71 protein-coding genes, 1 tRNA gene and 2 pseudogenes are annotated in these 84714 nt (G+C 41.4%); 35 read left to right on the top strand and 39 right to left on the bottom strand.

Annotated elements, in window-relative coordinates; genetic code table 11:
- Positions 1-641: 641 nt before the first annotated feature.
- The 4 genes from V7K25_RS13615 (at position 642) to V7K25_RS13630 (ending at position 3321) form a co-directional block, all read left to right on the top strand.
- Entirely contained in the window at positions 642-827 is a 186-nt protein-coding gene (locus V7K25_RS13615; RefSeq protein WP_109011461.1) for a hypothetical protein, read from the top strand.
- Positions 828-1349: 522 nt separating this feature from the next.
- On the top strand, positions 1350-1862 hold the full coding sequence (locus V7K25_RS13620; RefSeq protein ID WP_100901064.1) for an inorganic diphosphatase: 513 nt from the start codon (positions 1350-1352) through the stop codon (positions 1860-1862).
- A gap of 161 nt (positions 1863-2023) precedes the next feature.
- Positions 2024-2407 carry an aspartate 1-decarboxylase gene (panD, locus tag V7K25_RS13625; protein ID WP_335158700.1) on the top strand — a complete coding sequence of 128 codons (384 nt, stop codon included), beginning with the start codon at positions 2024-2026 and terminating at the stop codon, positions 2405-2407.
- A gap of 11 nt (positions 2408-2418) precedes the next feature.
- Entirely contained in the window at positions 2419-3321 is a 903-nt protein-coding gene (locus tag V7K25_RS13630; protein WP_335158702.1) for an MBL fold metallo-hydrolase, read from the top strand.
- Here the strand turns inward: V7K25_RS13630 and V7K25_RS13635 are convergent.
- The 6 genes from V7K25_RS13635 to V7K25_RS13660 form a co-directional block, all read right to left on the bottom strand.
- Positions 3304-4053: a WD40 repeat domain-containing protein gene (locus tag V7K25_RS13635; protein WP_335158704.1), complete on the bottom strand. Its 750-nt coding sequence runs from the start codon at positions 4051-4053 to the stop codon at positions 3304-3306. The genes V7K25_RS13630 and V7K25_RS13635 overlap by 18 nt on opposite strands.
- A 537-nt stretch (positions 4054-4590) precedes the next feature.
- Complete coding sequence (locus V7K25_RS13640; RefSeq protein ID WP_335158706.1) at positions 4591-5802, bottom strand: HhoA/HhoB/HtrA family serine endopeptidase; 1212 nt, start codon at positions 5800-5802, stop codon at positions 4591-4593.
- Between the two features lie 288 nt (positions 5803-6090).
- Entirely contained in the window at positions 6091-7413 is a 1323-nt protein-coding gene (locus V7K25_RS13645; RefSeq protein WP_335158708.1) for a D-alanyl-D-alanine carboxypeptidase, read from the bottom strand.
- Between the two features lie 604 nt (positions 7414-8017).
- A complete protein-coding gene (locus V7K25_RS13650; protein ID WP_335158710.1) occupies positions 8018-9088 on the bottom strand; it encodes a TIGR00730 family Rossman fold protein in 1071 nt (356 codons plus the stop codon).
- Between the two features lie 38 nt (positions 9089-9126).
- Positions 9127-9264 (bottom strand): hypothetical protein, encoded by a 138-nt coding sequence (locus V7K25_RS13655; protein ID WP_335158712.1) that lies wholly within the window; start codon positions 9262-9264, stop codon positions 9127-9129.
- Between the two features lie 62 nt (positions 9265-9326).
- Positions 9327-11096 carry a pentapeptide repeat-containing protein gene (locus V7K25_RS13660; protein ID WP_335158713.1) on the bottom strand — a complete coding sequence of 590 codons (1770 nt, stop codon included), beginning with the start codon at positions 11094-11096 and terminating at the stop codon, positions 9327-9329.
- Between the two features lie 535 nt (positions 11097-11631).
- On the opposite strand from V7K25_RS13660, the gene V7K25_RS13665 reads away from it, so the two are divergent.
- Positions 11632-14634, top strand: a complete 3003-nt coding sequence (locus V7K25_RS13665) for a zinc-dependent metalloprotease (RefSeq protein WP_335158715.1) — start codon at positions 11632-11634, stop codon at positions 14632-14634.
- A gap of 131 nt (positions 14635-14765) precedes the next feature.
- Here the strand turns inward: V7K25_RS13665 and V7K25_RS13670 are convergent, their stop codons facing one another.
- From V7K25_RS13670 to V7K25_RS13680, 3 genes are all read right to left on the bottom strand, one after another.
- Entirely contained in the window at positions 14766-15500 is a 735-nt protein-coding gene (locus tag V7K25_RS13670) for a DUF1995 family protein (RefSeq protein ID WP_335158717.1), read from the bottom strand.
- A 514-nt stretch (positions 15501-16014) separates the two neighbouring features.
- The gene (locus V7K25_RS13675; protein WP_335158719.1) at positions 16015-16539 is read right to left on the bottom strand and encodes a DNA-methyltransferase; all 525 of its coding nucleotides are present in this window, start codon (positions 16537-16539) and stop codon (positions 16015-16017) included.
- A gap of 4 nt (positions 16540-16543) precedes the next feature.
- Positions 16544-17752 (bottom strand): cysteine desulfurase family protein, encoded by a 1209-nt coding sequence (locus V7K25_RS13680; RefSeq protein ID WP_335158721.1) that lies wholly within the window; start codon positions 17750-17752, stop codon positions 16544-16546.
- A gap of 282 nt (positions 17753-18034) precedes the next feature.
- Between V7K25_RS13680 and V7K25_RS13685 the strand changes: the two genes are divergently transcribed.
- A complete protein-coding gene (locus tag V7K25_RS13685; RefSeq protein ID WP_335158723.1) occupies positions 18035-19666 on the top strand; it encodes a phospholipase D-like domain-containing protein in 1632 nt (543 codons plus the stop codon).
- Positions 19667-19711: 45 nt separating this feature from the next.
- On the opposite strand, the gene V7K25_RS13690 is transcribed toward V7K25_RS13685, so the two are convergent.
- Positions 19712-20797 (bottom strand): glycosyltransferase family 4 protein, encoded by a 1086-nt coding sequence (locus V7K25_RS13690; RefSeq protein WP_335158725.1) that lies wholly within the window; start codon positions 20795-20797, stop codon positions 19712-19714.
- A gap of 524 nt (positions 20798-21321) precedes the next feature.
- On the opposite strand from V7K25_RS13690, the gene V7K25_RS13695 reads away from it, so the two are divergent.
- From V7K25_RS13695 to V7K25_RS13710, 4 genes are all read left to right on the top strand, one after another.
- Positions 21322-22041 carry a hypothetical protein gene (locus V7K25_RS13695; protein WP_335158726.1) on the top strand — a complete coding sequence of 240 codons (720 nt, stop codon included), beginning with the start codon at positions 21322-21324 and terminating at the stop codon, positions 22039-22041.
- 125 nt (positions 22042-22166) lie between these two features.
- On the top strand, positions 22167-22976 hold the full coding sequence (locus V7K25_RS13700) for an ABC transporter permease (protein WP_335158728.1): 810 nt from the start codon (positions 22167-22169) through the stop codon (positions 22974-22976).
- 869 nt (positions 22977-23845) lie between these two features.
- On the top strand, positions 23846-26254 hold the full coding sequence (locus tag V7K25_RS13705; RefSeq protein ID WP_335158730.1) for a beta strand repeat-containing protein: 2409 nt from the start codon (positions 23846-23848) through the stop codon (positions 26252-26254).
- A gap of 718 nt (positions 26255-26972) precedes the next feature.
- Positions 26973-28811, top strand: a complete 1839-nt coding sequence (locus tag V7K25_RS13710; protein ID WP_335158732.1) for a bifunctional serine/threonine-protein kinase/formylglycine-generating enzyme family protein — start codon at positions 26973-26975, stop codon at positions 28809-28811.
- A 192-nt stretch (positions 28812-29003) separates the two neighbouring features.
- Here V7K25_RS13710 and petA read toward each other — a convergent pair whose 3' ends face one another.
- Positions 29004-30005: a cytochrome f gene (petA, locus tag V7K25_RS13715; RefSeq protein WP_335158734.1), complete on the bottom strand. Its 1002-nt coding sequence runs from the start codon at positions 30003-30005 to the stop codon at positions 29004-29006.
- A 138-nt stretch (positions 30006-30143) separates the two neighbouring features.
- The gene (petC, locus tag V7K25_RS13720; RefSeq protein WP_335158736.1) at positions 30144-30683 is read right to left on the bottom strand and encodes a cytochrome b6-f complex iron-sulfur subunit; all 540 of its coding nucleotides are present in this window, start codon (positions 30681-30683) and stop codon (positions 30144-30146) included.
- A 228-nt stretch (positions 30684-30911) separates the two neighbouring features.
- On the opposite strand from petC, the gene V7K25_RS13725 reads away from it, so the two are divergent.
- The 3 genes from V7K25_RS13725 (at position 30912) to V7K25_RS13735 (ending at position 33396) form a co-directional block, all read left to right on the top strand.
- Positions 30912-31220: a DUF3067 family protein gene (locus V7K25_RS13725; RefSeq protein ID WP_335158738.1), complete on the top strand. Its 309-nt coding sequence runs from the start codon at positions 30912-30914 to the stop codon at positions 31218-31220.
- A gap of 679 nt (positions 31221-31899) precedes the next feature.
- A complete protein-coding gene (locus V7K25_RS13730; RefSeq protein WP_335158739.1) occupies positions 31900-32973 on the top strand; it encodes a hypothetical protein in 1074 nt (357 codons plus the stop codon).
- Positions 32974-32985: 12 nt separating this feature from the next.
- Positions 32986-33396 carry a hypothetical protein gene (locus tag V7K25_RS13735; RefSeq protein ID WP_335158741.1) on the top strand — a complete coding sequence of 137 codons (411 nt, stop codon included), beginning with the start codon at positions 32986-32988 and terminating at the stop codon, positions 33394-33396.
- Between the two features lie 495 nt (positions 33397-33891).
- Here V7K25_RS13735 and tatC read toward each other — a convergent pair whose 3' ends face one another.
- Entirely contained in the window at positions 33892-34686 is a 795-nt protein-coding gene (gene tatC, locus V7K25_RS13740) for a twin-arginine translocase subunit TatC (RefSeq protein ID WP_335158743.1), read from the bottom strand.
- Positions 34687-35090: 404 nt separating this feature from the next.
- On the opposite strand from tatC, the gene V7K25_RS13745 reads away from it, so the two are divergent.
- The 5 genes and pseudogenes from V7K25_RS13745 to V7K25_RS13765 form a co-directional block, all read left to right on the top strand.
- A complete protein-coding gene (locus V7K25_RS13745; protein ID WP_335158745.1) occupies positions 35091-35321 on the top strand; it encodes a hypothetical protein in 231 nt (76 codons plus the stop codon).
- 126 nt (positions 35322-35447) lie between these two features.
- On the top strand, positions 35448-36305 hold the full coding sequence (locus tag V7K25_RS13750; RefSeq protein ID WP_335158747.1) for an SDR family NAD(P)-dependent oxidoreductase: 858 nt from the start codon (positions 35448-35450) through the stop codon (positions 36303-36305).
- A 448-nt stretch (positions 36306-36753) separates the two neighbouring features.
- Positions 36754-38091: a P-loop NTPase fold protein gene (locus tag V7K25_RS13755; RefSeq protein WP_335158749.1), complete on the top strand. Its 1338-nt coding sequence runs from the start codon at positions 36754-36756 to the stop codon at positions 38089-38091.
- On the top strand, positions 38061-43250 hold the full coding sequence (locus V7K25_RS13760) for an nSTAND1 domain-containing NTPase (RefSeq protein ID WP_335158751.1): 5190 nt from the start codon (positions 38061-38063) through the stop codon (positions 43248-43250). The genes V7K25_RS13755 and V7K25_RS13760 overlap by 31 nt, the downstream gene beginning before the upstream one ends.
- 219 nt (positions 43251-43469) lie before the next feature.
- Positions 43470-43805: pseudogene (locus tag V7K25_RS13765) on the top strand (Uma2 family endonuclease); the annotation flags it as partial.
- 210 nt (positions 43806-44015) lie between these two features.
- Here V7K25_RS13765 and V7K25_RS13770 read toward each other — a convergent pair.
- Together V7K25_RS13770 and V7K25_RS13775 are read right to left on the bottom strand one after the other, a co-directional pair.
- Positions 44016-44342, bottom strand: coding sequence for a helix-turn-helix domain-containing protein (locus V7K25_RS13770; protein WP_335158753.1), 327 nt, complete (start codon positions 44340-44342; stop codon positions 44016-44018).
- A complete protein-coding gene (locus tag V7K25_RS13775) occupies positions 44339-44713 on the bottom strand; it encodes a type II toxin-antitoxin system RelE/ParE family toxin (RefSeq protein WP_335158755.1) in 375 nt (124 codons plus the stop codon). Before V7K25_RS13775 ends, V7K25_RS13770 begins: the two co-directional genes overlap by 4 nt.
- A gap of 53 nt (positions 44714-44766) precedes the next feature.
- On the opposite strand from V7K25_RS13775, the gene V7K25_RS13780 reads away from it, so the two are divergent.
- Entirely contained in the window at positions 44767-44946 is a 180-nt protein-coding gene (locus V7K25_RS13780) for a hypothetical protein (RefSeq protein WP_335158757.1), read from the top strand.
- Between the two features lie 52 nt (positions 44947-44998).
- Here the strand turns inward: V7K25_RS13780 and V7K25_RS13785 are convergent.
- Both V7K25_RS13785 and V7K25_RS13790 read right to left on the bottom strand, forming a co-directional pair.
- Positions 44999-45072, bottom strand: a tRNA-Arg gene (locus tag V7K25_RS13785).
- Between the two features lie 33 nt (positions 45073-45105).
- Positions 45106-46203, bottom strand: coding sequence for a tocopherol cyclase family protein (locus V7K25_RS13790; protein WP_335158758.1), 1098 nt, complete (start codon positions 46201-46203; stop codon positions 45106-45108).
- Positions 46204-46238: 35 nt separating this feature from the next.
- Here V7K25_RS13790 and V7K25_RS13795 point away from each other — a divergent pair, with 35 nt between their 5' ends.
- The 3 genes and pseudogenes from V7K25_RS13795 (at position 46239) to V7K25_RS13800 (ending at position 48220) form a co-directional block, all read left to right on the top strand.
- Positions 46239-46844, top strand: coding sequence for a J domain-containing protein (locus V7K25_RS13795; RefSeq protein WP_335158760.1), 606 nt, complete (start codon positions 46239-46241; stop codon positions 46842-46844).
- Positions 46845-47084: 240 nt separating this feature from the next.
- Positions 47085-47183: pseudogene (locus tag V7K25_RS31615) on the top strand (hypothetical protein); the annotation flags it as partial.
- A gap of 320 nt (positions 47184-47503) precedes the next feature.
- On the top strand, positions 47504-48220 hold the full coding sequence (locus V7K25_RS13800; RefSeq protein ID WP_335158762.1) for a hypothetical protein: 717 nt from the start codon (positions 47504-47506) through the stop codon (positions 48218-48220).
- Positions 48221-48816: 596 nt separating this feature from the next.
- On the opposite strand, the gene V7K25_RS13805 is transcribed toward V7K25_RS13800, so the two are convergent.
- From V7K25_RS13805 to V7K25_RS13820, 4 genes are all read right to left on the bottom strand, one after another.
- The gene (locus tag V7K25_RS13805) at positions 48817-49650 is read right to left on the bottom strand and encodes a metallophosphoesterase (protein ID WP_335158764.1); all 834 of its coding nucleotides are present in this window, start codon (positions 49648-49650) and stop codon (positions 48817-48819) included.
- 196 nt (positions 49651-49846) lie between these two features.
- Positions 49847-50677: a metallophosphoesterase gene (locus V7K25_RS13810; protein WP_335158766.1), complete on the bottom strand. Its 831-nt coding sequence runs from the start codon at positions 50675-50677 to the stop codon at positions 49847-49849.
- Between the two features lie 345 nt (positions 50678-51022).
- Positions 51023-51478, bottom strand: a complete 456-nt coding sequence (locus V7K25_RS13815) for a pentapeptide repeat-containing protein (RefSeq protein WP_335158768.1) — start codon at positions 51476-51478, stop codon at positions 51023-51025.
- A 273-nt stretch (positions 51479-51751) separates the two neighbouring features.
- Positions 51752-52633 carry an alpha/beta fold hydrolase gene (locus tag V7K25_RS13820; protein WP_335158770.1) on the bottom strand — a complete coding sequence of 294 codons (882 nt, stop codon included), beginning with the start codon at positions 52631-52633 and terminating at the stop codon, positions 51752-51754.
- 276 nt (positions 52634-52909) lie between these two features.
- On the opposite strand from V7K25_RS13820, the gene V7K25_RS13825 reads away from it, so the two are divergent.
- From V7K25_RS13825 to V7K25_RS13840, 4 genes are read left to right on the top strand one after another with little or no spacing between them, the layout of a single operon-like run.
- Positions 52910-54055, top strand: coding sequence for a glycoside hydrolase family 10 protein (locus V7K25_RS13825; RefSeq protein ID WP_335158772.1), 1146 nt, complete (start codon positions 52910-52912; stop codon positions 54053-54055).
- Between the two features lie 12 nt (positions 54056-54067).
- Positions 54068-54499, top strand: a complete 432-nt coding sequence (locus tag V7K25_RS13830; protein WP_442948086.1) for a DUF2358 domain-containing protein — start codon at positions 54068-54070, stop codon at positions 54497-54499.
- Positions 54500-54559: 60 nt separating this feature from the next.
- Positions 54560-54859, top strand: coding sequence for a type II toxin-antitoxin system HigB family toxin (locus V7K25_RS13835; protein ID WP_229556972.1), 300 nt, complete (start codon positions 54560-54562; stop codon positions 54857-54859).
- Complete coding sequence (locus V7K25_RS13840) at positions 54843-55244, top strand: helix-turn-helix domain-containing protein (RefSeq protein WP_335158777.1); 402 nt, start codon at positions 54843-54845, stop codon at positions 55242-55244. The genes V7K25_RS13835 and V7K25_RS13840 overlap by 17 nt, the downstream gene beginning before the upstream one ends.
- A 5-nt stretch (positions 55245-55249) precedes the next feature.
- Here the strand turns inward: V7K25_RS13840 and V7K25_RS13845 are convergent, their stop codons facing one another.
- The 3 genes from V7K25_RS13845 to uvrA all read right to left on the bottom strand — a co-directional run bounded on the left by V7K25_RS13845 (position 55250) and on the right by uvrA (position 58577).
- A complete protein-coding gene (locus V7K25_RS13845; protein WP_335158779.1) occupies positions 55250-55468 on the bottom strand; it encodes a DUF4926 domain-containing protein in 219 nt (72 codons plus the stop codon).
- A gap of 10 nt (positions 55469-55478) precedes the next feature.
- Positions 55479-55610, bottom strand: a complete 132-nt coding sequence (locus V7K25_RS13850) for a DUF6883 domain-containing protein (RefSeq protein ID WP_335158781.1) — start codon at positions 55608-55610, stop codon at positions 55479-55481.
- A gap of 78 nt (positions 55611-55688) precedes the next feature.
- Complete coding sequence (gene uvrA, locus V7K25_RS13855; RefSeq protein ID WP_335158783.1) at positions 55689-58577, bottom strand: excinuclease ABC subunit UvrA; 2889 nt, start codon at positions 58575-58577, stop codon at positions 55689-55691.
- A gap of 393 nt (positions 58578-58970) precedes the next feature.
- Between uvrA and V7K25_RS13860 the strand changes: the two genes are divergently transcribed.
- Positions 58971-61352, top strand: a complete 2382-nt coding sequence (locus V7K25_RS13860; RefSeq protein WP_335158785.1) for a phosphoketolase family protein — start codon at positions 58971-58973, stop codon at positions 61350-61352.
- A gap of 212 nt (positions 61353-61564) precedes the next feature.
- A complete protein-coding gene (locus V7K25_RS13865; protein WP_335158787.1) occupies positions 61565-63169 on the top strand; it encodes a DUF1565 domain-containing protein in 1605 nt (534 codons plus the stop codon).
- 87 nt (positions 63170-63256) lie between these two features.
- On the opposite strand, the gene V7K25_RS13870 is transcribed toward V7K25_RS13865, so the two are convergent.
- The 3 genes from V7K25_RS13870 to fghA form a co-directional block, all read right to left on the bottom strand.
- A complete protein-coding gene (locus V7K25_RS13870) occupies positions 63257-64033 on the bottom strand; it encodes a Uma2 family endonuclease (protein ID WP_335158789.1) in 777 nt (258 codons plus the stop codon).
- A 109-nt stretch (positions 64034-64142) separates the two neighbouring features.
- A complete protein-coding gene (locus tag V7K25_RS13875; RefSeq protein ID WP_335158791.1) occupies positions 64143-66593 on the bottom strand; it encodes a hypothetical protein in 2451 nt (816 codons plus the stop codon).
- A gap of 271 nt (positions 66594-66864) precedes the next feature.
- Positions 66865-67701, bottom strand: a complete 837-nt coding sequence (gene fghA, locus V7K25_RS13880) for an S-formylglutathione hydrolase (RefSeq protein ID WP_335158793.1) — start codon at positions 67699-67701, stop codon at positions 66865-66867.
- A 78-nt stretch (positions 67702-67779) separates the two neighbouring features.
- Between fghA and V7K25_RS13885 the strand changes: the two genes are divergently transcribed.
- Positions 67780-67914: a hypothetical protein gene (locus tag V7K25_RS13885; protein WP_335158795.1), complete on the top strand. Its 135-nt coding sequence runs from the start codon at positions 67780-67782 to the stop codon at positions 67912-67914.
- On the opposite strand, the gene V7K25_RS13890 is transcribed toward V7K25_RS13885, so the two are convergent.
- Together V7K25_RS13890 and V7K25_RS13895 are read right to left on the bottom strand one after the other, a co-directional pair.
- Entirely contained in the window at positions 67903-68220 is a 318-nt protein-coding gene (locus V7K25_RS13890; protein ID WP_335158797.1) for a multinuclear nonheme iron-dependent oxidase, read from the bottom strand. The two genes, V7K25_RS13885 and V7K25_RS13890, sit on opposite strands and share 12 nt — an antisense overlap.
- Positions 68221-68424: 204 nt before the next feature.
- Positions 68425-69216: an ion transporter gene (locus tag V7K25_RS13895; protein ID WP_335158799.1), complete on the bottom strand. Its 792-nt coding sequence runs from the start codon at positions 69214-69216 to the stop codon at positions 68425-68427.
- A gap of 88 nt (positions 69217-69304) precedes the next feature.
- Here V7K25_RS13895 and V7K25_RS13900 point away from each other — a divergent pair, with 88 nt between their 5' ends.
- Entirely contained in the window at positions 69305-69745 is a 441-nt protein-coding gene (locus V7K25_RS13900) for a nucleoside deaminase (protein WP_335158829.1), read from the top strand.
- 143 nt (positions 69746-69888) lie between these two features.
- On the opposite strand, the gene V7K25_RS13905 is transcribed toward V7K25_RS13900, so the two are convergent.
- The 4 genes from V7K25_RS13905 to V7K25_RS13920 form a co-directional block, all read right to left on the bottom strand.
- Positions 69889-70758, bottom strand: coding sequence for a DUF4388 domain-containing protein (locus V7K25_RS13905; protein WP_335158801.1), 870 nt, complete (start codon positions 70756-70758; stop codon positions 69889-69891).
- 263 nt (positions 70759-71021) lie between these two features.
- Complete coding sequence (locus tag V7K25_RS13910; RefSeq protein ID WP_335158803.1) at positions 71022-71234, bottom strand: hypothetical protein; 213 nt, start codon at positions 71232-71234, stop codon at positions 71022-71024.
- A 389-nt stretch (positions 71235-71623) separates the two neighbouring features.
- A complete protein-coding gene (locus V7K25_RS13915) occupies positions 71624-72286 on the bottom strand; it encodes a response regulator transcription factor (RefSeq protein WP_335158805.1) in 663 nt (220 codons plus the stop codon).
- Positions 72286-73551 carry a sensor histidine kinase gene (locus tag V7K25_RS13920; protein ID WP_335158807.1) on the bottom strand — a complete coding sequence of 422 codons (1266 nt, stop codon included), beginning with the start codon at positions 73549-73551 and terminating at the stop codon, positions 72286-72288. Before V7K25_RS13920 ends, V7K25_RS13915 begins: the two co-directional genes overlap by 1 nt.
- Positions 73552-73900: 349 nt before the next feature.
- On the opposite strand from V7K25_RS13920, the gene V7K25_RS13925 reads away from it, so the two are divergent.
- From V7K25_RS13925 to V7K25_RS13935, 3 genes are all read left to right on the top strand, one after another.
- On the top strand, positions 73901-74419 hold the full coding sequence (locus tag V7K25_RS13925; RefSeq protein ID WP_335158809.1) for a Spy/CpxP family protein refolding chaperone: 519 nt from the start codon (positions 73901-73903) through the stop codon (positions 74417-74419).
- 187 nt (positions 74420-74606) lie between these two features.
- Entirely contained in the window at positions 74607-74849 is a 243-nt protein-coding gene (gene sipA / locus V7K25_RS13930; RefSeq protein ID WP_324974261.1) for a regulatory protein SipA, read from the top strand.
- Positions 74850-74906: 57 nt separating this feature from the next.
- Positions 74907-75464 (top strand): peroxiredoxin, encoded by a 558-nt coding sequence (locus V7K25_RS13935; protein WP_335158812.1) that lies wholly within the window; start codon positions 74907-74909, stop codon positions 75462-75464.
- Positions 75465-76026: 562 nt separating this feature from the next.
- On the opposite strand, the gene V7K25_RS13940 is transcribed toward V7K25_RS13935, so the two are convergent.
- The 3 genes from V7K25_RS13940 to V7K25_RS13950 are packed head-to-tail and all read right to left on the bottom strand — an operon-like array spanning position 76027 to position 78922.
- Positions 76027-76665 carry a nucleotidyltransferase family protein gene (locus V7K25_RS13940; protein WP_335158814.1) on the bottom strand — a complete coding sequence of 213 codons (639 nt, stop codon included), beginning with the start codon at positions 76663-76665 and terminating at the stop codon, positions 76027-76029.
- A 12-nt stretch (positions 76666-76677) separates the two neighbouring features.
- Positions 76678-77835 (bottom strand): XdhC family protein, encoded by a 1158-nt coding sequence (locus tag V7K25_RS13945; RefSeq protein ID WP_335158816.1) that lies wholly within the window; start codon positions 77833-77835, stop codon positions 76678-76680.
- 16 nt (positions 77836-77851) lie between these two features.
- The gene (locus V7K25_RS13950) at positions 77852-78922 is read right to left on the bottom strand and encodes an aldo/keto reductase (RefSeq protein WP_335158818.1); all 1071 of its coding nucleotides are present in this window, start codon (positions 78920-78922) and stop codon (positions 77852-77854) included.
- Positions 78923-79194: 272 nt separating this feature from the next.
- Between V7K25_RS13950 and V7K25_RS13955 the strand changes: the two genes are divergently transcribed.
- Both V7K25_RS13955 and V7K25_RS13960 read left to right on the top strand, forming a co-directional pair.
- Positions 79195-79374 (top strand): hypothetical protein, encoded by a 180-nt coding sequence (locus V7K25_RS13955; protein WP_335158820.1) that lies wholly within the window; start codon positions 79195-79197, stop codon positions 79372-79374.
- Positions 79375-79447: 73 nt separating this feature from the next.
- Positions 79448-79819, top strand: coding sequence for a hypothetical protein (locus tag V7K25_RS13960; protein WP_335158822.1), 372 nt, complete (start codon positions 79448-79450; stop codon positions 79817-79819).
- A gap of 104 nt (positions 79820-79923) precedes the next feature.
- Here V7K25_RS13960 and V7K25_RS13965 read toward each other — a convergent pair whose 3' ends face one another.
- From V7K25_RS13965 to V7K25_RS13975, 3 genes are read right to left on the bottom strand one after another with little or no spacing between them, the layout of a single operon-like run.
- Entirely contained in the window at positions 79924-82137 is a 2214-nt protein-coding gene (locus V7K25_RS13965) for a xanthine dehydrogenase family protein molybdopterin-binding subunit (protein ID WP_335158824.1), read from the bottom strand.
- On the bottom strand, positions 82134-83117 hold the full coding sequence (locus tag V7K25_RS13970; protein ID WP_335158826.1) for an FAD binding domain-containing protein: 984 nt from the start codon (positions 83115-83117) through the stop codon (positions 82134-82136). The genes V7K25_RS13965 and V7K25_RS13970 overlap by 4 nt, the downstream gene beginning before the upstream one ends.
- The gene (locus tag V7K25_RS13975) at positions 83104-83727 is read right to left on the bottom strand and encodes a (2Fe-2S)-binding protein (RefSeq protein ID WP_335158827.1); all 624 of its coding nucleotides are present in this window, start codon (positions 83725-83727) and stop codon (positions 83104-83106) included. Before V7K25_RS13975 ends, V7K25_RS13970 begins: the two co-directional genes overlap by 14 nt.
- Between the last annotated feature and the right edge of the window lie 987 nt (positions 83728-84714).

An 84714-nucleotide genomic window follows, 5' to 3' on the forward strand; every position in this document is an offset into this window, starting at 1 on the left:
CTTCGGGGGTCATGCCTATGGTTTAAGTAAGTATTGTGTTCTCCCCATACTACACTCATGAATCAGTATTTCTGCAAAAATGGGATGCTCCCGTTGATGCATCTGTATTTATGCGGTAGCTATCCTTGGTTACGAAAACTATTCCTATCCATTTCTTGTCTAGCATCAAATTTTTTTGTGTATAACTACTGTATAACAATCAAAAGCACTGAATATTTCTCAGTGCAATTGCTGTTTTGTGTCCTGTATCACAAATTAGCAATTACAGTAAAATGACCTTATCAAAGGCATTTTAAGATGTTATAATGATGAAGTATCAGACAAATATGTTTTGCTAATTAATCTTTAAACAGCGAAAAAATGTAATTTATGATGCTGTCAACGTTGGCTTTGCGTATGCGAACCATTACACCATACAGGGAAACATCTGAAAATATTAATTACAAAATAAAACATGATTTGTTTACTTGTAACTTTGTATTAAGAACTCCATGTATAAAAAGGCTATTATGACAGTTAGAGAACTGGTTTAGATTGTAGGATGCTACACATTCTACAGTTTAAAAATAGCTAACATAGCAATTTAAGACTCTCAATCAGAGAGTAGACCTATACAGTGTTACGAATAACTTCAATTTTGTATGAATTCAAATAGCCAGTCTGCCAATACCGACACATATTCCCAACGTTTGGCAGACATTGTGGGAACTGCGATCGCTCTGTTAACTCTCATTCTACCCGTATTTGTCATCGCCCACTATTCTTCAACTGATGTTCAAAATAACCAGCAGCCCCTGGTTCAAAATTTCAAAGGAAGTCAAGATTGATAAAGCTTTCCAGTAGCATTTCACTAGCAGAAAAGCTACAAAAAAGGAGAAAACTGATTTTGAGACAATCTCTCTAGATTTGGATGTAGTTCATCAGGAATAAGCTGAAATCTTTATTGTGTGACTCCAGATTTCAGTTGTCTTGACAGAGTACGGGCAAAAATAAATTCCTCCAACAGCAATTAAGGACGGAAGAGAATAATACCCTCTTGAAAAAGCGTTGTGAAGTTTCTTCACAACGCTTTTTCCATTTTAATTAGGAGTGGCAGAGATGAGGCAATACCATTCGGTTAAGGAATTTCTTAGTTGAGGCAGGCTGGCGTTGCAGGGGGAGAGAAGAATAGGCTGAACATATACCTCTTGCCTCCCCTGCTACCTGCTCTTTGCCCCTCTGCCTGTTTCCAATGTCCAATCTCGTGAAATGAATACGTTGGGAAGAGATCCATATTGCCCTAAAATTCTACACGGGGAGAGAAACTGACTGAGTACCCCCATGATTCATTGTTATCAGAGGAGTTTTTTGTGGACTTATCTCGTATTCCTGCCCAACCGAAACCAGGTCTAATCAACGTTTTGATTGAAATTACTGGCAAAAGTAAAAATAAATACGAATACGACAAGGAATTAGAAGCTTTTGCTCTAGACCGAGTACTTTATTCCTCGGTACAATATCCTTATGACTACGGCTTTGTACCCAATACTTTGGCTGATGATGGCGATCCCCTAGATGGTATGGTCATAATTGATGAGCCAACCTTTCCAGGCTGTGTGATTGCCGCACGACCCATTGGCTTTTTGGAGATGATTGACGGTGGCGATCGCGATGAAAAAATCCTTTGTGTTCCTGACAAAGATCCGCGCTACACTCAGGTCAAATCCCTGAATGACCTAGCGCCACACCGCTTAGATGAAATTGCCGAATTTTTCCGTAGTTATAAAAATTTGGAAAAAAAGGTGACTGAAATTCTCGGTTGGCAAGATGTGGACAAAGTTGCAGCTTTAGTAGAAAAATCCGTCAAAGCTTATAGAGGATAATAAAGAAGTTAGGAGTTAAGAGTTAGGAGTTAGGAATTAAGAGTTAAGAGTTATGAATTTTTATTTCTCACTTCTGACTTCTAACTCCTCACTTCTAAATCCTCACTTTAATAACTTTCACTTGTTACGGATTGTAAAATCTGTCACTAACCCAAACCCAAATGCAGCGCACTCTCCTTTTGGCAAAAATTCATAACTGCACCCTCACGGGAGCAAATATCAACTATGTGGGTAGTATCAGCATTGATGAAATGCTTTTGGAAAAAGCTGGCATCTTACCCTATGAGCAGGTGCAAGTAGTTAATAATGCCAACGGTCAGCGCTTTATTACTTATGCAATCCCGGCTCCAGCCCATTCAGGAATAATTGAGCTAAATGGGGGTGCGGCACGTCTAGGCATTATTGGCGATCGCTTGATTATAATGACTTACGGGCAGTTTACTCCAGAAGAGTTAAAAAGTTACTCTCCTAAGGTAGTGATTGTGGACGAAAAAAACAGGCTGTTAGAAGTGCGGCACTACGATGATCTGCTCAGTAAGGTCTAATTTCAAGGAAAATGTCAAATTTTGAGTTGTCGGATTCCCAGAGCTACGTACCTGAAAAGGCATCTACCCTGCCGAGTAGCCCCGCAGGTGAATTTATCGTGCAATTCTGGGGTGTAAGAGGTTTGATTCCCACTCCAAGTAGCAATACTAGTCGTTATGGTGGTAATACCGCTTGTGTAGAAATGCATGTAGCCGGGAAACGCTTGATTTTTGATGGCGGTACTGGCTTACGCATACTGGGTAAAACTTGGCAAGAAGTGCAACAGCCACTAGAAGCCCATTTATTTTTTACCAACTGCCAATCAAATAGAATTCAAGGGTTTCCCTTTTTTGCTCCAGCATTTATTGGGGAAAATTGCTTTCATATTTACGGCACAGCTGCATCAAATGGAGCCTCAATAAAACAATGTCTGTACGATCAGATGCTCCAGCCACACTTTCCTTACCCTTTACAGGTAATGCAGTCGGAATTGCAGTTTTCCAATCTCACTCCCGACATTGAGGTGAAGCTAGATGATGTCACCATTACAACTGCATTAATTAATCAAACTCAGAGGTCAGTTGGCTACCGAGTTACTTGGCAAGAGTATAGCGTTGCCTACGTCACAGATTTGCACCAGAATGCCGAGCAAGTGGAGCGAGAGCGGATCTCACAGTTCATTCAAGGCGTTGACTTGCTGATTGCCAATGCCACTTATACTCCGCCTACATCTCACAACCATGACTCTGCTGATTTGCTTTGGCAAGCTGCGGTGAATGCGGCTCTGAATGCTGGCGTTAAACGGCTAGTCATTTCTCATCATCACCCAGATGATCATGATGATTTTCTTGATCAGGTTCAAGTGGATGTTAAATCTGCCTTTCCTCAAGGAATACTAGCCCATGAAGGTCTAGTATTAGCTGTTGGTAAGTGATTTAGACACGATCGAGTTTCTAAGAGCAGTTGATAGTCTAATTCGATCGTGAGTACTCTCGATCAAGTGCTGAAAGACGCTTTGCAACTTTCCCCTGAGCAGCAAGAAGTACCGATCGATATTCTCCAAAACCGCCACCGCAAAAATCGTGGTGCAGAAATAGCGGCGGATGCCGATGCCAAGTGTATAAAGGACTTCCGTGGTTTGTATATCCCAAATGGCAACGGTCGTTTCTTCACTAGGTTTGTCCCTTTGTGCCACACCAGCAATGATTTGACCATTTGGGCGAGTTGCAACTGTATCAAGCCAATGCCTACAAACAGAACTGGGGGAATCGAGGGAAGAACTCGAAGGTAGGGCATTAAATGTGCTGAGAACTTGCCCATTTTGCCAATCCCAAACTTGAGTTAGGAGATCCAATGCTTGAGCGACCAAAATACTACCATCTGGGCTGGCTAGTAAACAGCGAATTGGAAGATATGCATTTGCAAATAGCAAGGTGCGGAGTAATTGTCCCGTTGAGGATTCAATAACATTAATCTCAATCCTGGCATTCGTACTATAAGGAGTTTTGCAGGTGGCTGAAAATAATACTTTTCCATCAGGAGTAAATGCTAAAGCACTGGAATCTCCTTGAAAAGAGAATATTTCCTCTCCTGTCCAAAAGTCATAGGTTCGGAGATTGCCATACCGATCATCACTGATGATGGTTTTCCAGTCTGGATTTACCAAAGTATTAAAGTGACCATACCGATCTCCATGCAGTTCAAATGAATGGTTGCTATTCCCAGTCGTTAAATCCCAAACCTTGACAATATTGTGAAAACAGCCTAGGGACTTCCAACAAATAAATTACCCAATCTTGTGGGGTGGGCATCTTGCCCGCCTTTGTATATGGGCGGGCAAGATGCCCACCCCACAAAAAGTAGTTGAGTATTTTTTTATTTGGAAGTCCCCTACCAGAAGAATTCCATCTGGGCTTAAGCTCAAGCTGTTTAAGTACTCTGAATGAGGTTCATCAAAGGTATGGAGACATAGAAACATAAACAGACTCTTGAAAAGAGTTCAGCGATAATAAATTTTTTAAATTACATATTTGGGTGGAAAAGAAGGTATAATCGGGAAATTTACCTCATTGGGCTGCTGCCGCTAGTAAAACGTAAACGAGGCGGAGCCTCATAGGGGGCATTCCCAGCCTCTGGCTGGGAACGAGAGAAAGCTTTTCTGACTGTCTAATATGCTTAAGTTGACACCAATAACAGATGTGTGCTAAGAAGCATTTTGCAACTCAGCTGTGCGTATTGAAAGCTGCTGTGTCTGATTACCCCGTTGCACTTTCACCTGTAATACTTGACCAAGACGAGTATCTTCCACAAAGTTCTGCAATTGTTCAGCACTGGTAATAGCTTTACCATCAACTTGCAGAATTACATCCCCACGCCGGATACCCGCAGATGCGGCTGGAGAATTGGGGACAACTCGCATGACAAAAACACCGTTAATTTCTGGTATCTGAATAGGAGAGTTGGGATCGGTATTATTTTGCTTGGCAAGATCGGGTGTCAAAGTTAGCATTTGCACGCCCAAATAGGGGTGAGCAACTTTGCCATCACGTTGCAATTGTCCTGCGATCGCTTTAGCTTTATCAATAGGAATGGCAAACCCAATACCCATCGCATCAGGGCGAATGGCTGTGTTAATGCCAATCACTTCACCTTGGCCATTTAATAATGGCCCGCCAGAGTTACCAGGGTTAATAGCAGCGTCTGTCTGAATGAAATCCAAGCGTTTGTCACTAATGCCGACTTGGGCGCTGGAACGTTTCAGGGTACTGACAATTCCCAAAGTAACGGTGTTGTCAAATCCTAAAGGATTACCAACTGCGATCGCCCAGTCTCCTACTTGGACATTACTAGAAGAACCCAAGGGTGCGACTGGTAAATCGCTACCAGCGTTAATCTTGACTACTGCCAAATCTGTGACTTCATCAATACCTTGAACTTTCCCTTCAAAGGTGCGACCATCTTTGAGTCGGACTGTTACTTTATCAGCCTTATCGACCACATGAGCATTAGTCATAACTAACCCGCTCTTGTCAATAATGAAACCTGAACCTAAACCGCGTAACTGCTCAGAAGGAACCTGTTGGGAGAAACCATCACCAAAAAACCGACGGAAAAAAGGGTCTTCCATAAATGGATCAACCCGACGAGTAATTGTCCGCTCAGTATCAATCCGAACAACTGCTGAACCAACACGATTCACTGCTGCTGTGACAAAGCTACTACTACCGATCGCACCAGTGGCTGGTGATTGCCGTTGGGCAATCAGTTGTGAAGTATCAACAGTTAATGGGGGTGCTGGTTCGGCTTGGGAGGGCAACACTTGCAATGTGCTAACCGTTAGCAGAACTCCTAGCGCGATCGCTAAAACATGAGTACTGAATTGTCGTAAAGACCTGGGTAATTTGAGAAATCGCATAATCACAACCTGATTTATAAGCTTAATTGTTGCTTAGTCGTGACAAATCTATTTACAGTTATTTTTACAAATTGACGTTGGCTTTTACTTCAGGTTTCGCCTGCTCTCCCCAATAATGGAGTTAGGGCATTTTGCGAATTACCTGTACTCAACTTAATAGAAGATTTAACCCAAAAGCTATTATGGACATTTACCCTTTACAAGTTCGGTTTTTACCCATCAATAAAACTTTTGGATTGCGAATAAGACAGGCTTACTCTCTGTTTTAACGGTAAAGTGATAGATGAACTAACTTTTGAATAAAATTTCATTGCGACTATCTGCGCCTAGCTGAGGTAAAGAGTTGATGGCTGAATGAGGAGTAAGGGCAACAGGAACGGTTAGAGGTAGTTGTAATTGTTTTACAACACTTTGCAACAGTTGATCTTGTCCAGTCCGAAAACCCCAGACATTTGTCCCCCGATTGATAATAGCAAACCAAACCAAACCGCGATCGCGTGTGGGCATCACTCCCGCTAAGGCGCTCACATCCCGGAGAGTACCAGTTTTGATCACAGTAGCAAGGGGAATGTGTCTGGAGTGTACTGTCCCCCGATGATCAAATCCAGACATAGGAAACAAGTCAGCGAGATTCAGTTGATGGACGGATGCCTCAACTTGAATAGCCATTAGCATGGCACAAACAGCCCTGGGGGAAATGCGATTTTCCGGCCCCAATCCAGAACCATTGATTAACTGAATTTCCACTTGTGGTACTCTAGCAAGGTTAGCAGCAGTTGACTGCACTACAGCCGCTCCTCCCACTGAGTCTGCCAGCATTTCTGCCATATCGTTGTTACTGTAAATATTCATTTCCTTGAGCAGTTGCTTCAAAGGCAATGAGCGATGGCGCAGTAACAAAATCTGTCCAGGGTTTGGTTGCGCTTCAACCTTCACCGCACCAGCAATCACAACTTGAGGCTTGGGCGTTCCCTTGGGCATGATTGAGTATGTATAAATAGCGGGGCGGCCCCAAGTCGCACGATTTAGTGTTTGCTTGAGCATCAGACCTGCTAACATCGGCTGACGTTGGAAATTCATGGCAAACCTGCCATTAATAATCAAATTTCCTTTTACCTGCTTGATGCCCATTTTATTGAGAGTATTACCAAGAGCGATCGCTTCTTCCCAAACAAACATCGGATCGCCGCCACCAGTAATCACCAAATCGCCTTGTAAAACCCCATTTACTACTGGCCCAGTGGCACTGATTAAGGTATCAAATTGGTAGTCTGGCCCCCAGGTTTTCAAAGCAACTAATGAAGTAGCAATTTTGGTTAAAGAGGCAGCTGGCAGAGGTGTTGTACCTTGGTGATTTGCCATCAGCATCGGCCCCGACTGCATCCAAATTCCCTGACTCTGGGCCAGATTTTGCGCTATCAGTTTCGATGTTATTAGCTGTTTCAGATATTCCTGCACCGTAGTAGCCCCAGTTGGATTAGGATCGGGGGCAAGAACTAAGCCAGGGCTACTTTGCCAAGTCAAAGCGTCTAAGGCATCTAAAGGTTTGATTTGTACCCCGGCCATCTCTAGCCAGAGCGACACCAAACCTGAACCCAATAATTCCAGCATATTTTATTCCTCTGTTAAGATGTGACATAGTGTTTACTGTGCTAATATACAAGCTTTTTTGCAAGAATCAGTATTGAGTCATAATAACTACTGTTTCTCTCATCTGTAAGTGGGGTGAATCGTATTGTTTTCGCGGCTCCTTTAACAATGCCAAAATGCCCATTCCTTATGAAGATAGTCGCATGGAATAAAAAATCTCTAGCTAAGGCAATGATATGAATTAGTTATAAGAAAACTTATGGACAGGTATGAAGCGATCGCATCTCATCAAAATTAATTAGTAATTCGTAATGACGCGACGCTCCTGCGTCGCTATGGAATACTCGATAACGTAATTCGTAATTGGGTATTGCTGATTAAATGTATGAATTTGGGTGTAGAGAGGTTGCAATGCAACGTTTCTACAAAAGTTTTGAAATCACGCAAAATCATTTTCATACCTGAATTCAGCAACGCCCGTAATTGAATTAGTTAAGGATTCATACCCCGACTAATTATAGACCAGCGATTTTAGAATTTAGTACGGGACTAAAATCCGAAAATTACGTTAACGCAGCACAAATAAGTCCGCAAATATAATTACTAATTACTAATTAGTTAATACCTACTTTCTTTCTGGATGCGCTGCATCCTCTGGTGAAGGAGTACCCATCCGGTTAATTGTGGCAATCATCTGATACAAGCGCCCCAAGTCGCGTTGATTAAAGTACAAAATGAGTCGGGGTAGTTCAACAGTTTCATCTTGTGCTTCTTGAGGTAATGCCTGACTTTTTTCAATCCGTCCTTGAATAATAATGTCGCTGAAATTAGCATTGAGTTGCTCTACCTGAGTATCTGATATATCTGTCTTCAGACGGATGACTAACTTCCCACCTACATATCGAGAAGAATGATAAACCTGGTAAAAACGCGTAATGGCATCACAAGCCACATCCACGTTATCTGTCACCGTGTAAAGACTGGGGTCTTCAGGACTGACAAGACCATTTTGCACTAGTTGCTTATCAACATATTCGCTCCAAGACCGCCAGTAATCACCACCAGGGCGATCGATTAAAACTAGAGGTACAGGGCCAAATTTGCCAGTCTGGCTTAATGTCATGCATTCAAAAGCTTCATCTTGAGTGCCAAAGCCTCCCGGAAACAAGGCTACAGCATCACTTTCTTTAAGGAGAAACAGCTTGCGGGTAAAGAAATATTTGAAGTGAACTAGCTTAGGATCACCTTCTATAAAAGGGTTCGCTTCCTGTTCAAAGGGTAACTGAATATTTAATCCAAAAGAATTTTCTCGCCCAGCCCCTTCATGACCTGCCTGCATGATTCCACCGCCACCGCCGGTCATCACCATAAATCCTAATTGAGAAACAGCACGACCAAACTCAACGGCCATTTCGTACTCTGGTGTATCTGGCGCTAGACGAGCAGAACCGAAGATAGTGACTTTGCGAACGTGTCGGTAATCATAGAAAAGCTGAAAACCGCGCTCCATATCTGCTAAGGCAGCCGACAAGATTTTCCAATCGAGACGTTCAATTTCGGTATCAGCTAGACGAACAATAGTAGCAAGTGCTTGCTGAATAAATTGCCGATTTTTTAATGTCGGTAAGCGAGCGACTAATTCAGCGATATCCGCCTGTAAAGACTCTAATGTGTCAAACGACGCAGATGAGGTCATGAGAACTGCTGCAACAATGGCACTATATTTTACGTGAACTACTCACACTCTAGCAAGCGGAAATAGGCTTCTGATGTACAGTTAGCATACTCAGAACTGATTTTGATGTAGTATTGGTCATTACTCAAGCTGAGATCCCCATCTTTTGAGATTAGAACTCGGAAACTTGTGTTCATAAGTTGATGTTCGGAACTCAGAAGTTGGTATTCAAAGCTTGGCTTTTACTTTTCTTCTCCCCTCAATTCAATCCCAGTTCTTCCTTCAATGCCTCCGGCACATTAACTGCTGTTTCTAATCCCCGCACGCCTTCCCACTGCTGCTTTTTACCCCAGGTCATTTTTTCCATATTGGCATCGCTGAGGTCAGCCCCACCGAGAATAGCGTAACTTAGATTACTGTGGCTAAGATCCGCACCATTGAGGATAGCACCACTGAGGTTACTGCCACTGAGATTAGCACTGTTGAGGTTGGCATAGCTGAAGTCTGTACCGAACAGGATAGCGTCGGTGAGGTCAGCACCACTGAGGTCGGCTTCGCTAAGAATCACCCCACTGAGGTCGGCTTCGTTGAGGATTACCCGACTCAGGTCTACACCACTGAGGTCTGCTCCTAAGAACATTGCACCGTTGAGTCTGGCGTCGTTAAGCTTGGCACCGTTAAGTTTGGCATAGCTGAGGTCAGCAGCAATGAGGATGGCATCACTAAGGTTGGTACTGAAAAGAATTGTGTCACTAAGGTTAGTACCGTTAAGGATGGCGTGACTCAAATCAGCACCACTGAGGTCGGCACGACAGAGGTCAGCGTGGTTAAGGTTGGTACTGCGGAGGTTGGCTTCACTCAGATTCGCACCGAAAAGGATAGCGTTACTTAAGTCGGCATGGCTAAAGTTAGTGCTGCTGAGGTCGGCGCGGTTGAGGTCGGCGCGGCTGAGGTCGGCGCGGTTGAGGTTGGTGCTGCTAAGGTCGGCGCGGTTGAGGTCGGCCCGGCTAAGGTTGGCACAACTAAGGTTTGCACCACTCAGGTTAGTGCTGCTGAGGTCAGCACCGCTTAGGTTTGCACCGCTTAGGTTTGCACCACTCAGGTTGGCATCGCCGAGGTTTGCACCGCTTAGGTTTGCACCACTGAAGTTTACGCCAGTTAAGTTGGCATCGCCAAGATAAGCAAGGCTGAGGTCAGCACCCCTAAAGTCTGCCCCAGTCAGGTTGGCATCGCCCAGGTAAGCACCTTTAAAGTTGCCACCTCTGAGAAATTGCCCGACTATACTGCTAAAATTGCCGATTTCCAAGGCATCGCTATAGTTGATGATCCGTAGCAGTTGGGATGTGAAAAAATTGTCTGTGTCTGGTTGAGCAGATGCATAGAAGGTAATTTTTTGTTTGAGTTCATCTCGCTCTTGAGCGTAGCGGTGTAACTCTAAGAGTAAAATTAGTACGTTTAGCCCTGTATAGATGTCAACCTGTCTCAGCCCGATCGCAATATTTTGCGCCACTAGCTTTAACATTGTTTTTTGAGGTAGGTTATCATCTGGTGTCCCATCGATAAATTCTCCCTGACACCAGCGATGATAAAAATCTTCTAGCCGCCAAAAAAGCAGTTCTGGGCGAATTTTTTGACCAGTAACAACCCATTCCATTAGTTGGTGGACTATTTCTGATTTTAAAGCTCCATTGCCCAGTAAATCATAAATCTCTTCATGTATCTGGCGATCGCACACTCTAAAGCAGAATCCAGAAGGTAGTGTGCCTGATATCCCATCGCCTAGCTTATAAGTCAAACCGCTCTTTGGTATTGTCCATTTTTCCAAGCTTTCTTGGAGTCTTTGAAACCATAAATCTTCCTGTAAATTATCTTGAGCAAATTTAACGCTTTTATAAGGTTCTTTAATACTTTTTCTTAGAGGTAAAACTGCTTCGGTTTTTACAGATGTGGTCTTTGGCATCTCTTCTAACCTTATATCCCTCACATAATTTCTCAGCAGTTGCCAAACTTGAGATAAATATGTTGACATTTCTGTGTCCGTTGTTACATTTAAATTACTGTTTTGATAATTCTGAATTAAAAATTTCTCTATGCTAGTTTCCTTGCTATTATCAAAAATTAATAGTATCAATAAATACTACACGAAAAATCTCATGGGTTGGCGATTTCTCCGATGGGTTACACCAATTTTGTGGTGTTCTTGGAGGGCGGCTTCTCAGTAACACGTAGTAACTTCAAGCTTCTTCTCCTGATGAAATAAAGTGTCATCAGAAAAATTCTTTCAAAAATCAAGTAGTTTTCTGCCTTTGGCTAATTTGCTATGCTTTTTTCCCATAATATTTACTAGTCTGATGTAAAAATAATACTTACTGTTTGTGAGAGTTGCAATTGTTAGGAAAAATCCTACTGTACAACAGCATGAACATTGCGTAAAAATGGCAACTAAAATTGAAGTCTAACTTAACAGCTTAATCTAAAGCATCTTAGAGAATCGCCAAAAAGCAGGCAACATAGCTTTGCAAAAGCTAAAAATTAACTACGAAATAACTATCGGGATACAGGGGATGAAGAACAGAGTAACTTTTTATATGATTTTGTTACATGGTTTGTTTTTAGGAATAGCAACGGCTAGTGCTAAGTCACCGTCTGTTAACATTGATACATTGTCAGGGAACCATAAAGCTGTGCGGGTTGTAGAAGCCTTAGTTACAGCCAGAAATGGAAAGAAATCTAATAGTCAGTTAACGATAGAGACTCCTTCAACAAAAACCTCAGCATTATCACTAAATAATATCAACATTACTCAGGAAAAGAGGCTACCGTCAGGGCAAGTTTGGGTAGTTAATCAAAATAAACACGCACAGCCTCAACCGTTTATTTGGGTGGTAAAAGACCTTAAAAAAGTAGGGCAGCAACCATTCTTGCAAGTTGCAAAACCCGCAGAAAAGCCTAAACCTAGCAAAACACCAACAAAGGATGATTTAGAGCCATTTGATGAAGTCATCAAAGATACCCAAAAGTCAGGGGGATTGTTTACTTTATATCGCAATAAAGAAAAGAATAAAATTTATTTAGAAATTAAACCAGAGCAACTCAATAAAAATTACCTAGCTACAGCAACCCTGGAATCGGGTATTGGCGAACGGGGTATTTACAGTGGTATGCCTCTGCAAGATTTTTTGTTTTATTTCCAACGGGTAGATGATAAATTAAACTTTGTGATCCGCAATGTTAATTTTCGCACTCGTGAGGGAGATCCCCAGGTGCGATCGCTAACCCGGTCTTTTAGTGATTCTGTTCTCTACAGCATTTCGATTAAAAGCATTCATCCACAACGTAAAACTCTTCTCATCGACTTGGGAGATTTGCTACTGACAGATTTAGGTGGATTATCTGCAAGTTTAGGAGTCCCAGCAACTACAGACCAATCTTATTTTGGTACTGCCAAAGCTTTTCCCCAAAACTTAGAAATTGAGTCAGTTTTAAATTTCTCCGGTAGCAGTGACCATGACAGTGAAGTGGCAAGCTTTGCATCGTTAGCTGATAACCGTGGTTATACCTTGCGCGTCCACTATAGTCTCTCACAACTACCTAATAAAGATTATCGTCCGCGCCTTGCTGACGATCGCATCGGTTATTTCATCACCGCCTACCAAGATTTATCCAAAGACGATCGCGGCGATTCTTTTGTCCGCTATATCAATCGCTGGGATTTGGAAAAACAAGACCCGAAAGCAGCAATTTCTCCACCCAAAAAACCAATTGTCTTTTGGATTGATAACGCTGTGCCCTTAGAGTACCGCGATGCTATCAAAGAAGGTGTTTTAATGTGGAACAAAGCCTTTCTCAAAGCTGGATTCAAGGATGCAATTGAAGTCCGCCAAATGCCGGATGATGCTACATGGGATCCAGCAGATATTCGCTACAACACGATTCGCTGGATCAACACAGTCGATGGTTATTTTGCAATGGGGCCATCTCGTGTTAACCCACTGACTGGGGAAATATTGGATGCGGATATTCTCGTAGATGCTAGCTTTGTGCGGGAACTTAAGAGTGAGTATCGCAAAATCGTCCAACCTAGCCAAACTGAGAATCGCACTACTCTATCAGCTTTGATGCAAAATCGTCTACTTTGCGCCAATGGTTTAGATGCAAAAAACAATAATGTGCCCCAGCAGACGCAAATACAACAAGGCGTATTAAGCCGTTTATCGAAAATGGCAGGCGAGTACGATTTATGCTACGGGATGGAAGCTGCCAACCAGTTTGCCTTTGGTTCGCTAGCAATGTCACTGCTTCCAGATACTATGGCCACTCCAGACCAGGTGAAAGAATATATCAATCAATATTTACGTTTGATTATCGCTCACGAAGTTGGACATACTCTTGGTTTACGCCATAACTTCCGTGGTAGTACACTGCTACCACCCGACGAGATGAATAATACCGAAATTACCAAAACTAAAGGTTTGACAACTTCGGTGATGGATTATATTCCGCCAAATATTGCTCCTCAAGGGACAAAGCAGGGAGATTATTTTCCTAGTATGGTGGGGCCTTATGATGACTGGGCAATTAAGTATGGCTACATCCCAATTCAAACATCAACTCCGATCGCAGAAAAGCCAATTTTGTCAGAAATTGCTGCACAATCCTATAAGCCAGAGTTGAGTTATTCCACAGATGAAGATATGTATGACCTTGACCCAACTTCTGATGCTTGGGATAACAGTGCCAATGTCCTGCTTTATTCTCAGTGGCAATTGAATAATTCGCGGGTGATGTGGGAACGTCTTGATAAGCGTTACCCAATAGCTGGTGATAGTTACAGCGATGTGAGCGAACGTTTTAGCACAGTATTGGGTAACTATTTTCAGCAAATCTATTACACAACAAAATACATTGGGGGACAGTCTTTCTATCGCATCCATCCCAGCGAAATACCCTCTGGAAGCCAACACCGATTACCATTTGAACCAGTACCAGTTGAAGAACAACGACAGGCTTTAGAAACATTGCAAAAGTATGTATTTGCAGAAGATGCCCTCAGCTTTTCACCAGAACTACTGAATAAATTAGCACCTTCCCGTTGGCGACATTGGGGTAGTTCTCCACAAGTTGGTCGTTTGGATATTCCAATTCATGACTTGGTGCTGTTCATGCAAGGTTCTGTGTTACGGGATTTACTCTCAGGCGATCGCCTCTCTCGTCTTAAGGATATTGAACTAAAAACGAAGCCAGGAAATGCACTGAGTTTGCCAGAACTATTTGACACTTTGCAATCAGATATCTGGACAGAAGTAATCAAACCAAAAGGTCAACCAATGAAGATTGCCAGTTTGCGGCGAGGCTTGCAACGGCAATACCTGGATATTTTGACTCGTATGGTGTTGCGAAAAGAGTATGTCCCAGAAGATGCCCGGACTCTGGCATGGTATAAACTCAAACAACTAGATGAGAAACTCAAGGGGGTTAATTCAGATGATGAATATACCAAAGCGCACTTATTAGAAACGCGCGATCGCATTGAAAAAGTCTTAAATGCGCCGTTGCAAGCGAATTAAAAAGGGAGTGGGGAGTACGGAGTAGGGGGAATAATTTTTAATTGTTTCTCCTTCTCCTTTCTCTTCTTGTAGCTTTTGCATAAGAGGAGGCAGCAGATAATAAAATCTACCTCTGCTACCTCTATTGTTTCCTAACTACTTAATGCTTTTAAAAACCGTTGCAAACTCTTAAATACACTGGGCTTTTTCGCAGGTGTCGCGTCTGTTGTTGTTTGCGGTTGTCCCTTCAAGAGAATCAGATCCAACTCATCACCCGATGGCCTTTTGGGTAACTCGGCAATTCTTTGATATTCGCCGTCGGTTTCCAGCCAAACTTCCCACTGTCCTGGGTAGCAGCGATATAGGGCAGTTTCATCGTCTATAGGGCGGAGGTAATAGGCAGATTCAATGGTACTGATAAAACGATCGCGGATTTTTCTAGCTGTATAACCAATACCCACAGTTCCAGCATCTTCTAAGCGGGGATTTAACAAGACTAAAGGGCGATCGCCTATTACTTCACATAGCTTTTCCAACTGCGGTACTTCTACGGAAGTGGGGGCGATGAACAAGAAAATTTCATCCTCTGGCTGAATTTTTGTCTGCAAGGAAGCAGCCCTCCCCGTACCAATATCCAAAATTTGAAATGGTGCATCACCCCAATCGCGTCGGGCTAAAGCCGCAGCCCCAGCGTCAGCAAAGAAAATCTTCAAACGAGAATCATATTCTGTAAACAGTGGCAGAAATTGTTCCGCTACCGGCATAAACTTGAGTTCTGGGAATAGGAACTCAACTTGTATGCGAGTACAGCCATCTGCAAGGGCAGCTTGGACGGCTACACGAGATTGAGCGATCGCATCTTCAAGACTATTAGGAAGTTTACTCATGGTTTGTTATGTGGGTTTAGCATTACTCCCATTGTTCCAGTATTAGCTCTTATTGAGTAGGCAGACGATGACGATCAACTCCAGGATATAAAGGCTCAATGGGCGTTGGGGTTTTACGACGCCGATAGCGAACGCGAGTACGTCTCCAAGAGTTGCGTTAGTGAGCCTTCGTTCGCGCAGCGTCTCGTAGACATCGCCTCTGATATAATTCTGCTCGATTACTTATTAAACCCGGAGAACCCCAAAGAGCCAAAGCTATACACGGCAGTTCTTTATGGGTTCACCCCCCATTGGTGTCAACAAAAGCCTAGAAATGGGTTAACTGTTCGCTCCCTCACCCGCCTCGAACTAAAGTTCTTTAGCTAAAAGCCAAGGAACTTCAGTTCCTTGCGGGACATGACTTTTACGTTAAGTTGACACTAATGCACCTCCTCTTGCCCCCTGCCTCTTCGTTGAAGTTTATCTAAGGACGGGTTCAGGATTGATGTTGTCTGTTGCTATTGATATGGGAATCTTAACAATAAAGTATTAATATCAGGTCTGTCTTTACAAAATGGAAAACAGGTTCATACACATTTCGGAGTTTATCTTTTGCATTATCAGGTGCGCCTTTGACTTTATTCCAAATGACGCTGTTGCGAAGAATCCAACCTTGTTTATCGCTCATTGCTAGTGCAACTCGCCAGGGTATACCAATCAGAGATTTACGCTGATACGTATCTCCGAGATTTAGCCAAAAAGAGCCACTGGGTTTAAGAATTCGCTTTACTTCACAGAAAATTCCAAGCAAATTATTGATATAGTCTTCCCACTTGTCTTCAAGACCAATTCCTCCATTAATGTAAGCTCTTTGTCCCCAATAGGGGGGAGATGTGATTATACAATCGATACAATCAGCAGGAAATAACTTTAGTAAGGCATAACTGTCAGCCTGTAAGAACAGTGGTGTGCGGTTTGATGAAGTGAGGTAATTCTTAATAGTACCTATATCCTTCAGAAGCTCGTTCTCCTCAATCATCGGAACACCTAGCGAATTCATCTTATTACTTTACTCGAATTTGAAGAAGCTGTAGCTTTAATGATTCGCTTGTCAGTCTTTGCAAAACTTGCTTCAATACCATCACTGTCCAATCTATATCAGCTTCCGTTGTATCACGCCCCAATGTGATGCGAATTCCACCCAAGGCAGCTTTTTCGGAATAACCCATCGCTAACAATATCGGACTAGGGCTAAGTTTACCACTGTGACAGGCAGCACCAGCACTGATGCCGATGCCAGCAAGGTTTAGCTGTCGTACCAAGGTTTTACCGCTAAGTTTTTCCCCATCGGCATATTCTAAGCACATACTGATATGGTGAGGTAAACGATCGCAGCTATCCCCTGTAGCAATTAAACCCGGAATTTCAGCTAATTGGGCAAAAGCGCGATCGCGTAACTCAATTAACCGTGGTGTTTCTGTAGCCAATTCTTCGGCTGCTAATTCTGCTGCTACACCAAACCCCGCAATTATTGGTACTGCTTGCGTACCAGAACGTAGTCCCATTTCTTGCCCACCCCCACCCAGTAAGGGCATCAATTCCACACCAGGACGCACGTATAGCGCCCCTACACCTTGCGGCCCATATATTTTATGACTTGAAAGGCTAACTAAGTCTACGGGTAGTTGTTGCACATCTATAGGTAAGCGTCCCGCAGCTTGCACCGCATCTGTATGGAACAAAGCCCCATGCGATGGCTCCGCCCGCCGCAGGCATCGCACAATCTTACCCAATTCTGCGATCGGTTGCACAGTTCCAACTTCACTTTGTCCGTAAATTATAGAAACTAAAACTGTGTTATGTCGCAATGCTGCCTTTAAATCTAAGGGGTTGACTCTGCCCTTAACATCTACAGATAGGCGCGTAACTTCCCAACCCCACATTTCTAACAACTTTACTGTCTCAGAAATTGCCGAATGCTCCACGCTGGAGATAATAATATGTTGAGGAACAGCATATAACCGAGCCACACCCATAATCGCTAGATTATTTGCTTCGGTACCACCAGATGTAAAGATTATTGATGCTGGATCGACAGCGTTAATTAATCCAGCCACTTGGACTCTGGCTTCTTCTACAACCGTTGCCGCCCGTTGCCCCCACTCATGTAAGCTGGAAGGATTGCCCCACTGTTGAGTAAGGACTGTTTGCATAACTGCGATCGCTTCTTTTCGAGTCGGAGTAGTGGCGCTGTAATCTAGATAAATTTGCATATAACTGAATAATGGTGAAAACACACGGGGCTTATAACCCTCTTTTAGCCCCTTAAAAAGGGGTCGCCGCAGGCGGGGGGATCTTAACCGAACCGTATTGCTAGGCTGCTGATCTTGTTAGCATATACAGTTTTTGTGGACAAATCCTAAAAAAATCTCTGTAATGCATCTAGCAGTGAATTTTTTCCTTTACTTGGAAAGTTATTTTTCTACTTAATTCAGAACACAAAATTTTGGGAATGATAAATATGTCCACTCCCAATCCACTTTTAACAGATTACAGTGCAACTTATCTCTAGACGAAGATATTTTTTATATATCTTTTTACTGATATTTCCCCTTGCTGCTTGTCAACGAGTCCAGTCTTTCAATCAGCGTCCCGCACCTTTACCACAAGATCCTTTAGTTCAAGTTTACTTTAACCATTCTGAGTCTTCAGAATACAAGGAATCTTATCGTCAGCAAACTCGCCTTGGGGATGATTTAGAAAAACAGATTGTCAATGCTATTACACAAGCTAAATCTACAGTAGATGTGGCGGTGCAAGAATTACGTTTACCCCAAGTTGCCCAAGCACTGGTTGATAGACAAAAAGCTGGAGTAAAAGTCCGGATAATTTTAGAAAATACCTATAGCCGACCTTGGAGCAGCTTAACATCTACTGAAGTAGGTAAGTTAGATAAAAGAGAACAGGAACATTACAACGAATTTCGCAAATTTATCGATATTAACCAAGATAATCAACTCAGTTCAGCAGAAATAAATCAAAGAGATGCTTTGATAATTTTGCAAAATGCCAAAATTCCCTGGATAGACGATCAAGCAGATGGTTCAGCAGGTAGCAGCTTGATGCACCACAAATTTGTGATTGTGGATAATCGCATTGTAATTATTACTTCAGCCAATTTTACTTTAAGTGATACTTCTGGTGATTTCACAAATTCTAGCAGTTTAGGCAATGCCAATAATTTATTGCAGATTGACAGCCCAGAATTAGCATCTTTATTTACAGAAGAGTTTAATATTATGTGGGGAGATGGCCCAGGAGGTAAGCCAGATAGTCAATTTGGTTTGAAAAAACCGATGCGTTTACCCAAAGAAATAACTTTAGGTAACACCCAAATTACTGTGCAATTTTCGCCTACTTCCCCAACTCAACCCTGGAATAACAGTAGTAATGGTTTAATTGGTAAAACTTTAGATTCAGCAACAAAATCTGTTGATATGGCGTTATTTGTATTTTCCGATCAGCGGCTTGCGAATATTTTAGAAAAACGCCATCAACAAAGTGTGCAAATTCGCGCTTTAATTGAACCACAATTTATTTATCGTCCTTATAGTGAGGCATTGGATATGATGGGGGTTACTCTTAGTAACAAATGTAAATATGAAATTGACAACCATCCTTGGTCAAATCCAATTACTACCGTAGGTGTACCTGTGTTACCCAAAGGTGATTTATTACATCATAAATTTGGTGTTATTGATAGTCAAACAGTAATTACAGGTTCTCATAATTGGTCAGATGCTGCCAATAATGGTAACGATGAGACGCTTGTAGTGATTCAAAGTCCCATAGTTGCAGCCCATTATGTGCGAGAATTTGCGCGTCTTTATACTAAAATTAAACCCGGCTTACCACCAGCAATTCAAACAAAGATTAAAGTAGAACAAACACGGTGTTCACAGATAAAAAGTTCTTCATCAAGTGAACTACAAGCAGTTAAACAAATAAATATTAACACTGCAAGTATAGAAGAATTAGCAACTCTGCCTGGTGTAGGTAAGAAGTTAGCACAACGGATAATTATTAGCCGTCAACAGCAAAAATTTATATCTTTACAAGACTTAGAAAGAGTTCCAGGATTGAGTGCTAGAACTGTAGAAAAATGGAGCAATCGCGTAATTTGGTAGGGTCGCACAACTGTGCCTCCCTACTTAGTTAAAAACATGCGATATTTAAGTGCGATCGCTAGCTAAACTAATCAAACTGCGGAAACGTCCATTCTGAGAGAATCGTTTTGCTAATATTTGTTGATAAACCGCCTCATAGCCATCAGTCATTTGCTCAACGCTGAAACAGTCTTCGACATACTGGCGACAGGCGTAGCGGTCTAACTCTATTACCCGATCAATGGCATTGATGCATTCTTGAATATTATTGCAGAGGAAACCCGTCTTACCGTGAGAAATTACCTCTTCAGTAGAACCCAATTTCATTCCAATCACTGGCGTACCCGAAGCCATTGATTCCACCATCACCAATCCAAAGGGTTCTCGCCAAGTGATGGGGAATAGAGTTGCGACTGCACCTCCCATAAGGGCATTTTTTTGAGCATGGTTAGCTTCACCCAAATATTCAATTTGCTTCCCGTCAATGTGCGGTTTAATTTCCTTCTCAAAGTATTCCACATCAACGGCATCAATCTTACCTGCCATTTTCAAACGCCAACCAGCTTGTTTTGCAATTTCTATTGCTAAGTGCCCTCCCTTCTCAGGAGACATGCGGCCCAAAAAGGCTAAGTAGGGCGGATCTTCTGGTTGGGCGTGAAAATTATAACTGCTGACATCAATTCCGTTATAGACCGTTGCTATATAGTTCAACCCTAACCTTGGTTCTCGTTGTGAATCGGAAATATTAACGTAGGGTTGTTTTTTACCAAAACTAAACATCTTTTCGTTGTCAGAGGTAAAAGTACCGTGCAACGTGTGAACTGTAGGGGTTGTGACAAGATTCGCGTAGGACAGCGCCCCACACCCAATATGGGAGTGAATAATATCAAACTCTTCTGCCCGTTCATAGACCGAAGCTAGATTCAGCATTTCGTAAACGCTGTAATCTTTAATATTGCTATCGTGTCTTAGGGCACGGGGATGAACTGACACTAGTTTTGCCAGACTGATAGAATCTCCTGATGCAAATAAAGTTACTTCGTGTCCTCGTCGGACTAATTCATCAGTAAGTAACCCCACTACTAACTCTGTACCACCATAAGCTGGAGGTGGAACTCTCTCCCACAGTGGGGCTACTTGAGCTATTCGCATCACAAACCTCCTAACAAATAAAACTTGAATTAAAAGTTTTTTCTTTCTGTTGTTCTAGTGCTTGTAATTAATTCACTTTGCATCCTAAAGTAATTTTAGATACCAAGCTTCTTAACACTTCTCTCAAAATCTTATGCCCTTATTTCTATATCCTTCGTCTATCTTTGTACGGAAATTACCCTCTACTAAAGAGGTAACTATACTCTAAATTATTAATTTTTGTTTGATTTAGTGTAATTTTAAATAGAGATTTTTGGATAAATAGGAAGTTTATAGAATGGTCAAAAACTGCGTTTTAATGGTGATAATGGGCGAAAAACCTCTATTCCTGCCTGTTACTCATCTAATTTTAAAATGTTAATTCAAGAATAAAGTGCGTAGACACTCTTTGGGCGGCTTTCCCTACTCTAAAGGATAACCTGTAGCCGCCCAAAGGGTCGTTTTTCGGAAAATAGAGTATTTAAAATCAGAGTCGCAATTTTTATCGAACAGAATTCTGTTCGATAAGTTAGGAAGTATGGTGAATGGACAAACTACATAAATTTTTTGGCAAGCTAGCTTCTAGCTTGCCTACCACGTCAGATAGTGAACCGTTCATTGTCACGGAGAACTCTTTACCTTGTCCACAGCAACTTATCTCTACTGGTAGATTAGTAGTCAAAAAAGGCGTGCATCAGTATGGCTCTTGGTACCACATTGATCAACTTTTATTTTTTGCCCATAAAGAAACCTATCGCCAGTTAAGTTTTTTGATTCTAGGATGTATATTTTCTTCAAATGTAAGTAAGGTTGAACTCCTACTCACTCACAAAGAGAGCGATATAAAGAAGATTATTGTGGAGTCCCAGAATCTTGACATTGACACACTTACAGGAGGATTTTATGCAAAACCTTTTGCTTTTAAATATTGGCCTGAAGTTCAACACCGTCTTCATCCTCTTCATAACTTGCAAGTCTCTGATTGGGATCTGCCAGAACTATTGTTAACAAATGAAGACGACTGTTGTATAACCGAGGAAGACTGGAAAACTCGTTCTGTTATACGTGGCTTCGGAACACCATCGGGAGCAACGCGCTTTGCTGAATTACTTCTCAATATTGGTTTGTCCGAAACAGAAAGGCAGGAATTTTATCTCGAATCTTATGTAGGGAATAAAAGCGTAGCTCCAGGAAGTGCTGAAGCAAGACTTTGGTTGCCCGGAGGAGATTATTGGGACGATTCTCTGTTTGCACAATGTGGCTGAATTAACGTGAGTTCGACGTGAGTAAAAAACGCCAGCAGCGCGCAAATTATTGATTAGTCAAAGTATTGACTTATTACACAAAATATGATATTTTATATTTCTATCAATAAAAATCATATATAAACGTGAATATCTCTACATCTCTCAAAAAACCGCGTGTCTCATGGCAGGCGGTTTTCTCACTGCTGATGTTTGTGTTCATGTACCTGCCCATACTGGTACTTAGCTTTTATAGCTTCAATCAGTCACCCTATAGTGCAGGTTGGCAAGGATTCACTCTCGATTGGTATGGCAAGTTATTCAGTGACGATCGCATCTTATCAGCTTTGCAAAATAGTTTAATAGTTGGTGGTTGTGCCGTGGCAATATCAGCAGTACTAGGAACCTTGATGGCGGTTGGGTTGGCGCGTTACGAATTTCCTGGTAAAAAATTGTATCAGGGTGTTGCTTACCTACCATTGATTATTCCCGATATTGCGATCGCAGTAGCAACCCTAGTATGTCTAGCAGCTTTTGCCATACCTTTGAGTTTGTGGACGATAGTTGCAGCCCATATCGTGTTTTGTCTGGCTTACGTCGGGCTTGTGGTTGCCTCACGACTGAGCAATTTAGATCCTCACTTAGAAGAAGCAGCACTAGATTTAGGCGCTACACCAATGCAAGCTTTCATCAAAGTATTATTACCTCAGTTAATGCCTGGTATTGTAGCTGGTTGTCTCTTGGCCTTTGTTCTCAGCTTAGATGACTTTCTCATTGCCAGTTTTACTGCTGGTAGCGGTTATAACACCCTACCAATGGAAATTTTTAGCCGGATTAGATCAGGAGTCAAGCCTGATATTAACGCATTGAGTGTGATGTTGATTACAGTATCTGCGATCGCTGCTCTTGTAGCTGAATTAATTCGCATTTCTGGAGAGAATAAAAATTTCAAATAAGAGTCAAATCAATCTTAACGATTTCGTCTCTTTAATGGCATGAAATGGCATCGCAGAAGGCTAGGAGTACCGTCCCTGATTTAACCTCAGTACACTTCAGTAATAACCCTCAGTTTATCTAGTTTTTGTCTTAACCGAACTCTAGTGAGAGTTAAGAGTCAAGAATTAAGTATTTATAAAAATTGCTTAACATCCAGCAATATTTTAAATTAAGTAAGTTTACGGTGGTAAAGTATTAAGCTCTACAAACACAATAGAGTATGTAAAGTTCAGTACCAAATCAGCCTAGCAACGTTGGTTTTTTATAAAAAACAGATCAATTTACTTGAAATCAAAGTTATCAGTAATAGGACTTTGAAAGTACAAGTCTAATGTTTAATTTGTTTTCATCCACTTATTTTTGTAATTTGTGGATTAATTATCTGTACTAAATAAACAGTCCATAAAATATTATGGAAATTTTGTTGCGATTTATTACACAATAATAAAAAACAAGTTCATACATTTGTGGTTTGATTTAGCCGTAATTTTTGCGTCGTTTTTATTCCTATAACTACTACAGTTCACTAAAAAAAGCCACTTTTATGAAATGTCTCAAACCCCTAATTAACAGCAATTAAGAATTCTGTTAGCGGGTCTATGAGTAACATTTATTAAAAGTTAAGTGTCGCACAGTGTTTCGTAGATAAAGGTACTAGGAAAACATATCTTGCACCATTCTCAATATTCGTAGAGTAAGCATTGCTTACAGCTCCAAAATCATATGTTAAGCAAATATAAAGCAGCGTTTACCTACAAAAATATTTTAAAACAACTGATGCAAGATGTTACATACAAAAATTCAATTACTGAAAATCAGTTCATAAATAATGAAACCATTACGCAATTTTTTTGCTCATAATTTTCATCACTACCGTTTTTTAGTAGTAGCAGCAATTTCTTTAGGAGGGTCATTTACAGTAGTAATGCCTTCTCTGGCAGATGGTACAACGGCTGGTACTACTATCAACAACACTGCAACTGCTGACTATAATTACGTAAATAATTTGGGTGTAAATGTTCTTAATAAAGCTACTTCTAATACTGTAACAGTTTCTGTAGCAGAGATAGCAGGAATTACGGTAACTTCTCAAGGTATGACAGATACAACAGGTGGTAGTGTTGTTTCTAACGATTTGCTGTACTACGATTTTTTGATTACTAATGTGGGCAATGATCCTACCCGTTTCTTCATTCCGGGTAAAGCTACTATTACAGGGTCAGCAACAGCTGGCGCAATCACCGCAGATTTAGATGGTAACGGCACATTTGAAACTACTATTCCCAACGCTGGTCTTACCACTAGTTCGATTCCTGTTAGTGGATTTATCAAAGTACGTGTTCCTGTCACAGTTAATCTTTTAGCAACGGCGGGTTCTGTTATCACTGTATTATTAGGTGATACAAGCCCTAACGATAACAGTAATGCTACCCAGAACCAACCTGATAGTCCTGATGGCTCAAACGCTACAGAAGTCCGCACCGTTGATAATCCAGATGGAACACCAGGAGAAACAGCAGGGATACCCCTGAATGGAGAAAGAGAAGCTAGTGCTATACAAACAACTACTATCTTTGCAACTCCACAGGCTTTTGCTAAAGTCTTAAAAGTTCGTTCTGGGTATTCAGATTCCGGTACACCCAACAATCTGAGTGATGATAAGTTGACCTACGATTTGAGTCTAAAAATTGATTCCACAAGTCCCACAGGTAGTACAGGATTAACTCCCGCAAATTTGGTAGGTACGAGTATTAATGTAGATGGGGTACCTGGTGCCAAAATTTTGGTATCTGATGCTATTCCCCTAAATACTCATTTAGCAAGCGTAGTTACTCCTCCTACAGGTTGGAGTGTTGTTTACACTGTGACACCTACACTATTATTGACGGCGAACAATGCTCTTTGGACTACTATTCCCCCCGCTGATTTAACGTTGGTAACTCGTATTGGCTTTGTTAACTCTGGCACTCTCATCGCAGGTACAACAGTGAATGGATTATCCTTTCAAGTAGTGACAAATGGAGTTCTAACTTCCACTGCCACAATTTATAGTATTGCTCAAAGCTTTGGTCAAACTCAAGGTGATGCATTCAATCAGCTAGTTTATGATGAGTCAGGCGACCAAAGCCCTAGCAACTTTAATGATGATGGTACTGTTACTATTGGTTCAAATATTCCCAACAGTGGGATAGCAAATGTTACTCTTCAAGGGGCAGATACTAGTAATAACAACACAGGTCAAGGGCCTGGAGGTGAAGTTAACACCTTTACGATAACTGCCCAAACCTCGATTTTGAATGGGCCGCACCTGTTTCCTAACGCTGTGGGAGCAACTGATAATAATAATGATTTTTCAAACCAATCAGCGATCGTTCCCCTCTATCTGCCACCAGGATCTACCATTGATCCTGCTCCGGTGAGCTTCTTGAATACTATACTAAACCCCAATCCAACTCTGTTGAGTAGTGTCTTACTAGTACCAGTTACCCCAACCAATGCGAGTGACCTACCATCAGGTACAACTGTTACCTTAACCTCTGGAGTCAGTATTGCCACTTACACATACAATGGCACTGTGTTCACCTTGACTTCTGGCTTAGGAATTTCCCTACCAACCCTCAATAATTTGCCAGTTGATTACATCGTAACTGTAGATTTACCAGCAGGAACGCCTCTATCAACAGATACGGGTAAACCTTTTCCTGTGACAATTCGAGCTTTTGTAGATAGCAATAATGATGGAGCGTTTAACTCTGGAGAATCTTACAATAATACAATTGACCAAGTTTACACAGGTTTCTTGAAACTTGTAAAAGAATCTCGACTTTTACAAGGAAGTGGCCCTGCTGTTGCTACAAATGATAGCACTTTTAGTACAACAGCGAAAAAGCCTGGTGTAGGCAATATTATTGAGTATCGCATTACTTACACCAATATTTCATCAGTTCCCATCGGCTCAAATAATGCCACTCTGAATGCAATTGGAATCATTATTACTGAAAATGGTAATTCCACTAATAATAACTGGGCAAAAGACAATGATAACAATGGAAAAGTAGATACCAGCCATGTGTTTAATACTGCTATTGATCCTGCCGGAATTGTAACTTATCTAAATTTGGGATTAGGAGTAACAGATGCAATTGGCGTTGATATTACCACCTATCTAGACACAATTCCAGGGCCACTTCAACCTGGACAGTCTGGAACATTTACTTTCCAACGTAAGCTCAACTAAGTTATTTGATATCTATAGTTAAGAGTCAGGAAGTATTATTTTCTTCCTTGTCTTCTTTGCTCCTCCACAGTTAGCTTAAAGGGTAAAGGTAATTTGGCGTTGCTGATTAGATGTATGAATATTGGTTTAGAGACGTTGCATTGCAACATCTTTACAAAGGTTTTGAAATCACGCAAAATCAATTTAATACCTGAATTCAGCAATGCCAATAATTTTAAACCTTTACCCTTTTTCCAATTCACAGCAAAGATCAAGAGTGCTTATTTCAAAAGGCATTGAGAGTCAGATTGGCAATAAAAATTATGATTATCATAAAATAAAGGGTTTTATACTCCTGTATCTAGAAATACTTACAGGTTCACTGAGGATTTAAATCCCCTTATATAACTCTCTTAAGCTTTGAATTTTCTAATTGGTTCTTTACGAACTTTTTTAGATAGCGAACAACCGCTATATTAAAATGTAGAATGCATTAAGCAAGCCTAAGATACTGATATCAGTTTTATTCAGGGTTTAAATGCTCTGATCTAATTCTTTTTAATAGTTTTAAGCACAATACCTTTGAGTTATTTGATATTTTGTAAGCCTCTTTAATAATGATAAAATTATAGCAATTTTAAGCACATGAATAAACTTCCGTGTTCGCTTCTCTACATAACTGTTTTCAATTAGATAATATTGGGGCTAACTTTGGAGAAGATGCTATTTCCCCCTCATTATGCAAATCTGCCAAAATCCCAATTGCTCAAATCCATTCAACTCTGATAGCAATAGATTTTGCGTGAGTTGCGGACAAAGCAACTTTGGCAAACTTCTAAGAAACCGTTACCGCGTATTGAGACTTTTAGGTGAAGGTGGATTTAGCAGAACTTATGCTACAGAAGATGTAGACAGACTAAACGCGCCTTGCGTCATCAAGCAATTTTTTCCACAATTTCAAGGAACAGGACAACGTACCAAAGCAGCAGAATTTTTTAAAGAAGAGGCTTTTCGGTTGTATGATCTGGGAGAAAATCATACTCAAATTCCCAGATTACTTGCTTACTTTGAACAAGGTGCTAGCTTGTATCTCGTACAAGAATTTATTCAAGGAAAGACTCTCTTACAAGAAGTTCAGCAACAAACTTATGGTGAAGTACAAATTTGGGAACTTTTAGCTGATTTATTGCCAGTACTGCAATTCATTCATACTCATAATGTCATTCATCGGGATATCAAACCAGAAAATATTATCCGCCGTGCAAGCGATCAAAAACCCGTATTAATTGACTTTGGCGGTGCTAAACAGGTAACACAAACCAGCATAGGAAGACAAGCGACAGTAATTTATACCCTTGGTTATGCCCCAACCGAACAAATGGCTGGATTTGCTTGTCACGGCAGTGATTTGTATGCTTTGGGTGTAACTTGTGTGCGTCTTTTAACTCAATGTTTGCCGTTGCAGGACGCTTCTGGACAGATTAATGACCCTATTTATGATGCCATGAACGCTAAGTGGTTGTGGCGCGAACGGTTACAAGAAAAACGTATTACTATCAGCGACGACTTAGGCAAAATTTTAGATAAATTATTAAAACATTTACCAAGTGAAAGGTATCAAACAGCGGCAGAAGTTCTCAACGATTTGAAATTTGCAACATTGAACATTGAACCTGTTGCCCTAAAAATTGTTTCGATGCCTCAACCCATTTTATCGCCGCCACCACAAAAAGTAATAGTACCATTACCCCTTTTAGAAAACTTTGAATTTGATGTAGTGACAGTAGACACAGGTGGTAGAGAAGTAAACCGCGTGAGTTGTAATGCAAACTTCTTTGCCGAAGAATTGGGTAAATCTGTCACATTAGAAATGGTATCAATTCCTGGCGGTACTTATATGATGGGTTCACCAGAGTTTGAAGGAGATGCTGACGAACGTCCTCGACATAAAGTTACTGTTGAACCATTTTTTATGGGGAAATTCCCTGTGACTCAAGCACAGTGGAGAGTAGTAGCAGCTTTACCCAAGGTCAAACAAGCTTTAAATCCCCATCCATCTAAATTCAAAGGTCTAGATAGACCAGTGGAAAATGTATCTTGGTATGAGGCTGTAGAATTCTGTCTCAGACTATCAGAAAAAACTGGACGCGACTATCGTTTACCGAGTGAAGCTGAATGGGAATATGCTTGTCGGGCTGGAACTACAACATCGTTTCACTTTGGCGAAACTATTACCTCTGAGTTAGTCAGTTGCACTATCGAACCAAAAAGCAAATTCCGTAAAGAAACAACAAACGTCGGTAGTTTTGAAGTCGCCAACGCCTTTGGATTGTACGATATGCACGGGCTAGTTTGGGAATGGTGCGCTGATTCGTGGCACAACAATTACAGCGACGCACCCTCAGATGGAACAGCTTGGGAAGTTGGCGGTGATATTAATCGTCGAGTGCTACGCGGTGGTTCTTGGAGTTTCAACGCAGAACTGTGTCGCAGCGCTAGCCGTAGCTGGAATGAGTCAGACGGTGGACTGAGGGTTTGTGGTTTTAGAGTAGTATTTTCCGTAGAGGAGATTATTTAGCAATTTCATTCAAAGACTGGGAAGGGGAGATAAAGCATAGCTTTGTTGGGGGGCTTCTTGCCCGCCCTGATTATCCAACTTGAATGCCGATTAGCTTATTATGTTCTGAGTTTTATATACAGATTTAGAACCATAAGATATAAAAAAGACAGGCAACATGCCTGTCCTACAAAGAATGATTTAGGAAAGAATTTAGAAATTCATTTCAGCAGCTTGAACTTTCTCAACCTGCTTCTTCTTCAGCACAAGCATAACTTGGGCTAACATTACAAGAGCGATGAATGCAATCATCCATTGGACTCTAGAGGCGTCTTGCAATACGATTTCTGCATCTTGTTGACCGAATCCACCGACATTCGGGTTGCTGGTCAAAGCTTCACCAGTCTTAACTGCTTGCCCTTCGGCAACAATCAGTTCTGGCCCTAAAGGAATCGTATCAACGACAACATCACCAGATTCAGGTTGGATGTTGACTAGATATTTAACGTTACCGTCTCCATCTTCCTCTTTGGCAATCTTAGTAATTGTGCCAGTAGCGGAAGCATTGTAAACAGTGTTGTTGCTCTTTTCGCCAGTAGGATAAACTTGTCCGCGTCCTCGGTTAGCACCTAAATGAACTGAATATTTACCGAAGTGGATGTTTTTGTCGGTTGCGGGGTTAGGAGAAAGAACTGGGAAAACGATTTCCTGATATTGTTCACCTGGTAAGGGGCCGACGATGACGACGTTTTCTTTGTCTTCGCTGTAGGATTGGAAGGGAGTGTCGCCAATTTCTTCTTTAAGTTCCTCGGAAAGACGGTCTTCGGGGGCAATCTTAAAGCCTTCAGGTAGCATCAGTACAGCACCGACATTCAAGCCAACCTTAGAACCATCGGCACCAACTTGCTGGGCGCTAAGATCATAAGGAATTTTCACCACAGCTTTGAATACAGTGTCAGGTAGCACCGATTGGGGAACTTCCACTTCTGCCGGCTTGGCTGCTAGGTGACAGTTGGCACAAACAATCCGCCCGGTTGGTTCGCGGGGGGTTTCGGGATAGGTTTGCTGTGCCCAAAAGGGATAGGCGGCAGCTGATTGGGGAAGGGCTAGATCGCTGGTGAAGTAAAATGTCACAGTAGCGATCGCTATGAGCAATGTTTTTACGATCGCTCTAGCGCTGCGAGTTAACCTCGCTCTTAAGAAAACATTTCTCATCTCTAATAAGGGCAACGATTGAATTAGTCATTGGTCATTGGGCATTGGGCATTGGGCATTGGGCATTGGGCATTGGGCATGGGTTATTTCTCCCTCATCTCCCTCATCCCTTACTTAGCACTCAGCACTCAGCACTGATTAAGCCCACCAAGCTGGATCACCGGTGCGGAAGTCGGTTTCAGTCCAAGGGGTCAAAACGATTTTGTCGTCTTTTACATTGGTATGGGCCAAAGGTAAAGACAACGGTGCTGGGCCCCGAACAACTTTACCAGTTTCGTCATACTGGGAACCATGACAAGGACACTTAAACTTGTTCTCTGCAACGTTCCAGGGGACTACACAACCTAAGTGGGTGCAGATGGCGTTAATGCCATAATCTTTGATCGCTTCTTTGCTGTCTACCACAATATAGGTAGGATCTCCCTTTAGCCCTTGGACTAGGTTGCGATCGCCTGCATTCCGGTTTTCTAGAAATTTAGCGACGCTAACATCGTTACCTAGCTCGTCTTTTGCTGTTGTACCGCCACCAGCACCACCTGTTGCGGGTGGAATAAAGTAGTTGACAACGGGATACAATGCACCCAGAGCCACTCCAGTGACAGTCCCAAAAGTGAGCAGATTCATGAACTGACGACGCCCCATATCGGGCACGTCTGCTGATTCAGAAAATTGAGCCATAATCTACGCGCTCTTTGTGTATTTTGTTAAGCATTTTGACAAAAGTACTGTACTTGAGGAACTCTTGTCTAAGTCGAAATGCTAGCGCTCACAACGATGCCATACTTCTTTATTCCAAGATATAAAAAGCATCTTTTCTGTTAGCATTACATTTCTTTATATCCTTATCATACTGGAGTCACGGAACTTAACATCATAACTAAATGTAAAATCTGATTGAGAAAAGCTATGACAGGACAGGAATTACGTCAGATGTTGCTTGATAAGTGGGGGTATTCTTATGATGTGCAGCTTCGACGGGCGCAGGGAAAGATATTTTTGCAAGTAATGTGGAAATACTTGGAGCAAGCTTCTTTTCCCTTGAGCGAGACGGAGTACCAAGAGCATCTTGACACCATTGCTAATTATCTTCATGCCTTGGGTGGGTCAACACAAGTACAAATATTTATTACCCAAACCCGCGATCGCCCCCGACTCGGCAAAGCTGTTAGCATTCCTCTAGATTTGGGTGAACGTTCTTCGGAATGGATATTATGACCTACTCTTGCATCAACCTGAATAAATTTCTGATTAATTACAATATTTTTTATCTAAAAAAACCATAACGTGCTATAAAACTTTTTGCCCAAGGATTGGCGGACTTCGTTTGTGTAGCCGCATTCGCTCGCCCTACAGCCCTTCTCCAAAAGGTGACACTACGTGAACGGGCATCCTACAGCAGGTGTGCTGGAGGCTCTATTTCATTCGCTTGGGCTTAAGTTGACACCTATGTTCATAAATTACCCTTACAACGTGCGTTATTTACCGTCAAAGAATGATTGATAAAAACCGAAATGAACTATTTACATTGATACATAAAATAATTATTTTTGAATTGTTAATTTATACAGTGTATAAGTCGCAATCACGTTAAGTTGTGTTGCAAATTTATCTTGTAAATATAGCTACATGCAATACTAATTCTCAACCTTTTCATTAAGGTAATTCTCAATCTTCCCTTCAAGTTAATATTATTTAATTACTCTCGAAAAAAATAAACTCTAAGGTTTAAACTCTAAATAAAGCGCTAATTTAAGCATTTTTTTCTAAGAAAATACCTGAAATAAATATTTTTGATAAAAGCTTTATGCCGTAATGATTTTAGATTATTTTCTCGTAAGAGTGATAGAAGAGGGTTAATTTAGCCGTTAAGTTAAGTTTAGTTAAACAATGATCAATGATCAATAAAAGTTTTTCAAAGTTCAAAATTGCTTTTGCTATAATTCCCGTCACTATAATGCTGGGGAGTTGCGGAAATAATAACGATCTTAAGATGGCTGAAAATTTTGGACTTCAGGCGGCTAAGTTGGAGGCTGCCAACGATAAAGTGTCTGCCGATATTTATGATTCTTGCGTCCGTAGAGCCTCTTGGTTTGCAAATAGGGAAAACATGCAGGAGCAATTAAAGGTTTGCGATCAGCTCTATCGACCAAACTCTGAACGGGCTAATAGAGCTGGTAGTGTTCTCGTGGGTTACGTCAGGTCTGTAGGTGAGCTTGCAGCCCAAGATACAGCTGCGTTTAATGAAAAATATACAGCGATCGCTAATGCACTGAAGAACTTAGAGGTTAAAACTAGTACTGGCACAGCTAAGATTGACGATAATACGATCAATGCCGGATTAAAGATCGCTAATTTTCTGACTAACTTGAGCCTGCGTGACTTCCAAAGAAGCAACTTGAAAGCTGCGGTTATTTGTACTGACGAGTATATTCAACCATACGCTAATGGTTTGGCAAGCTTCTTTGATGAAAACTATGTGAATTATCTTCTTAACAGTGAAATTGATAAGATATCCGAACATTACGCTTTTTACGGTGGACGATTAAATAATGTAGTAAATAGCTCTTATAACAATTCTGGAGAGCCTGAAGCTTTCGCATCTTTGCAAGACCAACAGATGGAACTTGAGCAGAAAGAACGCACAGAAATCGATAAGGTTGTTAGTAAGAAGAAGGATGGAGCAGCTTATGTGACAACTATCCAAAAAACTGCCGAATTTCACACTAAGCTTAAGCTCATTTTTAATAATAATAAAGAACAACTATCGTCACAGCAAAAATCCGAATGCGAAAAATACTTTGCTAAAGAAACGGGAAGTATAAACGCTCAACCTTCAGCTTTTCTAAATCAGAAAATCAACCCATCTGAATTAGCGCAAGTAAGGAAAGTTACAAAAGAGTATATCAGCCAAGTAAGTCCGTTGCTTGCTAAGTTTGATGAAAAATCTAAAAAAAGTACAAACAAATAGAGGAATAATTTTATGACTGGTAAAACAGTTTCTAACAAGAAGCTTAACTTTAAGGATCTCGAAGATTGCAGAAAAAGGCTATCAGATTCAATCGATGTAACTCGTAGCCAAGCATTGGATGCCCTAAAAAATAATAAAATATTGAGTAGGCAATTTCAAGATGCTCAAGATAAGTGGGAAAAACTACAAATTAGAGAAAGCGAATTAAGTGTAAAAATTATGTCTTTACAATTGGATTTTTTGCTAGATACAAATGTAAATAATCCTATGTCAAAAATTGTTGGAGCTACCGATAAACTCAACGCGGCAGCCAGAAACATCCAAAATTTTCAGCAATTTTTAGACTCCATTGCTGATGTAATTAATATTTTTGATAGTCTTATCAAAGCTATTCCGAATGGACTGATTGCGAATATTCCGTAAATTTTCACAATTCTCCCGCTAAAAATAAATATAAGAAACAAAAGGGATGGCAATACGGTTTGGATAAGATAATTTCCCTATGGATCAATACGCTTGGCTTGAGGCTAAAATTTTTATTTTTGAACGAACCACAGAGGCGCAGAGGACGCAGAGAGAGAAAAAACAATTGGTTTAACTGAACTGTGTTGGCCTATGGATAACGCGTGTAGAGATGTTGTCTTGGAACGTCTCTACACGCCATAACATCCGAGCAAAACCTTAACGAGCAAGCAATCAACCTGTATTGTGTTACCGAAAAGTTGGAAATAGTGGTTATACCAATTTTCTGTGAGCTTGCACTTAATAATTACTCCTTCTCCCTTGGTCTACTTAGTGAACCGACGCTGTAGGCGGGTTTCACTAAGTAGGCGACTGGTGAACCCCAAGGCGGTTCCTTTAATAATTAAATGCATCTTCATAGCGAATTAGTATAAGTTGAAATTTTTGAGAATATAATTATTTCCCTGTAAGTTTAACCAGTCCAACACCACCGAAATAAAGCCCTAAAACTGCTCCCGCCAAGAGACTTTGAGTTAAGGGGTCAGTAGAAGGTGTAAGCACGGCTCCTAAAACCACTGCTCCCATAATCACGTAACGCCAACCAGAAACCATCCGTTCAGATGAGACAATATTCAAATTACCGAGCAACAGTTGGATGATCGGAATTTGAAATGCTAAACCAGTGCTGAATAACAGTAGCAGCACAAATTCAAAATATTTATCAATTGACCAAAGTTGTTCAACTACATCTGCTCCGTAGCTGATGAAAAAATTCAACGCTGCGGGGATAAGGAGTAAATAGGCAAATACTAACCCAGCACCAAACAGCACACTCGAACCCAAAACCACAGGCCCCAATAAACGGCGTTCGCGGCGAGTCAGTCCTGGAAGCACAAACTGGATAATTTGGTAAAGAATGAAAGGACTAGTCAGTACAAAACCAGTGTAGGCTGCGACTTTGAGGGAGACAAAGAAATACTCTCCGGGTGCAAGTTGGAGAAATTTTACTCCATGTGCAGGAACCTCAAGTAGCTGGACAATCGGCTTAACGGCAAAGAAACAGCCAATAATGCCCACGGCTACCGCAATCAGGGAATAGAAAATGCGCTGCCGCAACTCTTCTAGGTGGTCGAAAAGGGACATTTCAACTTCATCTGGCAACTCATCTAGAGGATCATTGTCTGAGTTGCCATATTCTTCTGGGTCGATGTTGGGAACGTTTACAGTATCTACGTCTTGTGAGGGCGTCACGTCGCTTCGCTCCGAATTCAAAATTCAAAATTCAAAATTAACAATCCCATAAATAAATTTAGGGGCTTGTATCTTTTTTTGTCGGTCATCGACCATTTCGGTGACTCAGCACTCTTTATTATTTTATCTGGGGAATGCAGCTAGAAAGATATGTTTTTCAGTGCTGTGGGTTTTTTGTCCTGTTTTTTCGGGTTGCATCTGCATAAATTAGTAGTAAGCCATCTTGTAGGCAATGTTTAACCTAAAAAAAGAGTGGAACCGATAATTTAGAAATTACGTCTCTGCGGCTAGTAGCACTGAGTAAATTGACACAACATCATAACAATACTCAGTTTGGAAATCCGATTCATCAAGGTGGTATCTATACATACATAGCGTAATCGGAAATTTTTAGCTGAGGTGTTATGAATCGGACAATTTGCATTGGACTGATGGCATTGCCTGTGTATTTATACAATGCTCAACTAGGCAATACTTGTAGTAGTGACATGTCAATTGTCGAAAACCAACTTCCCGTAATAACTACTCTAGTTGTTTACAGCACAAATTCTCAGTTAGACAAATTCCCGTGGCAAATATCGGCTAGAGATGACCAAACCGAAGATTGTCTTCGTGCTGGTACTTGCAGAGATTGATACTAATGCGTAATTCGTAATGACGCTCGATGACTCGCTAACGCTGCGCGAAGGGAGAAGACTTGCTACCGCTTCGCTAATGTAATTCGTAATTTCAGTAATTTCATCATAATAAGGAGAGAGTAAATGGTTGCAGGAAATCAACGCGCAGTAGTGGTTACAGGAGCATCAACAGGAATTGGTCAGGCGTGTGCTTTGCGTTTAGACCAGTTGGGCTTCTCTGTTTTTGCTGGGGTGCGTCAAGATAGTGATGCTCAAACACTTAAACAGAAAGGGTCACAAAGGCTGATTCCGATTTTTTTAGATGTTACTGACGCCGAATCGATCGCAGCTGCTGTTGATCGGGTAACAAATGCAGTCGGTGGTGCTGGGATTTTAGGTTTAGTGAATAATGCCGGAATTGCTGTTCCAGGGCCGTTAGAATTATTAGCGATCGCAGAATTTCAACACCAGATGCAGGTTAATGTCACCGGACAATTAGCAGTGACACAAGCATTTCTTGGTCTATTACGCCAGAGTCGGGGTCGAATTGTCAATATGGGTTCCATTTCTGGTAGAAGCCCGACGCCGTTCTTGGGCGCTTACAATGCTTCCAAATTTGCGCTCGTTGCACTCAATGATGTAATGCGGATGGAGTTACGCCCTTGGGGAATCTCGGTTTCAATTATTGAACCTGGTTCCATCGCTACCCCAATCTGGGAAAAGTCGTTAAGTCAATCTGAAATAGCACAGCACGATCTATCCCAAACAGCACAAAATCTCTACGGTCAGGCGATGAATATTGTCCGTGAGAAAATGCAGATTATCGCATCTAGGGGAATTTCTGCGGATCTTGTCGCTCAGGCTGTTGTCCATGCACTCACTGCAAAAAAACCCAAGACACGCTATCTTATTGGACAAGATGCCAAAATTGGAGCTGTGCTGAAGCATATTTTGCCCGATAAGCTGCACGATTGCGTTATTTTATACTCAATGGGTTTGTAGATTACTTCCCGTTTTTCAGAGGTCGTTACTCTGAATGCAATAGCTGTTGTTACTAAAATCATGGTTTTCATCAACAAAATCATGATTTAGCAACGAGATTAAGCTCAAAATTGCTGTAACAAAACTCTATATTCAAAAATACTAGAAAATCGTACTTCACAGTACCTTTTTTTGTGTTGGATATTTTTAATATTCATAAGAGTACCTTATTTAAGATAAGGGTTTTTTGCTATTTGTACTTATACTAGTATTTCTGCTTACTTAAAATCAAATATCAGCATTGCGATGTGCTACATATAACTTATATATGAACAATTATCCTGAATACTGCTAGTTTAGTTAGTAGTTTAGGTGAGATGTACTTACAATTAAGGGTTCAATTCCCTAAAACTAATATATTTAATCAGTAGATTTTGTCATCCCTATTCCTGAGTGAATTCGATTAGTTATGCTCCTAGATTTAGAAAGATTTTATCAGGCTTGCAATCCGAGCAGACCTCTAATTATAGGAAATGCCAGCGATCGCAGGTACTATATCGATTTTGCTGCGGTGCGGGGTGGCAAAATTATCGAGGCTTTGCAGCGCACGATCGCTAGAATATCGCCAGATGTCCCAACCTGTCAACTATTTACAGGACATCTCGGTTGTGGAAAATCAACGGAGTTGTTGCGGCTCAAAGCTGAGTTGGAAGTGCAGCAATTTCATGTAGTTTACTTTGAGTCTACCCATGTCTTAGAAATGGCAGATGTGGATGTGACTGATATTTTGTTGGCGATCGCAGGCCAGGTGAGCCAAAGTCTAGAAGCAATGAAAATTAGGCTCAAACCTACCTACTTTACCAAGTTGTTTGGGGAAATTGTAGATTTTTTGCAAACGCCAATTGACCTTGGGGTAGAAGCAGAATTGTCTGTAGGGATTGCCAAAATTACAGCTAAAACTAAAGAAAGTCCCCAATTGCGGCGGCGCTTAAGAGATTATCTCGAACCGCGAACAGCAAATATTTTACAGTCAATTAATCAAGAATTGCTAGAACGTGCCACTAAGGAACTGAAAACCAGGGGTAAAAAAGGACTGGTAGTCATTGTTGATAACTTGGATAGAGTGGCAATTCGACCTTTACCATCGGGGCGATCGCTGCCAGAATACTTATTTATTGAGCGGGGTGAACAGTTACGCAAACTGAATTGTCATGTAGTCTATACTATTCCCTTAGCCCTAACTTTCTCCAACGATAGCGCCGAACTTCAGCATCGTTTAGGGGGAGGAGTTGCACCAAAAATGTTACCGATGATACCTGTACGTTTGCGCTCTGGGGAGATTTTCAGCCAAGGGCTAGGAATGATGCAGCAAATGGTACTAGCTAGAGCTTTTCCAGACATTCTGCCTAGCGATCGGTTATGCTTAATTACAGAGGTGTTTGATAGTCGGGAAACCTTAGATCGATTGTGCTTGATTAGTGGTGGTCATGTACGCGACTTGCTAGGGTTACTGTTTGACTGTCTGCGAGAACAAGATCCACCCTTTGAGCGGGATTGTGTCGAATTGGTGATTCAAAGACAACGGGATTACCGAGCCAACGCCATCGATCCTCATGAGTGGGAATTAATCTTTCAGGTGGTGCAACAGCAGAGAGTCAGAGGTGATATAGAATACCACGCCCTATTGCGAAGTCTATTTGTATTTGAATACCGCGATCATCAAGGAGCTTGGTTTGCCGTCAACCCAGTTTTAGCAGAGACGGACAAATTTAAATCATGGTTGAACGACACCCACAAGCAGATATAAGAGCAGCTAACGAGCATGCTCTACGAAGTTTGGGGAGAGCAATTACCCTTTCTAATGGTCAATTCTCCCTGGTTTTGGTGTGCTGCAATTATCGAGTTTTGCAAGAGCGAATGCTACAACGACTCGAAGAACTCTCTTCAGGAGTACACCGAATTCAAAAGGTTGTTCTGTCGCATAATGCTAGAAGCCTTTATACAAGTATTCATTTACAACTGCTAAACCAAGATAATCCGCCCTCAGCGTTGATGATTTTGGGTTTAGAGTCAGTAGATGGACTTGACGATCTACTGAGTTCTATCAATCATATTCGTGATGAATTTCGCAAGCGCCACCCATTTCCAATGATTGTGTGGATGAATGAGGAAGTATTGCAAAAAGTTGTGCGTTTAGCGCCAGATTTTGCTAGTTGGGCGGCGACACCGATTCGCTTTGAGATGACAACTGAATCATTGCTGCAATTTTTGCAACAAGAAACTGACTCTTTATTTGCGACGGTGTTACCAAGCGATTCTGCACAACACCAACCTCCTCAAGTTGCAAAGAATTATTTCACTGTGGAGCAAGTCTGGGAACATAGCTATGAACTCCACTTTGCCATCAGAGAGTTGCACAATCGTGGTATTACCTTAGAGCCAGAATTACACGCCAGTTTAGAATTTGTTTTTGGTCTAGATGATTATATTAGCGATCGCATTAATCCAGCTTTAAACCATTTTCAGCAAAGCTTGCAAGTTTGGCAGCAGTTGGCGAAGAAAGGGGATGAAGGAGCGGAGGGAGATGAGGGGGAGTTTACTTACCCTGCTCCCTTTACTTCCCCATCTCCTCCATCTCCACCATCTCCACTACTTCTACGACAGGGAGTTTTGCTGTTTTATATTGGACTATGTTATTGCCGTTTAGCAGAGCAAAATCAAACAGAAAATCGCCGTCATTGGTACACAGCTAAATCTTATTTTCAGCAGTGCTTGACTATCTTACAGGTGGCTGGTCGTCCAGATATAGTTGCTGGATTTATTAGTCAACTCGCGGAAGTTTTGCAATATCTGCAAGAGTGGCAAGAATTGCAGACGGTTGCTCAAAAGTCTCTGGAGTTGCATCAAACTTATGGTAGTCAAATCCAATTAGCTTGTGACTACGGTTTTCTGGCGCAAGTGGCTGTACAGCAATCGCGGTGGGTACAGGCGAGTATATTAGCACACGTATCACTGCTGAAATTAGGCGAGGCGCAAAAGCACAATGACCCTTATAACTGCTTATTTCCGTTACTACTGGGGCAAATTTACTATTTAGTTTTAGCGAAAGCACAGCGAAATTTAGGTGAGTTAGAAGTAGCCCGTGAATACTTAGACAAGGCGACAAAAGAACTACCAGCAGCATTAGAAAGCAGTGCCCATCAATACGATGCCCATCGTTATATTCGCTTATTACGGACACTGCGATCGCTTTACTTTGAAGAAGGGCGATATCTGGAAGCCTATTACATTCGCCAGAAACGGCGTTCTGTTGAGCAGCAGTATGGTTTTCGGGCTTTTATCGGTGCGGGACGCTTGCAACCGCAAAGACAGGCGACAAACCCAGCATTGATGACACCTTCTGGGAGTAGCAGCGTTGCTTTAGAAATTGCCGCTTCTGGCCGAGAGCGTGATATTAATAACTTAATTGGCAGAATTAGCCGCGCTGATCGAAAATTAACGGTGATTCACGGTCAATCAGGGGTAGGTAAAAGTTCTATTGTAACTGCGGGATTAGTTCCAGCACTGCAAAATCGAGCTATTGGCGATCAAATAGCTGTACCTGTAGTACTGCAAGTTTACACCGATTGGGCACGAGAATTAGGAAAATCTTTAAGTGAGGCGATGTCTAATGACGCATCCCTTGCCATCTACGCTGATATCATGCCAGAAGCAGCCATTGAACCGGAATTGCCCTACTCTGCTACACCGATTGCCATCCTGAGAATTTTACAACAACTAAAAGAAAATGCTGATCACCATCTGATTACAGTTTTAATTTTTGACCAGTTTGAAGAATTTTTCTTTGGTTATAGCGATCGCAATCAAAAGCAAGAATTTGATAAATTTATTAGCGACTGCCTGAATATACCTTTTGTCAAAGTTATTCTTTCTTTACGAGAAGATTATTTACATCGTTTATTAGACTTTAAACATGTTTCAGCACTGGAAGCGATTAACAACAATATTCTCGACAAGCATATCCGCTACCAGTTAAATAATTTTTCGCCAGAATATGCTAAAGCAATTATTCGAAAATTGACGGAGCGATCGCAGTTTAATTTAGAGCCTGCTTTAATTGATGCTTTAATCGAAGATTTATCCACAGGATTTGGAGAAGTCCGCCCCATTGAATTGCAAGTTGTGGGAGCGCAAATTCAAGATGAGCGAATTACTACACTAGAAGAATATCAGCCATATAGACCGAACAAACTCATCGAGCGATATCTTAAGGAATTAATTAAAGACTGCGGACCAGAAAATGAACGAGCCGCGTTACTCGTCTTATACTTATTAACAGATGAAGGTAACAACCGACCTTTTAAAACTCGTGCTGAATTAGCGGCGCAGCTAGCAGAATTAGAAGATGCTAGTAAATTAGAGTTAGTATTAGAAATTTTAGTTAGCTCCGGTTTAGTGGTACTATTCCCTGATGTACCAGAACGCTATCAACTGATTCATGATTATTTAGTAGACTTGATTCGCTACTTGCAACAACAAGAATCGAGCTTACAGGTACAACTTAACCAGTTACGTTACAAAGTAGAACAGAGTCAAGCTGAGATTGAGCGACTTAAGAGCGAACTTAGCCAAAATGAGCAGCGATCGCAATTGGTAGATCCTTATCCCCAACAGGGTTTGGATTTATTAACAGAATTACGAGAATTACACAAGCGCGAAGAATTAAGTCAGTTAGAAATTGAGCAATTACGAGCTGAACTCAAAGAAAAAGAATTAACAGCTAAACTGGCAGAAAGTCAAAAGAAACAAAGACTCAGTGAAGCTCAATTAAATCGTTCCTTGAAAATTGCACTTACTGCTTCTGTTCTCGCCATATTGGGATTAAGTGTTTCCATAGTCACAGCAGTAGATAGCGAAATTAAAACCCTCAGTGCATCTAGTGAAGCCTTATTTGCATCCCAAAAAGGTATTGATGCTTTAAAAGAAGCTTTAAAAGCAGGGAGAAAATTACAACAAATAATCTGGGTAGATTCCAATACTAAAGAGCAAGTACAGACGGCACTATATCAAGCAGTTTCTGGGTTAAGAGAATATAACCGTTTGGAAGGGCATATATCTGGGGTAAATAGTGTTACATTTAGCCTTGATCGCACCTTAATTGCCTCAGCCAGTGCGGATACTACAATCAAACTTTGGCATCCCGATGGTAGCTTGGTCAAAACATTATCGGGGCATGAAGATGTAGTTAATAGCGTCAGTTTCAGCCCAGATAGTCAAATCGTTGCTTCCGCCAGTCAAGATAAGACGGTGAAACTTTGGAGTCGAGACGGTCAACTGCTTGCTACTCTATTAGGGCATCAGGGTGTGGTGAATAGTGCCAGTTTTAGCCCAGATGGTCAGATTATTGCTTCGGCGAGTAGTGACAAGACGGTAAAACTATGGAGTCGGGATGGTAAACTCCTCAAAACCTTGCAGGGACATAATGGTGCAGTTTTAAGTGTCGCTTGGTCGCCTGATGGACAAACCATTGCTTCCGGGAGTGCTGACAAGACGGTGAAATTGTGGAGTCGGGATGGTAAGCTGCTTAAAACCTTCCAGGGACATGATGATGCAGTCTTAAGTGTAGCTTGGTCGCCCGATGGTAAAACTATCGCTTCTGCTAGTTTAGATCAGACAATCAAACTGTGGAATTTAGAGGGTAAGCTACTGCGAACCTTATCGGGGCATACTGCTGGAGTTACCAGCGTCAGTTTTAGCCGTGATGGGAAAGCGATGCCTACGGCGGGCTACGCCTACGCTTCTGCTAGTACCGATGAGACAATCAAACTTTGGAGTTCTGAAGGTATGTTGCTGGGAACTCTCAAGGGACATAATAATTGGGTGAATAGCGTCAGTTTCAGCCCAGACGGTCGCACCTTGGCTTCTGCAAGCCGTGACAAAACTATTAAACTCTGGCATTTGGACGATGTGTTACTGCGAAAGCCCAAAGCCGATAACAATGACTGGGTAACTAGCATCAGTTTTAGCCCAGACGATCGCACCTTAGCAGCAGCAAGTCGAGACAAAACTATAAAACTTTTCAGTCGAGACGGTAAACTACTCCGTACATTCACGGGGCATAAAGGTGAAGTTTGGGGCGTTAGTTTTAGCCGCGATGGTCAAGTAATTGCTTCGGCTAGTAAAGATAAAACGGTGAAGCTTTGGAGTCGTGACGGTAAACTGCTCAACACCTTACAGGGTCATAATGATACCGTCTTGAGTGTAGCTTGGTCGCCTAATGGTCAAGTAATTGCCTCAGCTAGTAAAGATAAAACAGTAAAGCTTTGGAGTCGAGACGGTAAACTACTTAACACCTTGCACGGACATCAAGATGCGGTGAATTGGGTAAGCTTTAGCCCAGATGGCAAGTTGCTAGCCTCAGCCAGCGATGACAAAACAGTAAAAATCTGGAGTGTAGATGGTAAATTGCTATACAACTTAACTGGTCATAGTCGCCGGGTAAATGGGGTTGCTTGGACACCTGATAGTCAGGCGATCGCTTCAGCTAGTATTGATAACACGGTGAAGATTTGGAGCCGGGACGGTCATTTGCTAAATAATCTTACAGGCGATGGCGATAGTTTCATCAGTGTGAGTTTTAGCCCCGATGGTAAAACTCTGGCAGCTAGCAGTGATGACAAAGTGAGAATTTGGAGCCGAGAAGGGACGTTGCTGATTGCTTTGAAAGGTGATAAGCAAGAGTTAACCAGCGTCAGTTTTAGTAATGACGGCAAGACTCTGGCTGCGGGTAGTGGTAATGGCACAGTGATTTTCCAGAATTTGGCAGATATCGAACTGGAAAAATTACTGACACGGGGTTGCAATTTACTACATGATTATTTGCAGACTAATCAGACGTTAGCGAGTCCGCGAGCGTCTGGCTCCACCAACGCCAGGGGCGATCGCACCTTGTGTTCTAGTAGGTGATGAAGATTTTGTTCCCATTGAGATCGTTAATTTAAATTGCGTGAGGGATTATTTGCGCTATTCTGCCAATGTGAAAGAGGATAAGTAGCATTTGTGCGATGGGTCTTTCATAGGCGATCGCATTACCAAAAGCTCTCTTTTATTTTTCGTGAGAAAATAAATCTGTTAAATTTAGCTAGCATTACGACACTGGGTTCTCCTCTGTTATTCCTTAAGCACTCTAGTTCAGCTGCTGCATATATTCCACCACCCGGAGTCATTGAAGTCGTTAGCAACAACTGGAAGGACGACTATCTGACAAAACTTGCTGAATATGTTCGCGTAGCGTCTCGTAGAGAGGACTTGGGCGTGTTTGAATACATCATTGTAGACTATGCTGCTTTTGGTGGCATTCGGTTCATTGGTTCTCCCAAGCAGCCAACCATTACAATCTACCAACTTGAAGATGGAGAGTATTTCCCCCCAAAGGTGTTTCGAGGACAGGATCGAATTGATTCTAGATTGTTTCCGAACATTCCCTTAACGGCTGAACAGATTTTTGCAATGAGTCGCTGATTAGCAACGAAGAAATTTATTCTAGTCGTCTTCTTGCCGCTAGTTTGATGCGCGATCGCTCTTATCATTGGAGGAGCGATCGCTAGCCTAACTCAATAGACTTTTTGCATGAGTAAAGTCTCTATATTTGAAATAGAGTTACCTGCAAGCTGCTTTTTAATAAATCTTGGTTTGCTCTAAACTCATATCCAACATGGCTTTCATCCTGTCCTATAGCGATATAACAGTTTCAGCAGATTGGCCCGACGCATGACGAGGACGAAGATGTAGGGTGATTTCCGTATCGAGCCGCTTGAGGAAAATGAGGAGTTTGCCCTCGCCAAAGCGTTGAAACTCTCCTTTCATCAAATGAGATACTTCTGGCTGGGGAATCCCAAGCAGTTTGCTGATTTCGCGCTGTTTTAGGTTGCGTTGAGAAAGGAGGCGCAGTACCTGAATCCCTATCTTTCCTCGCATAAAAAGTTCCGAAGCATCCTCTAAACCGAGATCAGCGAATACGTTGCCACTGCTTTCTTCAAAAACTGGTTCCTGTGTCATTGTTGTTTCTCCCTTACCACTGCATCCTTATAGCGTTGTTTAATCAGGTCAACATCAGCCTGTGGGGTTTTAATCCCCTGCTTTGATTTCTTCTGAAAAGCGTGCAGAACATAGATTTTCTCTCCAATCTTTACCGCATAGACTGCCCTGTAAGTATCGATATCGTAGCGTTTGACGATTTCATACACCCCGCTTCCAACTCCTTTAAAAGGTTTGGCATCCATTGGTGTTTCCCCTGCTTGCACCAATTGCAGCGCATAGCCTACTGATGCACGCACATCTTCAGGAAATGAGCGGATATTTTTGAGAGAGTCTCCCATCCAAACCAGAGGTCGTAAAGGAATTTCTATAATATCCTCGTCATCGTCCATTTTATATGAAATTTCCTATAAAATAAGTTAGACAATAACATGAAAAGTCCCGCGTGCGAACGGCGTATCGCGTTATATATATTAATCATCGCTCCAGGAATGGCACAGAACGCTTGATCCCAATTTTAGCGATGGGTCGTCGTCCCCTAATTGGCACAGCACTCTTGCAAGATTATCATCTCAGCATCGATTTTTGTGAGGGAGGGACAGTGCTGGTGGATGATATCATGTAAAAAAATCCCTATGACCTGCTATTAGTCAAGGTCATAGGGATTTCTTTGCTTACGGGACTGGTGCGGCTCGAACGCACGACCTGACGCTTAGGAGGCGTCCGCTCTATCCAACTGAGCTACAACCCCAACTATGAAGCATATGTAATTATAGCAGTACTTTTACCGAGACTGCCAACAATCATCCCAAGAGCCGCCGCCTACTTCTAAACCACAAAGAAAACTTTCTGCTTTCAAGATTACTTTAGATTTTTTCCCACTTACTTCTCGTAACTCTAAATTTAACTTTCCTTGCATGGTGTCTCGGCAACAGTATTTTAAACCATCCTCTGTGGGCGCACGCAGAGGTGTACCAGCTAAATTCGTGGTTCCTGTCAATTCAATTTCATAATTAGAGTTAGTAGCTTTCATTTGCCATCTACCCCAAGGCTGAATTTCCCAATCTACTTGTGAATTCCAGGGAACAAATTCATAAAACTTGCCTTGATAGTGCAACCCAATCATCGCTACAGATTCCATCCACCACAGCACCCCGCGCCGTCCACCGCCAGCAGTTAATGCTAAGTCGGGTTCGCCCTCAAAGCAATTACAATTTATCCAAAACCATTTTTGCGGAAAAGCACCACCCCAATTTTTCTCGCCGTAGGCTGGGGCGTTGGTGAATTCGTAAATTTTACCATTCCAGTCAATTTTTCCACTGGCTAAACCGTGAGCCATCAAAATTTGCCATCCAGGTTCAAAAATCTGCAAGAATGACACCCAACCTGCGGTTGATTGCTGAATGCTATTTTGATTACCCCAACCGTATACTGGTTGAATTTCATACTGCCAACGGCAATAATTATTGGTTGCAGGTTCGCGAATTATTCCCTGATTCAAGGTGGCTGTAGCTTGATAACCCTCTTGAACATGATGCTCAAACTCTGCTGGGAGCAAGTATAGAGGAGAAATTTGCAAATCTGTTTTACCCCAATGACCTAAACCCAAAACATCTCGACTACCCCAAAATTTATTCACATCAGGAAAAGTACGGCATAAATACTCATCATCGGGGCCGAGAATTTGGGCTGCACCGCCACTGTGGGGTTTACCGCCAATGGGATCTTCGATGGAGTACATAAAGGCGAATGTTTGCCCAATTTCCGGTAAAGTGATGCGGTAATACCAGCCTTCAAAGAAGCGGCGACTACTACCATCCCAGTGATAACCAGAATGGGGCGTTTGAGTTGATTGGAGGAGATTTAGGGGAATAGTTAACATATATCTATATAGTTATAGTTGCCGATTTTTTCAGTATGCGCGATGACCTCGATCATGCTTATGAAATTCTTGGGTTGGAACCGGGTGCATCACAAGCACAAGTAAAGCGAGCTTACCGTCAACTGGTGAAAATTTGGCATCCCGATCGCTTTCTTGAGCAAAAGCAAAAACAGGAAGCTGAGGAAAAAATCAAATCAATCAACTCAGCTTACAACAAGCTCAAATCTGAAAGTCCATCTGAGCCTCCTATTCCTGAAAATCCATCTTCATCTTCGCCTAAAAATCCCACAAAAATATCTGTGAATCGTTGGGATGCTGAAACTTTCTATAGTTTAGGGGTAGAAAATGCTACACAAGGAAGGTATGAGGATGCGATCGCAGATTTTACCCATGCAATTCGTCTCAATCCTCACTATATTGAGGCGTATAAATATCGTGGGCTAGTTTGCTCTCAACTGGGATACGAATATAGAGCCGCTTCCGATTTAAATAAAGCTGCACAAATAGAAGAAGAGTTAAGGAATCCGGGTGCTGCACGGAGAGTGCGATCGCCTAGATATGTATCCAAACCTAGACCTTTGCTAGAAAGATTTTGTCAGAGGATTAAAAAGATATTGCGGCTAAATCGGCGTTGGAGATGAGAAGTTGCATAGAATACATATCATTCCTAGGGGCATAGCATTGCTCATACGTGTCAACTTATAAAAGCCATGTCCCGCAAGGAACTTCAGTTCCTTGCTAATAGCGTAAGTCCTGTGAAAATGACTAAAATATAGCCAAAAATCTTTAGTCTACTTGAGTAGACTTTAGCTAAAAGCCAAAGAACTTTAGTTCAAGGCGGGTGAGGAAGTTAATATTCAGCAGATGAAGATGTAGTTTATTGTCTTGCCTTTAGCCCAGATGGTAAGACGCTGACTAGTGGCAGTGGGGATAAAACTATTACCCTATTCTCCGCTAGCAAGGCTGTCATTTTTTTATAAATGATCTATAAGCATAATCTATCCAAGTCGATTAAAAATTTAGAAAACTGAAGCAAATTACTAGATTTTTCCTAAATGCATCACCTAACAGTTTAATAACATCTATCTTTAGGAGAATCTTTCTTTCGATTAAGTCTTAACTCCCTAGAGATAGAGCCACTTGTCTAATCTCAGAGGTTATCCTGATAATTACCAACAGTTGAGTAGCAAATAAAACTCAATATTTTATCAGCAACATAAATTTTTAAGCCCATTAAAACCTCTTGTTCTTACAAAACTTTAGTTTGTCAAAATCATATTGAGGAGTGAAATCAACAGCTATGTCTATTCCCAATGAACGCGAAAGCAAAAACAGTGAAATCAAGCAAGAATCTTACACAGATATTAATGGTAATATTCACACTGACTTGACGCGAACCACTGAAACAGTCAAGAACAGCGCAGCTAATCCTAACTCTTACACTAACGGTTACGTACAAGGTCGAAATACTGAGCGTAACTACCAGCAAGCTGATTTAGCCGAGCGTGATAATAACAATGCTAGTCGTGGTTTGCTGTTGGGTATTATCGTTACTTTCATACTTGGTTTGATTGTAGGTGGAGTTTGGTACTTCAACCAGCAGAATAACGCAGCCGTTAATAATACTGTGCCGGTCGCGGTTCCTGTACCAAGTAGTAGTCCAACTCCTAGTGCTTCTCCTCAAACAAAAACAACGATAATCGAAAGAACTAGGGAAGTACCTGTTCCTGTTGCTGTTCCTGTTCCACAACAGCAGGTTACACCTCCATCTGTACCTCGCCAACCGGATATTAACATTACTATTCCACCCCAGCAGCCTGCCGCAGAAAAAGCGCCTTCTGCAATCCAGCCAACCCCTAAAGTGACACAAAGTCCAACTACTAATACTGTTGCGCCAGGTACGAAAAGTGATACCTCTAAAACCACTCCACCTCAAGGAGTAGACCAGTCAAACAGTACATCTAATAGCGGTTCTTCTACCGCAAATGATAGTACTACAGGCGGTTCTGCTCAATAATGACTTCTGAATCAGCCCACTTGATAATGCTGGCATTAACGCCAACATCTAACAAGTGGGAATATTTTTAAGAAAGATTTCTGAATTGTTGCGAAAAGTAAATGGTACTTAAGTTTAGTAAAGGTGTCTTGTAGCTAAACAAACATGATGCTAGATTAAGAGCAAGGTACAAACAGGTTAAGAGTTAAACAAAAACTTTCCAGTTAGAGCCTGTACCTCCTGCTCTAATGTTCTTGCGATCGCTATGCATGATTGTGGCATCCATTGAATGTATTTTCGCCTTAAGTTCAATGAGTTGTTTTGGAGGTATTAAAACGCACAGCCAGAAAATGCCTGCCTAGTTGGAATGTAAAGATGTGCAATTCTGAGTAGAGCGATGTCTACGACGGGCTACGCCTACGCGAATGCTGTCCACCTTAGTTTGAGTTAGTTACTTCTGAATTCTTCAATCTTCAAGAAACCGCCCCAAGCTGCTGATATTTATCCACCGTAGCTTCAGGCGGTTTCTGCTTTGAGTATTATGCATTTATTGTCCTTTGTCCCTTGTCATTTATCTCTCTTCTTAGGAGATGGTTATTTAGACCAATGACTAATGACTAATGACTAACTAACGTAATTACAGTCACTTCTGGCGGACAAAATAAACGTCCTGGTTTATAAGTTCCTAAACCACGATTGACATATAGTTGATTTTCTTCGACCTTGTGGAACCCTTGCGCCCACTCCCAATATCGCACGACTTTAGAACAGTCTCCCAAGAAAAATGTTACCCAACGCCGTAATTTTTTGGGAATTCGTTTGAGTAGCTTTTTATAATAAAATACTACAGGGCCAATGCCTGGAATTACAATGTGACCGCCGTGGGTATGACCAGATAGTTGCAAATCTACGCGCCATTGTTGCAATATCTTAGCTGTATCTGGGTTATGAGATAAAACAATGCGCGGTGTAACCGAGTCTAATTGATTCATGACTGGTGCAGGGTAAAATTCCCGTGACCAATAATCAGCTAATCCTACTAATGGTAATTCTTTTCCTAGTGGATAGGCGATTTCATTCCAAAGCACATGCACCCCAATGCTAGTTAAGGCCTGTGTAACTTCTGCTTTTGAGTGGCTGTAATAGATATCGTGATTACCAAGTACGGCATAGATACCACAGCGACTTTGCAAATGTTTGAGTCGAAGCGCCAATTGGTGAATTGGCGTTGGATCGTCAGTTACGTAGTCACCAGTTAATAGAATTAAATCTGGTTCAGCTTCATTAGTAAGTGCGATCGCTTTTTCTAACATGTCTTCCGACAAGCGCAAACCATCGTAGTGAAAATCTGACAACTGCACTAGGGTTGTACCTTGTAAAGATGCTGGAAGTTCCGCAATCTTAACCGTGATTTTATCTACTCTTAAATGTCCCGTAAACAACCAATGCATAAGGCAACCGATACTCCTCATACCAGCGCTTACAGCTTACCAAAATTAAAATGTAACTTGATAAACTGCAATAATTTATGTCATCTACTCCAGATACAATTAACTAATTGATTGAAATTCTGAAACTAAACTACAGGTACTCATTAGCCAGAATACGTGCTGTAATTCTGTTCTTGAATTTTTAAATTTGGATTACTTATTCACCCTCTAGGGTGATTATAGTAACTTCTGGGCGGCAAAATAAGCGTCCTGGGAGGTAAGTTCCCAAACCACGATTGACGTATAGCTGATTTTTTCCCAAATGGTGCAAACCCTGTGCCCATTCCCAATGCCTGACGACAGAAACATTTTCTTGTAAAAATGGAAATCGACGCTGCACTTTTTTGGGTATTTTTTCTGCAAGCTTGTCGTAAAAAAACATTGCAGGGCCAATTCCAGGAATCACAACTTGACCACCGTGAGTATGACCAGATAATTGTAAGTCAACTCGCCATTCTTGCAGTATCTCGGCAGTATCTGGGTTGTGGGATAAAACGATGCGGGGTGTATCGGGGTTTAGTTGATTCATGACTGGTACAGGATTAAATTCCTGTGACCAATAATCAGCTAGCCCTACCAATGGCAATTCTTTTCCTAGTGGATAGGCAATTTCATTCCAAAGGACGTGGATTCCAATGCTAGTAAGGGCATTGGTAACTTCTGTTTTTGCGTGTTTGTAATGTATATCGTGATTGCCAAGAATAGCATAGATACCACTGCGACTTTGCAGATGTTTGAGTCGAAGTATCAGTTGGTGAATCGGCGCGGGATCGTCAGTTACGTAGTCACCAGTTAATAAAATTAAATCTGGTTTAGCTTCGTTAGTAAATGCGATCGCTTTTTCTAACATCTGTTCCGACAGCCGCAAACCATCGTAGTGAAAATCTGACAACTGCACCAGCTTTTTACCTTGTAACGATGCAGGCAACCCTGTAATGTTAACCGTCAATTTCTCTATACTCAACGGCCCAGATAACAACCAATGCATAAGACGTTCACTAAAGCTCAATCATAGCGCTAACAGCTTAACGAAACATCCTCGATTTGTGTGTAGTAACCAGTGCAACTTATCGAAAATTTCATCAAAACTAATCAAAAGCCTGAAAGCTAGACATAGCAAAACTTTTCAGCCTAAATTGCCCTTTTTTACACAAATATTCGATTCAGGCCCAATAAGAAACCCCCTCTGCTTTCGTCATAGTAAAGTCATTACAAGGCAGAGGGGTTTCATTTTTTATTTTTATATAGTGTATAGGCAGATTTTAAAGATAATGCTGGCAAAAACCAGTTTTTCTGATGTTGTCTTTATTTTAACCTGCCTATTCAGTTCAGCCTATTTCCAATCGGGAATCTCAGCATCTTCTCCACCAATCCCGATTCCAGTGTTAAATATTTCGGCATCAGTGAGGTTGAGATCATTCATTGATGCTTTATACACATTAGAATCGTGAATCGTAGCGCGAGTAAAATTCACTCCGTTGAGATTGGTTTGCTTTAAATTCACATTACTTACATAAGCTGATGTTAGGTTAGCACCTGCTAAGTTTGCACCAGTTAAGTCAGCACCTTCGAGGTTAGCGCCTACAAGGTTGGCTCCTTGAAGCTTTGAGCCTCTCAAGTCAGCACCAATTAAATGAGCGCCACTGAGGTTAGCTCCTGCTAGATTACACTTAATGCATTCCCCAGTTGAAAGCAGCTTTTGTAAGTCCTGCGGATTCTCGGCTCTAACCGAGCTAGCGAAAAATAGGGGAGTTGCTAAGGCCATGGCCGCTAATAGCTGGAGTTTCATAATTTTCCCCCTTAAATAATCAAGTTGCGTCCGTTCTGTCCCTCACAACTCTATTATCTCATTAAACTTCTTGAGGTCAATCTATCTCTTGACAACTTAGTTGTGATATGAAACAGCAATAACGGTAATCTAACAAATGCCATTAATTCTGATTTTTGGCGGTTTTTAGTTGACAATCCCTAAAAAACTGCCAATGTTAAATCACTGTTAAATCTTTTTAAGAGCTTGCACTACTCGCCATAAGTTGGCTAGTTTGATAAGTATTTATACTTTTTAGTAAATACTATTAGTTTTAGTCCTCAGAAATTCTCGCATGTACTGATTAACCAATTCAGGTTGTTCTTGCTGTACCCAATGACCACAATTGGGTATGTACTTGATTTGAAAATCACTGACATAGGCTGCGGTGTCGTAGCTTAGTTCCTTACCGAGTGCAGTGTCATTTTCTCCCCAAATCATTAGTGTTGGCATTTCCAGAACACCCCAGCTTGGATTTAGCATTCTCTGTTGAAAAATATTGCGGTAGTAGTTCAACATTGCTGTGAGGGCACCGCGTTTTGCAGCAGCATTTTTATAAGCGTCTATATCCGCTTGTGTAAAAGCATTCTTGTTAACTGCTGTATTTTTAAAAGCTGTTTCAATTACTTGGTAGTCTGAAGATTGTAAAAGTAATTCTGGTATCCAGGGTAGTTGAAAGAGAAATATATAGTTGCTACGTAGCAACTGTTGAGGAGTGCGTAACCCTTGAGCAAATTTGGCAGGATGAGGCAGGTTAAGAATAATTAATTGTTCTAACATTTCGGGGTGAGTGTATGCAAAATTCCAAGCGATCGCACCTCCCCAATCATGGCCAACTAATACACATTTTTGGTATCCTAATCCTTTAATTACTCCCTCAATATCTTTGATAAACTCATCCATTACATAAGCTGATTGCTCATTTGGTTTATCACTATCGTTGTAGCCACGCAAGTCAAGGGCGACGACTTTAAAATCTTGGGCAAATTCTGGTATTTGATGCCGCCAAGAGTACCAAAACTCAGGAAACCCATGCAACATCAACATTAAGGGGCCTTCACCTTGGGTAACATAGTGGAGTTTTACCCCATTGGTAGTTAGATATTCGTGTTTCCAAGTCAGTTCTGTTACAGTCATCTGTTGTATTTTTTGTTGGTGGTATTCATTATGTGTAATATTTTGGGCTAAAACATCTGCTGGGAGATATAGCAGTCCTATTTGATTCGTGAAAAATATAAATTTGAAAACGTAGACGCATTAGCGAAGCGGTAGCGACAAAGGAACGTCAGCGGCTTGCCGCAGGCTACCGTAAAGTATTGGCTTTGGGCGCAAAGGGAAAAAAGAGATATATAATTTTCACAAATGATTTAGAACTGCTATATCAAGTGGATAAAATAATTATTTGATACATAAATGGGTGCGAGAGAAATACGTGGTATTTGGCTAACCACTACTGATAGTAAAGTTCTCAGGTCAAAGGAACGCATTGCCGAGGCGATGGATTTCCTGGCCGAGACGGGATTTAATGTGGTGTTTCCCGTTGTTTGGAATAAGGCAGTAACTTTATATCCTAGTCAAACAATGCAGCAGACATTTGGAGTCGAAATTGACCCTATGTCTATAGGCCGTGACCCTTTAGAAGAGGTGATAGTTGAGGCGCGGCGAGTTGGGTTAAAAGTTATTCCTTGGTTTGAATATGGCTTTGCCAGTTCCTACAATTTGAATGGTGGTGTACTCTTACAGAAAAAACCAGAATGGGCTGCGCGTGATTGTAACGGCAATTTACTGAAGAAAAACGGCTTTGAGTGGTTGAATGCACTCAACCCACAGGTACAGGAATTCTTCTTGAACTTGGTGCTGGAAGTTGTAAAGAATTATGATGTGGATGGGGTTCAAGGAGACGATCGCTTCCCAGCATTACCCTGTGAAGGTGGCTATGATGAGATAACTGTCACCCGTTATCGCCAGGAATTCCATCGCAATCCGCCACAAAACCCCAAGGATAGACAATGGTTAGAGTGGCGTGCAGATATTCTTACTGAGTTTTTGGCAAATCTCTACAGGGAGGTGAAAGCGGTGAATCCTAATTTATTAGTAGCGATCGCACCTAATATCCATGATTGGGCATTCCAGGAATATCTGCAAGATTCACCCGCATGGCTGAAGCGGGGAACCGTTGATATGATTCAGCCGCAGATTTATCGCCGTGACTTTAGGAGTTATCAGGCGATCGCTGATAAACTAGTAAACCAGCAGTTCACAAATGGGACGTTACCCAAGTTAGCACCGGGAATACTGATGAAGCTTGGTAGTTATTGTATTAGTCCAGAATATTTGGTGCAGGCAATTGAATACAATCGCCAACTTGGCATTCAAGGAGAGGTATTCTTTTTTTACGAAGGTTTGCGCGAAAAGAACAATACCCTAGCTAAAGTTTTGCGAAATGGGCCTTATGCTAAGTCTGCATCATTTCCTACTCTGTCAGATTTGAGTGCGGGTGGTGTGATTAACAAGAGGACATCTTCTATTTGGCAAAGGTTGTTAAAAAAGATTTTTTAAGGAAAAATGCGCGTGGAATCTCAATTATCGGTGGAACGAGTGATTAAAACTCTAAAAGAGGATTTACCAACACTTTTTGAAAAAGATATTTCATATCACATTTATACAGATGATATCTACTTTAAAGACCCGGTAAATACATTCAAATACAAATTTAACTATCGCATTATATTTTGGACATTGCGATTTCACGCTCGGCTATTTTTTACCCAAATTTACTTTGATGTGCATGAGGTTTATCAGTCAGCCGAAGACACTATTTTAGCAAAGTGGACGGTGCGGGGAGTGTTGCGCGTTCCCTGGAAAGCAGGTTTACTTTTTAATGGCTATTCAACGTATAAACTCAACCCAGATAATTTAATATACGAGCATATTGACACTTGGGATAGAAAGCCAGGGGGGATTTTAAAACAGTTTTGGCAAAGGGGAGAAACAGCTAATTAGATACATAGTGAGTTAAAAATTTATCCATAACAAGCAGACAAACGCCGAAATAACAAATTAATGCATGTCATCAGTCGGAAAAAGCTACGACAATTCTGCCAAAAACACGCTGATTGCTGTGAAGCACTTGATGACTGGTACATAACAGCTAGTAAAGCAGACTGGGGTAATTTGCTAGAAGTTCAAACTATTTATCCTCAAGCCGAAGCAGTAAGCAAGTTTATAGTTTTCAACATTAAAGGTAATAAATACCGCTTAATTGCTAGTATTAACTATGAAAAGCAGGTCATCTATATAAAATATGTCTTAACTCATGCCGAATATGACAAAGACTCCTGGAAAAATGACCCTTACTTTTAATTCAGAAATTTACAGCGAATTGCTGTCTCAACATCAACCTCGGATTATCAAGACAGAAGAGGAAAACGAGAAGTTTTTAGAGACTGTTGAAGAACTGCTTTCTCGTTCTCATCTGACTCCTGAAGAAGATGCTTTGCTGGAATTATTGGTAAAACTGATTGAGGATTTTGAAGATAAGCACTATCAGCTTAATTCTTCAACACCTCGCTCAAGACTTTTGCATTTGATGGAAGCTAGAGGTTTGGAACAAGATGATTTGGTAGAAATTCTTGGTTCGAGCGAGATTGTTACTAAAATCATGAATAGCAAACTAGAAATCACGAAAGAACAAGCTGAGGCTTTGGGAAAATTTTTTCACGTTGAGCCAAGCTTTTTTATTTGTTAATTTTGTTAAACCAATAAAGTTTTTCCACCAATTGGCTGATGATATAAAGTCATTAGCTGGGTAGCATTTAAAGTTTCTATGGCATAAGCTTTTCCTGTTAAGTCGCTGAATTCTACTTCAAAAACTCCAGGTTCATATTCTTCTACAATCGTTCCTACTTGACCGCGATGCAATCCCACTTCTAGTAAGTCTTCGGTTAGGGCAACCACATCTAATAATTTCATAGGTATTACCTCATTGCTTAGATTCTAGTGCAGATTTAAATACACGGGCTTTGTGTTTTCCCTCTGGATGTTCTGGGTTGAGACAGTAACCCGCGATTTTATCTATTTCAGCGATAGCGTACTCACGGTTAGGAAGTTTCATAATACGTTTGCGACACAACCTTCTCCGCTTTTTTCACCTGCATATGACCTGTATGTAATACACCCTAATCGGAAAAGACTAAGATTTCACCGCCGGATACTGTTTCAACACCTGCTTTAAATATTGCCCAGTATAAGACCTGGGATTTTTTGCAACTTCCTCCGGTGTTCCCACTGCAATCAATTCTCCGCCTTTGTCGCCACCTTCTGGCCCCAAATCTATCACCCAATCAGAACAACGAATTACATCTAAGTTGTGTTCAATTACTAAAATTGAATTACCTTTATCTACCAATCGTTGCAACACATCTAACAATTTGTGGACATCGTAAAAAGATAACCCTGTTGTGGGTTCATCTATTAAATAAAGTGTCTTACCTGTGGCGCGTCGAGATAGTTCTGTTGCCAATTTTACCCGTTGCGCTTCACCACCAGATAAGGTAGTCGCAGCTTGTCCTAGTTGGACATAACCCAACCCGACATCAAATAAAGTTTGCAAACGCGCGATCGCTTTGGGTATATTCTGGAAAAAGTCTAGACTTTCCTCAACTGTCATTCTCAAAACATCAGATATAGACTTATCTTTGTACTTCACTTGCAAAGTTTCGCGGTTGTATCTTGCACCCTTACAAATTTCACATTGCACGTAAACATCTGGGAGAAAGTTCATTTCAATAACATTCACACCCTGTCCGCTACAAGCTTCGCAACGTCCACCTTTAACGTTGAAAGAAAATTGTCCAGGTTTGTAACCCCTTGCTTTGGCTTCGACTGTTTGAGAAAATACATCCCGAATCGCATCAAAAATTCCTGTGTAAGTTGCAGGATTAGAACGCGGTGTGCGTCCAATGGGAGATTGATCGATAACGATCGCTTTATCAATCGCGTTTAATCCCTGAATTTTATCTAAATGTCTGGGTAAGGGAACTTTCTTTGTTAAATGGTGTTGCAGAGATGGATACAGTAACTCGTTAATCAGCGTAGATTTGCCAGAACCAGACACACCAGTGATGGAGACGAGTTTACCTAGCGGAATATCTACATCTATATTTTGTAAATTGTTCCGATGGGCATTTTTAATTCCCAAACTGCGCCCATTTCCTTCTCGGCGTTCTGCTGGTGTGGTAATTACTCGTCTTCCTGATAAATATGCACCCGTCAAAGAATCTTCTGCTGCTAATAACGCCTGAAAATCACCTTGGGCGATAATATTTCCGCCGTGAATTCCTGCACCAGGGCCAATATCAACAATGTGGTTGGCTGCGCGAATAGTTTCTTCATCGTGTTCAACGACAATTAATGTATTACCTAAATCGCGCAATTTAGTTAGGGTTTTGAGCAACCTACCATTATCTCGTTGATGCAAACCAATACTCGGTTCATCTAAAACGTAGAGAACTCCTGTTAAACCAGAACCAATTTGCGTTGCTAGACGAATCCGTTGGGCTTCGCCACCAGAAAGGGTCATGGCTGGACGGTCAAGGGTGAGATAATCTAAACCTACATCTAACAAAAATTGCAATCTTGCTTTGATTTCTCTCAGGACTAAATCAGCAATTTGTAGCTGGCGATCGCTCAACTTAAATTGCTCAATTCTCTCTCGACAATCTCGAATTGATACGGTAGTCAATTCTAAAATCCCATATTGTCCCAACTTCACCGCCAACGCCTCCGGTTTCAAGCGTTTTCCCTTACAAACTTCACACGGCTGATCGATTAAATACTGCTCTAATTTTTGTTTAACTAATTCCGACCCACCCTCATATTGTCGTTGCAAAATTGGAATAGCACCTTTAAAACTCTGCTTTCTCTGTGCTTCTGCGGCTCGTTCATCTTTCTCGCCAAACAAAATAATTTGCTGCTGTTCTTCTGTCAGCTTGCTCCAATTTGTCTGTAATTCAAACCCATAAATCTGTCCGACGCTATAGAGTAATTCCAAGTAATAAGAATTATCTTTTTCTGACCAAGGCGCGATCGCAGCGTAAACTGGCGCTTCCCAGTCGGGTACAATCAAGTCTGGCGCAAATCTTCTTAAAGTCCCGATGCCATGACAGTGCGGACAAGCACCATAAGGCGAGTTAAAGGAGAACAATCGCGGCGATAATTCCTCCATTACCGCGCCATGTTCTGGACAAGCAAAATTTTCCGAAAATACTAATTCTTCTTCTTTTTCTTGTCCATCGTCACCAAGCAGACTCACCAGAATGGCTGCAATCCCACCCGATTGCTTGAGACACGTAGACAGAGAATCAACCAAACGCTCCTGGATATCAGCCTTTTTCACCAAGCGGTCAATTACCACTTCGATGGTGTGGGTAAAATTTTTATCCAATTCAATGGAATCTGACAGTTCGCGGATCTCGCCATTGATTCGCACGCGGACAAAACCTTGAGAAGCCAGACTTGACAAAAGCTTACGATGTGTGCCCTTTTTACCCCGGACAACGGGTGCAAGAATTTGAAAACGGGTGCGATCTGGTAATTCCATGATGCGATCGCACATCTCATCGATGGTCTGGGGTGCAATACAGCGATCGCATATCGGACAATGGGGTTCGCCAGCCCGACCAAACAACAGCCGCAAATAGTCGTAAATCTCTGTCACCGTACCGACGGTGGAACGGGGGTTATGAGACGTTGACTTTTGGTCAATAGAAATTGCTGGACTTAAGCCTTCAATCGCTTCGACATCCGGCTTATCCAGTTGTCCTAGAAATTGCCGTGCGTAGGCGCTGAGGGATTCTACATAGCGACGTTGCCCTTCAGCGAAAATGGTATCAAAGGCTAGGGAAGACTTACCAGAACCAGAAACGCCAGTGAATACGATTAGGCGATCGCGTGGCAATTCCAAGTCAATATTTTTCAGATTATGCTGCCTAGCACCCCGAATCCGAATGGTATTCTGGCTGTTGTGGCTGGGGTACGGAAGATGTCCATTCAAGGATGCTGCTAGCTGTTTGTCTGACATATTGGGCGGCGAAGAAGGAGTTTCTTATGAAACAGTCCTTAATAATACTATCTTTAATTAGTTTATAGTAGAACAATCGTACTGTTTTAGTTAGTTATGCTTCCAGATTCATGGCGCAGATATCCTTAAGAGTCTTTATTAATGCTAAAACTAGCATTTAAATACACTCTTTAACTAAAGAATTATAACTAAAAAGGCTCTCAGCAATAGTATCAATTAGTAGCATAAGCTTAGCCCGTTGTAGACATCGCTCTCCATTCCTGTCCAAAAGCAAGGAATTTAATCACAAAGGCTGGAAAAATTAATCATGGGTTAGATGGCCATCATCTTGGAAATAAGTAAAATTACATACTGATGAATTCGCCAAAAACCTTTTCTAATGGAGTGTCGATAATGACATTAGCAATAACTCCACAAACAAAGCCTTTAACAGAAGAAGAATTACGTCAGATAAACGCCTACTGGCGTGCAGCGAACTATCTTTCGGTTGGGCAGATATATCTACTCGACAATCCGCTACTGAGAGAACCGCTAAAGCTGGAACACGTCAAACCCAGGCTCTTGGGTCACTGGGGAACAACACCAGGGCTGAACTTGATCTATGCTCACCTGAATCGGGTCATTAAAAAATATGACCTAAACACGATCTATATTGCTGGCCCTGGTCATGGAGGCCCTGGACTGGTAGCCAACACCTACCTGGAAGGCACTTACACTAAGTATTATCACAACATATCCCAGGATGCTGAAGGAATCCAGAAACTCTTCAAACAGTTTTCTTTCCCTGGTGGTATTCCTAGCCACGTTGCGCCGGAAACCCCTGGTTCTATTCACGAAGGCGGGGAACTAGGTTATGCCCTTGTCCACGCTTTCGGTGCTGCCTTTGATAACCCTGACTTAATTGTTGCTGCTGTTGTGGGTGACGGTGAAGCTGAAACAGGTGCTTTAGCAACTAGCTGGCATTCCAACAAGTTTCTTAACCCCGTGCATGATGGGGCTGTACTGCCGATTCTCCACTTGAATGGGTATAAAATTGCTAACCCAACAGTACTGGCACGGATCAGCCATGAGGAATTAGAAAGCTTGTTTGTAGGCTACGGCTACAAGCCCTATTTTGTCGAAGGCGACGATCCCGCAGATGTCCACCAGCAAATGGCGGCGACTCTAGATATAGCGATCGCAGAAATTCAAAGTATCCAAAGAGAAGCCCGCGTACACGGTTTCACCAAACGCCCCCAATGGCCAATGATTGTCTTGAAAACCCCCAAAGGTTGGACAGGGCCCAAGGAAGTTGATGGCAAAAAAACTGAAGGTTCTTGGCGATCGCACCAAGTTCCCTTTGGCAACATAGCCAAACAGCCAGAACACCTGAAACTCCTAGAAGATTGGATGAAGAGTTATAAACCAGAAGAACTCTTCGACGCTAACGGCACACTGATTCCAGAACTAGCAGAATTGGCTCCCAAAGGGCATCGGCGCATGGGTGACAATCCCCACGCTAACGGCGGTCTTTTGCTGTGCGACCTGAAGATGCCCGACTTTCAAAAGTATGCCGTAGATGTTCTCAAACCAGGGCAAGCGATCGCTGAGGCCACCCAAGTTGCAGGAAAATTCCTGCGGGATATCATGCAACTTAACCAAGAAAGCCGCAACTTCCGCATCGTTGGCCCCGATGAAACGGTATCAAATCGCTTAGGCGCTGTGCTAGAAGTTACAGATCGGGATTGGGCAGCCCAGATCCTCCCGGAAGATGATCACCTTTCTCCCGATGGTCGGGTGATAGAAGTTCTCAGCGAAACTAATTGTCAAGGATGGTTAGAAGGCTACCTCCTCACAGGACGCCACGGGTTTTTCTCTTGCTATGAGGCGTTCATCCACATCGTTGACTCGATGTTCAATCAGCACGCCAAATGGCTGAAAACCACCAGACATATTCCCTGGCGTAAACCAATTGCTTCCCTCAATTATCTACTCACCTCCCACGTTTGGCGGCAGGATCACAACGGTTTCTCGCACCAAGACCCCGGTTTTATTGACCATGTAGTTAATAAAAAAGCAGAAATCGTTCGCGTGTATTTGCCCCCCGATGCCAACACTCTGCTATCGGTAACTGACCATTGTTTAAGAAGCCGTAACTATGTCAACGTCATCGTTGCCGGAAAGCAACCAGCATTGCAATACCTAAATATGGATGCTGCTATCAAGCACTGCACCAAAGGCATCGGTATTTGGGAATGGGCAAGTAACGACCAAGGCGGCGAACCAGATGTAGTGATGGCTTGTGCTGGGGATATTCCCACCTTAGAAACTTTAGCGGCTGTTGACATTCTGCGTCAGCACTTCCCTGAGTTAAAGGTGCGGGTAGTGAACGTAGTCGATTTGATGACACTACAGCCAAAAAGCGAACATCCGCATGGTTTGAGCGAAAAAGACTTTGAAACGATTTTTACCACAAACAAACCGATTATCTTTGCATTTCATGGCTATCCTTGGCTAATTCATCGCCTAACCTATCGTCAGGCGAACCATGATAACTTGCATGTGCGTGGCTATAAGGAAGAAGGAACCACCACCACTCCTTTTGATATGGTTGTGCTTAACGATCTAGATCGCTTCCACTTAGTAATGGACGTAATTAATCGCGTACCAAAACTAGGATATAGAGCAGCTTATGTCAAACAGCATTTGGAAGATAAGCTGATTGAACACAAACATTACATTGAGAAGCACGGCGACGATATGCCAGAAATTCGTGATTGGAAGTGGCCCTATTAACTAATTACTAATTCGTAATTCGTAGTGAAGAATTCTTCACTACGAATTGTTTTAACCTCTTCTCTATGTCTTATCTGTGTCTCTGTAGTTAAAATAATTACTCTTTAACCGCAGAGGCGCAGAGAACGCTGAGAAAAACAATCTTATTTTACATTCGCTACCTACTTTTATGGTTAGCGCTAAGATAGCTATGTATTTTTTGGAAGTATAATATGGCTCAGAGTTTTTATGTAAATCCAGTAGCAGGCAAAGATACTAACCTTGGTAGCCAACAAGCCCCATTCAAAACTATTACGCAAGCCCTTAAGGTATCTACAGATAACACCAAGATTCAACTAACAGAAGGTAATTACAATGCTGCTAGCGGTGAAGCCTTTCCGCTAACGGTTCCATCTGGGGTGACAGTGGTGGGTGATGAAACCAATAAAGGCAATGGTATTTTAATTGAAGGGAGTGGTAGCTATTTGAGCCGTACTTTTGCTGCTCAGAATGTCACATTTGTGCTACTGGATAAAGCCGAAGTGCGGGGAGTAACCGTAACAAATTTAGCTAGCCGTGGTACTGGTGTCTGGATTGAATCAACTGCCCCTACTGTTGCTAATAGCACCTTCACCAACTGTAAGCGCGAGGGAGTATTTACTACAGGTGAGGCTAATCCAGTTATTCTAGGTAATGTGTTCAGTGAGAATGCAGCCAATGGAATTGCGATCGCTAAAAATTCCAAAGGTCAAATTCAAGATAATACCTGCTTAAAAACAGGTTTTGGCATTGCCATTAGCGATACTGCATCACCGACCCTTCGAGATAACAAAGTTTACGAAAACCGTTCTGGAATTGTCATCTCTGGCAGCGCTCGTCCTGTATTGCGTAACAATGTTTGCGAAAATAACACTGACGATGGTATCACAGTAATCGGAACTGCTCTACCGGATATCGGCAGTACCAATAATTTAGGAGGCAATACTCTACGCAATAACGGTAAATTTAATTTGCAAAATGCCAGTTCTAACAAGCTGGTTTCTGTGGGAAATAAAATAGATGCGTCTAAAGTCACAGGAAACGTAGAGTTTGCAGATAATTCGGTTCCGACACCCACTCCAACACCTACTCCCACTCCCACTCCAACACCGACACCCACGCCAACACCTACTCCCACTCCTATTCCCATTCCCATTCCAACACCTACTCCCACCCCAACACCTACTCCCAATCCAACTCCAACACCCACGCCCACGCCCACTATAGAATTAACCGATATTAAAAATCATTGGGCAGCTGGCTTTATTCGAGAATTAGTCAAATTGGGCATAGTTAATGGTTTTCCCGATCGCACATTTAAACCAGATGCTACGATGACACGGGCGCAATACGCCGCATTACTGGTAAAAGCTTTCAATCCACCGCCAAACCGCCCCGCGATCAAATTCAAAGATGTACCAGCAAACTTCTGGGCATCCAAGGTAATTCAGCAGGCATATCAAGGTTCATTTCTCTCTGGTTTTCCTGACAATACCTTCGCCCCCAATAAAAATATCCAGCGCGTACAAGTGATTGTCTCCTTGGTAAATGGATTGGGGTTATCTGCTGATAGTACAACCGTTACCAAAACTTTTGATGACCAAGCAAAGATTCCTGAATATGCTAAGGATGAGGTAGTAAAAGCTATAAACAAGGGGATTATCGTCAATCACCCGAACCTTAAACAACTCAATCCTACCCGCGATGCTACACGCGCTGAGGTAACGGTGATGGTATACCAAGCTTTGGTAGACGCTGGTCGTGTAGCTGCGATTGACTCGCCTTATATTGTTGCTTAATTGCTACAATAATTTGTTTTGCAAAATTGCATCATTTTTGTCAGGGTAATTCATTAATTACCCCTACAAAAAGGTGATTTTTAGTTTCTATTCGAACGGAGGTAAATTATTCGGGTCAATACCCTGAGATTGCAAATAAGCAATGAGTCGTTCTTTTTGCTGGCGTTCTTGTTCGGCGCGTTGGCGTTCTTGTTCAGCGAGTTGGCGTTCTTGTTCAATCTGTTCTATAGCCCACGGTAATAGATTACCAGCTTGATCCCACCAGCGCAACCAATAGCCAGTGCGAGCTTCTTTTGTTCCTTGCCAAGTTCCCAAAAATAAGCCCATTACATCAATCCAATGACGACCATTTTCGTCAGGTTGCTTTAACTCATAACGTTTATTTTCCAGTTGATAATATTCCAATAAACCGCCATCTGGTTCAAAAATTATGTAGATGGGAATCTGCAAAATTTGCTCATAAAAAAACCATTTGCCTGGTGGATAAGCTCGCTTCACCGAATATTCTCCACCCTCAGTATCCGATAGAAATTCGATAGCGATCGCTGGGATATCTCCTTCTAAATTGGGAGTATAACTTTTGCGATTACCCACAACTTGATTAACTGATGGCACATAAACCCAGTCAGGTGCTTTGGCAATAAATTGGCCGTTGACTGTGGCACAAAGGCCAAAGTTGGAAGCTATCAACATTTGGGGTTGGATGAATCCACTGATTTCTAAGCTTTCACGCAAAGCACCAGCCAAAAGTGGCTGACCTGTATTCTCCACTGGTTCATCCTCTAGTTTAAAATCCTTGGGTAAGGCTTCCCAAGAGATTACCAGTTCAGTTTGGGATTTGGCTTCACTGAGTTGGGTTGCCATAAACACAGTATGAATTTATTTTTGATCTTATCGCTTCTAGGACGGTATGAAGGCGATACCAGTCTGTGGGTGATAAAGTGGCAAAATTTGCTATCATGCGCGATTTCTCCTATTCCTTGGTAGCAAACCATTGTAGTAGCAAAAATTTCATAATATTTGTTACAGTTTTTAAGGTTTTTAATTCTGGTATATCTGGTTTTAATTGTTCTGCGATCGCTAATTTTGGTTCCGCTTGTGCAGGTTGAAAATTATATAAATAAACAAAAGCTAAATAAACCCATGTGTAAGGATTTTGAGCATCATATTTAGTTAATTCTTTTAAATTTTGGATTAATTCTGGGACTTGGCGCTGTAAAAGTTGTGATAAGACTAAAGTGTAACGCCAATTTAAATTATTTGGTTCTGTTTGCAGATAATAATTAGCCGCGAAATCAATTTGTTTTAAATAATCTTGAGTAGGATCGTATTGATTGAAATGAGCTACTTGCACAAATATATTATTTATTTTACCCTGTTGTAACTCTTGGGCTAGCTGTGAAGTTCGGGTAACTAAATCTAAAGCTGGCGATTTTTCTACTGTTCCAACATCTGTCACATTTACAGTAATATCTGGAATATTTAACGATGTGGTTTTGTTATTCCTTCTATCTAAATATAGCGCTGATAGCTGATATTTTCCTAGTGGTAGTGTTTTAGGAATAAATGTAGCTAAGGCTTCTTTCACTCGGAAAGTTCCTTCAGGATGACATTTGATGCCCCAGTATAAATTACCTAAGCCAATGGCATGATCGTGATACCAAGATGATTGGCTATTTTGCCATTTTAACAGTAATATACCGTTTTGCAAATCATCCCATGAACCTGTTATTTCATAGCTTACGGGGTTATTTTTATCTAAAATTAATTGTTGAGAAGTTTCCACTTTTTCTAGACTAATTACAGACTGACTATTATTTATTTTTTCAACAGCTACAGGAGGATTTTTGCAGTTATATAAATGCATTTTTTCTTTATGAGGTAATATCCAATCACCCTGTAATTTCAAATCAGTAGAGGATTCGACTAAAGATTTTAATTTCCGTTTAGTATCTCCGCTTTCTCCAGGGTTATATGGTTCATTATCTCTAGTAATATACCAACAAAAATATTGTAAATCTTGCTCTACCTGAGATAATTTGGTTGTTAATTTTCTGCCTGATACGCGAAAATCTGCTAATGCCCCAAAATAATTTAAAGTATACTCATTTATCTGCGGTGTAGAAACAGGAATTACCCCTAGATTCGACCTTAAATATAAATTTGTTTCGGTAATTTTGTCTATCAGTTTCTCCAGAGGATATTCTTTAGCATCATTATTAGGTAAATGTCTACCACCCCATGCTTGAATTAGGGGTAATGGAAACAAATTATTTAGTAAAACTATGCTACTTAATACTACAGTAGCTAATCTCAGTCTATCAAAATATATATTTTCAATTAAATTGAATAAATCCGCCAATATTAAACTAATTATTGGAAAGCATGGCAGAATAAATCTAATGTCTTTATTTGTGCCTAAAGTACAAATTATATAGCTACTTACTAAGGTAACTAATAACCAAATTCGAGCCGATTTATGGAGATTTACTGAAATTAAATTAGTAGTAAATTTATATTTAATCAGATAAACTAATAAAATGCCAATACTCACACATAATATTGGTAAACTAACAGTTTCTGGGATCATTTTTGGATAGTATAACCATCCAGCAATAGTTGTAGCAGAAGGATCGCCCTCACTTTTTCCCACTTGGTTAGCGTTTAATGCCGATGTAATAATTGTTAACCAATTTAAGCCATACCAAAAACTACAAATTAACCAAGCTATTATCAAAGATGAGCAAGCTTGAATTAGCTTGATAAATCTACGTTTTGTAATAAAACTAATTAATGCCCAAATACTAGGAACTAAAATAAAAATAAAACCTGTAGGTTTAGACAACAAGATTAAACCTATTCCAATGCCCAGTAGGATAGTTAAGCCCCATGATACAAACCCAATATAACTATCTTTCCAAATTGTCAAAACTGTAAAAGTTACTATAACAATTGCTGTCAAACCATAATCTATTAAATAATCTGTCCGAATAATTCCCAAAATAGGAAATAACACACAAAATATGCTGGCAGTTATGCTAGTTTTCCGGTTGTTAAATAAAAAATTACCTAAATGATATACTGAAAATATAATCATCGCAGTATATAATAAGTTGACCAAACTTGCTTGGTCATATCCACGTCCAAATAACATCAAAAATGGGACAGTGCAAATATATACAAAAGGAGCGCGATAACTTGGAGTTAATTCCCACAGAGATAACCACCAATCTCCTGAGAAGATATTGAAGTTTTGAAAAATTCTATAATGATGTAATGCTGTAGCTAAATGTGCACTTTGATCGTAGGCTGGAATCGAGTCATCTAAGAAAAACCAAGCTCTATCTATAGCTAATGCTATCAGCCAAATTATTAAGAGGATGATATAATCTTTTCGATGCTGAGAATGGTCAAAATCACTCATATTTATTTGCTCAAAAACAAAGTTTAACCAATTATATATCTGTCATGTATTGCTGTTTCACTAACGATCGCCCAATACGCTTGGCTTTTAACAGAGTCGCTACATTGATAGATTTTATTACGAAGTTATCACCCGAACCTGATATTACATTATTTTTGTTAGACTTTTACACCATCGTATTTCTCGTATTCTGGTTCAAAAATAAAAATAGAAATGTGGGGTTTAAATAGATGAAAACTGCTGTAATTAATAAAGCGATACCTACGGTAAGCTACGCTAACGCATGGTGGCGGATATGATCTTCAATAAAACTGGCGATGAAATAATAACTGTGGTCGTAGCCTTCTTGATAACGCAAGTTTAGCGGCTGACTAACATCTGCACAAGCTTGCTCAAATACCTCTGGTAGTAATTGTTCAGCTAAAAATTTATCAGCAGTTCCTTGGTCAATCAGAATCGAACTGTGATATCCTACTTTTTTGACTAATTCACTAGCATCATAATCACGCCAACTTTCTTGATTGTTGCCAAGATAACCACCCAAAGCCTTTTGACCCCAAGGACAACTCATAGGTGCAGTGATAGGTGCAAAAGCTGATACTGATTTGTAAAGTTCTGGGTTTCTCATTGCACAGACAAGCGCCCCATGTCCCCCCATCGAATGACCGAAAATACCTTGTTTTTCCGGTTGCGTAGGAAAGTTAGCGGTAATTAAAGCAGGTAATTCCTGGACGACATAACTATACATTTGATAGTTTTTGCGCCACGGTTCCTCTGTAGCATCAACATAAAAGCCCGCACCTGTGCCAAAATCCCAGTCATCATCCTCACCTGCAATGCCAGTATTACGCGGACTCGTATCTGGTGCAACCAACATCAAACCGTACTCAGATGCAAAGCGCTGCACTCCCGCCTTAACCATAAAATTCTCTTCTGTGGAACTTAACCCAGAGAGGAAATAGAGAATCGGTACAGGTTTTTGAGTTGCTTGTGGTGGTTGATAAACAGCAAAGCGCATTTCACCGTTACAGGTTGAGGAGGAATGACTGTAAAAGCCGAGTTTGCCACCAAAGCTTTTATATTCGGAAATGAGGTTGAGGGTAGACATTGGTTGTTATCACTTTCCTGAGCGATCGCCAGAGAAAGATTATTTTACCGTGAACTACGTGGTAATTAACACGCTATAGTGAGCGCAAAATATGCCGCAGTTGCGATCGCTTGGAGAACCGAAACCAAATTGCGATCGTTGCTTGGCGCTTCATCCCCTCTGCACTCGCTATGCCAACAGAATAACGAAACCAACACACAATTAAGCGGCTAGTAGCGTTATATCTAATAACAGTCCACAATCAGAATGTTCTACCACCTCGGCTAAAAACTGGGCTTCAGTCATTTCTGCACCTGGAAGCGTCACCATGTAAGTGATATTTTCCAGAATCAGTGGTACATCAACCCAGCGCCGCACTTCGGCAATATTGCGACAGATTACTTCCACAGCTTCTTGAGTATAAGGTAGCGGGGACAAATGCCCGATATCAACTCCACCCGCTTTTCTTGCACTAGCTCTCGGCAAACTACCAAAGTTATCCCAATAACAAAGTAATAAAACAGAAAAAATCTGGCCCATACATATCTGCAATTGGATTATGCGGTAATGCATTCATTGCCTTTACTCCTTTTTAGGGAATTACTGAAAGTAAGAGAAATTAAACGACTCAATGTTTGCAGCGTTTTTTAGAACATTTGGCTTTCTCAGGTTTGTCATCTGCTTTACTACAAGATTGTAGCACACTCTAAAATTTATGCTTCGTCAGTGCCACCACTTACTCTCTCAATCAACCCTGCGACTAGGTAACTTAGTCCCGCACCTTTTACAAAACCCAGCATCTACATCATGGAAAGCCAAACCACAACCTGAACAAACTGTTTCTACCTGATTAGCAGTTTTCACAACTCGCTTAATTAAATCTCCCACTTGCCAAGGAATCAGGGCAATTCCTGTAAAAATCATCAGCACTGTTAGCAAGCGCCCTAATTCCGAAATTGGAATAACATCGCCAAATCCTACAGTTGTCATTGTGACAACAGAGAAATAAAAGGCATCTAAAAACGTACCATAATTTTGAGGATTAACCGGATGCTCGACTTGATAAATTAAGCCAGAATAAATAAAAACAATTGCAAATAATGTAAATAATATTCGCGTAAAAATCATACCATCTTCGGTGCTGATAGTGGCGAATAGAAATTTCCTATCGATAAATCTGATTAATCGTAAAATCCGAAACCATCGCAGTAGGCGGATAAAGCTGATATCCACCATTCCTAGAAAGAAAGGCAAAATTGCCATTAAGTCAATAATCGAATAAAAGCTAAAAATATACTTAATTTTGTTTTCTGCACTCCACAAACGGAGTGCATATTCCACCGCAAAGATAATGACGATCGCAGTATCGGCTACATTCAACTGAAACCGCACAGAATTAGGAAGATTATAAGTTTCTGCCACAAAAATTCCTGATGATATTAGCACCATAGCGGCAAGTGTTAAATTAATCGCTTTACCTATTGGTGTTTCCAGGTCTTTTAAGTAGAATTCTGTTTCTTGTCTGCTCAGTAACATATTCGACCATTAACTAATCTTAATTCCCATTTATAGCATTATAAATAAGATATTATTAATCATTATCCTTATGTTAACCTCAGCTTATATGAACCCAGAATATTTTATGCGTTTAGCTTTGGCAGAAGCAAAAAAAGGAGATGCGCCTTATGGTGCTGTGATTATTAAAGATAACGAAGTCGTTGCCGTAGCTCATAACACTGTTAACAGAGACAACGATCCATCAGCCCATGCGGAAATTAACGTTATTCGTAGTTTAACAGCTAAACTTAAAAACCCTTCTTTAGAAGGTTATAGCATATATACAACTGGCGAACCTTGTCCGATGTGTGCAACTGCTTGTGTTTGGAGTGGTGTAGCAGAAATTGTATATGGTGCTTCAATTCAAGATTTAATTTCGATAAATCAATCACAAATTAATATATCTTGCGAAGAGGTAATCGCTAAGTCATTTAGAAACATCAAAGTAACAAAGGGCGTTTTAAAAAATGAATGTTTGGAGTTATTTAAATTACCTCAAATATATTAATGTAGTAGACATCTACCGAAATGAAATATACGTTAATTAGAACCCCTGTATAAACGTATAGACGTAGCACTATTACGTCTATACATTCTTTTTGACTTTTACGCGTAACTTTTGACTTTTGACTTCCGCCTTGCGATAGACCACTAGGTTTTACCTCGCAGAAAACCTACTAAACTTTTAAGAAAAGACTGGCTAACAATTGGCTTTTCGGGAAGCTCCTGTCCTACTTCTACTGAGGCGACTGGGTGAGTGTACTCTTCCAAGGTGGACATGGGAGAAACAGCACCCATAAAATGTTCTTCTGCTAAACCGACCACTATTAATAGGAAGGCAATTTGCTGCACAGTTTCTGTGGATATTCTCAGCTGATTGGCAATGTTCTCTAGAGAAACCTCACTGTTGACAAATTCCCACAGTTGCCATTCCTGAGCATTAAGCGGTATCTGGGGCTGTTTCGGCAAACTTGATAAACCTGAAGTACACTTTGGTAGCTTATCTGCTAAAGCTGTCCAGTCTCGCAAGGTTCGCAATCCCTGGAGTATTATCTCAGTCGCTGACATACTTAAACCTGTCATTTCTGCTAAGGGCAAATTTGCTGTCGCATCAAATGTAAACAGAGCATCCTTAATTTGAAATAAAGCACATACTTGCTGTAATACCTGGGTGTTAAATAGTATTTTCAGTTGTTCCGGTTCCAGCAGTCCTTGGGACTTTAAACACAGCCCCATCGGTGTGTTAGTAGAAGAGGCATCAACTTTAATTACTCTAGAGATAACGCGTTCGCTTATCCACCCACGTTGAGCAATCATTGACATCAAACCTTTTTCGTCCAAGCGGTCAGCCGCGGCAATCACGCGACCTTGTTGCAGCCAGATGTAGTAGGCTTGCGTTGTACAATTCTTAGTGTCTCCAACTACAAACCCAATATAAAGTAGTCCTGTTTTTTGTCCTTGCTCTAAAAAGTGAAGTAATTCTGGCAAAGAAAAATCGGCAAAATTACCAGTAATAGCCATAATATTCCTTCTTTAATTCGTTGATTATCGTGGGTATATACTAATTGTTACCTAGCTCTATTTAAATATTTTTACCATTATGTTTAAATCCGTGTGATTACTATTTTTTTACTCGTATTTTTGAAAATTTGGTAAAGTACTGGCTTAATTAACTTCACAATTTATTTTAAAGATTATTAAGTGGCAATATAATAATTTGATTTACAGCAGTTAAAACTAAGTCAAGGAAAGATTACTAGAAAATACAGAAATTTAAAAATATATTAGGCTGCATAACTTTGCATTAAGTGCTGTCCTAAAACAATCACTGCCTCAGCTACAGAGTCTCTTTGTGTTGCGTTCACCTTGACAATGGGGGGTCGGTTACTCCCAGGTATGAAACCAAAGGCGAGTAATACATCTTCCTCAGACCAAGCTCCAGGGCAATCGGTATGGGTTACATCAATAATCATGAGAATCTGTACCCGTTGGTTCATAAAAGCGAGAATTTGACGTGCTTGGCGAAATTCTCCAGGGCGATGTGCCGCTACTAGCGTGGGACTGCTTAGATAAGTTGTTCATCAATCAGTTTCATTATTACTTTGATTATGCTTAGAGAAATATTGATTCTAAACCGCATGATTACGGACATTTTTACTTTTTATAAAAATTGACTCAGTAGATTTTGGGAGTTATCTTATTGCAAGTTCAATCTTTGGGGCGGAAATAGTAAAGTTATCATCTAGGGCAAAATAGCTGACTTTATGATAACTACTTCTAGTGGTTCTGGCTTGACTAGCTACTGAACCCCTCCCCCAATCTCCTGCAAGGGAGAAGGGAGAAGGGAGAAGGGAGCTATCATATACCTCACTCCGATAAAGATTATTTAATTAGGCTCATTTAAATAGGATAAATAGGTATTTGCCCAAATTGCAGCTTGAGTGCGATCGCGCAGATTTAATCTGTTTAAAATATTCGTAACATGATTTTTTACTGTCCCCTCAGAAATGTAGAGTTCCTGAGCAATTTCTCGGTTACTAGCACCTGTAGCTATTAGTCGCAAAACCTCTTTTTCTCTCGGAGTGAGTTCAGCTAAAGTAGAGGGTACAGGCGGTGACTGGGTTGGTGTACCATTAGAAAACTGAGTTAACAGTTTTTTTACTATACCTGGGCCTAATTGAGTATATCCTTTATAAACGGCACGAATAGCAACAGCTAATTCTTCTGAGGGTGTATCTTTCAATAAATAACCCATTGCCCCATTTTGCAACGCTGCTGATACATATTCATCATCATCAAAAGTCGTCAGTACTAAAATTTTAGTTTTGCCAAAGCGTTTTTGAATTTCTCGCGTGGCTGCAACTCCATCCATAATGGGCATTCTGATATCCAGCAATACTACATCTGGCTGAAATTCAGCAACTAAATTAATCGCCTGTTCACCGTTTTCTGCTTCTCCCACTATCTCTAAATCTGGTTCTAATTCTAATAACGCTCTTAATCCTTGACGAATTAAACCTTGGTCATCTACTAGCAGCACTTTAATCATTATGCTAACCTCGTTAAGGGAATATTAACTGTAATTTTGCAGCCAGAACCAGGAGCGCTATTAATATTAAACTCGCCTCCAAGTGCTAAAGTGCGATCGCGCATACTATGAAGCCCAAAACCTGTAGTATTTTGCCCTAAATCAAAACCTCTACCATTATCTTGAATTATCAATCGCAAATTGCCTCTAGTCGTACCCAATTCCAGTTTAACCTCTGTGGCATCAGCATATTTAGATATATTTGTCAAAGATTCTTGAGTAATCCGGTAAATAGCGGTGTTTATTTCAGGTGGTAGAGGATATTGCAGGTTGATTTGATAAATTGGTAAAATACCATTTGAGCGATGAAAATTTTCTGAAAGACTAGCGATCGCCCGTTCTAAAGATTGTTCTTGTAAGGGATTCAAACGCATAGTAGAAACAGATTCGCGGACATCTTTTAGCGCTTTTGAACCTAATTCCTTTGCTGTTGCTAGAAATGTTTCAGCCTTACCTGGGTTAGATTGCCATAGTTTTAAAGCGGTTTCTAATTGCAGATTTAAAGCAGTTAGAGAATGTCCTAATGAATCATGAATTTCACGAGCAATGCGGTTGCGTTCTTCTAAAGTAGCTTGATTTTCAATTTGCATGGCATATTGGCGCAGTTTTTCATTAGCGATCGCTAGCTTTTCTCGACTTTGCCGTTCAGACAATACTGCATTCATCATCAACAACACAAAAACCAAACTTAAGCCAAACACCAGCGACGAATTCAAAATTAAAAATCGATATCTCTCTTGTGCTTGTGGCGATGCTTGAAAATTGAATAATTGATATTTTAGTTGTGTAGTAAGTAAAAATAATGAAAATGATAAGCTTGTAACGAATAAGCGCCCATTTAACTGAAGAATCAAACAACTACGAGTCACTAAAATTATGTAGAGAAAGGGGAAAAGCCGAGCAAATCTCTCTCCAAAGAGTCCAATTATCAAAATCAATAAAATTTCAATACCTGTGTAAATTACCTTGTTTGTCTGGTTATTTCTGGGTAATTTTAAGCCCATCGCTGCAAAAATAATCAGACTATAAATTGATAGTTCTGGTAGTATGCTACAAACTGACAAGTCTGGAAATGCACTACAAATTGATAGTTCTGGAGGCTTAGGACGAAAATGCCCTAACGGAGGAGGGATAACGGCTGTCAATGCAGTGATCGCCAGTAATGTCCACTCTAGATAAAGTAGAGACGGAAAAGGATGTTTCTTAATTTGAATTGGACGACTCATCAGCTGCTTTGCTCCAGTTATGAATGAGTTAGGAGTTAGAAGTTAAAAATTAGAGTTAGGAATTATGAATATTTTAGCGGTAGCTTCCGCAATTTCAAATTTTCGCTTAGTTAAGAGTAAATACAGAGTGTGAAAATATTACTTAATCAACTAAATAATAATCTGTAAATTAATCATAATAAAATTTTTAATTATTCCTAACTCCTAACTATTTATTGTCAATCATATTTGTTAAAATTCCATCATGACTAAAGTCATGGGTAAAACCATGACTTTCTCCTCATGTGATTACTAAAGATAAGTTCTTATGATAGTGGCATCCAACCAGGAAAAACCCACCAGATAAGTAATGAAACTCAAAGCATTATCTCTAGTCGCTGGAGCGATCGCTCTAACTTTAAGTGCAACCTCCTTTGCTGTTAACGCCCAAACAGCCTCTCCTTCACCCGTGTTACTTGCACAAACTCCACAGAAAGAAAGGGGCCCTTGGAAAGAATTGGGTCTGACAGATGCTCAAAAAACCCAAATTCAGTCAATTCGCCGTGATAGCCATACCAAAATGGAGGCTGTTTTCACCCCAGAACAAAAGGCCAAGTTAGACGCGGCAAAACAAGCACGTCGGGCTGAGTGGCAAGCCCGTAAGGCTCAGGGGCAAACAGGTCAAGGTCAACGCCAACCAGGTCAACATCGAGGAAAGGGTGGTTATGCTGACTTAAATCTGAGTGAAATACAAAAAACCCAACTCCGACAAATCCACGAGTCTGAAAAACAACAGATTCAAGCAGTCTTGACCCCCGAACAGCGCCAAAAATTAGAGCAATTACGTCAAAATGCTCCTTCACGCCGTCAACAAGGCAATCCTCAATAATAATTTTTCAAAAAATAGCTAACTTGACTAATGTCTAAGCATTGTTTTCCATAGTCAAAAATTAATAGACTTCTTGCAGAAGACGCGGAAAGGGGATGAAATTTTTCCCCTTTCCCTTTCCCTATTTAGTAGACTTTTAAGCTAGTTATGAGTTATGAGTTAATTCAAAACTCCTAGCTTGATTAAAATGTCTAAAGAATTCGCAATTGGTAGTAAAGTGCGGGTTGTTGCACTACCGCCCTACGTAAAAACTGCTGAACCCATGCCCATGCTGCGCCCGCCCGACGTAATTCACCTTGGCGAAGAGGGTATAGTCATTGACCGCAGACCTGGTGGATATTGGGGTATTCGCTTTACTAGGGGAGCCTTTCTCTTAGATAGCCAATACATCGAAAGCACAGATACCCCACCCGAATCTGATTTAAAGTGAGATTCGCAGCAACGAAGAATTGTAAACTTGTGTAAAGTTGTAATTCTGGTTTTCACCATGATTTCCCGCCGCACTTTTTTAAGCATATTATTTGCCAGCTGTATTTCTCTCATCAGCTGGCTGAATTTTACCCCTGCTGCTGACGCCCTTGGTGGTAAACTTCCTGCAATTAATCAACCCGCACCAGAGTTTACTTTGCCAACCAATACAGGTAATGGCAAAATTTCCCTTTCTGACTTGCGCGGTAAGTGGCTAGTCCTCTACTTTTATCCAAAAGACTTCACCTCTGGTTGTACTATAGAGGCTCGCCGTTTTCAGCAAGATTTACCCCAATACCTCGAAAAAAATGCCCAGATTATTGGCGTAAGTGCTGATGATATTGATTCTCACGCCGAATTTTGTGATTCAGAGGGACTAAAATTTCCTCTGTTGGCTGACACTGATGGTTCAGTGAGTAAAGCTTACGGTTCGTGGCTGGGCTTTTTATCTATGCGCCACAGTTTTATCATCGATCCTCAAGGCGTATTGCGCGAGACTTTTGTTAAAGTCAACCCAAACATTCATAGTTCAGAAGTGCTGGCGCGATTAGAAAAATTACAGTTTACAGCTTCTTAGACGATTAGTCTAAGTTATGGTGAGTAAGACAGTGGCGGGTTTGAATCCCCCACTATCTTGTTCTGATACCAATTCACTAAAATTATGAAACAGATGTAATACCATTTCACGAAATTATTGATAACAAATAAATCACTATTCTTGCTACCCCTGCCTCCTCTGCTCCCCCTGCTTGCCATCTGTATCAATCTTAAAGTGAAACAGTATAAATCCTGAAAGGCAAGTATCTCTAAGTTTTTTAATTGCTCTCTTCTCTACGAAATGTTGCGCGAACGTAGCGGGGCGTTCGCTTTTAGCGTCTCCAATAGTTGCCCATTGCGTAGCTTGCTTCTCGCCTTTGACGAGTATTGCGAATTGCGAATTGCGAATTGGTAAAGCTGTTACGTATATAACTTGCCTTATCAGGGCGGGCAGGATGCCCACCCCACAATCATCTTGAAAAAATATTAGTGCAAATTGAAGGCGCAACAGCTTATGACCGGAGCTAACGGAAACGTCTTCGGCTTTGCTTCTGAATTCTTCAACTGGCGATAAGCCGGGGATATCATAGCAGTGGAATAAGTTAATTCTGCGCTTTGGTAATTGATATCAATTGTTCGTAATCCTTTGGTGTATCAATATCGATATCCCCTAGTGGAAACGGAATGGAAAACACTTCATTAAGGTTTTTATTAATAACTTTTTTTGCCCCTGAATTTTCTTTCAAAGCAGCAAGTTCTAAAAAAAATATCTGACTAAATAGAGCAGGTACACCTAATGTTCCTGCATATTCACATGCTATAATCGGTTTTTTTGTCGAATAATATGCATCAACAAGTTGATTAATAATTTGGTGAGAAACAAATGGCTGGTCGCAAAGTGTAATAACTACTGCTTCTATTTTTTTAGGAAGATTATTTAACAATTCAATACCGCTCTTGATTGAAGCACTCATTCCACAAGCCCAATCCAAGTTCTTAACTACTGTAACGGGAAGTTGCTTAACTTGGGGATAAATCTGTTCTGCATTTGCTCCAAGTACTACTACTACAGGTTGACAAACTGAAGCGATCGCCATTTCTGTAATGTATTGCAAAAAACTACGTCCTTGGTAATGCAATAGTTGTTTAGGTGTACCCATCCGAGTAGATGCACCAGCAGCAAGAATCATAATGGCTATAGTTGATTTCTCATTGTCTATTTGCTCAGTGTTAAATACCATAACAGATAAAAACTATGTGGTAAGTAGCAAGTTTGGATTGCTTTCATAGGATTGGTGAATTGGTTGATTGCGATTTCTTAAAAAACTACCACTGCGATTTGTTAGCACTGCTTGAATTTCAGCAATAATGGCGATCGCTATTCCTTCAGGTGTATCCGCTCCGATGTCAATCCCAATAGGGCCATGCAATCTTTTTAATTGTTCAGTAGTATAAACTATTCCTTGCGAACGTAAATCTTCAAGTAATCTTTCAGTACGCGACTTTGGGCCTAAAACTCCTATGTAGCGTGTAGGAGATGGCAGCAACATCTTTAAAATTTCCAGGTCGTCAAGGTAATTATGCGTCATGACCACAGAAACTGTGTAAGCATCTATAAATATCTGTTTTTGTACAGTTTCTCGCCGAGTCAGAATCACATCACAAGGCATAGTAAATCGCGCTTTAGTTGCCTCATTAGCTCGACAATCTACTACAGTAACGTCCCAACCTAATGATTGAGCAAACTGTGCTACAGGTACAGCATCGTAACCTGCACCAAATATTACTGCATGTGTCGGTGGTTGGATGACTTCGATGAAAACTTCTACACTACCTAAAGGTAAGTGATAGTTATTTACCTTTGACTTTTGATGAGCAAAAGCTGCTTGACTATCTGCAAGCAGAAATTGAATTAAATTTGGATCTTTGATGTCGGTGATAATTTTACCATTTGGATATAGCAGTAAGCGTGACCCAAGTTTGACTTTTACTGCGCCTTCAAATGCAAAGACTGTAGCAATAATACCCAAATGTTTTTTATTAAAGCACTCCTGTGTAAAAGCGATCGCATTCGGCGTGTTTTCTCTCTCAAGACGTTCGATGAGAACTTGCACTATTCCATTGCATCCCAGACCAAAGCCCCAAAGAATATCTTCAGAGGCGGTGTTATCGTAAGTAACAACAATTGGTTCGCCGTCTGACATTCGCTGTTGAGTATGCTCAAATACGTCATTCTCTAAACAACCAGCGCTGATTGTTCCAATCATCTCGCCTGTATTTGTCATCAACATTTTGGCACCTGGTCGGCGATAGGTTGAACCTTGAGTTTTGACTACAGTGGCAAGGAAAGTGATTTTACCAATTTTTTGACTTGACTCGAAGCCTTCTAAAATTGCTTGTAGTTCGTTCATTTGATTGCATTAATATTTACCCCAGCCAAGCTGGATTCATCGCTGTACTATCATTTTGGGTTGTGGTCTTATATCGTTCGTACTGCCCTTTAGCTGCTGCCTCACGGGTACGTGCTAAAAGTGCTGCCACTCGGGCGCGATCCATTGGCTCAAACGTGCGGACTGCCTCAAAGGCTTGGTCTAAAATTCTCATGCTATCAATGCCTGTAATTACGACTGAGGTGGGCAAATTCATTGCGTAATGTAGGCACTCGATCGCACTAACCGTGTTGCTTCTGAGAATGTAAGACTCTCCAATTGATTTCATTCCCAGGACACCAATGTTGTTTTTCACTAGCACAGGTAAAACCAGATGTTCAAAACTTCTAAAATGGGCATCCATGACATTCAACGGCATCTGCACAGTGTCGAAGCGGAAACCATTTTGTGCAGCAGTTTCTAGCATCTGGAGGTGAATCTGGGGATTCTTATGTCCTGTAAAACCGATATAGCTAATTTTGCCCGCTTTCTGCGCTTCTACAACTGCTTCCATCGCGCCGCCGGGAGCAAAGACACGATCGGGGTCTTCAAAGCGGAGTATTTCATGATGCTGCAATAAATCGATGTGATCGACTTGTAAATCTTTGAGCGATTCATCAATCTGCATTTTGGCAGCACCTTTGGTGCGACCATCGATTTTCGTCATTAGAAAAACCTTTTGGCGATAACCATTCTTAAGAGCATTTCCCATCCAACGGTGGCTACGTCCGTTGTTATAGTCCCAAGAGTTATCCATAAAGTTGATGCCGCGATCGATGGCACTGCGGATCAACTTAATACTTTCTTGCTCTTCTTCAATTTTTCCAATGTGATACCCTCCCAAGCCAATCACAGATACTTGTTCTTTGGTGCGTCCGAGATTGCGATACAACATTTCGCCGCGTCGAGTTGAAGCGGGTGAACTTTGGGCTAGCAGTTGAGTATTTTCATCAACAGATTTTGTTTCGGCGAGGGTCGGTTGCAAAAACCCTTCCGAAACTGCAAGTCCTGCTGCCACTAATCCCGAAGCAGAAGCAGTTTTTAACAAGCTGCGTCTACTGATTTCCATAATTATCTCCTATATATAAGCAACAACAGGAATGAGCGGTATGGTATCACGGCTATCTGGCACAAAGACTCTAGCTAAGGTGTGTTTTAAAACATACTCCGCAAGATGCATTCACAATAGACATCTCCGAAAATTAATTCCTGACCCCTCTCCAAACCTCTCCCCGAAGCAGAGAGAGGCTTTAATTCCCCCTTACCTACAAGGAAAGGGGGGTAGGGGGGTTAGGTCTGCGCGTGAATTTAAGGTTTCTAAATCTTTTCCGGAGATGTCTAATGCAAGTCGATGCATTCACAATACAAGCCAATGCATTCACAATGCAAGTCGATGCATTCACAATACAAGCCAATGCATTCACAATACAAGTCAATGCATTCACAATGCAAGTCGATGCATTCACAATGCCAGTCGATGCATTGCAAAAACTTACTATTTTTTTAAGATTGCCGATTTAAAATCTTTATTTTACTGATAGATTTTAAGTTTCAATGGGTACATTAAATACAAATCATCCTACTGAATATATCTATGACCATCCAAGACACGACACGCCGTTTGCGCCCTCAAACCATTAGTCAAGATATTGACTCATTCCACGGTTTGCAAACCGTCAGCACCTATAACACAACTCGTGCTGATGCCTCAGCTGCAAACTTACAGGAAGCTTATCAGACAATGTTGATTTCTCAGCAAACCGAAACCGAGAAACTAGCTTTCTACCGTGCTGCTGCTGATACTGCGCGATTAGCAGAGTGGGAATTTCATAATGCCGTATTAGCGATGAAAGAAGTTGTACGCGGGCAATATGGCTCAGATAGCGATCAAGCTCAAGCCGTGGGATTGAAGAAAAAATCAGACCGCAAGCGTCCTTCGCGGAAAAAGACAGTTGCGATGGCGTAACCGCCCGATGGAAGCGATCGCAAGTTAATCAACTTGATTGAGTTTGGAAGTTAGCCATCGCTAATGGGATGATTGAGCTTTCATCGTTTCGGCGATCGCCATATCTACAGCAGCTTGTCTAAGGTAATTGGCAAATCGCGAATACGCTTACCTGTGGCATGATAGACAGCGTTAGCGATCGCCGCCGCAGTGCCGGTAATGCCAATTTCACCAATTCCCTTGACACCAAGCGGGTTGATATGTGGATCGTGTTCATCGACAAACAACACTTGAATATCGGGAACGTCTGCATTCACTGGTACGTGATACTCAGCTAAATCATGGTTGACAACGCGTCCTAGATTCGGGTCTATTACCGTATGTTCCATTAGCGCCATGCCAATACCATAGATAATCCCACCAATCAGCTGACTGTTGGCTGTTTTAGCATTAAGGATGCGTCCAACACCGAAAGTTCCCACCCAACGCGATACTCGCACTTCACCCAAGTCAGGCTCAACACGAACTTCGGCAAACTGCGCTCCAAATGCGTGCATTGAGAACTTCTTCTGTTCTTCTCCCAGCTTGGCATCTGCACGCGCTTCGATCAAATTCATTCCATGCCGTGCCAAGATTGCCTGATATGTTTCGGTTGCAGAGGATTTATTTTTTAAGAAAAAGCTGCCATTTTCGGCAATCACATCTTCAGCATTTGAACTATAAAGCGGTGATTTTTGATCGGCGAGTGCTAGTTGCAAAAGCTGACTGCGAGCTTGATTTCCCGCTAAATGTACAGCCGAACTCACACTGGCGGCGGTTTGTGAACCACCAGAAACGGGGGTTTCTGGCATCTTGGTATCGCCTAATTCAAAGCGGACTTTGCTAACTGGTAGACCGAGTGCCTCAGCTGCAACTTGAGTCATGACAGTATAAGTTCCCGTACCAATATCTTGGGAACCGCTCAATACAACGGCTGTACCGTCTGCCATAATTCGGGCGATCGCTGATGCTGGGGAACGGTTGGTAGGATAAGTAGCTGTTGCCATACCCCAACCAATCAAATAGTTACCATCGCGCATTGAACGGGGCTTGGGATTGCGCTTTTGCCAGCCAAACTTTTCTGCCCCTAATTTGTAACATTCTCTGAGTGACTTGCTCGACCAGGGCAGTCCTTTACTAGGATCGACTTCAGCATAGTTACGCAAACGCAGTTCGATGGGATCGATATTGAGCGCATAAGCTAGTTCATCCATTGCCGATTCTAGGGCAAAGGACCCAGAAGCTTCGCCTGGGGCCCGCATATAGGTTGGTGTTCCTTGATCGAGTTGAACCAGACGGTGGCTAGTTTTGATATGCGGGCTAGCATAAAGCATACGGGCGCTTTTACCAACAGGTTCGATAAATTCATCGAAAGTTGAAGTTTGGGAAGTGCCGGCGTGTCGCAAAGCAGTCAATTTGCCATCGCGGGTTGCACCGAGAGAAACCTGTTGAATTGTCTCCGGTCGAAAGCCGACAGGCCCGTACATCTGTATGCGTCCCAAAACTAATTTTACTGGGCGATTAACCTGCCGTGCTGCCATCGCAGCTAGCGGTACGTGCGACCAAGCCGATCCTTTGCAACCGAAGCCACCGCCCACAAAATAAGACATAATGCGGACTTTCTCAGGCTCAATTCCTAATACCTCCGCAACTTTTCGTTGAGTCGAAAAAATTCCCTGAGTTGCGTCATACAGTAGCAGTTCATCGCCTTGCCAAACTGCTGTTGTAGCATGAGGCTCCATCGGATTGTGATTTTCTACTGGGGTGGTATAGGTTTGCTCGACGCGAACAGCCGCCGCCGCTAGTCCCTGGCTAACATTGCCGTGCGCTAAATCGGGCGGTTCCTCTCTAGGGATTTTACCTTTAGGCAAGTATGCCTTAGCGAGATTCTCCCGCATATTAATGGTTGGTTTCTCTTCGTCATAGCGAACTTGCACCAAAGAGGCAGCATACATCGCTCTTTCAAAGGTATCGGCAACGACGACACCAATATGCTGACCGCTATACAGGACAATGTTATCTTGTAGCACTTGCACCTTATGACCGCCGCCTTTTTCTCCAGAAGCTTTGGGCGCGTTGAGGTGGGTAATAACTGCTAATACACCTGGTACTTGTTCCGCCGCCTTGGTATTGATTTGGGCTATTTTACCTTTGGCGATCGCACTTTGAATTGTCACTCCATAAGTCATTTTTGCTACCGGGAACTCAGCCGCGTAACGTGCGCCACCAGTCACCTTCAGGTATCCATCAACTCGATTGAGCGGTTTGCCGACAACTGTATTTGTGTCCTTTGTATTCATGCCATCCCTCCCACCGTTGCCAGCGCTTTAACAATTGTGCGTTTAGTCAGTTCGACTTTAAAGCCGTTGTATTTTTGAGGTTTAGCTCCGGCGATCGCAGCCGACGCTGCTGCTTGAAATGTTGCCTGATTTGCGGGCTTGTTCAAAAGTATTTTTTCTGCTTCAAAGGCACGCCAGGGCTTTGTTCCCACGCCACCAAGGGCAATGCGTGCCGAGCGAATGATACCATTTTGAATATCTAATGCAGCTGCAACCGATGCCATCGCAAAAGCATAGGAGGCGCGATCGCGGACTTTTAAATAGTGCGATCGCTTCCCAAAGGTTGAAGCAGGTAAATCAACGGCAACAATTAACTCTCCATGCTCTAGAACTGTTTCCCTTTCTGGCGTTTCGCCAGGTAGAAGATGAAAATCTACAAGGGGAATACTCCGCTCTCCTCTCGGCCCGCGTGTCTGCACAACGGCATCGAGTCCCACCATTGCCACCGCCATATCAGAGGGATGGGTGGCAATACAGCGATCGCTACCGCCAAGAATCGCATGGATGCGATTATAACCCTCAATTGCCGCACAACCCGAACCGGGAACGCGCTTGTTACAGGGCATCGAAGGATCGCGGAAGTAGTAACACCGGGTACGTTGCAGCAAATTTCCGCCCACTGTCGCCATGTTTCGCAGTTGCGGTGATGCCCCAGACAGCAACGCCTCTGATAGCACAGGATAACGCTCTTGAACGATCGGATTATAAGCAACATCGCTATTGCTTGCCGTTGCTCCAATCCGCACACCGTTACCCTGTACTTCTATCTTGCTCAGTGGGAGTGGGTTAATGTCAACCAACTCTCTTGGGGTCTGGACATTCAGCTTCATCAAATCGATGAGGCTAGTACCACCAGCGATATACGAAGCTTGGGCATCTGGAGTAACCAACGCCACGGCATTTTCTGCCTGTCCTGCTTTCTTATAGCTAAACGGCTGCATCTTTTTTTCCCTCTAAGACATCGCGGACAGCAGCCACGATATTTGGATAAGCCCCACAACGGCAGATATTGCCGCTCATTAGTTCGCGAATATCGGCATCCGATTTAGCGTGTCCTTCGTTGACTAAACCCACTGCCGAACAAATCTGTCCTGGCGTGCAGTAGCCACACTGAAACGCATCGCGGGACAGAAACGCAGCTTGCATCGGGTGCAGATTGTTTCCTTGTTCTAGTCCTTCAATAGTTGTGATTTTTGCGTCGGTGTGCATAATTGCAAATGTCAGGCACGAATTAATGCGTTGCCCATCAACCAGCACCGTACAAGCACCACACTGACCATGATCGCAACCTTTTTTAGTACCAATTAATCCTATGTATTCCCGAAGTGCATCAAGTAAGGTAACACGCGGTTCAATTTGCAAACTATGTGGTGTTCCATTCACTTGTAGCGTCACCTTCACAATTTCAGAAGTGGAAGTTGCCACCATTGGGGTAGTTTTTTTTACTTGAGTTTGGGCTACACCTTTCTCTACAAAATTAGCGATCGTAGCTCCTACTGTGCTGATAATCATCAATTGACCTAACTTGCGGCGTCTTAGGGCAAACTTCATCTGTTTACTCCATTCTGTTTTTGTTGGTAATAATATTGAGTAATTGTTTTGATTTCAATTCTTTATAGAAATGACATTGTTAACAGAATACAATTTCATCTTGTTATCGTCTCTCTATCACAAGATTTATGTCATAAGTCTCATATATCAGTAAACCAAAAAGTTTTTAAGAGAAGAGCGATCGCATCCTTTTTTGATGCATTGGAACCATAATATTGCCGTCAATCAAAAATGGAATTATAAGCTTGCCAAAAAAAGGTAATCTTAAGATTTGATTTTTTGGTTGATGTATGATTGCCAAATCCTTATGCCAGAAGAGCTTCAGGTTTTTAGGGGATTTCAATCCTACATTTTAGTCCAGGTTCGTTATCAACCATTTTATTGCCAAATGCATAGCCTGTAAGAATTAGAGACATTGGAAGGATAATATTGCCAATTTGAATTAGAAGCATAAGCACGTAAAAACGGCAATATTATGGTTCCACCGACACCACATGTCGGTGGAACCATAACATTGCCGCTTTAAGGGCTGTAATACTTATTCTTCCGTGAGAGCGATCGCATTCTTTTTTGATGCATTGGAACCATAATATTGCCGAAAATCAAATTTCTTACCATAAGCTTGCCAAAAAAAGGTAATCTTAAGATTTGATTTTTTGGTTGATGTATGATTGCCAAATACTTATGCCAAAAGGGTTTCAGTTTTAGGGGATTTCAATCCTACATTTTTAGTCTGGGTGCGTTATTAACCCTTTTATCGTCAAATGTATAGCCTGCAAGGATTAGAGATATTGGAAGGATAATATTGCCGATTTGAATTAGAAGCATAAGCACGTAAAAACGGCAATATTATGGTTCCACCGACAACCACAATACTTTCAGGCTATCTTGCCCCTGGTGACAGCTTCGCTGACACTGTTGGCGAAATATTTCTTCACATTAAAAAGCGATAAAAATTAATCAATTTGGAGAAATCGTAAGTGACTT

The organism is Nostoc sp. (assembly GCF_036919495.1).
Lineage (GTDB): Bacteria > Cyanobacteriota > Cyanobacteriia > Cyanobacteriales > Nostocaceae > Nostoc.

Coding starts and splice junctions, on each gene's coding strand:
- V7K25_RS13615 (WP_109011461.1), top strand. CDS start 642: ATGAATTCAAATAGCCAGTCTGCCAATACCGACACATATTCCCAACGT.
- panD (WP_335158700.1), top strand. CDS start 2,024: ATGCAGCGCACTCTCCTTTTGGCAAAAATTCATAACTGCACCCTCACG.
- V7K25_RS13630 (WP_335158702.1), top strand. CDS start 2,419: ATGTCAAATTTTGAGTTGTCGGATTCCCAGAGCTACGTACCTGAAAAG.
- V7K25_RS13640 (WP_335158706.1), bottom strand. CDS start 5,802: ATGCGATTTCTCAAATTACCCAGGTCTTTACGACAATTCAGTACTCAT.
- V7K25_RS13645 (WP_335158708.1), bottom strand. CDS start 7,413: ATGCTGGAATTATTGGGTTCAGGTTTGGTGTCGCTCTGGCTAGAGATG.
- V7K25_RS13650 (WP_335158710.1), bottom strand. CDS start 9,088: ATGACCTCATCTGCGTCGTTTGACACATTAGAGTCTTTACAGGCGGAT.
- V7K25_RS13655 (WP_335158712.1), bottom strand. CDS start 9,264: ATGAACACAAGTTTCCGAGTTCTAATCTCAAAAGATGGGGATCTCAGC.
- V7K25_RS13660 (WP_335158713.1), bottom strand. CDS start 11,096: ATGTCAACATATTTATCTCAAGTTTGGCAACTGCTGAGAAATTATGTG.
- V7K25_RS13665 (WP_335158715.1), top strand. CDS start 11,632: ATGAAGAACAGAGTAACTTTTTATATGATTTTGTTACATGGTTTGTTT.
- V7K25_RS13670 (WP_335158717.1), bottom strand. CDS start 15,500: ATGAGTAAACTTCCTAATAGTCTTGAAGATGCGATCGCTCAATCTCGT.
- V7K25_RS13675 (WP_335158719.1), bottom strand. CDS start 16,539: ATGAATTCGCTAGGTGTTCCGATGATTGAGGAGAACGAGCTTCTGAAG.
- V7K25_RS13680 (WP_335158721.1), bottom strand. CDS start 17,752: ATGCAAATTTATCTAGATTACAGCGCCACTACTCCGACTCGAAAAGAA.
- V7K25_RS13690 (WP_335158725.1), bottom strand. CDS start 20,797: ATGCGAATAGCTCAAGTAGCCCCACTGTGGGAGAGAGTTCCACCTCCA.
- V7K25_RS13695 (WP_335158726.1), top strand. CDS start 21,322: ATGGACAAACTACATAAATTTTTTGGCAAGCTAGCTTCTAGCTTGCCT.
- V7K25_RS13705 (WP_335158730.1), top strand. CDS start 23,846: ATGAAACCATTACGCAATTTTTTTGCTCATAATTTTCATCACTACCGT.
- V7K25_RS13710 (WP_335158732.1), top strand. CDS start 26,973: ATGCAAATCTGCCAAAATCCCAATTGCTCAAATCCATTCAACTCTGAT.
- petA (WP_335158734.1), bottom strand. CDS start 30,005: ATGAGAAATGTTTTCTTAAGAGCGAGGTTAACTCGCAGCGCTAGAGCG.
- petC (WP_335158736.1), bottom strand. CDS start 30,683: ATGGCTCAATTTTCTGAATCAGCAGACGTGCCCGATATGGGGCGTCGT.
- V7K25_RS13725 (WP_335158738.1), top strand. CDS start 30,912: ATGACAGGACAGGAATTACGTCAGATGTTGCTTGATAAGTGGGGGTAT.
- V7K25_RS13730 (WP_335158739.1), top strand. CDS start 31,900: ATGATCAATAAAAGTTTTTCAAAGTTCAAAATTGCTTTTGCTATAATT.
- V7K25_RS13735 (WP_335158741.1), top strand. CDS start 32,986: ATGACTGGTAAAACAGTTTCTAACAAGAAGCTTAACTTTAAGGATCTC.
- V7K25_RS13745 (WP_335158745.1), top strand. CDS start 35,091: ATGAATCGGACAATTTGCATTGGACTGATGGCATTGCCTGTGTATTTA.
- V7K25_RS13750 (WP_335158747.1), top strand. CDS start 35,448: ATGGTTGCAGGAAATCAACGCGCAGTAGTGGTTACAGGAGCATCAACA.
- V7K25_RS13755 (WP_335158749.1), top strand. CDS start 36,754: ATGCTCCTAGATTTAGAAAGATTTTATCAGGCTTGCAATCCGAGCAGA.
- V7K25_RS13760 (WP_335158751.1), top strand. CDS start 38,061: ATGGTTGAACGACACCCACAAGCAGATATAAGAGCAGCTAACGAGCAT.
- V7K25_RS13770 (WP_335158753.1), bottom strand. CDS start 44,342: ATGACACAGGAACCAGTTTTTGAAGAAAGCAGTGGCAACGTATTCGCT.
- V7K25_RS13775 (WP_335158755.1), bottom strand. CDS start 44,713: ATGGACGATGACGAGGATATTATAGAAATTCCTTTACGACCTCTGGTT.
- V7K25_RS13790 (WP_335158758.1), bottom strand. CDS start 46,203: ATGTTAACTATTCCCCTAAATCTCCTCCAATCAACTCAAACGCCCCAT.
- V7K25_RS13795 (WP_335158760.1), top strand. CDS start 46,239: ATGCGCGATGACCTCGATCATGCTTATGAAATTCTTGGGTTGGAACCG.
- V7K25_RS13800 (WP_335158762.1), top strand. CDS start 47,504: ATGTCTATTCCCAATGAACGCGAAAGCAAAAACAGTGAAATCAAGCAA.
- V7K25_RS13805 (WP_335158764.1), bottom strand. CDS start 49,650: ATGCATTGGTTGTTTACGGGACATTTAAGAGTAGATAAAATCACGGTT.
- V7K25_RS13810 (WP_335158766.1), bottom strand. CDS start 50,677: ATGCATTGGTTGTTATCTGGGCCGTTGAGTATAGAGAAATTGACGGTT.
- V7K25_RS13815 (WP_335158768.1), bottom strand. CDS start 51,478: ATGAAACTCCAGCTATTAGCGGCCATGGCCTTAGCAACTCCCCTATTT.
- V7K25_RS13820 (WP_335158770.1), bottom strand. CDS start 52,633: ATGACTGTAACAGAACTGACTTGGAAACACGAATATCTAACTACCAAT.
- V7K25_RS13825 (WP_335158772.1), top strand. CDS start 52,910: ATGGGTGCGAGAGAAATACGTGGTATTTGGCTAACCACTACTGATAGT.
- V7K25_RS13835 (WP_229556972.1), top strand. CDS start 54,560: ATGCATGTCATCAGTCGGAAAAAGCTACGACAATTCTGCCAAAAACAC.
- V7K25_RS13840 (WP_335158777.1), top strand. CDS start 54,843: ATGACCCTTACTTTTAATTCAGAAATTTACAGCGAATTGCTGTCTCAA.
- V7K25_RS13845 (WP_335158779.1), bottom strand. CDS start 55,468: ATGAAATTATTAGATGTGGTTGCCCTAACCGAAGACTTACTAGAAGTG.
- V7K25_RS13850 (WP_335158781.1), bottom strand. CDS start 55,610: ATGAAACTTCCTAACCGTGAGTACGCTATCGCTGAAATAGATAAAATC.
- uvrA (WP_335158783.1), bottom strand. CDS start 58,577: ATGTCAGACAAACAGCTAGCAGCATCCTTGAATGGACATCTTCCGTAC.
- V7K25_RS13860 (WP_335158785.1), top strand. CDS start 58,971: ATGACATTAGCAATAACTCCACAAACAAAGCCTTTAACAGAAGAAGAA.
- V7K25_RS13865 (WP_335158787.1), top strand. CDS start 61,565: ATGGCTCAGAGTTTTTATGTAAATCCAGTAGCAGGCAAAGATACTAAC.
- V7K25_RS13870 (WP_335158789.1), bottom strand. CDS start 64,033: ATGGCAACCCAACTCAGTGAAGCCAAATCCCAAACTGAACTGGTAATC.
- V7K25_RS13875 (WP_335158791.1), bottom strand. CDS start 66,593: ATGAGTGATTTTGACCATTCTCAGCATCGAAAAGATTATATCATCCTC.
- fghA (WP_335158793.1), bottom strand. CDS start 67,701: ATGTCTACCCTCAACCTCATTTCCGAATATAAAAGCTTTGGTGGCAAA.
- V7K25_RS13890 (WP_335158797.1), bottom strand. CDS start 68,220: ATGGGCCAGATTTTTTCTGTTTTATTACTTTGTTATTGGGATAACTTT.
- V7K25_RS13895 (WP_335158799.1), bottom strand. CDS start 69,216: ATGTTACTGAGCAGACAAGAAACAGAATTCTACTTAAAAGACCTGGAA.
- V7K25_RS13900 (WP_335158829.1), top strand. CDS start 69,305: ATGAACCCAGAATATTTTATGCGTTTAGCTTTGGCAGAAGCAAAAAAA.
- V7K25_RS13905 (WP_335158801.1), bottom strand. CDS start 70,758: ATGGCTATTACTGGTAATTTTGCCGATTTTTCTTTGCCAGAATTACTT.
- V7K25_RS13910 (WP_335158803.1), bottom strand. CDS start 71,234: ATGAACCAACGGGTACAGATTCTCATGATTATTGATGTAACCCATACC.
- V7K25_RS13915 (WP_335158805.1), bottom strand. CDS start 72,286: ATGATTAAAGTGCTGCTAGTAGATGACCAAGGTTTAATTCGTCAAGGA.
- V7K25_RS13920 (WP_335158807.1), bottom strand. CDS start 73,551: ATGAGTCGTCCAATTCAAATTAAGAAACATCCTTTTCCGTCTCTACTT.
- V7K25_RS13925 (WP_335158809.1), top strand. CDS start 73,901: ATGAAACTCAAAGCATTATCTCTAGTCGCTGGAGCGATCGCTCTAACT.
- sipA (WP_324974261.1), top strand. CDS start 74,607: ATGTCTAAAGAATTCGCAATTGGTAGTAAAGTGCGGGTTGTTGCACTA.
- V7K25_RS13935 (WP_335158812.1), top strand. CDS start 74,907: ATGATTTCCCGCCGCACTTTTTTAAGCATATTATTTGCCAGCTGTATT.
- V7K25_RS13940 (WP_335158814.1), bottom strand. CDS start 76,665: ATGGTATTTAACACTGAGCAAATAGACAATGAGAAATCAACTATAGCC.
- V7K25_RS13945 (WP_335158816.1), bottom strand. CDS start 77,835: ATGAACGAACTACAAGCAATTTTAGAAGGCTTCGAGTCAAGTCAAAAA.
- V7K25_RS13950 (WP_335158818.1), bottom strand. CDS start 78,922: ATGGAAATCAGTAGACGCAGCTTGTTAAAAACTGCTTCTGCTTCGGGA.
- V7K25_RS13955 (WP_335158820.1), top strand. CDS start 79,195: ATGCAAGTCGATGCATTCACAATACAAGCCAATGCATTCACAATGCAA.
- V7K25_RS13960 (WP_335158822.1), top strand. CDS start 79,448: ATGACCATCCAAGACACGACACGCCGTTTGCGCCCTCAAACCATTAGT.
- V7K25_RS13965 (WP_335158824.1), bottom strand. CDS start 82,137: ATGAATACAAAGGACACAAATACAGTTGTCGGCAAACCGCTCAATCGA.
- V7K25_RS13970 (WP_335158826.1), bottom strand. CDS start 83,117: ATGCAGCCGTTTAGCTATAAGAAAGCAGGACAGGCAGAAAATGCCGTG.
- V7K25_RS13975 (WP_335158827.1), bottom strand. CDS start 83,727: ATGAAGTTTGCCCTAAGACGCCGCAAGTTAGGTCAATTGATGATTATC.